Raw genomic sequence first — 114,682 nt, forward strand, 5'->3', positions numbered from 1 at the left:
TGAAAGCCGCCATGCTCAGCCTGGCGCGCGCCGACCCCATGCTGGACAGCACCACCCGCCAGCTGGCCGACACCAGCCGGCAGGTGCAGCAACTACGCGGTGACATCCTGCCCGCCCTGCCAAGCGAACGGCGTGACAGCTTCGACCAGACGCTGACCCAGCGCTGGGAAGCCTTTACCCGCCAGATTGCCAGCGCGCTGAAAATCGCCGAAACCTCACCGGAAGATGCGCTGAACATTCCCGATGCTGCTTACAAGATGCACATGCTGCCGCTGATTGCAGCCATCGATCAGCAACTGCAGGCCGAGCACGACGGTCTGGCCGTGGTCGAAGCCGACATGCAAACCACCGTGGGCCGCCTGTTGTTCGCCATTCTCGGCCCGCTGGTGCTGGTGGGCATGGTGGTGGTGCTATTGCAGCTGGCGACTGCCCGCGCCCTGAAAAACCGCATCCTGATGATTTGCCTGGCTGCCGACAAGATTGCCGCCGGCAATACCGCCGCCCGCTTGCCCGATACCAGCCAGGATGAGCTTGGCCAGGCCGCCCGGCATGTCAATCTGGCCCTGGACAAACTGCTGGAGGTGATGCAGGACGTGCATGTCTCGGCCATCCACAGCGAAGGCCAGAGCCAGCAGGTGCTGGAGCTGACCACCCGCGTGGTCGAACAGACCCGCCAGCAAATCCAGTATGGCGAGCAAAGCCAGCAGGTGGCCCAGCTGCTGGCCGGGCTGAGTGCCGATATCCTGCAACAAAGCCGCCAGCCGGGCGGCCTGTCCAGCGAGCGCCTGCAAGCCAAGCTGGAAAGCACGGTGGCCGAGCTGCAAAAGCTGGGCCGTGCCGTCGACGACATCAGCCAGCTGGGGCTGCGCATTCGCGACATGGCGGAACAGAGCAGCCTGCTGGCACACGAGGCCGCCGTGGAAGCCACCAAGGTCAGACGCATGACCGACAAGGAGCTGATTTTCTTCCGCCGCTCCGACGAGCACTACCAGCGTCTGTCGGAACGCCACCGCGACAAGCTGTCGCAACTGGGCAGTCGCCCGGAAGTGCTCAGCAGCACGCAGGGCGAGAGCACCATCCCGGCTAGCCACAGCGGACCGCACACCGCACAGGCCCACGACGCAGGCTGATCCGACCGTTGCGCCATGAAAAACGGCAGCCATTACTGGCTGCCGTTTTACTTTTACGGTGTAGCGACGGGCTGATTACAGCGCGGCCAGGGCGGCGTCGTAATCCGGCTCGCTACCGATTTCGGCCACCAGCTCGCTGTGCAGCACGGTGTTGTCAGCATCCAGCACCACCACGGCGCGGGCAGTCAGACCAGCCAGCGGGCCGCTGGCCAGCTTCACGCCCCAGGCTTGCAGGAAGTCGGCATTGCGGAAGGTGGACAGGTTCACCACGTTGTCGATGCCTTCGGCTCCGCAGAAGCGCTTTTGCGCAAACGGCAGGTCGGCGGATACGCACAGCACCACGGTGTCAGCCTTGCCGGCAGCCTTTTCATTGAACTTGCGGACCGAGGTGGCGCAGGTCGGGGTATCGACGCTGGGGAAGATGTTGACGATTTTCTTCTTGCCAGCGAAATCGGCCAGGCTCACATCAGCCAGATCACCATTGGTCAGCGTCAGAGCCGGAGCCTTGTCGCCCTTGACCGGCAGGGTGCCTGCCACTTCAACCGGGTTACCGCGCAGAGTTACAGATGCCATCAGTCATGTCCTTCAAGCAAGAGCGGCCAATGCTGCGACTGGCCGCCGGGGTGGGGATGCACTCAGTGTGGGGCCTGATGGCAGAAAATCAACCCTGACAGCAGTCCGCCTATTCTTCCAGCTTGAGTCCCAGCTCGTTCAGCACTTCGCGCGCACTGCGAAACGCTTCCACGGCAGCCGGTGCGCCGCCATACACGGCGCTGTGCAGCAGCACTTCGCGGATTTCCACCAGGCTGGCGCCATTATTGATGGCACCACGCACATGGCCTTTCAGCTCGGTGCTGCGGCCCAGCGCCGCCAGCATGGCGCAGGTGATCAGGCTGCGGGTTTTCAGGTCCAGCCCCTCGCGCTGCCAGGTACTGCCCCAGGCATGTTCGTTCAGCCAGTCCTGCAGCGGTGCGGAGAAACCATCCAGATTATTCATGGCGCGTTCGACAAAGGCCTCCCCCATCACCTGGGTGCGGCGGGCCTTGCCAGCGGCGCGGTCTTGTTCGCTCATGTCTGCTCCTTAATAAGGGGATTCTGCTAGGGGTTGGGCGCGGCTCAGGACAGCAGGCTGCCCAGCACTTGCACCAGCCGTGCGCACTCGGCATCGGTGCCGATGCTGATGCGCAGGTACTGCTTGATACGCGGCGCAGTGAAATGGCGCACGATCACTGCCTGCTGGCGCAAGCCGGCAGCCAGCATGGCGGCATCGTGTTGCGGGTGACGGGCAAACACGAAGTTGGCCGCCGATGGCAACACCTCGAAGCCCAGCGCCTGCAATTGTGCAGTCAACTGTTCGCGCGTACGCATGACGGCCTGGCAGGTTTGGCGGAAGTAGTCGTCATCCTCGAAGGACGCCACCGCCCCGGCCAGCGCCAGCCGGTCCAGCGGATAGGCATTGAAGCTGTTCTTCACCCGCTCCAGCCCCTCGATCAGTTCGGCGTGGCCAATGGCGTAACCCACACGCAGGCCGGCCAGCGAGCGAGACTTGGACAGGGTATGCACCACCAGCAGATTGGGATAGTCATTGACCAGCGCGATGGCGCTGCTGCCACCGAAATCGACATAGGCCTCGTCGATCACCACGACTTGATCCAGATGATCGTCCAGCAGCTGGCGAATGGCCGACAGCGGCAGCAGGCGGCCGGTGGGCGCATTCGGATTGGCCAGAATCACCCCGCCGCAGGGCTGGCGGTAATCCTCCACGCGGATGGACAGGCCGTCGTCCAGCGGCACCTGACGGGCTTCAATACCAAACAGTCCGCAATACACCGGGTAAAAACCATAGCTGATGTCCGGCATCAGCAAGGGCTGTTCATGCTTGAGCAGGGCCTGGAACACGATGCCCAACACCTCGTCCGAGCTGTTGCCGACAAATACCTGCTGCTTGCTCACGCCATGGTAGCCGGCAATGGCGTCTTTCAGCTTGTCGCCGCTTGGGTCCGGGTACAGCCGCAGGCTGTCGTCGGTGGCGGCACGAATGGCTTCCAGCACCCGTGGCGAAGGCCCATAGGGGTTTTCATTGGTATTGAGCTTGATCAGCGTATCCAGCTTGGGCTGTTCGCCCGGCACATAGGGCGTGAGCTGATGGACCACCGGACTCCAGAAACGACTCATGATTCAACCTTTCCCGGCCACGCCCAGCGCAGCCTGTAGTTCATTGAGAGCGGCTAACAAAATAGCATCGCGTCCCTGATGCAAGGCGCGCCGACGCAGACAGTACAAGGGTACGGCCAGGAGGCGCAACACAGCAGCAGGGTTTTGTCAGCTGCTCTTAACGTCCTGCGCTGCGCGCCGACAGCAGCACACCACCCAAAATGGTGGCAATCCCCAGCAGGTGATAGCCATGGATGGCTTCACCCAGCAGCAACATGGACAGCAAGGCACCAAAGGCCGGCATCAGGTGGATGAAACTGCCGGCCCGTGCCGCCCCCACCCGCGCCACACCCAGATTGTAAAAATAATAAGCCAGCACAGAGGGCAGCGTGCCGACGTAGGCAAAGCTGGCCAGTGTCGACAGATTCGGCACTGCACGGCGGCCATGCAGCCACTCCAGCCAGAACATGGGCAGGATGACCAGCAGGCCGATGGCCACCAGCAGGGTCAGCAGTCCCAGCCGGTCCAGCCCCGCCGGCAGGCCGCGCAGCAGCAGGGTGTACAGCGCCCAGGCCAGCATGGCGGCAAACACCAGTGCGTCACCCTGATTGATATCCAGCGCAAGCAGTCGCGCCGGCTCGCCATGCGCCACCAGCAGCAAGACGCCGGCAAAGGACAGCAGCACGGCCAGCAACTGGCCACGATTAAGCGGCATGCGGAAGAACAAAGCCCCCAGCAGCACGATCAGGATGGGAATGAAAGAATTGAGCAGCACCCCGTTGGTGGCACTGGTGGACTGCAAACCCAGATACACCAGCGAATTGAAGGCGGCAATGCCCAGCAGGGCCAGCAAGATGATGCGCCGCCAATGCGGCTGCCACAGGGCGCGCTGGGCCAGCAAGGGCTTCAGCCCCAGCGGCAGCAAAATGAGCAAGGCAATCAGCCAGCGGCCAAACGACAGGGTCAAGGGTGGGATGCTGGCATGGACGGCACGGCCCAGCACGAAATTGCCAGCCCAGAACAGGGCGGCAAAGGTGAGCAGGCAATAAGCGACAGTGTTGGAAGAACGCGGTGAAGTCATGGCTTGAACCATGCCATGCCGGGCGGAAAGCTGGCAACTTTTTTGCGATGCAGCATGCGCTGCCCGGATAGCTGCTACGGGATAAAGCATATGCCAAGCCAGTGATTGGGCTGATTTGCACTGTACGACCAGCCGACGGTTGCTTCTGCCACGCGACATGCGCTGTCAGGCAACAAGCCACCTGAGCACGCGGCCAGTCCCCGTGGCGTGCGCCGCTGGAGCCGGGTTGGGCAAGGTCTTAAGCCGCTGCCTGTTTGAGCCATTCGACGCTAGCGAATGGCGAGTTCAGCGGCGCCTTGCCCGGCCTGGAAACTGCGGGAATTCGCACAGCCCCGGGGTCGCCTAGGGGTGCAGGGGAGCTAGCGAGGCAGCTCCCCTGCCTGTTGGCGGGCAGCCCCGCCATGAAAACAGTTCCGCGCAGCGGCACAACAGGCCCTGCCTTGCTTTAGATGACCGAGAGAGCAGCAGCACATAAAAAAAAACCGGAGCCATAGCCCCGGTCAACGACATCCCCCACGAGATGTATTCCCCATCAACAAACTGCAAGGAGCCGCAGCGGCCGCCGCCAGGGCGTGCCGGACAGCATCCAGTCAGAAGCGGTCAGCATAAGCGGGCTGGTGATGATCTGTCGATGTATTTGTGAAATATTTCCAACACAATTGATCAAACATTATTGTATACAATCATACAAACAATAGCTTACCGGAAAGACCATGTCATTGACGGTATTGTTTGATCAAATAATACAATTACTTGCAGAGCAGCCCGGAGAATGGCAGCGAGCCCGATCCAAGAAAATCCGCCGCCAATGAGCACGCGGCAAAGCAGATGCCAGCGTGCAAAATGTTAAACAAATGCCACAGTCAGCTGGCCAGTGCCGTCAGCCGCGCCAGCGCATCGGCCGCTTGAAAACGCCCTTTGCCATCCTGCGCCACCCGGGCCAACGCATGCTGCGGATCATGGGTGAAGAACAGCCGGCCTTGCCGGGAGAGCAAGTCATCCAGCAAGCCACGCTTTTCATCGATCAGCTGTTCCGGGAAACGGTCGTAACCCATGGTGATGGGCACATGCACCCAGGACGCGCCGGGGATGAGGTCGGCGGCATACACCACCGGGCCTTGGCCGAGCGGAATCTCCGTCAGCAGCATGCCGGGGGTATGGCCGTCGCTCAGATGAAAACGGTAATCCGCCGGCAGGCAGTCTGGCGTTTCGCCGTCGGTGAGGATCAGCCGGCCACTGTTTTCCAACAGGGTGATCAGTTCGGGAATGAAGGAAGCGCGGTCGCGGGCATGCGGCTCCTTGGCACGCTGCCAGGCGCTGCGGCTGACCACGAATTGCGCCTTGGGAAACAGCAGCCGCGCCGGGCCGCCATCCCAGGCGGCCAACAGGCCGCCGACATGATCAAAATGCAGATGAGACAGGATGACCACATCGATATCGGCATCGCTGCAACCGGCCGCAGCCAGATTGTCCAGCAACACATGGCCATCTTCCACCACGCCGTAGCGGGTTTTCAGCTCCGGGGCAAAAAAGGCACCGATGCCGGCTTCCAGCAGAATGCGCCGGCCGTCTTCCTCGCGCACCAGCAGACAACGACAGGCCAACGGCACCCGGTGTTGTTCGTCCGGTGCCAGCCACTGGCTCCACATGGCGCGCGGCGCGTTGCCGAACATGGCACCACCATCCAGTTTCTGGGAATTGCCAAGCAGGGAAGTCAGGGTACGCATGGTTGCTCCGCTCAAGATGCAGTGCCGATGATTATCAAGCAAGCGCTCGGTTCTGTCATCCGCTTTGCATACATGTCTATTTTCAGCCCGTCAGCCCCTCGTCGCCATGGCCGATGAACAGCGCCTCCTGCTCCACCTTCAGCTGACGCTCCAGCATGGCGGCGCACAGATCGGCCAGCATGGGCGGCAGCGGCAGGCGGGCCAGCCGGGCCAGTGCCTGCTGGTCTTCCTCTTTCAGTGGCTGGCCGCCATGCGCCAGCGTCAGCTCGTCGGCCTGCATGCGCCAGGGCTGCCAGGCGCAGCCGGCCTGCCCGGCCAGCTCGCCCACCTGCAGGGCGATGGCCACCCCGGCCGGGTCCAGGTCGCAGGCTACCTGCACCGGCAGGCGTAATACTGCCAGCAGATGGCCGACTGCCTGCAGCCAGCGCCGGTGCGGATAGCCCGGCACCCACAGGGTAAGCACCGGTTCGGCCTGTCGCGTCAGCACCTCGAACACGCTGAGGTTTTCCACGATGCGCACCATCTGCACCGGGCCGCGTACCGCATCTACTTGTTGCAGGGCTTCCGGTGCCAGCGCCAGCCCGCTTTGCAACAGCCCGGCCGACAGCAGCAGCTGCCCGCCGGCGTAAAGCTCCAGTGGGCCGGACAAAAACACATGCGGGGTATGGCGCGAGATGCCACAGGCTTCCAGCGCAATGCCGAACTCGGCCAGCCAGCGCCGGTCAGCTTCGCCAAAAGCCTTGCTGCGCCCCAGCGCATATTGCGAGAACTGGCGCTCGGTGCCCCACAGCCCGGCCGTCAGCCAGTTATCCAGCGCCTGGGCGATTTTCAGCCGCCGCTCCAGCGTGGAGGATTGCAGCCGCTGGGCCAGGCTGTCGGCCAGGCCTTGCAGGATGGCGTTTTGCGGCTGCCAGCCACGCCATAGTTGCACCACCTCGTCGCGCGCATCGGCATCCGGCAGGCCGATCAGGCTGCGCAGCTGGTAGACCTCGCGCCAGGTCACCCAAAACGGCTCCCACTGGCCTAGCCGGCCTGGTTCGGCATGCAGCTCCACCTCGCACCAGCCGCATTCCAGCAAGCGGCGCAGCAGGTCTTCCGCCTGGGCCGGATCGCAGCCCTGCCCCAGCAAGCTGGTCCAGCGCTGACGCATGACACGCAGGGACAGCCAGCGCTGCAGCAGGGCCTGATCGGCCTGCGGCAACAGCAGCGGTGTGGGGGCGAGCGTGGGTTGCAGCAGCAGATGGTGGCCGCGTGCGCCAATGGGCAGGCGTTCGACCAGTTCCGGGGAAATACGGGCAAGCCAGCTGGACATGGGGTTCTGCCAGTGAAGGGTGAGAAGAGTAGACCGCCGGCAGCAAACAAGTTTCCTGCCGGCGTGACGACATCAGGCCTGAGCGTCGGGCGCGGCCGCGTCCACGCGGCGGCGGGTTTGCAGGATGGGCGGTGCCCACTGCTCGCCCGGCCGCTTCTTGCGCGTGGCCAGCGTCAGTTCCGATGGCGCAAAGATATTGATGTTGTGGGTGTTGGGCGTGGTGATCAGATACTGTGCTTCGGTCGCCTTGAGGAAGCCCGCCACCCGGTCGATGTTGAAGATGTCCAGGTGGGCGAAAGGCTCGTCGATGAACACGAAGCCGGACGGGTTGGCCTCGTCCATCATCAGGCCGATCAGCAAAATCAGCGATTTCATCACCTGCTGGCCGCCGGAGGCTTCACCATCGTTCATGCCCATCAGGCCCTTCTGGTCGAAGTTGAAGCGCAGCGTCAGCCCGGCCTGGGCCAGCGCGGCATCGTCATTTTCCAGCGTAGGCAGCTCGACATCCACGCCGATGCCGGCCAGTTCGCCCAGACGCTTGATATTGGCGCCATAAGCCCGCACCGTGGCGCGCAGCTTGCCCATATAGGCAGCGCGGGCGTCGTCGGTGAGTTCGCGCGAGCGGTCCACCTCGCTCTGGCGGCGCTGCCGTTCGCGGTCGATCTGCGCCAGGTCGTCGGCCAGCTTGTCGCGCAGCGCCAGCACGGATTCGTCGGTTTCCCACTCGCCGCCTTGCAGGCGCTCTTGCAGATAATTCAGCTGATGGCGCGCATCGGCAGCGCTTTCGTATTCCTCTTCCAGTGCGGCCACATGCGCGGCTGCCAGCGCATCGGCGGGCAGGCGCTCAGCCCATTCGCGCAATTCGGCCAGCAGGCGGCGCAACTGGCGGCGGTGGTTTTCCACCTCCTGGCACTTGCCGTCGTAGCGCGACAGGCTTTCCTGCTCGCGCTGGCAGATGCGGTCGTGCTCCAGCCGGGCATCGCCATAGCGTTGGTCAGCCGCATCCTTGGTGCTGCTGGCTTCGGCCAGCTGTGCGCCCAGTTCCTGCTGTTGCTGTTGCAGGCTGGCCAGACGGGTGGCCAGTGCGGCGAATTCTTCGGCACGGCTATCCAGCTGGCGGATGGCATCCATGCCGCCCAGATACTCGGCCAGGCCGGCCGCTTCGCGAGTGCTGGCCACCAGCCGTTCTTCATCGGCCAGAATGCGTACATTGAGCTGCTTCAGTTCGTCGCGCAATGCCAGCAGGCGCGACTGGCGCGCACCTTCGCCAAAGGCGAATTCATGCGCCGCCACGCCAATATGCCGCGCACCACGCCGTTCGCGGAAATAGCCGTCACGGGTGATCCAGTCTCCGTCCACACCGGCACCAGCCTGGGCGTTTTCCACCCGGCTGACCTTGTTCAGTTGCTGGTACAGCCAGTCCGGTGCATTGGCGGAAAAACGGATCACTTCCAGCAGGCTGCCCTTGCGCGCCGCCGGCGGGCTGCTGCGCTCCGGCACCACAAAATGGCGGAAGCGCAGTTTTTCACCCAAGCGCCAGGCCTCGCCCTTTTGCTGTGGATTTTCCAGCAGCACCACATGGCGGTAGGGGCGCAACATGGCTTCCACTGCGCCCTGCCAGCCAGCGTCCATCACCTCGATGATGTCGGACAACATGGCGTGGCCGATATTGGCTTCGTCCAGCGCGCCCTTGAACTGGCGCACTTCTTCCGGTGAACGACCCCGGCCGATTTCCAGCGCCTCGACATGATTTTTCAGGTCGATACGCTGGCGGTTCAAATCGCGCAGGCCGTCCTTCAGTTGCTCGGACTCACTGCGCAGGCCGGACAGCTTGTCGGACAGCGCGGCGGCATCGGCACCGTATTCGCGGCTGGCCAGCGCCTGCAGGCGGTCGCGCTCTTTCAGCTGACCGCTAACACCGGCGTGCTCGGACTTGGCCGCCATGAACTGCTCCTGCACCTGCACCCGGGCGTTTTCTGCGGCAGCGCGGGCCTCGGCAGCGGCCATCTCTGCCGCCTTGAGCTTGGCCACCAATTGCAGGGTGTCGTGGTGCTCGCGCCGGCTGCGGCTGAGCTGGCCATAGGCGGCGCGGTAGTTTTGCCAGGTTTGGCCCAGCGCGCTCTTGCCATCCAGATAGCCCAGCACCGGCAGGGCTTCGTCTTGCAGACGGCTGATGGTCTGCTGCAGCTGCCGCCACTCCAGAAAACGCCCGGCGCGGGTTTTCATGGTTTCCACGCGCACTTCCAGCGCCTCTTCCTGCCGGGTCAGCGCTTCCAGTTCCAGCTCGGTGGCGCGCTGTTCGTCGCGGGCACGCTGGTAGTTGTCCAGCACATCCTTGTCGCCAAACACCTGGAACACCAGGTCCAGCAGCTGGCGCGGGCTGTATTCGGTGAGCTTGTCGGTATCGCCCTGCTCCAGCGCCAGCACCTCGCCCACCGCCGGGGTAAGGCCGGCCACTTCCAGCCGGCGGCGGTATTCCTGCACCCCCAGCCACTGCGCCTGGGCTTCGGCCAGTTCCAGCGGCACATCGCCATCCAGAATGGCGTAATGGCGCACCCAGTCGCCGCCCTGTTTCTTGATGCGGCACAGCAAAGTGACCGCATCACTGACAATGGGGAAAAACGGCGTGGGATAGAGGCCACCGGAAGGGCGACGCGGGTTATCCACCACGCCGCGCAGATAGGCAAAAGGCTCGCGGTTGTTGCGCACATAACGCTTGTAATCGCGCTTGCCGGAGCACTTGATGGCCAGCAGGGTGCGCATGGCATCCAGCAAGGTGGTTTTGCCCGAACCATTGGGGCCGATGATGGTGACAATCTGCGCGTCCAGCGGCACCGACAAACGCTGCCAGAAGTCCCAGTGCACCATTTCTACCGATTTCATCTGGAACATCAGCGGTCTTCCTCTTGCGCGGAGGCAGATGTGTCATCTGCCTCATCTTCAGGGCTGGCAAACAGGCTGGAGCCATCGTCGGTCACCGCCGGCTGTGCCACCGCCAGGGCAATGGCGCTGGCGGTCTTGTCGGCCAGTGCGCCGGCAGCCTGCTCGCGGCGCTGGGTCAGCACCTCGGACAAGGCGCCTTCGATGATGCGCGGTGCCAGCTGGCTGTAGTCGATCATCAGGTCCAGCATCGGGCCTTCATCCAGCCATTTGTTGCGACGGACCACAAAGCCCAGGTTCACCAGCCGGCCCAGATTGGCATTGAAGCGGGTACGCCCGCCCAGTGCCTTGCCAAAATCAGCATACAGCGCGTCTTCCGACACACCGGTGGACACGCCCTCGCCGGTTTCCAGCGGCTTTTGTGCGCCAAACATGTCGCTCTGGTTCTCGCGCCCGGCTTCGACACGGGCAATCTGCCGTTCGCGCTTGGGCAGGATGATCAGCGCCCACAGGATCACCAGCAGCGCCACGCCATCGCGCGGCAGGCCCAGATTATTGTTGAGCCAGGCTTCGCCGCTGCCGAATACCGGCTCGGTCATTTCCGGCAACAGGGCGACGGCGATGTATTCGGCGTAAGGATTTTCCACCAGCCGCAGGCCGACATCGGCCAACCGCTTGTCCAGCTCCTGGCGGAAAATGTCATCCAGCAGCGCCTTGCGCGCCAGCGCATCGCTGCGCGGTACCACGCGCTGGGCCAGCAGGCGGGCGGTGAGGGTTTTCAGTTGCTGTTCCATCGCTCAGTTCGGGGTATGGGGAAGCAGCCGCGCATCAGACAGCGTGGCCACTTCCGGGTGTTCGGGTTCGATCACGGCTTCGCCGCCGTGCAGGGTGAAGGGCAGTTTGGCCAGCGCGGCCACGATGCTGGCATCGCCATGGCTTTCCGGATCGCCAATCAGCGACAGCAGCGACAGGCGATAGGCCGTTTCGTTGTAGCTGTCGGCCAGCACCGCCTGCTGGATGGGGATGTGGTCGGCCCCGCTCTCGCCCAGTTGCAGGCCCAGCGTCAGCAGCTCGTCGTACATGGCTTCGGCGGCAAACAGGCGCTCGACTTCCAGCTCACCAGATAGCGGCGCGGCCACGCTGCCGGGCAAGGTGGTATTGCCGGCCTTGGCCCGTTCGCGCGCCAGCAGCTCGAATTCCGCCATGTCGGCCAGCTCCGGCGTGGCGATAAAGGCGGGTTCCGGGTTGATGGACAGACAGCCGCTCAACTGGTCCGCCAGTTGGCCTACGGCCTGATGGCGCAGCCAGTCGGCGATATCGGTGGAGGTAAGGCCGGAACTGCCCAGATGCACGCGCTGGGCCGCCAGCTGCGCCAGACGACGCTCGAAGGTGCCGGCCAGCGCCAGCATGCGGCTTTGCGCCAGTGCGATGGCCTGGGCCTGATTCAGCGCGGACAGGCTGAGGGTGTCGTCGGCGGTGAGGCTGCGGATGACTTCTGTCGATTTGGCCACCCAGCGCCATACGGCCTCCAGCCGGTGCTGGGCGGCGCGGATGCGGAATTCGGATTGCGATTCGAGCGCTTCTTCAAACTCGCCGTACAACTCGTTCAGCCGCGCCAGCAGGTGCTTGAGGGCATCGTCGGACAACTGCCCCACCGCCTGCCCGGCAGCCACCTGGCTGGTGAGATAGCCCAGTTCGACATCGTCACCAGCAAAGTCGATCAGCGTCGCCAGCGCCGCCAGCGCCACGCGTGCGCCTTCGGACAGCTGGTACTGGCCGCCGTCACTGTCATACACCAGCAACTCGCCCTCGCGCAGCCGGCCCAGAATGGTGGCCAGCTTGGTGTCGTTGAGATAGGCAAAGCGCTGGGCGATTTCCTGCGGTGTCCAGCGCGGGGCATCGGCGCGGCCACCCAGTTCGCGCAGCACCAACAGGCGCATCAGCACCTCCTCGTCACCGCCGCGAAACAGGGTGACGAAGACAGACAGATAGGGCCAGGCCTGTTGCAGGCGATTGACGCCGGACAGCGAATCCGGCGCGATGCCCGGCTGGAAGAAGTCGGCGAGCGATTCCAATGACATTCCGGCATGAGAAAGCAAAAGCGGATTGTCCAAGGCCGGACGGGGGTAAGTCAACGCATCTAGCATTCTAAGTGTGCAGCCATGCCTAGCACGGCGATAACAGCCGGCTCAGACCGGAGCATCCCGTCTAGACGGCCACGACTCTTGCTCGGCGTATCTGCCCACAGCCTGTATCAATGATTGAAACACGACGACCTCAAGCAGGCCAAACCCGCCGAATCAGCGGACCTGTAAGCCGAAATCTATCGTCTCAAGGTAGAACTGAAACGGGTGACCGAGGAGCACGATATCCTAAATGAGACCGCCGCATACTTTGCCAAGTAGTTCGGGTAAGGTATGCCTTCATCTGGCCCCACGCGCGGCGGTGTCCCATTCGACGCCCATGCACTGGTGCATTCCGACCAGAGGAATCACTTCAGCAGTGACGACTAATAGAACTTTCTAAAGTCCCATCGCCTTGTTGCCAGTATGAATCGGCCCGGGAGCTGCCACGGCAATGCCGTGGCAGGGAGTTTCTTCCTATTGCGGAAGCAGGAGCGTATCAAGCGAAAACCTATCACGAGTGGGAGGAAGCTCGGTGTGACATCTTCGATTACATCGAGGTGTTCTACAACCTGAATCGTAGGCAAGGTTTCACAAATGGGCTATCGCCGGTAGATTTTTAAAATAAACATTTCCAACACCACAAGAGTGTCTAGAGACGTCCGGGTTACTCAAAAAATAAATAACGTTGCGACCCACTCAACAATCGAAACCATAACCAAACATCACCCATGCACAATACACATAAAAACTTACTGATCAAATTAAGAATAACTTGCTATCTAATGTTTATCGTAGCCACAGCATCTGGACTGCTAGGAATTATAGGAAAAGGGCTATCAGCATCTGGAGGAGCCGGTGACGGACATATATCAAGCCAGCTACTAACAATAAAAGATTTTTTATTTATCCCCTCCGCAATAATGGCAATCTATTTTCTACTTTCCCCATGGATACATGGAAGGCAGGAGGAAAATTACTTTAAAGCATTAATGCCGTGTCTCTTTGAGATTTGTATTTTATTTATTATTTTTTTGAATTTCTCATAAAAATGTAAGGTACAAAAAAAAGCAGCCAATCTATTGATCGGCCGCTTTGGTATGCCTCAGTAACAGACTGCCTTACTGCAGACTGCCGGAAAGGAAGGCCTTGAGGCGTTCGCTCTTGGTATTGCCGAACACTTCGTCCGGGTAGCCTTCTTCTTCCACCAACCCCTTGAACATGACGTGGTTGGACACATTGCGGGCAAATTCACCACAATCATAGTGCGGCCTTCTTAAGTCAGGGTCTGTACCACCATGAGCACTTCACTCACCCGCCCCCGGTCAGCAGAATCCGATGTGCCACCAGAAGTCAGCAGCCCGGCCCATCCACTGCTCAAACCGGCCGACCACGTGTCGCGGTGCCGTGATTCATCGCCAATTGGCAACTGCTGCCACAGAGGAAAACGTTGCTAGCAAACCGAAATAACTAATCTTCCAATATACAATTCAATTCAACCTACAACTAATCAAACTGGAATTTTATCGATGCAGAAAGCACATAAAACCTTATCAACACGATTAAGAGTTACTTGCTACATGACATTCCTCTGCGCAATTGCATCTGGATTCTTTGGAATAATGCTAGCAGGAGCATCAGCCTCTGGAAGCGGAGGTGGTCAAAATATAATTGATAAACTATTTTCAATAAAAGATGTTTTATTTATTTTTTCGGCAATCATGGCAGCCTACTTGATTATCTTATCATGGCTAGAAAGCCGGCAGAATTTAAATTACGCCAAATCATTACTATCTAGCCTGTTTGATATTTTCATTTTGTTTGTTGTATTTTTAAATTTTTCATAATTGGGTAGAGCATAAAAAAGCGGCCCCCGAACGGGAAGCCGCTTGTGATCTGGCAGGGAAGTGCCTTACTTCAGGCTGCCGGAGAGGAAGGCCTTGAGGCGTTCGCTCTTGGTATTGCCGAACACTTCGTCCGGGTGGCCTTCTTCTTCCACCAGCCCCTTGTGCAGGAACATGACGTGGTTGGACACATTGCGGGCAAAGCCCATTTCATGCGTCACCACAATCATGGTGCGGCCTTCTTCGGCCAGGGTCTGCATCACCTTGAGCACTTCACCCACCAGTTCCGGGTCCAGTGCCGAGGTGGGCTCGTCAAACAGCATCACCTCCGGCTCCATCGCCAATGCGCGGGCAATCGCCACGCGCTGCTGCTGACCACCGGACATGTGCGCCGGATACTTGGCCTGGGCCTGGGCATCCAGCCCTACCTTGCGCAGATACTTTTCGGCGCGGGCAATGGCTTCGTCGCGACTCAGGCCCAGCACGTGGATGGGGGCTTCGATGACGTTTTCCAGCACCGTCATGTGACCCCACAGATTGAAGTGCTGGAACACCATGGCCAGCTTGGAGCGCATGGTTTGCAGCTGCTTCTGGTCGGACGGAATCAGTTCGCCCTGCTTGTTTTTCTGCAGGCTGATGTCAACGCCACTCAGGCTGATGCTGCCGGCGTTGGGCTTTTCCAGAAAGTTGATGCAGCGCAGGAAGGTACTTTTGCCGGAACCGGAAGAACCGATGATGCTGATTACATCGCCGGCCTTGGCCTTGAGCGAGATGCCCTTGAGCACTTCATGGCTGCCATAGCTTTTGTGCAGGTCTTTGACGACTAACTTTTCCATCTTTGCTTATCCTTGCGTGTTGCTCAGGCCTTCATCGGGCGCAGGTGCGCCAGCCACTTGCTTTCCGCCTTGCGGAACAGGGCCACCAGAATGAAGGTGATGCACAGGTAAATCAGCGCCGCCAGACCGAAGGCATTGAACGAGTCATACGTTGCGGCATTCACATCGCGCGCCACTTTCAGGATGTCCGGCACGGTGGCGGTAAAGGCCACGGTGGTGGCATGCAGCATCAGGATCACTTCGTTGCTGTAGGCCGGCAGGGCACGGCGCAGTGCGGAAGGAATGATCACACGGCGGTACAGGGTGAACTTGTTCATGCCATAGGCGCGGCCAGCCTCGATCTCGCCATAAGGGGTGGCCTTGATGGCGCCAGCGAAGATTTCGGTGGTATAGGCGCAGGTATTCAGGCCAAAGGCCAGAATGGTGCAGTTATACCCTTCGCGGAAAAAGTGATTGAGGATGTCCACATCGCGCACCATATCCAGGCTGTACATGCCGGTGTAGAAAAACAGCAGCTGGATGTACAGCGGGGTGCCGCGAAACACGTAGGAGAACAGCCATACCGGGCGCGACAGCCATTTGGAGCGGGACACGCGGGCGATGGCCAGCGGAATGGAGGCGCAGAAACCGAAAGCAATGGAAACCACCAGCAGCCACATGGTGACCGCCAGGCCGGACAGATGGTAGCCATCGGTCCACAGGAAGGCTTTCCAGTATTGTTGGATGATGTCGATCACAGTTCAGCCTCCCGCACGCCGGTGGAATAGCGACGTTCCAGCCACATCAGTACCAGGCTGGAAACCGACGTCAGAATCAGATAAATGGCACCGGCCACCACGGTGAAAAAGAACACCTTGTAGGAGCTCTTGCCGGCATCGATCGACGCCTTCACCACATCGGACAGGCCGATGATGGATACCAGGGCGGTGGCCTTGAGCATCACCTGCCAGTTATTCGAGATACCGGGCAGGGCAAAGCGCATCACCTGCGGAAACTGGATGCGGGAAAAGGTTTGCCAGCCGCTCATGCCGTAGGCAATGCCTGCTTCGATCTGGCCTTTGGGCACGGACAGGAAGGCACCGCGGAAGGTCTCGGTGAAATAGGCCCCGTAGATGAAGCCCAGGGTGAACACGCCGGACACGAAGGGGTTGAGGTTGATCTGCTCCAGGCCCTGCCATTCGGTCAGATGGTTCATGCCGATCTGCAGGCTGTAGAAAATCAGCAGCATCAGTACCAGATCCGGTACGCCGCGAATCAATGTGGTGTAAAGCGTGGCAATGCCCTTGAGCAACGGGTTGCTCGACAACTTGGCGCCAGCGCCTCCCAGACCGATGATGAAAGACACCAGGAGCGACATTACCGCCAGCTCCAGCGTGACCCATGCACCGTCCAGGATGATAGGCCCGAATCCATCCAGAAACATGGCCGTTTCCCCTGTATGTTTATGCCCTTGCACACGCAGATCGCAGGCAGCCCTAAGCCATGCCGCAGGCCGCCACAGGCAAGCCGTGGCAGCACAGATAGCTGCAGATGAGTGGTGTGCAAGACAACATGGATACGGACGTAACAGTGGGTGTTACGCATCTCCTCCGTACCCGTTATGAAAACGCGCCCCGGTCAGACTCCGCCGGGGCGCTGTGCTTCAGTCTGTGTTACGACTTATTTGCCGTATACGTCAAACTTGAAGTATTTCTTTTCGATTTTCTTGTAAGTGCCGTCTTTCAGCATGCCGGCAATCGCCTTGTCGATGGCAGCCTTCAGATCGGTATCTTCCTTGCGCAGGCCGATACCGGCACCGGTACCCAGGGTTTTCGGGTCGTTCAGGTCACCACCGGCGAAAGCAAAGCCCTTGCCTTCCGGCTTTTTCAGGAAGCCTTCATCAGCCTGGATGGCATCTTGCAGCGAGGCGTCCAGACGGCCACTAGCCAAGTCGGCCAGCACCAGAGTCTGGTTCTGGTAAGGAACCACTTCTACACCGCCCGGTGCCCAGTGCGCTTTGGCATAGGCTTCCTGAATGGTGCCTTGCTCAACACCTACACGCTTGCCCTTCAGCGAAGCAGCAGTCGGTTGCAGGCCGGAACCGGCCTTGGCCACCATGCGGGTCGGGGTATTGAACAGTTTGGCCGAGAAGTTGATTTCTTTCAGGCGCGCTTCGTTGATGGACATGGAAGACAGCACGCCATCAAATTTCTTGGCCTTCAAGGCAGGGATCATGCCGTCAAAGTCATTTTCCACCCAGACACACTTGGCCTTCATGCGTGCACAGATTTCGGTGCCCAGATCGATGTCAAAGCCGACCAGCTGACCGCTTGGTGCCTTGGACTCGAACGGAGCGTAGCTGGCATCAACACCGAAACGAACTTCCTTCCAGTCCTTGGCGAATGCGCCAAAAGAAGTGGCCATCAGTGCCAGAGAAACGGCGGTAATCACTTTTCTCATCAGACTTCTCCTTACTGCTTTGTTTTATTTGTTCACAACATGCCGGGCAGCCCCTGCCACCGCGACATACCGATACGCCGCATCAACATGCCCTGCCTTTTGGGCAGATCAGCTGATTGCCTGCATGGTTATATGAATAGCGCAAATTGTCCAGAAACTCGATTCCGGATACAGGATAAATAACGCATCCACCCTGACCGGAGACGACAGCAGGCAAAGTAAACGCCCAGAAATGGAAAATCAAGTCGCATTCGATTGTATTTTTGAGTACAAAATACAACAAGCGCAAGTAAAAACACTTAGCTCACGCCAGCAGCCAGGCCCAGTACCGGTCATTCGTCCTCAAACAGCCGCGCCGCAGACGCAAAAAAGCCGGCTCCCACCAGGGAAACCGGCTTTTCAAACCGCAGCCAGCTGCTTACTTGTCTTCGCCGGCAGCCTTGGCCGCGGCAGCAGCGGCCTTGGCGGCCTCGATCTCTTCCTGTCGGGCACGGGCAGCTGCCTTACGTGCCAGGCGGGCCTCTTCAGCCAGGCGCTCGGCTTCTTCGGCCGCAGCACGGGCGCGGGCGCGCATGATGCGCAGATAGTTGTCGATGGCGCGCACCAGTTCGCGGGTGCCTTCGTGGGTCAGCGCGGAAATGGCGAACACACGCGGCGTGTCCACATCGAAACCCAGGCTGTCGTCCGGCTGGGTCTTGGGCCAGCCATAGGCCTCCAGGAAGGCCGACACGGTGAGGTCGCGCTCTTCTACCGGCAGCATGTCCAGCTTGTTCAGCACCAGCCAACGCGGCTTGCCATGCAATTCGTCATCATACTTTTCCAGCTCGGCCACAATGGCACGGGCTTCACGCACCGGGTCAACCTCCGGGTCGAACGGTGCCACGTCCACGATATGCAGCAACAGGCCGGTACGCTGCAAATGCTTGAGGAAGCGATGGCCCAGGCCAGCACCTTCCGCCGCGCCTTCGATCAGGCCGGGAATGTCGGCAATCACGAAGCTGCTGGTATCGTCCATGCGCACCACACCCAGATTGGGGTGCAGGGTGGTAAACGGATAGTCCGCCACCTTGGGGCGTGCCGCCGATACCGAGCGGATAAAGGTGGACTTGCCGGCGTTCGGCATGCCCAGCAGGCCTACATCGGCCAGCACCTTCAGTTCCAGCTTCAGCGTACGCTGTTCGCCCTCTTCACCCGGCGTGCTCTGACGCGGCGCGCGGTTGGTCGAGGATTTGAAATGGATATTACCCAGGCCACCCTTGCCGCCACGGGCAATCATCACCCGCTGGCCATGGTGCGTCAGGTCGGCCACCACCTCGCCGGTATCGTGGTCGGCAATCACCGTGCCCACCGGCATGTGCAGTTCGATATCGTCACCGCCCTTGCCGTAACAGTCGGCACCGCGGCCACGTTCGCCATCCTGCGCCAGGTATTTTTTGACGAAACGGTATTCCACCAGGGTGTTGACGTTTTCATCCGCCACCGCATACACGCTGCCACCCTTGCCGCCATCGCCACCGTCCGGGCCACCAAAGGGCACGTACTTTTCGCGACGGAAACTGGCGGCACCATTGCCGCCCTTGCCCGCCATCACTTCAATACGGGCTTCGTCGATAAATTTCATAGATCCTCCTTGAGGAGTCAGGCGTCAAGGTTGCGATGCTGCATCCAGCCCTCACGCCTTGCCCCTCGCCAGGCCTGCTGCGTGACAGCAAGCCAGATAAAAAAAAGCCCTATCTCACAGGATAGGGCTTTCTTGTCTGCAGAAAGCGATTATTCGCCGTCTACACCGGTGTACGGAACAACGGTAACGATCTTGCGTTGCAGAGCACCCTTGATGGTGAACTGAACGTAGCCGTCAACCTTGGCGAACAGGGTGTGATCCTTGCCCAGACCAACGTTTTCACCTGCGTGGAAACGGGTACCACGCTGACGTACGATAATGGAACCTGCCGGAATCAGTTCGCCACCGTAAGCCTTAACGCCCAAGCGTTTGGCTTCGGAGTCACGACCGTTGCGGGAGCTACCGCCTGCTTTTTTGTGTGCCATGACTGTTTATCCTTACTTCGAAATCGCGTCGATGCGGATTTCGGTGAAGTTCTGACGATGACCCTGATGTTTCTGGTAGTGCTTACGACGACGCATCTTGAAGATGCGGATCTTGTCGCCACGACCGTGGGAAACGACAGTAGCCGTAACGGTGGCACCAGCTACCAGCGGGGCGCCTACAACAACCTGTTCACCGTCAGCGACCATCAGCACTTCTTCGAGTACGATTTGGCTGTCGACGTCTGCAGGTATCTGTTCTACTTTGAGTTTTTCACCGATGGCAACTTTGTACTGCTTGCCGCCGGTTTTTATGACCGCATACATTCGCTTAGCTCCTAAAGAGGGATCTTCACCGCATCACGCGAGAAGAACGCGAAACTATACGCAGTCGATTCAAAGTTGTCAATAATTTCATCAGTTTAGCCGCACAGCCAGACTGGGCATGGCTGTCTGCAAGGCTTTTCTGGTAACATTCCGCGCTTCTGGCTTCGCTAAAACCAACAACTGGCTAAAACCGTGTCCACCCCGCTATTCCGTACCCTGATCGCTGAAGACATGCAGACCGTAGATGGCGTCATCCGCGCGCGCCTGCATTCCGATGTAGTGCTTATCCGCCAGGTGGCGGAATACATCATCTCTGCGGGTGGCAAGCGCCTGCGCCCGGTACTCACCCTATTGTCCGGCAAGGCGCTGGGCTACGAAGGCGCGCATCTGTACGAACTGGCCGCCATGATCGAGTTCATCCACACCGCCACCCTGCTGCACGACGACGTGGTGGACGAATCCGACATGCGCCGTGGCCGCGAAACCGCCAATGCCCTATTCGGCAATGCCGCCAGCGTGCTGGTGGGTGACTTCCTGTACACCCGCGCCTTCCAGATGATGGTCACCACCAATAATATGCAGATCCTGCAGGTGATGGCCGAAGCCACCAACATCATCGCCGAAGGCGAAGTATTGCAGCTGTTGAATATCGGCAATACCGCACTGTCCGAGCAGGACTACCTGCAGGTCATCCAGTACAAGACCGCCAAGCTGTTCGAGGCTTCTGCCCGCGTCGGTGCGCTGATTGCCGATGGCAACGAGGCGCAGGTCAAGGCACTGGCTGATTACGGCATGTACCTGGGCACAGCTTTCCAGATCATCGACGACGTACTGGACTACAGCGGCGACGCGGAGACCATCGGCAAGAGCCTGGGCGACGACCTGGCCGAAGGCAAGGCCACCCTGCCGCTGATCTACACCATGCGCCAGGGCGATGCCGCCGCTGCCGACGTGGTACGCCAGGCGCTGGAAAACGCCAGCCGCGACCGTTTCCACGATGTGCTCCGTGCGGTACAATCCTGCGGCGCGCTGGACTACGCCAAGGGCGAGGCCATCAAGGCCGCAGAACAGGCCGTGCAAGCCATTGCCGAGCTGCCGGACACCCCGGTGAAACAGGCACTGGTCGAACTGGCCCGCCTGTCGGTCGAGCGCAACGCCTGAACCCCTTTCTGTCTCCATAGTTAAATGGATATAACTTTCCCCTCCTAAGCGACTTGGGAGGGTGCAAAACCAAAGCTAAGTTGTTGATTTGTATGGGAAGCAGGTTCTGCTAATCCCTCGAAATCCACCTTGATCCAAGGTAGTCTTGGAACAAATTTGGCACACGAAGATGGAAAAGTAAGGGCCAGAAACGACAACAGGTAGCACGTGGCTACCTGTTTTTTTATGTGGCGTCAATCGGTGGTGTCCCCACCAGGAATCGAACCTGGATCTGATTCTTAGGAGGAACCTGTTCTATCCATTGAACTACAGGGACACACGATCAGCCCGCTACTGTAGCATGTGTGCGAGTCTTTAGACAAGAAGTGATATACAAGATGGTCAGTCAACAACTTATTGATAATTTGAAGGAAAAGACCAAAGGCAAGTTGTTGATGTCACCTGAACAACTGTCTGAAGTAATTCCACTTACTTCCAAGCAGCAATCAAAGTTGCGAAAAGAAAACCGTTTTCCGATCCCCTTCAAGAACATTGGACGACTTGTTTACTACTCAGTTTATGACGTGGCAAACTTCCTTTTGAATGGTGAAACCACACCAACTAAAGAAGTTCCAGAAGAAGCGCCAGCACCACAGATCACCGTCAAGAAGAAGCCAACCAAGTCCACAGCACCAGTTCAGGACCTGTCCCATATCTTCATGCTCAGAGCCTTTGCCAAGTCTTTGGAAGAACGTGCAACTGCTATGCTGAACTTGGCAGCAAACTTGAACGACTATGCCACCAAGAAAGAAATGAAAGATCGTTTTGAACAAAAGTTCCCAACCAAGGGTTTAAAAGAACCCGTTGAAAAACAATAATTGGGGTAAATTATTATGAGCAGAACAATGGAAAAACCAAAGAATAATATGTCTTTTGATTTTGCCACAACCCCAATCGAAGAAAACGCTGTCAAAAAAGAACAACTTTTTGAGCCAGTAACAACAGGGTTTCAACTTCAGTATGAGCATGCAAATGGAAAGCTTTATCAAGGCAATTCATTTGATTGGCTTGAATCACTAGATGACTCAAGCGTTGATCTGGTGTTTGCTGATCCACCTTACAACATAAAAAAGGCGGATTGGGATAATTTTGAAAGTCAAGAGAAGTACATTGAATGGTCTATCACTTGGATCAAGCAAGCTTCACGAGTTTTAAAACCAACAGGATCACTATATGTATGCGGATTTTCTGAAATTCTTGCTGATCTAAAACACCCGGCCTCAAAGTATTTCAAGCATTGCAGGTGGTTGATTTGGCATTATAAAAATAAAGCCAATTTAGGAAGTGAATGGGGACGCTCTCATGAAAGCATCATCCACTTTAGAAAATCTGATTCAGCGAAACTCAACATTGATGATGTTCGCACTCCATACGGCGCCCATACCCTTAAGTATCCATCACATCCACAAGCCGAATCAAGTGCGTATGGTAAAGGTGTAAATAAGCAGCGCGACAATTGGACACCACATCCAAAAGGTGCAAAACCAAAAGATGTTTTTGACATTCCAACAACTTGCAATGGCATGGGTGAAAAGACACCACATCCAACACAAAAGCCTGAAGAATTGGTTCGTAAATTTATCTTAGCTTCTTCCAATGAAGGAGATTTAGTGATTGACCCATTTTCTGGATCTGGAACAACAGCAGTTGTAGCTGAACAGCTAAATCGTAAATGGATGGCTTGCGACCTTGACCCTCAATACAACAAATGGGCTGTAGAAAGAATTGAAAGTGTTAGACGCATGACAAAAGAAGAGTGGATAGCACATGATCGAAAAACCGCAGAAAGAAGGGAATCAATCCGATGAGTCTTACGCAACTGGTTAGTCACGCAACCAATAAAGAACGCTTCAATTCAATTGAAGACTATATTGATTTCTGCACTCGGTATCTGGAGTATGTAGACACCAAATTACAGGCGCGCATCATTTCACAAAATGAGAGCCACTACCAGTTTTTTCAATACAAACAAGAAGGCAGCTTTAACATTACACGTCCAATCAATTCAGCATTGATGTACGACGCGAATAGTTTTGAACAAGCTGCACAACAATTCAATTTAACACTAGAACAATTGCGAGATGGACAGCGGCCATCCGGTGATTTACGCGAAAACCTAATTCGCACTATTTATACGCTTCAACAATCTGTTGGTGCTGCTTTAGATGGTCTACCTGCTGGAAAATCTAACCAAGCTAGAAAAGTCAATGGCGATTTATTCGAGCGACTTATTAGGCTGCTTATCGTATCCATGAACGTTGATTGTGTATCTGGAACAATGCAGGTTCCAGTAAAAGATGCAGATGGGACAGAGCTTTTTAAATCTAGCTATCAACACGATTTATTGTTAAGCAAAGAAAATGAGTTGAAAATAATTGGCTCAGTAAAAACTTCCAGCAAAGACAGAATTGATAAAGTCTTTATGGATAAGTTTTTATACAATCGGCTTACCGATACTGCACTTCCACACATAGCAATCTTTCTAAATGATGTGCAGCGCAAGAAAACCAAAAGAGAGAACGAATATGGTGTAAGTGCCACGTTCTTACCCGGTCATTTCAAGGCATACACAGTCAAACTAAATCCATTGGACGGAGTTTATTACTGTGATATTCGTCCAAATATGAGAGAAGATGCTTTACTCTCACAGCACATAAAGACCATTGATCATTTCTTCTATTCTGACCTATGGGAGCTATTAGATCGCCCAGGTCAAACACTAGAAGAAATCGCCATCAAGGAAGAAGAACCAACTGATGATGAATAATTTTTAAATCATCATAAAAAGGCTAGTCATTAAGACTGGCCTTTTTTTATTTAAAACCAGCATTGATTTTCTCCAAAATATAGTTATTGTAAAAAATAAATGGAGAAAATTATGAATGGAAAAATGAAGAAAGAATTGAATAAGTTTTTGCTATCTGCTGCAATTGGATTTGGAGGACTTATATTTTTATTCTTGGTAGTGGTACCAGTTGCGCAGAAGCTAATTTCAAATCAGATGTATAAAATAGTGGCAGGTCAAATGTTCAAACCACTAAAGGAATGCAACATCTACAAAGACAGATACATAAATGAGATGGCAAAACAAAAAGAAGGACATCCAGAGGTCATTGCCGAAGAAGCAAAAATCAACAAATGTAGAAAGTAAAATTAGCACCTTCTGCCAATTGGAAAACAAAAAGCCAGTCAATTGACTGGCTTTTTTATCGCGCTATTGACAACTCTTAGATTTTCAATATATGTACGATAACAGTTTCCGAGGCTGTGCAATTCAATGATATGAATTTTTGACAGATTGTCAATACCGAATACCAAGCAAATTGCTCAACAAGGAATTGTTGGGCATTTTTTATGCCCGAATGAAAGATGGATTGATATGTTATATGTCACAAGGCAACCATAAGACCTTGGAATCAGCATTCAATCAATCCAGGAAGAAGTTAGGAAAGTAGAGGATGCTTGTTCATGGTTGAATAATACAGCGACGAACAAATGCAGAACTTGAGTGATTTAGGCACTAAATAACGACCATGCGCCTATAACAACAAGCAGACTCCAAATCCTGAAAGTATTTAATCAGTCATTTGTGTGACGAAAATTGCATGGCTCATTAGAGTGTAGTAGTTTGGCAAAATTACAGCGATACGGCATAAGATAAGTCCGAATGCAACTGGCGAGAAGTTGCAAGCACGCCAAATGAAAGAGCCCAATAACACAAATGCCATTGTTTGCGAACAATGGAGTTTCTTTCAGACTACTGATGAGGAATTATTCATGCCGATTCCTCAAGGCAAGAAGTTGGGTTGTGCAAAGCAAAAGGTTAAGGCTTAGTTCATAGAAATATGGATGCCGTGGAGATCCTGCACACTGCTGTTAGATTGGCAGAAAACGACTACGGTTTCAGTGAGTAGCTAACCACTTACTGGGGTCTTTTCAATTGAATGAAAAGAGACAAAAGCAAAACGATTTTATTCAAAATCGTAGGGTAAGGCTTTGTCTTTTTCTTTAGAAAAATACAAAGCTGTGTACCATCAATAACCAATAATTTCTGATTAATACCCTTCAAACGACCATTAACTCGTTAGAGATTTACGATAGTAAATAAAAATGGAGTGGCGCCAATTTATTGACACAGGCATGTTGACAACAATAATTCTCTTGTTAGTCTAAAACCATAACAAAACGGAGAAAATATGCTAGATAAAATACTCAATTCATTCGGTTCAATATTGAAATTCTTGGGGGTAATGATTGGCCTCATCGTGGTATCTGCAATCATTTGGACTTTTTATACATTGTCAGGAGGTTCTTCTAGCCGCCACGATAAAGAGCCAGAAGTTAGATCTGTAGCCTCACAAACTCAATCTAAGGAAACAGCAAAACCAAATGATAATGGACTTGCAAGTCAATTAAGTCTTAAGGTGACAGATATACAAGGGCATTATTTTGACATGTTAAAAGCTTACGATAAAGTGAATGTGGACGTTGAAATTGAAAATACCAGCGGTAAAACCTTGAAAGGTTTTCTTGGTGATGTGATTATTAAAGACGCCTTTGGTGATGTCGTGAAAACTGTTAGCTACAAAAGTGATGAAGATTTGCCACCAGGGAAAACCACTCGCAAACTTTCTCTAGATTTGAATATATACATGAAAGATGATCAGAGATTGGCAGCATTGAACAAATTCACCTCTGAGTTCCATATTGAAAAAATCTTGACTGAGTAAATCACAAAGGCACTCTGAATAGAGATATACAGAAAGCACCGTCAGGTGCTTTTTTTACGACCTAACGTCAGACGTTAGGACCTCACGTGCCACTGCATGTACCTTCTTCACTGACAAGCGTACAGTTCGTTCTATTGGTTGGCGACACAAAGAAGTCAATCAAATAAAGCGATCAAATACCTATTCAGTGACTAACTGTAGTGACTACCCACTTTATACCTACTATGTAGATTGGCTACATGGAAAGGAGGGAATAAATATGATTTAAATTAAAGGAAAATATCATGAACCAACTTAATCTTATCGCAGTCCCTAACGGTGCTTTTACTCTTGAAGAAGCTCTTCAGGATTCAACAGTTCAACAAGCTATTCAAATGATTAAAACCATTGAAGGCACCACAACATCAAAAATCAAGGCTTTTCTAGCCGTTTATCAAATGATTGATGCTTTGTTTCAAATGCGCCAGCAAGACATTGATATGAGCCAATTGCATTACGAGAATTTTAGAAACTCAATGACGATGGTTATTAATGTTAGCTACGATTCAATCATGAAGTCTTTCACCAACCACGAACGCAAAATGCTTCAAGAGTTGGTTGCAAAAGCTCCTGCACACTAAGCTTCAGCAGCACCAAAAACAAAGGCTCCAATTTGGAGCCTTTTTTGTTGATCTCTGCGCCTATGTCAGTCAAAATCATATGAATTTAACTGTCAACACTACACATGGCAAAGTCACCCAAAGACATACAACGATTGCAGGTGATCGGTAAGAGCTTGCAGAAGCTGCGAGTGAAAACAGGCTATTCACAAGAAGAGGTTTCTGAACGTCTTAATATCACTTCCAAGTCGTATGGTGCATATGAGCAAGGCACTTCCACACCGGACATTCTGAGATTGATTCAGATTGCTGAAATCTTTGAGTGTGAGCTTGATGAACTTCTAGTTGGCATCAGTTCAAAACCTGATGACCAGGCCAAACACATTGCCAGCCTTTTACAAGGAGTTAAACGAGCCGATAGACTCCACATTGTCAGAATTGTCGAGAAAATTTGTCTAATTTCAAAAGGCAAATCAAAAATAGACTCCTAACAGGTGTCATTTTTCTGGGCAGCTTAGTTGCAGAATAGTGCCCACGTCAATCAAAAGTGCATTAGTTAATCGCTAAAGCAACCAGCCTTATATTAATTCTAGCAAATAGAATTTTTGAAGCAATAGAACATCTTATTTTTAGTGAAACACTATTGATTTGTCTTGGTATTTTCTTACGCTGATATAAACAAAAGGAAAACCATGAAAATAAATATAAAAAAACTATCAATCCCCACAGTTCTATTTCTTCTGCTATCCACCTCTTATGCAGCAGATGATGGCCATTATGTTCCGATTCATAATTTGGCACCGATTACCTACAACCCATTAACAACAAACTACAACCCTGAGTATGACAATTACAATTGGTTAATGCCTGTTCAGGTGAGCCAGCAGACCAATTCTGTTTCTGTTTCTATTTCTGCATGCGATGAAGTGAAAAGATTAGATCAACAATGGCGAGATAGAGCCAGCACTATGTGGAATGGCAGTTTCACTAATATGTTTCAACAGGCAGCATTAGGTAATCAGGATAGACAGATGATGAGAGTTGCACAACAAAATTGCACCAATGCAAATCAACTTGCATCCGCCAATCTACAACAACAAAATCAATTAGAGCTTCAAGATTTAATGTCTCAAAGAAATCCCGGTGGCTCTGGTGGGTGTGGAAGTCGCGGGGGACCTGGCTACAGAAAGGCAAACGGTCAATGCGCAAGTTGGTAGGAATGAAATAGGCACCATGAGGTGCTTTTTTTATTTCTTCATTTTTACCCCATCCCTGCGGGAGCACCCACTTCATTTTCTCGAATGAAAATAAAGCAGGTCGATGAAAAATTACTCTTACAACTGGCGCACGTAGTGAGAACGCTTCGCCGTTCTTCCAATATGTGAGGCCGGGGCCGGCACCAGCCAAGTGCGTTTAGTTAGAGCTAATTACGCCAACAGCACCGGGAAGAAGTCTATTTTTTCTCACGATTGATTCAAGAATTATTTTCAATTCCTGAATCTTTTGAGCATCATTTCCAATAGTAAAAGCTTGAACCAAGTCCCTCAAGTCTGCCACTGAAACAGTCAATTCATCAATTGAAGTGAGTTGGCTTTTGTCATAGTTGAACTCAACTTTCATTTTTGCTTCCAACCATTTTTGAAACATACTTTGATTTTTGGATCAGTGTTTCCTTGATCAATTGCTCTAGATTACTTCCATTTTTAATTGCATATTCTTCAAGAGCCTTGCAGTTTTCCTCACCAATGAACTTGAAATAGACAGCAGCGCGATCCTTTTTTTTCTTCTGCACATATTCACTCACTGCATTTCTAACTACCATTCCGAAGTTATCTGACTGCCCCGCAGTGATCAAGTAATCATCAATCCACTGAGCATCTTCGTTGCGAATAAACGCAGTTTTTTTCTTGCAACCCTTCATAAAATTTCTCCTGTTTTTATGAAGCATAAGAAATCAGATAGATAAAACAAGACCTATTCCGAGAATGTCAGCTATCGAGTTTTTTCATAATCGTGGACATTACTTTTTAATTTCGTAAAATTAAGAGTACAGAACAGCAAGACAAATAAACCATACCGTCGCTTAACCCCTTACGGGCTTAACCAACGTGGTTTATCTCTTGTTAGGGTTCCACCCTAAGACCCTAAAAATGCTTAAAACAAAAATAAAAAGGAGAGCATATGAGCAAAGAATTAGAACCAAAATTGCACCCAGGAAGACATGGCAATGCTGATGATCATTTATACAAACGCACTCACTCATTAGACATTCGTTTGTCACCAGTTGAGTTCATAGCATTGAAAGAGTCATGGAATAAAACTCAATTTAATTCAATGGCTTCTTATGTTCGCAACACCATCTTCAAAGGAAATGAAAAGAAGATTGACTTCTACTTTGAAGAAAAGCAGCAAGATCGCATCCTTGCAGGAAAGTATTTAGCGGAGCTAAATAAACAAGGAAAAAATTTGAATCAGATCGCAAAGCAGCTAAGTTTAAAAACAGATTTTACAAAACAAGAGACAAAATTACTTGTAGACGATCTGAAAAATACACTGTTTGCCATTCAAGAAATCAAAGATAAATTTTCTGTACAGAAGAAAATTTAAGGCTTGGTTTTGTGATTAATGCCGTTCAAGGCCATCGCACGAATTCAGTTCAAGAAGCGATTAACTATCTTAAAGGCGACCACGATCATAAAGGCGTGGAGAGAAATCCTAAGCCTAGATTTTTCACCGGAAGTGAAAATGATTGTCTTATTGCTTGTGAAAGCATAGATAGAAAACAGAAGTATGTTACTGGAACCTTGGCCTTTGAACCAAATGAACGACCAAGTGATAAAGAGCTTATGGAAGTAGTTAAATCATTCCGCGCCACCTTCATGGCCGGCCTTGAACATGGCGTAAATTTCACAGACTTTTGGAATATCCATGAAGATAAAAATCGTATTGAGTTGAATTACGTCATCCCATTGACTGAATTAACCACTGGCAGGCAAATAAATCCGTTTCCACCTGGCAAAGCAAAAGAAGATTTTAAGGACGCATTTGATGCAACCTGGAATCACATTCTTGGTTTTGACCAAGTTGTCAGAGATCCACTCAAAGCATCTTCTTCAAAATTTGAAACTAAGGTTTTGCCACATTCAGATTCAGCACTTGCCAAGCAAATTAGAGTTATCAAACCAGATAAGGACAACATAAGCGCCAATGTTGCCTATCAGATTCATCAAGGAAAAATTAACAGCAGGCAGCAGCTATGTGATTACCTAGAAAACTTTGGTGAAATCACCAGAGTAAACGATAAGTTCATCTCACTAAAAATTCACGGATCACAAAAAGCTTTTCGTTTAAAAGGTCCAGTTTATGAACACGGCGCCGATTTTCAGAAATTGAAAATTGAGTCTGCTACTAAGGATGCTCCATACAGAAGGCAACTTAATGATGCTGATTTTCAAAAGGTGCAATCAACTCTTGCACGATTGACTAAATCAAGAAAGTCTTTTAATCAGAAGCTGATTACTACTCCCATGACTGGAAGAAGCAACAGAAACCGTTTGTATGGTGCCAAGGCAATTCCTAAGCAGTCTGCACCAGTGAAAGAAGTTCAGCAGACACCACAGAAGGCCCCTACACAAGTGCAAGCGCCATTGGTGAGCACAGCGCCTAAGCAAGTTCCTGAAATCGCTCAGAAGCAGCCTACAGCCGGTCAACCAGGAATGAAGGGATCACCAACTAAAGAAAGTGGATCTTCTGGCCCTACTCCAATGGGTAGCAGTTCAAATGCTTCTATTGGAAATCTTCAAGCTCAATTGTCTGATTTGAGAAGTCAAATTGCTAATGCCAAAGATCCAGCCAAGGCCGCATCTTTGAAAATTAGAGCTATGAAACTTGAACAGCAGATTGGTGCAGCAGTAGAAGCTGATCGCATTAGAAAACTCAAAGAATCAGAACGATTCAGTGGCATCAAGAAAAAATATTAAGTATTCGGCCCAATAAAAAAGCACCCGAAGGTGCTTTCCAATTTCAGTTAAGTTCATATGATTATAACTTGACAGCATAATTTATTTTGTTAGATGTAAAGCATGCACAATGGAGAAAATATGAAACATGGAATTTTCAAGAATCCACACAATACTGTTTACTACATGAACAATCAGCTTCATCGTGAAGATGGGCCAGCCATTGAATGGAAAAATGGCAACAAACATTGGAATTTGCATGGCCGTCTGCATCGCACTGATGGACCTGCTATTGAACTAGCTGAATCCTATCTTGGCTACACTGTCAAAAAGTGGTCTATCAATGGTAAATGGCACCGTGAGGATGGCCCTGCCGTTGAATGGGGTACAGGCTACAAGGAATGGTGGATTGATGATCAACAGCTTACCGAAGAACAATTCAATCAGTGGCTCAAGGATAAGAAATCATAAAAAAAGCACCCAAAGGTGCTTTTCCTATTTATGCTTTTGCCCAAAGTTTAGCGCCAATGTCACTATGCCTTAAAGTGGCATATCGTTTCAAAGTGCCCAACTCAATATGACCTGAAATTTTACTAATTTCAATGTCAGTCAAATTTGTATTCACAAAATACCAGCTAACAGCACAATGCCTTAAATCGTGAATTTTGAAGTTTGTAACTTTGGCATTTTTGCAGATGACTTTGAACCGAGCAGCAAGAACAGAACTACTTTTCCAATAGTCACCAAACACCAACGATTGACCATCTTTCTTCAACTTCATAAGCCTGTCTTTAATGAAGTGGTAGAACTCTGGCCTTAGTGGAACCTTCCGATCTTCGGCATTCTTTTTATCAGCAATTTTTGTGTTCTCTTTGGGAACAAAAATGTATGAGTGACTTGGATTTTTTTCATCCAAATGAATTTCATCCCACTTGATAAGAAGACTTTCACCGGCACGCATACAAGAATAATATTGCCAAAGAATAAGGCACCTCAATTCTTCGCGCTTCACATACATTTTTTCTGTAGCAGCCAGCAAGCTATCTAGTTCACCAACTTCAAGAATCCGATCCCTTGGAATCCAAGCTTTAGGAGGCGAATTCTCATCAAATGGCTTACGGTCAAACGTGTAATCATGGTGTTTGGCGTGCCACGCCAAAGAGGTTTTGATAGCGTAATAAAGCTTCCTGATGGTGCTTTCGCTGTAGGTCTTTTTGACCATCTCACCAGTTTTCACATCCAAAATTTTATGACCAGCATAAAGCGGACTAGCTTTCTTTTTAGTCGCTTGATCTGGAACTTTTTGTTCTAGTTTGGTTTTCAAGTAGAGGGCAAACGTTCCAGATTTGAAATTTCCAAGAGGAACCTTTCCAATCTCCAACTTCAATTTTTCAAGGTCATACCGTTTGCCATCGGCAACAGTGTTGTGCTTTAAATATTCGGTGAAAGTTTGAGCCAAAGTCAGCTTCTTGATTTTGGTGATGTCTACCGACTCACCACGATCAATTTTTGACTTGACTTCACGAATGAATTTTTCAGCTTCTTTTTTTGTCTTGTAGGTCTTGCTTACAGCAACACCAGCTTCGCGCACACGCACCAAGAACGACACATCGCCATTGACGCCAACACGTTCAGTGATCAACTTCCCCGCCATCTTCACCACTCCTTTTAGAACGTCCAAGTTGGAACTTGGAACAAATTTGGAACATTGTGGTTAGGATAGCGTACATCACCACTGTAAGTGGTTGCTGCATAAGGAGTTTTTCAACTTGTTAGTGTTCCCTCCTAAGGGAAGATTGCAGGTTCGATTCCTGCTGGGGACACCAGATACGGCTCCATGCCACCCGGTAAAAACCGCCTGTCAGCAGGCGGTTTTTACATTCATGCTCGCCATCTTTCCCGCCAATCATCTGCTCTTCCCCTCGCCAGCACACCAATGCCACACCAGCAGACCTGAGCGCATATTTGTTAAGTTATTTGTAAAGAATGACAGCGCTGCCTGCTTAGCTGGTATACCTGCAAGTCTCCCCCCGCAGGAATCTGCCATGCGCTTTGCCATTACCCTGACCGACCGTTTCAAGGTGCTGCTCGATATCGCCTTGCAAGCCGGCTGGCGGCCATTGAAGATTTTCACCTCACCGCTGGATGGCAAAATCCATGACAACCGCCAGGTGATCGAGCAGGCTGCGCGGCTGGGCATTCCGCTGCAACTCTCCCCCATCACCGACGCCGATCTGGCCACGCTGGCCGCGCAAGGTTGTGACACCTTGTTGCTGGGTAGCTACGACTGGCGGGTGCCGGACTGGAGGCCCCATCTGGCGCATGCGGTGAATTTCCACCCTTCCCCGCTGCCGGAGGGCCGTGGGCCGTATCCACTGGTGCGGGCGATTCTGGAAGAAAGGCCGGAGTGGGGTGTGAGCTGCCATGTGGTGGAGCAGCAATTTGACAGCGGAGCAGTGCTCGACCAGCAACTGTTTGCCATGGCGGCGGATGAAACGCTGAGCACGCTGGAGTGGAAATGCCAGCTGGCACTGGAGCAGCTGGCGCGGCGGGTTATTCCAGAATTCGCCACGCAATGGCAACAGGCGCAGCCACAGGCCGCGGGCAGCTACTGGCCGCGCTGGAGCGAGGCCGAGCGCACGCTGGATTTGTGCGGTCCGCTGGCCAGCATCCAGCGCCAGCTGCGCGCCTTTGGCGACATCAACTGTCTGGCCGAAGCCAACGGGGTGGGTTTCGTGGTGCACCGCGCGCAGGGCTGGCTGGAGCCTCACGCCTTCAAGCCCGGCACGCTGGTACGCAGCGTGGACCTGTCCATGCTGTTTGCCGTGGCTGATGGCTTTCTGGTGATCAGCGAGTGGAGCGTGCAGGCGCCAGGGGTGGTGAGCGGCCGGCGACCGTTCTGAGCGCCCTCCCCAAAAAACAGCCCGCAACGGGCGAATGCCGTTCACTTAAGGATTTTGGGGCTGATTTTCTGACTTGAAGAGTGTCTGAAACCACAAAAAAAGCACCGTTTCCCCATGCGAGGAGACGGTGCTTTTCAGTTAAGTGAGCGGCATTACCGCAACGGGCTGTTTTGCATGGTGGAAATGACCCGTACTACCACTTGCCGCCCAAGGCAGACACCAGTGCCACACTGGCGGTGTACTGACGGTTTTTCACACTCCACAGGCTGTTTTCCGCACTGATGCGGCTGTTCTGCGCTGTCAATACATTCAGATAGCTCACCACCCCGGCACGGTACTGGTTCTGGGTAATGCCTTCTGCCCTTTGCGCAGCCTGCAGCGCAGACTGCTGGTATTGCGCCTCTTCCTGCAGCAGCGACTGGGCTGACAGATTGTCCTCCACCGCCTGGAAGGCACTCAGCACGGTCTGGCGATAGCTGGCGACACTGGCATCGTAGCTGGCGATGGCGGCTGCGGTCTGGGCACGGCGCAAGCCACCGTCAAACAGGGTGAGTGCCAGTTGCGGTCCCAGACTCCAGATGCGGTTGGGCAGGCTGACCCAGTCGGCAAAGCTGCTGCTCTTGTAGCCGCCGCTGGCGGCCAGCGTCAGCGTGGGGAAGTAGGCGGCCTTGGCAATGCCGATTTCGGCATTGGCCTGCGCCACCGCCCGTTCCGCTGCAGCAATGTCCGGGCGACGTTCCAGCAAGGTAGACGGCAGGCCCGGCGGTAATTGCGGCAGATGGGGCAAGGTCTTGCTGGCCGGCAGCGAGAAGCTGGCTGGTGCCACGCCCAATGCGGCGGCAATGGCATGTTCCAGCTGGGCGCGGCTCAGCTGCTTGTCCACCCGGGCGGCCTGGGCGGTTTTCCAGCTGCTTTCGGCCTGCGCCACGCTGTCATCCGACACCATGCCCACGGCAAACTGGTTGCGCGTCAGCTGCAGGTTTTGCAGCAGATTGGCCTCGCTGCCCTGCAATTGCTTGAGCTGCACATCGGCCACCACCAGTTGCAGATAGGCCGTAGCCAGCTGCGCCTGGCTGCTCAGGCGGATGGCTTCCAGCTGGGCGGCACTGGCGGCTTCCTTGGCACTGCCCGCTTCTACCGCACGACTGACCGTGCCCCACAGGTCGACTTCCCAACTGGCCGTGGCGGCCAGATTGTACTGATTGCCAACGCTGCCACCGGCAGTGCTGACGCCGTGGCTCTTGCTGGCGGTGGTGCCAAGCGTGGGCCACAGGCTGGCTTCGGCCTGATCCAGCAAGGCGCGGGCCTGACGGTAGTTGGCCTCGGCCTGGGCAATGGTGGGGCTTTGCCGGTTCAGCGTGGCCATCAGGCTATCCAGCTGCGGGTCCTGATAAACCTCCCACCAGTTACCGCGCGGGCTGGCGTCTTGCGGGGTGGCACTCTTCCAGCGGCCATCTTCCTTGAAGGCCGTGGGGATATCCATCTTGGGCTTGCTGTAGTCGGGGCCGATGGCACAGCCAGCCAGCACCAGGGCCATCAGGCAGGCGGCCAGCGCCGGCCGCGTGGATAAAGCAGTCATGCGCGTCATTCCTTGTGTCCTGCAGCGGCCTGCGCCCGTGTGCTGTCGCGCCATTGCAGGCAGCACAGGCGGAAACGGTCCAGATAAAGGTAAACCACCGGTGTGGTATAGAGGGTCAGCAGCTGGCTGAGCAGCAAGCCGCCCACGATGGAAATGCCCAGCGGCGTGCGCATCTCGGCACCATCGCCATGGCCCAGCGCCAGTGGCAGTGCGCCAAACAGCGCGGCCAGCGTGGTCATCATGATGGGGCGGAAACGCAGCAGGCAGGCTTGCAGGATGGCCTCGTGCGAACTCAGGCCCTGCTCGCGCTCGGCGCTGAGGGCAAAGTCGATCATCATGATGGCGTTTTTCTTGACGATGCCAATCAGCAGCAGCACGCCAATCAGCGCAATGATGTTGAACTCACCGCCAGTCGCCAGCAGCGCGAGCAAGGCCCCCACCCCGGCCGAGGGCAGCGTGGACAGGATGGTCAGCGGATGCACTACGCTTTCGTACAACATGCCCAGCACGATATACACCGCCACCAGGGCGGCCAGAATCAGCACCGGCTGGCTGTCCAGCGAGTCCTGGAAGGACTTGGCCGTCCCCTGAAAGCTGCCGTGGATCGACGAGGGCAGGCCGATCTCGGCAGTCACCTTGCCAATGGCGGCCGTGGCATCCGACAAGGAGGTTCCCGGCGGCAGGTTGAAGGACAGCGTGGTGGCGGCAAACTGGCTCTGGTGGTTGACCGATAGCGAGGTATTGGTGGGTTCCCAGCGGGCAAAGGCCGACAGCGGCGTCGGGCTGCCGGATGGTGTCTGCAGGTAGATGCTGCGCAGGCCTTCCGGGTTCTGCCAGAACTGCGGTGCCACTTCCAGCACCACATGGTACTGGTTGAGCGGATTGTAAATGGTGGACACCTGGCGCTGGCCAAAGGCATCGTTCAGCACGGCGTCAACCTGCGCCTGGGTCAGCCCCAGCCGGGCCATGGCATTGCGATCAAAGGTCAGCGTGGTCTGCAGGCCCTTGATTTCCTGGTCGCTGCTGATATCCGCCAGCATGGGCAGCTTTTGCAGCGCCTGCTGCACCTTGGGCGTCCAGCTGCGCAAGGCGTCCAGGTCGTCCCCTTGCAAGGTGTACTGGTACTGGGCATTGGCCGCCCGGCCGCCGATGCGGATATCCTGCACCGACTGCAAGAACAGCTGCGCCCCCGGCTCACGCGCCAGGCTCTTGCGCAGGCGGGCAATCACCTGATCCGCCGACTCGCTGCGTACCGACATGGGCTTGAGACTGACAAACATATTGGCGGTGTTGCGCTGGCCACCGCCGGTAAAGCCAATCACCTTGTCCACTGCCGGGTCCTTGCCCACCACATCGATAAAGCGTTGCAGCTTCTGCTGCATGGCCTGGAAGGAAATGCTCTGGTCGGCCTTGATCATGCCGGTCAGCCGGCCGGTATCCTGCTGCGGGAAAAAGCCCTTGGGCACGATCATGTAGAGATAGACATTCAGGGCAATGGTAGCCCCCAGTATCAGCATCATCAGCGGGCCATGACGCAAGGCCCAGCCCAGACTGCGCCGGTAGCCGGCCAGCATGCGGTCGAACAGGTTTTCGCTCCAGCGGAACAGCCGGCCCGGCGGCCGTTCGGCATGCGGCTTCAACCAGCGCGCGCACAGCATGGGCGTGGTGGTCAGCGACACCAGCAGCGACACCATGATGGCCACCGACAGGGTGACGGCAAACTCGCGGAACAGCCGGCCGATGATGCCGCCCATCATCAGGATGGGAATGAATACCGCAATCAGCGAAATACTCATCGACAGCACTGTGAAGCCCACCTCACGTGCGCCGCGCAGTGCCGCCTGCATGGGTTTCATGCCGTTTTCGATGTGGCGCGAGATGTTCTCCAGCACCACGATGGTATCGTCCACCACAAAGCCGGTGGCAATGGTCAGCGCCATCAGGCTGAGGTTGTTGAGCGAAAAGCCGCACAGATACATCACGGCAAAGGTGCCGACCAGCGACACCGGCACGGTGATGGCCGGAATGGCGGTGGCGCGGCCATTACGCAAAAACAGGAAGACCACCAGGATCACCAGCCCGATGGAAATGACCAGTGAGCGCTCCACCTCGGACAAGGAGGCGCGGATGGTGGAGGTACGGTCCATCACCACCTGCATCTTGATGGCGGCGGGAATGGACGCCTGCAGCTGTGGCAACAGCGCATTCACCCGCTCCACGGTTTCGATGATGTTGGCACCGGGCTGGCGGAACAGGATGATCATCACCGCCGGCTGCTTGCCCAAGAGGCCGGCATTGCGCACGTCCAGCACCGAATCCTTCACCTCGGCCACATCCGATATCCGCACCGCCGCACCGTTTTTATAACTCACCACCAGCGGCAGATAGTCACTGGCCTTGCCGGCCTGGTCGTTGGCCTGCACTTGCCAGTGGCGCTGTTCGTCTTCCAGATAGCCCTTGGGCCGGTTGGCATTGGTACTGGTGATGGCGGCACGCACCGTCTCCATGCCGATGCCGTAGTGGTTCAGCTGCAGCGGGTTCATCTCCACCCGCACCGCCGGCTGCGCCCCGCCACCGATATTCACATCGCCAATACCCTCCACCTGGGCTAGCTTCTGGCCGAGGATGGAATCCGCCGCGTCATACATCTGGCCACGGGTGAGCGAATCCGAGGTCAGGCCAATGATCATGATGGGCGCGTCGGCCGGGTTCACCTTGCGGTAGGTCGGGTTGGACGGCATGCCGGTGGGTAATAGCGAACGAGCCGCGTTGATGGCGGCCTGCACATCGCGCGCTGCGCCGTTGATGTCGCGGTTAAGGTCGAACTGCAAAGTAATGCGGCTGGAAGCCAGCGAGCTGGACGAGGTGATTTCGGTCACCCCGGCAATGCGCCCCAGCGCCCGCTCCAGCGGCGTGGCCACGGTGGAGGCCATGGTTTCCGGGCTGGCACCCGGCAGCTTGGCACTGACCGAGATGGTGGGAAAATCCACCTGCGGCAAGGGCGATACCGGCAGCAGCTTGAAGGCCAGGAAACCCGCCAGCAGGATGGCCAGCGTCAGCAGCGTGGTGGCAATCGGCCGGCGGATGAAAGGTTCGGACGGAATCATGCCCCAGCCTCATCAGCCACGGTTTCCGGCTTGCGGCGGAAACGCTGCGCCAGCCGGTCGAAGGCCAGATAGATCACCGGCGTGGTAAACAGCGTCAGCACCTGGCTGACCAGCAGCCCGCCCACCATGGTCACCCCCAGCGGCGAGCGCAATTCGGAACCCATGCCACCGCCCAGCATCAGCGGCAGCGCGCCCAGCAGCGCCGCCATGGTGGTCATCAGGATGGGACGGAAACGCAGCAGGCAAGCCTGATAGATGGCATCGCGCGGACTCATGCCTTGCTCGCGCTCGGCCTCCAGCGCGAAGTCAATCATCATGATGGCGTTTTTCTTGACGATGCCGATCAGCAAGATGATGCCGATGATGGCAATCACCGACAGGTCATCGCCGCTCACCAGCAAGGCCAGCAAGGCACCGATGCCGGCGGAGGGTAGCGTGGACAAGATAGTAATGGGATGAATATAGCTCTCGTACAGCACGCCCAGCACGATGTACATGGTGACGATGGCCGCCAGGATCAGCCACAGCGTATTGCTGAGCGAGGCCTGGAAGGCCAGCGCCGCCCCCTGGAACTTGGTATCGAGGCTGGCCGGCATGCCCAGTTCGGCCTCGGCCTGACGGATGGCCTCCACCGCCGGCCCCAGCGCCGCACCCTTGGCCAGGTTGAACGACACCGTGGTGGTGGGGAACTGCCCCAGATGGTTGATGGTGAGCGCGGTAGGACGCTCCTCGATGCTGGCCACGGTATCCAGCGGCACCGGGCCGCCGCTGGCGGTGGGCACATAAATGCCCTTGAGCGACAGCGGGCCACGCTGGCTTTGCGCATCCACTTCCAGCACCACGCGGTACTGGTTGGTCTGGGTGAAGATGGTGGAAATCAGCCGCTGGCCAAAGGCATCGTACAAGGCATTGTCGATGGCGGCGGTGGTGACGCCCAGCCGGGCGGCCGCGTCGCGGTTGATATTGACGTAGGCCTGCAAGCCCTTGTCCTGCAAGTCGCTGGCGACATCGGCCAGCTCCGGCAATTGATTCAGCTTGTGCACCAGCTTGGGCACCCACAGCGACAGGTCGTCCGGACTGGTGGCCTGCAGGGTGAACTGGTACTGGGTGCGGCTGACACGGGTATCGATGGACAGATCCTGCACCGGCTGCAGATACAGCGACATGCCCGGCACATCGGCCGCGTGCTGCTGCAAGCGCGCCAGCACGGTGCGGATGTCATCCCGCTCGCCCTTGGGCTTGAGGTTGATCTGCAGGCGGCCACTATTGAGCGAGGCATTATTGCCATCCACGCCAATAAAGGACGACAGGCTGTCCACCGCCGGGTCTTTCAGCAAGACCTCGGCCAGTTGCTGCTGCTTCTGCGCCATGGCCGAGAAGGAAATGGTTTGCGCCGCTTCGCTGCTCCCCATGATGGCCCCGGTATCCTGCAGCGGGAAAAAGCCCTTGGGCACGGCCATATACAGCACCACGGTCATGACCAGCGTCCCTACAGCCACCAGCAAGGTGAGCTTTTGCCGCTGCAGCACCCAGCTCAGCAGTTGACCATAGCGGGCAATAATGCGGTCGAAGAAGGCCCCGCTGGCATGGTAGAAACGGCCCTGTTTTTCCTCCGGCACATGCTTGAGCAAGCGTGCGCACATCATCGGCGTCAGGGTAAGCGAAATGAAGGCGGAAATCAGGATGGACACCGCCAGCGTGATGGCGAATTCACGGAACAGCCGCCCCACCACATCGCCCATGAACAGCAGCGGAATCAGCACCGCGATCAGCGAAAACGTCAGCGAAATGATGGTGAAACCAATCTGCTGCGAGCCCTTCAGCGCCGCTGCCATCGGTTTTTCGCCTTCCTCGATGTAGCGGGCGATGTTTTCGATCATCACGATGGCATCGTCCACCACAAAGCCGGTGGCAATGGTCAGCGCCATCAGCGTGAGGTTGTTGATGGAAAAGCCGGTGAGGTACATCACGCCAAAGGTGCCGACCAGCGACAAGGGCACGGCCACCGCCGGGATGATGGTGGCCGGCACATTACGCAGAAACACGAAGATCACCATCACCACCAGGGCAATGGCCAGCAGCAGTTCGAACTCGACATCTTCCACCGAGGCACGGATGGTGACGGTACGGTCACTCAGCACTTTCACATCCACCGCGCCCGGCAGGCTGCCTTGCAACTGCGGCAGCAGCGCCTTGATGCGGTCGGTGACCTGGATGACATTGGCACCCGGCTGGCGCTGCACATTGAGGATGATGGACGGCGTGCTGCCAGCCCAGGCCGCCAGCCGCAGGTTTTCCGCGGCATCGACAACGTTGGCGACATCACGCAGCCGCACCGCAGCACCGTTCTGGTAGGCCACGATGACGTCTTTGTATTCCTCGGCCGATTTCAGCTGGTCGTTGCCATCGACGGTGGAGGCCTGCTGCGGGCCATCAAAACTGCCCTTGGCCTGATTCACATTGGCATTGCCAATGGCGGTGCGGATGTCCTCCAGCGTCAGACCGCGCGCCGCCAGCGCCTTGGGGTTGCTCTGGATGCGTACTGCCGGCCGCTGGCCGCCACTGAGGCTGACCAGCCCCACACCCGGCACTTGCGATAGTTTTTGCGCCAGCCGGGTATCGACCAGGTCTTCCAGCTTGGTCAGCGGCAGCGTGTCCGAACTGACGGAAATGGTGAGGATGGGCGTATCCGCCGGATTGACCTTGCTGTAGATCGGCGGATTGGGCAGGTCGCTGGGCAAGAGATTACCGGCGGCGTTGATCGCGGCCTGCACTTCCTGCTCGGCTACGTCCAGCGTCAGCTCCAGGCTGAACTGCAGGGTAATCACCGAAGCACCACCGGAGCTGGTGGAAGACATCTGGGCGAGGCCGGGCATCTGGCCGAACTGCCGCTCCAGCGGCGCGGTGATCGACGACGTGATCACCTCAGGGCTGGCTCCCGGGTACTGGGTCACCACCTGGATGGTGGGGTAGTCCACCTCGGGCAGCGCCGACACCGGCAGCAGCTTCCAGGCGACCAGGCCAGACAGCAGGATGGCCAACATCAGCAAGGTGGTGGCCACCGGCCGCAGGATGAAGGGACGTGAAGGATTCATACCGTATCCCCGGGTTTAGTTGGCAGCGCTGGCGGATTGGTGTTTGCCGCCACTGGCATCCTGCTGGCGGTGTTTGCCCTTGCCTGCCCCCTCGCCACCAGCGGACAGTTGCGCCGCGCGGTCGATCACTTTGACCTGGGCACCGTCACGCAGCTTGTCCAGCCCGTCCACCACCACTTTCTGCCCTGGCTTCACCCCTTCTTCGATAATGGTGTTGTCGCCAGACACCGCCCCCAGCTTCACCTTGCTGATGCTGACGGTCTGATCCGGATTGACGGCATAGACATAGCTGCCCACCTTGCCCAGCTGCAAGGCCACACTCGGCAGCAGCGTGGCGCCAGCTTGCACGCCCAACTGTAAATGAACGTTAACAAACTGATTGGGAAACAGCGCCTCATCGCTATTGGCGAAGCGTGCCTTGAGATTGACTGTGCCGGTACTGGTGCTCAGTTGATTGTCGATAGCCAGCAGCTCGCCATCGGCCAGCTTGTGTCTGTTGTCGCGGTCCCAGGCTTCCACCTGCAATTTGCCCTTGGCCGCGCGCGCCGCCGCCAGCACCTGGCTGAGGCTGACCTCCGGAATGGCAAACACCACATTGATGGGCTGGGTTTGGGTAATCACCACCACGCCATTGGTATCGCTGGCGTGCACGATATTGCCCGGATCGACCTGGCGCAGACCGGCGCGGCCGGCTACCGGAGCAGTCACCCGGCTGTAATCCAGCTGCAGGCGGGCATTGGCCACCGCGCCCTGATCCAGCTTCACCGTACCCTGGTACTGGCGCACCAGGGCTTGCTGGGTATCAACCTGCTGTTTGGCAATGGAATTTTGGGCCAGTAGCTGCTGGTAGCGTGCCAGATCGAGCTGAGCGTTTTGCAGCAGGGCCTGATCCCGCAATAGCTGGCCTTCGGCCTGGGTCACCGCCGCCTGATAGGGGCGCGGGTCCAGCTCGGCCAGCAACTGCCCCTTCTGGACCGGCTGCCCCTCGTCAAAATGCAGCGCCATCAGTTGGCCATCCACCCGGCTGTGCACGGTAACGGTATTGGGCGAGGTCACCGTGCCCAGCGCGCTCAGCTGCAGCGGCGCATCCTGCCGGCTCACCATGGCCACCCCCACAGCCACCGGCCCCCCCCCTTTGCGCTGCGCACCGGCGGCATCTGCAGCGGCCGTACGATGGCTGTTCCACCACCACCCGCCAGCTGCCAACACCAGCAAAAGCAGGGAAACATTGCGCACGGTATGCGTGGACTTGGCAGCGGTATCGGACATGATGGATTTCCGGGATGCGCTCCCGGCATCAAGCGGGGAACGGTCAGCAGTGGCAAACAGGGCGGCAGGCCCACCCTGAAACAAGCAGCGATGATAGGCAATGGACATGACACTGCCTATAGCCAACATGTTTATAGATGTTAATCGGCGTGAAGCCACCACGCCAGCATAAGCCGGCTGGCGGCCCCGCCGCGTGATGAAGGCTCGCAGCCATGCAGGCAAGACATGGCTGCCCTGCCGTCGCAAAAAAACCGCCCTGCATGGCAGGGCGGTATCGAGATCAGAATAAGGCGCGTTGCAGAATGTGCGAGCCGTAGCAGCCGTCTAGAACAGCAGCTCCTTGACGTTCTCCACTGCATCCTTGGCTGCCGGAGCATTCGGATCCTTGGCGGTCGCATCATCTACCGCAGCATCCGAGGCATTGCTGCCAGGCACCGTGCCGTGATTGTCGATCTTCAGCTCCGGATTGGTTTTCTGGAACTCTTCATAGTAGTACTCATCGCCACCGCGCTGGCCGGCACCCGGTTTCACCACAATGCCGGTCGGCACTGGCAGCTCCACCTCGGGCACACCCTTGAGCGCATTGGCCATGTAGTTCATCCATACCGGCAAGGCCGCCGTACCGCCATAGCCGTAGCGGCCCAAGGAGCGCGGCTGGTCGTAGCCCACCCAGGTGGCCGCCACCAGATTCGGATTGAAGCCGACAAACCAGGCATCTTTCCAGTCACTGGTGGTACCGGTCTTGCCGGCCAGATCCATGCGCCCCAGGCTCATGGCCTTGGCCGCCGTACCATAGCGCACCACATCCTTCAGCATGGAGGTCATGATGAAGGCATTACGCGGGTCAATGGCCTGCGTGGCGTTCTGTCCGGCCACCGCCGGCTGGGTCTTGGCCAGCACATGACCTGACTGGTCTTCAATGCGATCAATAAAGAAAGCCTTGATACGGTAGCCGCCATTGGAGAACACCGAATAACCCTCGGCCATCTGCAACGGTGTTGCCGCACCGGCGCCCAGCGCCATGGTCAGATAGGCTGGATGCTGCTTGGGCGAGAAACCGAAACGCTGGATATATTGCTGGGCGTAATCCGTCCCCACCGCCATCAGCAGCCGCACCGACACCAGGTTCTTCGACTGGGTCAGCGCACGACGCATGCTGATCAGACCGGCGAACTTGCCATCATCGTTCTTCGGCTCCCAGCTGGGCGAACCCGGGGCTCCTGGCACGGTCAGCGGCGCATCGTTGAACAGGGTGGACGGCGTAATGCCACGCTCTACCCCGGAGGAATAGATAAAGGGCTTGAAGGTGGAGCCGGGCTGACGCCAGGCCTGGGTCACGTGATTGAAGCTGCGACGGTTGAAGTCGAAGCCACCCACCAGCGACTTGATGGCACCGCTACGCGGGTCCATCGAGACAAATGCCCCCTCCACATCCGGCATCTGCACGATTTCCCAGTAACCCTTATCATGGGCACGCACCCGGATGACCGCACCGCGACGGATCTGCTTGTCGGCTGCCAGCTTGGGACTCAGTGCACGACGGGCAAACTCCAGCCCGGCGCCCTTGATGACGGCCACCTTGCCGCCGCGCATATAGGCGCGCACTTCGGTCGAGCTGGCCGACAAGACGATTGCCGCCTGCATGTCGCCGCTGTCGCGAATTTCAGACAGTGCATCATCCAGTACTTCGGTCTGGTCTTCCCCTTCCGCCGAGGCCAGATCGATATAGCTTTCCGGTGCGCGATAGCCCTGCTTGCGATCGAAGTCGAGCAGGCCGGCACGCAGCGCGTCATAAGCCCATTGCTGGTGATGGCTGTCCAGCGTGGTGTACACCTTGTAGCCCTCGGTGTAGGCCGCATCCTTATAGCGTTCGTACATGGCCTGACGCACCATCTCCGCCACATACAGGGCAGGCTGGTTGCTGTCCACCGTGGCGCTGGCCAGCTGCAGAGGCTCTTTTACGGCAGCGTCATACTGATCCTGAGTAATGAAATTCAGCTCGCGCATGCGCCGCAGCACATACTGCTGGCGCAAGCGGGCACGGTCAGGATTGACGATGGGGTTGTAGGCCGACGGAGCCTTGGGCAGGCCGGCCAACATGGCCATCTCGGCCACGCTCAAGTTGGTGATGGGCTTGCCGAAATAAGCCTGCGCCGCAGCGGAAAAACCGTAAGCGCGCTGCCCAAGATAGATCTGGTTGAAATACAACTCGAGAATCTGATCCTTGGACAAGGTGTGTTCTATTTTGAAAGCGAGCAAGGCTTCATTAAACTTGCGCGTGAAAGTCTTTTCACTGGACAGGAAGAAGTTCTTGGCCACCTGCATGGTGATGGTACTGGCACCGGAACGGGCATGACCGGACACCAGATTGCCGACGGCAGCGCGCAGAACCCCCATGTAGTCGATCCCGCTATGCTGATAGAATCGCTCGTCCTCAGCCGCCAGCAGGGCCTGCTTCATCAGTTGCGGCACTTCATGGATGCGGGCAAAGGAGCGACGTTCCTCGCCAAACTCACCCAGCAACTGGCCATCTGCCGAGTAGACGCGCAGTGGAATTTTTGGACGGTAATCCGTCAGCACATCAAGACTTGGCAAACGCGGGTAGGTTATGATGATCGCAATGGCTGCCGCACCGGCTGCCAGAACGGCCCCACCAATAACAAGACCGGCCAAAATCGCAAGAAGTCGTTTGAACATAATTACAAATAGGCTTTCGGAAGAAAGCGGATTATAACGTCTTGTGGGAATAAGCAAGACAAACATTGACCGCGACGGTGCAAAAACTGTCGCACTAGACCTATTCGGGGCCTTAACTGATGCTATCCGACAAATTACGGTTCGGGACAGATTGGCTGGATCAGCTTGGATTGGGGAAGTCCAAGAGCGTTCCCTTGCTCGGTCTTGATATCAGCACCACGTCCATCAAGCTAGTCGAGCTTTCCAGATCCGGCAAGAATTATCAGATTGAGCGTTACATCATTGAGGCCCTGCCCAAGGACGCGGTGTCCGAAGGCAATCTGGTCGATATCGAAGGTATTTCCGACGCGGTGCGCAAGGCCTGGAAGCGTCTGGGCAGCCCGATCAAGAATGTCGCCATCGCCATCCCCACCTCGATGGCGATTTACAAAAAGTTGCTGGTACCGGTCAGCCAGTCCGAAGACATGGAAGGCATGATCGAATCGGAAGCCAACCAGATCATTCCCTTCCCGCTGGAAGAGGTGAATCTGGATTATCAGGTGCTTGGCCCCTCCAGCAGCAGCCTGGATGACCTGGAAGTGCTGCTGTGTGCCGCCCGCAAGGAAAAAGTGGAAGAACGCGTGGCCGTGGTGGAAATGGCTGGCCTGCGCGCCCAACTGGTCGATGTCGAATCATTTGCCATGATGACCGCTTTCGAGCAGATCCAGCAGCAATTGCCCGATCACGGCATGAATCAGACTTTCGCCCTGTTCGATATCGGCGCCACCAAAATTCATTGCAACGTCATCCGTAACGGCCAGCAAATCTATTACCGCGAACAGGTATTCGGTGGTCAGCAGCTGACCCGCGATATTCAACGCCGTTATGGCATCAGCTTTGACGAGGCCGAAAACGGCAAACGCAGCATGGCGATGCCGGACGGCTACGAATCTGAACTGATGCATCCTTTCGTCGATTCGCTGGCACAGGAAATCCAGCGCGCGCTGCAATTCTTTTACACCACCGTCAGCGTGTCGCAATATCTGCGCGTGGACTACATCCTGCTGGGTGGCGGTTGCAGCATGTTGCCGGGGCTGGATGATGCCGTGGCTTCGCGCACCCAGATCAGCACCATGATCGCCAACCCCTTTACCTCCATGGTGCAATCCAGCTCGATTCGCCTGAAAGAACTGCTGCTGGATGCACCGGCACTGCTGATTGCCTGCGGTCTGGCCATGCGGAGGTTCGACTGATGATACGCATCAACCTCCTGCCGCACCGCGAGCAGAAAAAAGCCGCCCACCGGCTGCGCTTCCAGTTGCTGCTTGGCGGTGCTGTCGCGGCCGCCCTGCTGGTCATCGGCATCAGCTATTTTGTGCTGGACTCGCGCCAGTCACGCCAAGAAGAACGCAACCAGTTCCTGCAGGCTGAAATCACCAAGCTGAACCAGCAGATCAAGGATATCGGCATGCTGAAAAAGCAGCGCGATGACCTGCTCGCGCGCAAACAACTGGTGGAAAGACTGCAGCAAGGACGCAATGACGCAGTCCATGTATTCGACCAGCTGCTGCGCCAGACCCCGGATGGCATCTATCTGAAGAGCTTCAAACAGACCGGCAATACCTTTTCCTTCTCCGGCTATGGACTGTCCGGAGCCCGGGTATCCAACTATATGCGCACCCTGGCGCAATCACAGATATTCAGCGAACCGCAACTGATCGAAGTGAAGTCCGCCGTGGTCAACAACCAGCGGGTCAGCGAGTTCAGCCTTACCAGCACGCTGAAACTGCCAGTGGTCGCCAGTGCGCCGGCCAGCCAGGTGGCACCGCAGGGAGCCAAGCCATGACCCTAGACGAGTTTCGTAATCTCGACCCCAAGGAAATGCCCAACTGGCCGCTACCGGCACAGCTGGTCGTGCTCACCTTCATGGCCGGGGTCTTTCTGTTTCTGGGTTATTTCTTTGTGCTGAGCGACCAGATGGACAAGCTGAACAACGCCCATCAGCAGGAAGAACAACTCAAGCAGACTTTCATCGACAAGAAACGCCAGGCCATCAACCTGGAAGCCCTGCAACAGCAGCTGAAAGAAATCCAGCTGTCGTTTGGCGCACTGCTCAAGCAACTGCCCACCAAGGCGGACATGGACGCATTGCTGACCGAGATCAACCAGGCCGGCATTGGGCGTGGCCTGCAGTTCGAGTTGTTCCGTCCCAACGGCGAGGTCAAGACGGCAGAAATGGCGGAAGTGCCTATTGCCATCAAACTGACGGGCAACTATTCCGAACTGGCCGCCTTCGTCAGCGATGTCGCCCAGCTATCGCGCATCGTCACCATCGGCGATATCGGCCTGACCCCGGGTCAGGGCAAGGACGCGGCGCGCATGACGATGGAAGCCACCGCCAAAACCTATCGCGCGCTCGAGCCGGAAGAGCGTATCGCAGCGGCCCAGCCGCCGAAGAAGTGAGAGTGAAATGACGCTGAAATCAACTCTCGCCGCCCTGTTGTGCCCACTGCTGCTCAGTGCCTGCGGCTCTGGCAACACCGATGACTTGCGCGCCTGGATGCAGCAGGCCAGCCAGGGGCTGCGTGGACAGATCGACCCGCTGCCCCAGGCGCAGGCCTACCAGCCCTTTGCCTATAGCGCTTTTGACCTGCCCGATCCATTCAACCCCATCAAGCTGCAAATGGCCAAGCGGCAGAATTCGGCCAATGCGCCGGATTTCAAGCGGCCACGTGAGCTGCTGGAAAACTATGATCTGGACAAGCTGAAGATGGTTGGCCTGCTCAAACGCAATGGCATGACCTATGCCCTGATTCGCACGCCGGAAAGCAGCATTTACCGCGTGCAGCCAGGCAATTTCATCGGCCCCAGCTTTGGCCAGATCAAGCGCATCAGCGATACCGAACTCGTGCTTTCCGAGACTGTGGAAGATCTGAACGGAGAATGGGTACAACGCGAAACCAGCATGTACCTGGATGAACAAGGGCAGAAATAATGAAAAACCATTCAATCAAACTGTTATCCGGGCTGGGTCTGTCCATCGCATTTTCCGTCGCCCACGCCGCATCCATCACTGCGATCGACGTTGCCCAGACCGATGGCGACAGCCAGTTGCTGCAAGTCACCTTCGACGGACCTGCCATCAAGCCCAACAGCTTCGCCATCGCCAACCCGGCACGGGTTGCCTTCGACTTTGCCGACACCCAGGTCAAGCTGCCGAAGAACTTCGTCGACCTGGGCAACCCCATCATCAAGTCTGCCGTGGCCGTAGAGGCCAATGGCCGTTCGCGGCTGGTACTGAACCTGGCCCACAATGTGGCCTACAGCACCACACTGTCAGGTAACAAACTGCTGGTCCGCATCAGCAACAATATGGCCCCGGTACAGCAAAGCGCCACCTCGCAGGAACAGCCCACCCGTAGCAGCACGGCGGCCAGTGAAGCCAGTGCGCAAGCTGCCGTGGCCACCACGCCGCTGGGGCTGGACTTCCGCCGTGGCAAGGCTGGCGAAGGCCGGGTGGAAATCATTCTTCCCGCCGACAATACCCCGGTGGATGTGCGCCGTGACGGTAAAAACCTGGTGCTGGACGTGATGGGCGCCAGCCTGCCACGCGCATTGGAAAAGCGCATGGATGTCAGCGATTTTGGCACCCCGGTGGACAAGGTGATCGCCAGCAATCAGGGCCGCAACAGCCGGATACTGATCCAGCCGCAAGGCGACTGGGAATTCTCTTCTTACCAGACCGAACGCAAGCTGGTGGTGGAAGTGCGCAAGGCCGTGGTGGAAAGCGCCAGCAAGACCGAACTGAACAGCAAGCCGCAATACAAGGGCGACAAACTGTCGCTCAACTTCCAGAACATCGAAGTGCGCACCGTACTGCAGGTGATTGCCGAATTTACCGGCCTGAACATCGTCACCAGCGACTCGGTCAGCGGCAATATCACCCTGCGCCTGAAAGATGTGCCATGGGACCAGGCACTGGACCTGATTTTGCAAACCAAGGGCCTGGACCAGCGCCGCAATGGCAATATCATCAACATCGCCCCGCGTGAAGAATTGCTGGCCCGCGACAAACAGGTGCTGGAAGGCAAGCAGCAGCTGACCGCGCTGGAGCCGGTACGCTCGGAAACCTTCGTGTTGCGTTATCGCTCGGCGGAAGACTTCAAGAAGATTCTGGACGGCAGCAGCACCACCAGCGGAGCCAATAATACCGCCGCTAACGGGCTGCTTTCATCGCGCGGTAGTGCGCTGATCGATCCGAAAACCAACACACTGATCATCAACGACACGCAAAGCGTGATCGACAAGATCCGCGATCTGGTCACCAAGACCGATATCCCGGTCAAACAAGTGCTGATCGAAGCGCGCATCGTCGAAGCCACCGATGACTGGAGCAAGAGCCTCGGGGTCAAGCTCAGTGTTGCCAGAGCCGGATCCGGTTTCAGCCTGGGCGGCACCGTTGCTGATGCCATCACCAGCCACAATATCGGCACCGGAAGCACCACAGGGACCATTCCGCTCAACTCCGGGGTCAACCTGGGCTTGTCCGGCACTTACAACTCGATTGGCGCCGTATTTGGAGCGGGCTCGCGGGCTGCCATCGGGCTGGAACTGGACGCGATGGAAACCGGCGACAAGGGCAAGGTCCTGGCCAACCCGCGCATCATGACAGCCGATCGGGTGGAAGCCAGTATCGAACAGGGCACGGAAATTCCTTACCAGGAAGCCAGCTCCAGCGGTGCCACCTCGGTATCGTTCAAAAAGGCCAACCTCAGCCTGAAAGTGACACCGCAGATCACCCCGGACAACCGCGTACTGATGGAAATCCAGATCAACAAGGACACGGTCAGCAGCACCCTTATCGTCAACAGCACCCCAGCCATCGATACCAAGGTCGTCAAAACTCAGGTGATGGTGGAAAACGGTGGCACGGTGGTCATCGGTGGCATTTACCAGCAAACGCTGGATAACACCACCAACAAGGTCCCGCTCTTGGGTGATATCCCCTTCCTTGGCGCGCTGTTCCGCAGCAGGGTGGAGAAGAACAATCGCACGGAACTGCTGGTTTTCATCACCCCGCGCGTGGTGGAAGACCTGAATCTGCAAAACCGCTGAGAACGAACCGGGGCAAGCGATTTTGTCGCCTGCCCGCGCAGACAGACCCAGCCTGCATCAGCTACAATGCCTGCCATGGAGAACATGGCAGGCAATTTTTTTCTTGTCGGGCTGATGGGCGCCGGCAAGACCACCGTTGGCAGAGCCCTGGCGCGCAAGACCGGCAAAACCTTCTACGACTCGGATCATGAAATCGAGGCGCGCACCGGCGTTCGCGTTGCCACCATATTCGATATCGAAGGCGAACTGCGCTTTCGCGACCGGGAAAGCTCAGTCATTGCCGACCTGGTCAGAATGGACAATATCGTCCTGGCCACCGGTGGGGGCGCAGTGCTGCGGCCGGAAAACCGTGCCGAACTGTCCCGTCACGGCGTGGTGATCTATTTGCGGGCATCCATCGACGACCTCTTGGCCCGCACCATGCACGACAAAAACCGCCCCCTGCTGCAGATTGCTGACCCCCGCTCCAAGCTGCAAAGCCTGCTGGAGCAGCGCGATCCGCTGTATCGCGAGGTCGCCGACATCGTAGTCGATACCTCGCAGCAAAACGTCAACCTGCTGGTCAGCCGCCTGCTCGATCAGTTGCATACTATCCCAGCCAAGACCTGACACATGATCACGCTCGACCTGACCTTGCCGGACACCCGCTACCCCATTCACATTGGCCACGGACTGCTCGATCAGGTCGAGCTGATCCTGCCCCACCTGCGCATTCCGCAGGTGGCCATCATCACCAATGATGTCGTCGCTCCGCTCTATCTGCAGCGCCTGACCCAGCAGTTGGAAAAGCATGGAGTACGCACCATTTCGGTCGTGTTGCCGGACGGTGAAGAGCACAAGAACTGGCAAACGCTGAATCTGATTTTCGACGCACTGCTGGCTGCCAATGCCGAACGCAAGACCACGCTGATTGCCCTGGGTGGCGGCGTGATCGGCGACATGACCGGCTTTGCCGCTGCCTGCTATCAGCGCGGTGCACCCTTCATCCAGATTCCCACCACCTTACTGGCACAAGTCGATTCCTCGGTGGGTGGCAAAACCGCCATCAACCATCCACTGGGCAAGAACATGATCGGTGCGTTCTACCAACCCCAGTTGGTTGTCGCCGACATGGACCTGCTCGCCACCCTGCCAGAACGTGAACTGTCTGCAGGTATCGCCGAAATCATCAAATACGGCCTTCTGGGCGATATCGACTTCCTCGGCTGGCTGGAAGCCAATATGGACAAGCTGCGCGCACGTGACCCGGCAGCACTGCAATATGCAGTGCGCCGTTCCTGCGAAATGAAGGCAGACATTGTCGGCCAGGATGAAAAGGAACAGGGCGTACGTGCCCTGCTCAACCTGGGCCACACCTTCGGCCACGCCATCGAAGCCGGCCTGGGCTACGGCAAATGGCTGCATGGCGAAGCGGTAGGTGCCGGCATGGTGCTGGCAGCTGCAGCCTCGCAGGCCATGGGCTGGCTGGAGGAGAAAGATGTAGCACGCGTGCAAGCGCTGATCGCCGCCGCTGGTCTGCCAATACGCAGCCCGGACTTTGGCGCAGCAGAATGGCTACGCCACATGGGCCACGACAAAAAGGTGGAGAGCGGAGTCATCCGTTTTGTCCTGCTCCAGCAACTGGGACAAGCCATCATCCAGCCCGGTCTGACACCCGCATTGCTCGACAAGCTGTTCAGCAGCCCGCATATCGACCCGACTCTGGCGCTCCAGTAAAAGCCCCTCCCAGCCCGCAAACGTTAAAACCTTTACGCCATTAAGGAGTTCTACGGATTGCGGGGATGCCCGGCTACCCGAATAATCGACTGCATAATTCAAGCAGAGAGAGAATCTCGGAGGGAAGCCCAGGTGGATGCCATTACCGCATTGACGGCCAGTTTCGGCCTGATGAGCACTTACTACCTTGCCCGCCAGCTGTGGCGCAAGGCAACGTATAAAAAGCCGCGCGCCCGCGGAATCGACCCAGTGGGCGAAGCTGAAGTTTTTCTGGCTTATGGCCGTACCGGTGATGCCGTGCGGGTCCTTAAAGACGCCATGAAAGACGAGCCGCACAATCTATCGATCAAGGTCACGCTGCTGCGAGCCTACTCCTCCGAAGGCAATGGCAAGGCTTACTGCCGTCTGGCACGAGATATCCAGGCCCAGGTCAAGGATCAGCCGGTATGGCACACCATCCAGGAGGCCGGCCGCCAGTTGGCTCCACAAGACCCCTTGTTTGCCGCCAACGCCTGATCCCTACCCTGCGACTACCATGAAAACAGGCTGCCTAAGGGCAGCCTGTTTTATTTCGCCAACGGCTCAAACCATCAGACCGCGCCCGCCTCCGGTTCACGGAACTGCAGACTGTGCAGGCGGGCATACAACCCATCCAGCGCCATCAATTGCTGATGACTCCCCTGCTCCGCCACCCGACCCTGATGCATCACGATGATGCGATCCGCATTTTCGATGGTCGACAAACGATGGGCGATGACGATGGTGGTACGGTTCTTCATCAGATTTTCCAGAGCAGCCTGCACCAGTCGTTCAGACTGGGTATCCAGTGCCGAAGTCGCCTCGTCCAGAATCAGCAATGGTGCATTCTTCAGCAGCGCACGGGCAATCGCCAGCCGCTGGCGCTGACCGCCAGACAGACGTACACCGTTTTCGCCAATCTGCGTGTCCAGCCCTTCAGGCATGGCCTCAATGAATTCCAGCGCATTGGCCGCCCTTGCCGCCTCGACGATCTGCTCACGGCTCACCTGATGACTGGAGCCATATGCGATATTGGCGGCCACGCTGTCATTGAACAGCACCACGTCCTGGCTCACCATGGCGATATGGTGGCGCAGGTCCGCCAATGCGATATCAGCCAGCGCCAGACCATCCAGAGTAATCTGCCCCGACAAGGGTTCGTAGAAGCGTGGAATCAGGCTGACCAGCGTGGTCTTGCCACTGCCAGAGGAGCCCACCAGCGCCACGGTCTCACCCGAATTCACGGTCAGATTGATGTCCTGCAGCACCACGCGCTCGGCATTGGGATAACGAAACGAGACGCCTTCAAAGCGCAAGCTACCTTGCGTAGCAGGCAAGCGCTTACGACCGTGATCCGGCTCGCCCGGCTCATCCAGAAAGGCAAAGACACTCTCCGCCGCAGCGAGGCCACGCTGCATGGCCTGCGAGATGCCGGTAATGCGCTTGACCGGTGCAAACAGCAGCATCATGGCGGTGAGAAATGACATGAAGTCACCAGCGGTAAATGCACCATGCTGGGCGCGCATCGCGGCGAAATACAGAATCGCCGCCAGCGCGCAGGCAATCATCAACTGCGTCACTCCGGTATTGGCCGAACTGGCAGCGCTTTGCTTGACGGCATTTCGGCGAATGGCCTGGGCTGCGCTATCAAAGCGTGCCTCTTCATACTGCTCGCCACCATACACCTTGATCACTTTTTGGCAATCCACGCCCTCGCCCAGAATCTGGGTCAGGTCCGCCATATGCTGCTGATTTTCCAGCGCCAGACCACGCAAGCGCTTGGCCACGATACGCATGCACACCGTCACCACCGGCATCACCAGCAGGCAGATCAACGTCAGCTGCCAGTCGATGTACAGCAGCCAGGCCAGCAGGCTGACCGCCGTCACACCATCTTTTACCGTGACGGTAATGACATTGAAGCCGGCCTCGGTCACCTGATTGACGTCAAAGGAAATGCGCGACACCAGCCGCCCGGACTGATTATCGGCATAGTACTGCACCGGCAGGCGGAGCATTTTGGCAAACATCTGCTGCCGCAGCGTTTGCACCAGATGCCCGGCCAGCCAGCTGGAGGTGTACTCGTTGATGAAACTGGTGACGCCACGCACCAGGAATACACCGATGATGGCCATCGGCACCCAGATGATGACCTGCGGGTCCTTGTTGACAAAGCCGCCATCAATCAGCGGTTTCATCAAGCGGGCAAACGCCGGCTCGGTCAGGGCCGCAATGGTCATGGAGACCAGCGACAGGGCGAAGACCTTCCAGTACTGCCAAATGTAGCGAATCAGGCGACGATAGGTTGTCCAGCTGTGATTCCAGTTGTCATTTTTACTCATGCAGAAACTTCCGTGCGCACCAGGTCGATATCCTGCCCCACCAGTTGTCCATAAGCGGACAACAGATCTGTGACCGAAAGATCGATCACATTTTTGCTTACCGGCTGCAAAACCTTATATGGAACTCCCCAGGGGTGCCATTTAGCCACATCGCTATCACCGAACATGCAGACAATCGGCTTACCAAGGCCAGCAGCGACATGCATGGCACCACCATCACTGCAGATCAGGACGTCAAGCAATGACAATCCACTCATCAACTCGTCAAGTTGATGGGTAGGCAAAGGTGTCAGCGGCAACCCCGCACAGCCCTCCATAATGAGGGCCGCCTTTTCATCATCCCCAGGATGAAATGGATTATCTGCGCTACCTGGTGACCAAAACAGCATGAGATGAACAGAGGTATCTTTGGCAATGGCATGTGCCAACTCAATGAAACGCTGAGCAGGCCACTGCTGGCTTGGTTTGCGAGCACTGATATGCAAGCCAACTAATCTTTTCCCCACAAGATCAGGTAATTTTCCCCGTATTGCTTCTGCCAGATCTGTCGCTGCCACCAAAGAAAGACCAGGGGTTGACACAGGCTCGTCTGTCAGCGGCTGCATCAGGTTCATCAGCATCTCAACCTCATGCATGACTTGAACAGGACTGGCGACAGGCAAATTGATCTGACTGGCGAGCGGGCTACCCGGTTCAGTGAAACCTAGGATATGGCGGGCACCAGTCTGCCTTGCCCAGCGCAAGGGCCTGGGCATACATCCTCCGTTCGCCAGCACCGCGACATCATAACGGGTACTACGCATTTTCAGCAGCAGCAGCAGTCGCTTCCAGTAAACCCCCAAGGCGCTCTCGCCTTTTTCTCGGTGCTTTGCCTTGGTATAAACATAAAGATTATCGACATCCGGGTGCCCTACCATAAGTGGGGCATTATAGCTATTCACCAGCAAATCCAGCCTAGCTTTTGGAAAGCGTGTCCTCAGAGCATGAATCAACGGTGTAGTACAAACCAGATCACCAATATTATCCCGCCGGATGACCAGAATTTTTTCAGGATTCACTCGAGTCCCTTTCCAAAGAAAAAACAAGCATCATGCAAAGCAAAAACATAAACTGTTCCAGCATATGGTCGCGGATATTACTATCCACCAGACTACGTCCAAAAAAACCAGTCACAACAAATGCCAACAACAATCCTTGAGAAGAATGATTTTTAAAGAAAGTCAATAAACCCTGCTGAAAACAAATCCACAAAAGGGCAATAAATATAATTAACCCCGGAATGCCATTCGCAATGGTGAAATCAAGTATTCCGCTATGAGAATGTGCCGTTTCAACCAGATCCGGATGTATTTTCTTTAACGCAACGCCAAATGCACTGCGATTATATCCAACGCCAATCGGTTCACGCGCGATCTGAAGTAGTGCTTCTTTTGCCCAGACAATACGTTCGTAATTTGATCCGCTCACTGGGCTCCCATCTGCCAGCAAGGGGTACTGACGATGAATCCACTCCTGATGGTCCTGTGTATCCCAAGCAATCGGCACGGTTTCGAGTAGTGACGCCCAGCGGGGATCAGATTTATAAGCAAACCAACCCAAGGTGGCGACCCCTGACAACACGAGCAGAACCAGACTAGCAACCAATATATTGTTGGTATTTTTCCGTTTAACAAACCAAAAAAGCAGTGAACAGGAAACCAGCAATGCCAAGGTACCAATCATGCCATTCCTGGTTTGCAAGGTGTAAGAGGCAAAAACACAAACAAGCCCGATAAATACAAAGAAAATACCAGGCAAAGGCATGTAGCGCCGCTTGAATAGGACTCGCCCCATTAGCTCTGCCGCAGAAAATGCCAGTAACAAATTGACGACATAAGTAAGAACCGTTCTGCTTTCCAGAATTCTGGTTTCACCCAACGGAATTTTTCCTGTTCTCACCCACTGCAATAACATATCTACATCATGCAGCATAACTTGTGAAAAAATTGCCAACATAAGCACTGTTAACACTGACGCAGAAGAAAGGCGCAACCGGCGACTAACCGACAGCGATGCCAACATGAAACCCATAGCACCGGCTAGTGCACTGCGTATCCATTGCCCCCATATTTCATGAAAGCTCACGACACGATTGTCGGAAAATAAAAAAGCGCACAATACAATCCACAATGTCAGCACGCAATATATCTTCAAAGGCAAAACCGGAAAAAATCGACGCCAACCTCCATTACGTAAAATAGACCATACCAATGGAAAACAGATAAGCAAATCAACAGCCAACAGGCTATTACGCAATCCTGTGAGGTTTGGCATTGACCACACAAACATCAATGAAGCCGCCACCATAACAAGGATAATTTCCAGATACAGAGGGACACGCCGTACTGTACCCATTGAGTCAAATATCTTGTTCATTAAATTCATTCTCTTCAGGCAGTAACTGAACTAACGCTTGCAGCACCATAGATGGCTGCACTACCGCCATACACTGCGGCTTGTGACACTGCTCTGGCTTGTCACCCACCGTCCGGTAGCAACGCATCACCCATTCGGTCTGGCGATAATGCATATCACGCTGAATACGGCAAGGAAACCAAGCGGCACCCACACCTATACAGGGGGTGGCACTGAAAAAACGGCTGGCACCAAATAGGGTTTCGCTGCCAGGACCGAATAACATCACTTGTGGTGCAGCAGCAATCTTCGCCAGATGCGCAACGCCGGTATCCGGACAAACCGCTGCACGCGCGCCATGCAACAGCGCACGTAATTGAACCAGACTGAGACTGCCCGCCATCGTCACATCATCCGGTTCGGGCCGGATTTCATCCAGCAGCCGCTCTTCCCCGGGGCCGCAGGACCACACCACCGTTAGCGCTCTGGCACGTAGGTAAGCCGCCAGTTCACGCCAGTTGGCAGCCGGCCAGTAGCGGGTGGGCGAACTTGCGCCAACATGCAGTACGACATAAGTTTGGCCGAAAACTGGCAGGTTGACTGCTTCCAGCGGCCAATCGACAAGACTGAATGGTTTGGGATCTGGTCCCGCCACCAGCCGGGCGGCCGTGTCCGTCCATGATTCTGGCTGGTCGCTATACGCTACTGCCTCATCCACCAGCCAGTTTTTGTATGCCGGGGCCTCGGCAGCAAAACCGATGATCCAGTGCGCACCAATGGCACGCGCAAGGAAAGACAGCCTGTTTTCACCGCAGAGAAAGGCCAGATCGAAGCGCGGCATGGCAAATAGCTTACGTACCGAGGCAAAGTCTCGTGGATGCCAACCGACTGCAGTAATGCCGTAAGGCCTGCTCTGGTATAGCCCCACCTGTCCCTGCGGGCAGGCCAGTATGATCTCGGCAGCGGGATAGCGCTCGCGCAGTTTGGCCAGCAAGCTGGTGGCCATCAAGGCGTCGCCCAGTAGGAACTGATGCAACACCAAAATGCGCTGTACAGCCTCCTCGGCGGGACGCCGCCGCAACCACTGCCAGGGCAAACGGCATAATAGCGCGGCAAAAATCAGCAAGCGTCCAGGTAGTCGTCGCTGCTTTTTCATGCAGACTCCTCCATCACGCTATCAACCGCAGCAATCACCTGCTCCAGGCTGATCTGCTGTAGGCACTCACTCTGCCAACCTCCACCACAGCCGGCATTGCCGCACGGACGACAGGGCATGCGTGCTGCCACCACCCGATGTGGCACCTGCCATGGCCCCCACTCGATATCACCCGATGGGCCGAACAGCGCTACGCAGGGTGTTTTCATCGCCGAGGCGATATGCATGGGCACCGAATCCACACCGATATACAAGCGGGCATTGTCGATGGCCGCAGCCAGCTCTTTCAGGGTCAACTGGCCGGCCAGGCTGGCGGCGGGGGTAGCCAGACGCGACTGGATATCCGCCAGCATGGCCATTTCGTCGGGACTGGGTGCAGCGGTCAGCAACACTTTAAGGCCGCGCTGCTGCAGGGTATTGATCAGGGCCGCCATGTTTTCCACCGTCCAGCTTTTAAACAGCCAGCGCGAGGTGGGGTGGACCAGAATGTATTGCCCGGCGGTCAAACCAAGCTGCTCCAGCTTGGCCGCCAGCGTCGCTTCGGCATTGTGGCCAGGCACCAGCGTCAGTGCGCGCTGCTCAGGTGATGGGTACACGCCGATGCGACGCAGGGCATCCAGATGGATTTCAATGGTATGACGACGGTTGCCCGGCACCTGCAGATAGCGGTGGGTAAAGCTTTTGCGGAACAGCTTACCGTAAGGACCATCCGGCCCCACCGACCAGCGTGGTGCCAGCAAACGGACCAGCCAGGCCCCGCGCTTGTGCTCGGTCAGGGTAATGACCAGATCGTAGTGACGCTGGCGCAAGGCCGACAGCAAGCCCAGCTCGGCCTTGAACTGGCCGAATACGCCCAATTTTTTCCAGTTGCGATCTATCGTATGCAGCTGGCTGATGGCCGGATGCAGACTGAGCATTTCCTGCGTGTCGCGGTAGACCAGTGCATCGATTTCCAGATGTGGAGCCTGCTGTTTGAGCGCGGCAAAAACCGGAGACGTCAGCAAGACATCCCCATGATGGCGCAGTTTGATGACCAAGACGCGCCGTACCTGGTTCAGATCGATGGAGTCGTTTAGCATTTCACTCATGCGGTAAGAAAATCATTCGCTTGCGCCTTGCGACAAGGCAATCTGGCACGGTTCAAGACGTGTGCGCGGCAAGGAGTTTTTCATATTGTTGCAACATGACATCGGTCATGGCTTGCAGGGTCAGCCCCTCTACCGCCTGACGAGCCTGCTGGCACCAGACTGCCCAGTCCTGTCGGTGTTGAAGCCAGTTTGCCACCCCGTCATGCCACCCCTGCAGGTCATCCACCGCGGCGACCCAGCCATTACGGCCATTGGTCAGCAACTCGGCACTGCCGCAGGTGGTCGTGGTGAACACCGGCAGCCCCGCGGCCATGGCTTCAACACACACATTGGGGAAGGGATCATACAGCGTGGGCAATATAAAGGCATCCGCCATCCCGTAAAATGGCTTTACATCTTGTTGTGCCCCGGTAAAGCGCACCCGCGCCTTCATCCCCAAGCGTTCGGCCAATACCTGATAACGGGCAGCGTGCTTATCGCCGCCGACAACGACAAGATAGATTTCGGGAAATTTCTGCAGTACCTGCAGTGCCCTGGCCACGCCTTTGCGCTCAAAGCCGGAGCCGACATACAGCATGACCGGCGCTGAAGCTGGAATGCCGTACTGCTTGCGCATATCGGCACGATACTGCTGCTGTAATCCCGGATGAAACTGTGCGGTGTCGACGCCATTGTAAACAATGGCGAAGCGCTGATCCGGCAAGCCAAAATATTGCTGTATTTCTTGTTTCACCATGTGCGAATTACACACCACCAGACGCAAGTCTGGATGCTGAAACATGGCTTTTTCAGCATATTGCACATAGTGGTGATAGGGATTCAGCAGTAGCGACAGGCGCCCAAACCAGCCCAAATGCCGACGACGCAGTTGCAGCCAATGCCGATGCACGCCATCGCCGGCACGAAAAATATGGCAACCCGGGATGCGCTCATGCGACTGGACCAGATCAAAACCTTCCTGCTGCCAACGCCGCCGCGCCGACCACGCGAATCCCCAGTCACGCCACAAGCTGCCCAAATAGAAAGGATTGACCCGACATTCGGCAATGCCCTCCAGTTTTTCCCAATTGCGTGCAATCAGGGAAACACTCAGCGCATGCTGCTGGGTCAGCGCCTGCAAGGCGCGGCTGACAAAACGCTCTGCGCCGCCGGCGGGGTTGTATTTTTGACGAACAATGGCAAGGCGTGTCATCCGGGATAGGGCTTCCATTCACACTGAACAGCAGATCAGGCAACGATGCTGCTAAAAACAAAAGCCGGATCAGGCATCCGGCTCGACATTCAGCAGTTGCAAAAGATCGGCGATTTTATCAGGGTCTTCGGATCGAAGCATGCGTCCTGCAATGGGCGCGATATCGTCCAGATGGGTATTGAGCACTACCCGCTTGACGGCCAGCAAGCTGGCCGGGTGCATGGAGAACCTGCGCAGGCCCATGCCCAGCAGCAGCCGGGTCAGGCGCGGGTCGCCGGCCATTTCACCGCACACCGACACCGGCACCCCACCCTTGATACCGGTACGGATGGTATGCAGGATCAGTTTCAGTACCGCCGGATGCACCGGGTCGTACAGATGGCTGACCGAATCGTCGTTGCGGTCGATGGCCAGGGTGTACTGGATCAGGTCGTTGGTGCCGATGGACAGGAAATCGACATGCTTGATGAAGCTGCCCACCACCAGCGCGGCGGAGGGAATCTCGATCATGGCACCGACTTCGACCTCTTTGTCGAAAGGCAGGCCTTCTTCGTGCAGCTCCTGCTTGGCGTAATCCAGCTGGGCAATCGACTGCTTGAGTTCCCCCAGCGAATTGAGCATGGGGAACAGGATCTTGATCTTGCCGTAATGGGAAGCACGCAGCAGCGCGCGCAACTGGGCGCGGAACATCAAGGGCTCGGCCAGACACAGGCGGATGCCGGTCAGGCCCAGCGCCGGGTTGTCGGCCACATCATGATTCAGCCACTTCGGGTTCTTGTCGGCCCCCAGATCCATGGTTCGGATGGTGACCGGCAAGCCTTTCATGTCTTCGGCCACCTTGCGGTAAGCCTCGAACTGTTCGTCCTCGGTGGGCAGGGTGTCACGGCCCAGAAACAGGAATTCACTGCGGAACAGGCCAACGCCAACCGCGCCCGAACCGCGCACCACTTCCACATCCTGCGGCAATTCGATATTGGCCAGCAGTTCGATCACCGTACCATCGCGGGTTTTGGCATCAGACTTGCGGATGGAGGACAGCTTGCGCTTGGCATCGCGCCAGGCACGCTGGCGCCGGCGGTATTCACTGAGGACCAGCTCATCCGGATTGACGATCAGCACGCCTTGCTGGCCATCGACGATGATCTGCTCTTCTTCGCGGATCAGCTCACGGGCGTGGTGCAGGGCGATGACCGAGGGCAGGTCGAGACTACGCCCCAGAATGGCGGTATGCGAGGTGGCCCCGCCTACGTCGGTGACGAAGGCGGCAAAGTTGGAATCCTTGAAATACACCATGTCGGCCGGCGACAGGTCGTGCGCCACCAGAATGGTATCGTCCAGCAGGTCGCCGGGAGCCGGCAACTGCGGGGCGTGGCCATCCAGGTTCTTGAAGATGCGCTCCACCACTTGCAGCACGTCGTTCTTGCGCTCGCGCAGGTAGTCTTCTTCGATGGCGTCAAACTGTTCGACCAGCAGGTCGCACTGCAGCTTCAGCGCCCATTCGGCATTGCAGTGCTGCTTTTCGATGATTTCGCGCGGCTCGCGCGAGATGGTGACATCACCCAGCAGCATGATGTGCAAGGACAGGAAAGCGCCCAGTTCGGCCGGTGCGTTTTCCGGGATGCTGCCCCACAACATTTCCAGCTCTTTGCGCGTGGCGCGCACCGCTTCGTCGAAGCGGGTCATTTCGGCCGGAATTTCCGCGTCTTCCAGGCCGTAGTGCGCCACATCGTCCATGCTGCGCGAGATGAGATGGGCCCGGCCAATTGCGATGCCGCCACCAATGGCTACACCATGCAGGGTGATATTCATCGTCCCATCCCCTCCTCAAGCGGGCTGATTCATTCAGCCTCGTCAAACCGGTTATTGATCAGTGCTACCAGCGCATCCAGCGCTTCCTGTTCGTCAGGGCCAGCCACGTCCAGCTCGATGGTGGAGCCCTTGGCGGCCGCCAGCATCATCACCCCCATGATGCTCTTGCCGTTTACGCGGCGACCATTGCGGGCAATGCCCACATCGCTCTTGAAGCGGCTGGCAAGCTGGGTGAATTTACTCGATGCGCGAGCATGCAGGCCAAGTTTATTGATAATTTGTATTTCAACGCGCAGCATTTCCGTCCCCCGGGAGAATATAAAGCACACCTTCCAAGCCGCCGGTAATGGCCTTGCTGACCACGATCTCCAGCGGCTGGGTGCTGTAGCTGAGCGCTCGCACCAGCATCGGCAGGCTGACGCCGGCAACGGCCTCGACCTTGCCCGGATTGATCAGCCGGCTGGCGATATTGGATGGCGTGCCGCCATACATATCAGTCAATACCACCACGCCATCGCCCTGTTCCAGGCGTGCCACCAGCGCAGCGGCTTCGACCAGTTTCTGATCCGGATCCTCGGTTTTTTCTACCGCCAGCGTGGCGATATTGTCCGGGTCCCGTCCCAATACGTGCCGGGCGCAGTCCAGTAGACAGGCGCCCAGATTGCCATGTGATATGACTAGTACACCAACCATGCCCGAGTCTTCTTGTCCGTAACGATTATTGGCACACAGCCGCATGCTGCCCGGCTGTGCTCATGTCTGCTGCGAATCCGGCATTGTAGCAGGCCCGTTTTCCACCCGCCGGTACCAGGCCAGTTTATCCGCCAGCGTGACCACGCTGCCCACTATGATAAGCGCAGGCGAGGCTACGCCATAGGAGGAAATCAGTGCCGGCAGGCTGCTCAGGGTGCCGGTCAGCGTTCGTTGCCGTGCCGTGGTGGCCCATTCGATCACCGCGACCGGCGTATCTGCCGGCTTGCCATGCTGGATGAAGGCGGCACACAGCTCCGCGGCCATGGTCAGCCCCATGTACACCACCACGGTCTGATCTGGTCGGGTCAGCGCCGGCCAGTCCAGATTGATGCTGCCGTCTTTCTTGTGGCCGGTGACAAAGGTGACCGACTGCGCATGGTCGCGGTGGGTCAAGGGTATACCGGCATAGCTGGCTGCGCCATTTGCCGAGGTAATACCCGGTACGACTTCAAACGGAATGCCATGCTCGGCCAGGGTTTCGATTTCCTCGCCACCACGGCCGAAGGTAAAGGGATCGCCGCCTTTCAGGCGCAATACCCGCTTGCCTTCGCTGGCCAATCTTACCATCAGCAGATTAATGTCTTCCTGCGGCAGGCTGTGGTTGGCACGGGCCTTGCCCACGTAAATGCGCTCGGCGTCGCGGCGTACCAGTTCCAGTAATTCCGGGGCCACCAGATTGTCATGCAAGACCACGTCGGCCTGCTGCATCAGCCGCAGCGCACGGAAGGTCAGCAGGTCCGGATTGCCCGGCCCGGCTCCCACCAGGTATACCGCGCCGCTAGGCGTGTCATTGGTGCTGGCCAGGCGCTTTTCCATTTCCAGACTGGCGGCGGCTTCACGGCCATTCATCACGGCTTCGGCCACCGGGCCTTCCAGCACCGATTCCCAGAAGGCGCGGCGCGCTTCCACATCGCTGAAGCGGGCTTTTACCTTGTCGCGAAAGCGCGCGGAAAAAGCCGCCAGCAGGCCGAAACCCGCCGGGATGATGCTCTCCAGCCGGGCGCGGACCAGCCGCGCCAGCACCGGGACGGCACCGCCGGAAGATACCGCAATCACCAGCGGAGAACGGTCGATGATGGCCGGCGTGATGTAGGTGGACAATTCCGGATCATCCACCACATTCACCGGGATATTGTGGGCCTGGGCCGCTACGGAAACCTGCTGATTGACCGCGCGCTGGTCAGTGGCGGCGACCACCAGCCGCATGCCGGCAACCTGCTCGGGGGCGAAATACCCCGGCAACCAGTGCAAAGCGCCCTGCTGCGCCATTTCGCCCAGTTCGGCGGTCAGCTCAGGCGCGACCACGGTCATCTTCGCACCGGCCGCCTTCAGCAGACGAACCTTGCGCAAGGCGACATCGCCCCCGCCCACGACCAGGCAGGGGGCATCCTGCAGCTTCAGAAAAATCGGAAAGTAATCCATGCATCGCTCCACAACAATGGCCACAGCATACTTTATTTGTTGCATAAAAACGACGAGCTACCGGTACTCTGCCTGATTTTCGTCATCACAATTTCCCTGCCAAATGCCATGATGAGATGAAGCCCTCGGCAATAGACAAGCAGGGCAACTTCAGGAAGCGGCGGGTACACATTGAATATCTTCAGATCAAAATGCAGCAAGACCGGCCAGGGCAGCGCCCTGCTGCTGGCGCTGGGCAGCCCGCTGGCGTGGGCCACCGAACGGTCTCACGCCGTTTGGGACTGGCAGCTGGCAGGCTTGCTCGGCGCTGCCGTCGGCATCTGGCTGGGCAGTCTGTGGCAGCGCCGACGCCAGCTGCATGAGCAAGCCCGCACGCTGCGTTTTCTGGTGGAACACTCCAGTGCCGCCTTGCTGGCACTGGATGGGCAGGGCCAGTTGCAAGCCGCCGGGCAGGGCTGCACGGCCCTGCTCGGACGGCAGCCGCACAGCCTGGAAGAGTGCGGCCTCTCACCAGCACAGTGCCTGGCGCTGCAACAGCAAACTGCCTTGCTGGCACCCCCGCAGCATGTCGAGGTGCAGGATGCACAAGGCCGCACCCGGCAGTTGGGCTTGCAACAAATCGTGCTGCCAGCCGGCAGATCGCCCGGTAACTGGCGGCTGCTGTTATTGCACGATGCCAGCGATGAAGGCAGGCCGACACGGCTGGGCAATACCATCGCCACGGTGTTACAGGGCAGCCGCATCGGTCTGGGCGAATTCGATCTTGGCAAGCAGCAAGTCAGCTGCTCGCCTGGCTCGCTGCACAAGCTGCTGGGGCTGGACCCGCAGCTGGAAAGAATGAGTCTGGACGACTGGCTGCAACGGCTGCACCCGGAAGACCGCCCCTTGCTGGAAAACGCGCTGCAGGCGGCCTGTCATCATCCGGCCACTAGCCACAGCCTGGAATACCGCATGCGACATGCCGACCAGCACTGGGAGTGGCTGGAGCAGACCTTGCAGGCCGGCACGCAGGCGGACGACGGCGCCATCGTGCTGGCACTCAACCAGATCATCACCGCGCGCAAGCTGGCCGAGGCCGCCATGCGGCGGCGCGAGCAGGAATTCCGCACGCTGGTGGAAAACTCCAGCGACATCATCGCCCGCTACGATCTGGAACTGCGCTGCCAGTTCATCAACCGCAGCGTCAGCCGCTACTCGCCGCTGATCCGCGATGAACACATCGGCAAAACCGTCAGCGAAAAGGGCTGGCCGGCCGAGGTTGTCAGCCTGTTCGAGTCGCAATGTCAGCAGTTGATCGAAACCTGGGAACCGCGCTGCTTCGAACTGGAGCTGCTGTCGCACAACCGGCGCTATATTTTCGAAACCCGGCTGTTTCCCGAGTTCGACAACAATGGCAAGCTCACCAGCATTTTGTCGGTCGACCGGGAAATTACCGATACCCGCCAGGCCAATCGTCTGCTGAGCGAAGAAAACGCGGTGATGGAGATGATTGCCTCCAATCAGCCGCTGCAGGACACGCTGGCACAGATCTGCACCATGATCGAATCCCAGCTCACCGGCGGGCTGTGTTCGGTGATGCTGCTGACCGAAGATGGCCAGCACCTGCACGTGGCCTCCGGCAACAGCCTGCCGCCGACATACAGCGCCATGATCGAAGGCATTGCCATCGGCCCCGAAGTCGGCTCCTGTGGCACCGCGGCCTACTGGAAGCGCACCATCATTGTCGAGGACATGGAAAGCAGCCCGCTGTGGCAGCCCTATCTGGACCTGGTACGGCCCTATCAACTGCGTGCCTGCTGGTCTACCCCGCTGTTCAGCAGCACGCGCGAGCTGCTGGGCACCTTTGCCATTTACTACACCGAGCCGCGCACGCCCAACCCCGACGAAATGCGGCTGGTTTACCGCAGCTCCCACATCACCGCCATTGCCCTGCAGCGCGACATCCACGAGAAAAAGCTGTTCCAACTGGCCACCAAGGACGAACTGACCCGGCTGGACAATCGCCGCCATTTCCTAGAGCAGGCCGAACGGGAAATCAGGCGCAGCCAGCGCTATCAGCAGCCGATGGCGGTGCTGATGATGGATCTGGACCACTTCAAGAATATCAACGACCAGTACGGCCATGCTGCCGGCGATCAGGTCATCACCCACTTCGCCACGCTGTGCCGCGAAGTGCTGCGCACCTCGGACCTGACCGGACGGCTGGGTGGCGAGGAGTTTGCCGCCCTGCTGCCCAATACCGGCGACAGCGCTGCACTGGCGGCGGCAGAACGTCTGCGCGAAGCGGTCAGCCAGAGCCGGGTGGAAGTCAACGGCCAGCAGATCCACTACACCGTCAGCGTGGGGCTGTCCTTGCTGCGCAGTACCGATCTGCATGTGGACGACCCGCTGAAGCGCGCCGACAAGCTGCTGTATCAGGCCAAGCACCTGGGGCGCGACCGGGTTTGCCATGACCTGCTGCCGGCGCTGGATTAAAATGGAGCTTTTGTCAGGCAAAAGCCCATCGTGAGTCATTGGCACACCGACTATCTGTCCCACCCGCTCTACCAGTCAGTCCAGACCTTCGCCAAGCTGTTGGCCTTGTCCGACTGGCCTGATCAGCAGGCTTACGACCAGCTACTGACACTGGCCCGACCCTTGGCCGCCCTGCCGGCTGGCTTACGCTTTTGCAGCGACCTGCAAGCCGCCTCCTACTACGAAACCCATATTGCCGATACTGGCGAGGTACCCACCCGCAGCGAAAACTGGCACGACTGGTTCAATGCCCTGGCCTGGCTGGCCTGGCCCTTGAGCAAAGCGGCGCTGAACGCACGCCATGTGCGCGCCATCGGCCGTGGCGAGATCAAGCGCGGGCCGCGGCGTGATGCCGCCACCTTGCTGGATGAGTGCGGAGTCATCGTCGCCTGCGCCGAGCCGGCATTGGGACAGGCACTGGACGATATGCAATGGCAAACGCTGTTTGTAGATGAGCGTCACGCCTGGGGGCGGCAGATCAGTGTGCATGCCCTGGGACATGCCCTGTTTGAAACTGGCCTGGCACCGCACCTGGGCTGGTGCGGCAAGGCGCTGCTGATGGCGGTGGAGCCTGACTTCTTTGCCCTGCCCGAGCCCGTACAGCGCGAACAACTGGATAGCCGGCTGGCCACCCTGCTGGCCGATGACGACTGGCTGGCCAGCCCCCGCCAGCTATGGCCACTACCCTTGCTGGGCATTCCTGGCTGGTGGCCGGACAACACCGAGCCATCCTTCTATCAGAATACCGACTACTTCCGCCCCAGTCGGCGGGCAAAGTCTTCCAGCGACACGCTCTGAAGCCGCTCGGTCACCGTGCCGAGCAGGTTTTCTATCCCCTGGCCCACTTCATCGTCATTGGCCAGATCAGCCCGATAGACAAACAGCTGGAACAGCTCGGACAGCTGCACCGCAGTCAGCTTTTTCATCAGCACCCAGCCATCGCGCTGGCCTTTCTGCACATAGCCATGCAATGCCAGCTTGTCCAGCACCAGGCCCAGCTCGTCATAGCCTATCTTGACCTGCTGACGCAATTGCACCGGTGTCAGGCTGCAGCCCTGCTCCTGCGCCGCATCCAGCATCAGCAACACCTCCACCGCATCCAGAAAGCGCCGCCGTGGCTCGAAGCGCCGCCGCCAGGCCCCGCCCTCCCAGTACGAAAGCGATGCGGTAAACACCGCCCCGGCCAGCACCACCATCCACAGGCAATACACCCACAGCAGAAAAATCGGAATGCTGGCAAACGCCCCGTACACCAGCTGGTAGCTGGCCACCTGACCGATGTAATAACCGAAACCCAGCTTGGTCAGTTCCAGCAGCACCGCCGTGATCATCGCGCCCAGCACCGCGTGGCGAATCGGCACAAAGCGGTTGGGCACAATGCGGTACAACAGCGACAGCACGATGCCGGTGAGCAAGATGGTGCCGCCCGCCTCTACCGTACTGGCCAGCAAAGGCATGGTTTTTTCGAAGCGGGTGAACTTGAGCAGCCAGCGCCAGGACAGCAGGCCACCGCCCAGCACCAGCGGCCCCAGCGTCAGCACCGTCCAGTAGACCATGCTCTGCTGCAGCCAGGGCCGGCCGCGGCGCACGCTCCAGATGGCATTGAAGGTGCGCTCGATGGTGGACATCAGCATCAGCGCGGTCACCCCCAGCATGATGATGCCAGCGGCGGTGAGTTTTTCCGCATTGTCGGCGAACTGGCGCATGTAAACGGAAATCACCTTGCCGGCGAACTCCGGTACCAGTGTCGACAACAGCAATACCTTGAAGCGGGTGCTGTAGTCGGAAAACACCGGAAAGGCCGAAATCACCGTCAAGGCAATGGTGAACAAGGGCACTAGTGCCAGCAGGGTGGTAAAGGTCAGGCTGCCGGCAACCTGCATCACGCGCAGGCGGCTCATGCGGCGGATCAGGAAGCCGGAAAAACCGACTTGCGTTGCATATTTGGCGGGCAGTTTCATGAGGCGCAAGGTAATTCAGCCACTGCCGGCTGGCAAGCAGCAATGTACTGGCGGCGTACCGCAACCCGTCGCCAGGCTGTGCGGCGGCGCTTGGCTTGACATAGTGTCCGCATACAAATGAACAGATGGAAACTGGTATCATGCTGCCAGTTCACCCTGTTGCCGCCCTCCTTCCGGCGGCCATCTCTCTGGACATCGTCGTGCAAAACATCCTCGTACTCTATTACAGCCAGCACGGTGCCACCGCCGAGCTGGCTCGGCTGATCGCCCGTGGCATCGAAAGCGTGCCCGGCTGCCAGGCGCGGCTGCGCACTGTGCCCAAGGTTTCCACCGTATGCGAAGCCAGCGCACCGGCCATCCCCGCCAGCGGCGCACCCTATGTGGAGAAAAGCGATCTGGCCGAGTGCATAGCTCTGGCGCTGGGCAGCCCCACCCGCTTTGGCAATATGGCCGCCGCCATGAAGTACTTCATCGACAGTACCAGTGGCGAGTGGATGGCCGGTGCCTTGGCCGGCAAGCCGGCTTGTGTATTTACCAGCTCCTCATCCATGCATGGCGGGCAGGAATCCACCCTGCTGAGCATGATGTTGCCGCTGTTGCACCACGGCATGCTGCTCGTCGGCCTGCCTTATTCCGAGCCAGCGCTGGCCGCTACCCAGACGGGCGGTACGCCCTATGGGGTGAGCCATGTGGCGGGGGTACAGAATGACCGTCCGCTGTCGGTCGACGAAAACAAGCTGGCCTTTGCCCAGGGCAAGCGCCTGGCAGAAGCGGCCTTGCGCCTGCAACACCCCCTGTAATACAGGGCGGGGCGCTGGCTTTGCCATGCGCACCCGCCGATTTCTTACCTCTTGCGCAGCGCTGACCCCTGCGCCGGGAACAAGCTTTATGTGTGGAATTGCCGGTTTCTTTTCCCGGACACCCGTTGCTGCGGCAACGGCCGATGCCATGTTGCTGGAACTGGCCCGTCGCGGGCCGGATGCCGCCCACCAGCTGCGGCTGGACCAGCAGGGCCAGAGCGCGGCGGATGACGCCATTCACAATGCCTTGCTGCATGCGCGCCTGTCCATCATCGACCCGCGCCCGGAGGCCGACCAGCCCATGCGCAACGACGATGGCCAGCTGTGGATCTGCTACAACGGCGAAGTCTACGACTGGGAAAACGACAAGCGCGAGCTGGAACAGGCCGGCGCGGTGTTCCGCACCCATTCCGATACCGAATTCATCCTGCGGGCCTACGAAGCCTGGGGCATCGATGGCCTGCTGAGCCGGCTGCGTGGCATGTTTGCCTTTGCCATTCTCGATCTGCGCCAGGGCAAGGTGCATCTGGCGCGCGACCGCATGGGCGAAAAACCGCTGCTGTACGCGCTGCTGGATGGCAATCTGGCCTTCGGTTCGCTGGTACGCGCGGTGCTACCGTTTGTACCACTGGCACAGCGCCAGTTCTCGGCCAGCGCCATCGACGCCTATCTGGCGCACCGCTACATTCCGGCACCGGCCACGGTCTTCCAGCCTATCCAGCGCCTGGAAAACGGCTATTGCCTGGAATTCGACCTTGCCAGTCGTCAATTGAAGAAGCGTCGTTACTGGCAACCCGGCGCCGAAGCCGGCGACTGGCTGCCCGAGTTGGACCACGCAGTCGCCATGCGCACCGTGGCCGACCGCCCGCTGGGCGTGCTGCTGTCCGGCGGTATCGACTCCACCCTGATCGCCAGCCGCTTGGCCGGACAGGGTTATCAGCAGTTTTCCACTTTTACCGCAGCCTTTCCGGGCAGCACGCTGGATGAATCAGTCGACGCGGCCGATTCCGCCCAGCGCATGGGCCTGCAGAACGTACGCATCAACATGCCAGACAATCTGGCGGCCGATTTCTCGCGCATCGTGGCCGATCTGGACCAGCCCTTTGCCGATCCATCCAGCTTTCCCACCTGGTATCTGGCACGCGAAGTCAGCAAGCAGGTGAAGGTGGTACTGGTGGGCGATGGCGGCGATGAGCTGCTGGCCGGCTACAAGCGCATGAACAAGCATCTGCGTACGCGCTGGCGGCGGCATATCCGCCTGCCGCTGGGCATACGCCCGGCCTTGTCTGGTAAGCAGGGCAAGCTGGCGACTGAACTGGCCATGGACTGGCAGGCAGCTTACTCGCTGCGTTTTTCCGGCCTGACACCGGGCCAACGCCGCTTCCTGCAGGGCGGCCGCAAGCTGCAGCAGCTGTGCTACTGGCGCCAGCCGGATCATATCGGCCCCGAGGCCAGCGATGCCGTACCCGGCCTGCAAAGCCTGCTGGCCATCGATTTTGCCAATTATCTGCCGGACTACATCCTGCAAAAGTCCGATCTGTGCACCATGGCGCACGGACTGGAAAGCCGCGCCCCGCTACTGGACCACCGCCTGTATCAGCATCTGCTGGCTACATCCGATGCCGAGCGCTACACCCAGCCAGCCAAGCTGATTTTCCGCCGTGCCATGCACCCGGCCCTGCCGGCCGACTTTTTCCAGCGCAAGAAGCGCGGCTTCAATCCGCCGCTGGCAGGCTGGCTGCAAACCAGCCTGGCCGAACGCTTCGCCGGTCTGGGCCAGCGACTGAGCCGCCTGACGGGTGGCCAACTGGATGCACAGGCGGTGGATGCTTTCAGCCAGGCATACCGCCAGGGTGAGGCGGCACTGGCCGAACAGGTATTGCAATTGCTGATTCTGGACGAAAGTCTGCAGCAGCTGGATGCGCTGCGCCGCGCCCTACCCTAAAACCGGCAAGGACCTTGGCAGGGTCCTAGCCCCCGGACAGCACCGGGTAAGCCGGCTGCGGCTGGGCGTAAAAACTGCTGGGCGATACCCCCAGCTCGCGCTTGAACATGGTGGCAAAGGCACTGGGGCTGGCATAGCCCAGGTCCAGCGCCACTTCCAGCACACTGGCCCCGCAGGCCAGCTTTTCCAGTGCGGCAATCAGCCTGGCCTGCCGCCGCCACTGCCCCAGCGACAGGCCGGTTTCGCGGCTGAAGCGCCGCTGCAGCGTGCGCGCATCCATGGCCAGTTGCTCAGCCCACTCCTCCACCGAACGCGCATCGCCCGGCTCGGCCTGCAGTACATCACACAAGCCCTGCAAGGCCGGACTTTGCGGCCTGGGCAAAGACAGCGCCAGCGTGGGCAGGCTGCGGATTTCATCCAGCAGCAGCTTCATCAGCCGCTCGTCACGCGAATCCGCCGCATACGGTACGGCAATATCCATGGCGGCCAGAATCAGCTCGCGCAACAAGGGCGAGATGGCCAGCACCCGGCATTCCTGCGGCAGCCCGTCCAGGCTGTCTTCCCGCACATACACCGTGCGCATGCGTACCGCGCTGATCATCCGCACCTGATGCCAGGTGTCGATTGGCAGCCAGATGCCACGGGTGGGCGGCACAATCCATTGCCCCAGCGCCGTGCTCACCACCATCACGCCTTCCACCGCATACAATAATTGAGCCGTCGGGTGGGCATGGCGCGGCGTATCTTCGCCAGCCGGGTAATCGCGGGCCTTGGCCACCACCGGGGCGATGCCGGTGTCGTACTGGTGCAGGTGTTGATAATCTGGCATCGCTGTCATTTTCTCGCAGATGATTGCCCCTCATGCGCAGGACGGGCAGGACACCCCTTGATAGCATGATGAACCCACCACAGCAAGAAGACCTCATCATGACAAGCGCCAGCCAGAGCATGGCCCCGCCGCAGGACACCCGTTTCCGGGTATTGGGTGCCATCAGCTTTACCCATTTCCTCAACGACATGCTGCAGTCGCTGATTCTGGCCATCTACCCGGTACTCAAGGGCGGCTTTCACCTGAGCTTTGCCCAGATCGGCCTGATGACCCTGGTGTACCAGTGCACCGCCTCGCTGCTGCAGCCGCTGGTCGGCATCTATACCGACAAGCGCCCGCTGCCCTATTCGCTGGTATTCGGCATGGGAGCGACGCTGTGCGGGCTGCTGCTGCTGTCGGTCGCCCCCAACTATCACACGCTGTTGATCGCGGCGGCACTGGTGGGGACTGGCTCGTCCATTTTTCACCCGGAATCCTCACGCGTGGCGCGCATGGCCTCGGGTGGCCGCCATGGTCTGGCGCAATCGCTGTTTCAGGTGGGCGGCAATGCCGGTTCTGCCACCGGCCCCTTGCTGGCCGCGCTAGTGGTGTTTCCCTACGGCCAACCCAGCCTGGCCTGGTTTTCGCTGGCGGCCTTGCTCGGCATGCTGGTGCTGTGGCGCATCGGCATCTGGTATAGCCACCAGCAGCGCAGCGCCAAGGCACACAAGGCTGTGGTGCCCACTGGCCTGTCGCCGGGCCGCACTGCCTTCACCCTGGGCATACTGGTGCTGCTGGTCTTTTCCAAGTATTTCTACCTCACCAGCATTACCAGCTATTTCACCTTTTACCTGATGCAGCACTTCGGGCTAGGGGTGCAGGCAGCACAGCTGCACCTGTTCATCTTCCTGTTTGCCGTGGCCGCCGGCACGGTACTGGGTGGCCCGATTGGCGATGCCATCGGCCGCAAGCGGGTGATCTGGTTCTCGATTCTGGGCGTGGCCCCGTTCACCCTGGCGCTGCCGCATGTGGACCTGTTCTGGACCAGCGTGCTGTCCTTCATCATCGGCTTTATCCTGGCATCGGCCTTCTCCGCCATTCTGGTGTACGCGCAGGAGCTGGTGCCGGGCAAGGTGGGCATGGTGTCCGGGCTGTTCTTCGGCTTTGCCTTCGGCATTGGCGGCATCGGCGCGGCCGTACTGGGCAAGGTGGCCGACCACTACGGCATCGAAACCGTGTACCAGCTATGCGCCTTCCTGCCTTTGCTGGGCATCATCACCGTGCTGTTGCCCGATCTGCACCACAAAAAAGCCTGAGCAACGCAGCCCAAAGCAAAACCGGCCATCACGGCCGGTTTTTTTCATGGTGTGGGCTGAGCGGGACTGGCCCCGGCCAGCGGCTGGCAATCCCGCGCCAGCGCCCGCCCGCCACGGGTCAGCAATACCGACTGCTCACCCTTGTTCCACCACACCAGTTGCTGGCTGGCATAGCGTACACCGCTGGCACTGCTCACCCGCACCAGCCGGTAGTGCTGCCCCTGCCAGAGAATACGGATGGGCAGCACATCGGCCACTTCCGGCTGCGGGTATTCCACACTGAGCAGGCGGTGGGCCGCGCACTGGTAATCCACCCGCTGCATGGCAGGTATCGTTTCGGCGGTGCCCGCCTCGCCAGCATTTTCCGGCGACAGGGCTTGTGGTTCGGCCAGCAGCGGCAAGGGCAGCAGGCAGGCCAGCAATACAGGCAAGAACTTCATGGCGCTTCCTTGTCGATGGCATCCCCATTCCACGGGGCCACCTTCAGCAACAACAACATGCCGGGCAAGGCCAGTACGGCGCACAGCAGGAAAAATCCGCCCCAGCCCACGGCATCCACAATATAGCCGGTCGCGGCATTGGCAAAAGTGCGCGGCACGGCAGACAGGCTGGTAAACAGGGCAAACTGGGTGGCGGTATAGGCCGGATGAGTGGTGCGGGCGATAAAGGCGACAAAGGCTGCCGTACCCAGGCCCACGCCCAGTGCCTCGAAACCGATCACCAGCGCCAGCTGGCCTAACTGGACAGGACCAATCTGCTGAAAATGGCCGTAGCTGGCCAGCCAGGCAAAACCCAGTATCGACAGCAACTGCACCACGCCAAACAGCCATAGCGCACGGTTGATGCCCAGCTTCAGCATCCACACCCCGCCCAGCAGGCCACCGATGACCGCCGGCCACAATCCGGCATTCTTGGCCACCAGACCGATCTGTGATTTGGCAAAACCCATGTCCAGATAAAACGGTGTGGCCAGGGCGGTGGCCATGCTGTCACCCAGCTTGTACAGGAAGATAAAGCCCAGAATGGTAGCGGCAGTCTGCCAGCCCTGGCGCTGAATGAATTCGTGAAAGGGCTCCACCACCGCCTCACGCAGCGTCTTGGGCGGTGCAGCGCGCAAGGCAGGCTCACTCACCAGCAGGGTCATCAGCACGCCCGGCAGCATGAACAGGGCACTGATGATGAATACATTCTGCCAACTGGTGTGGTCGGCCAGGATCAGCGACAAAGAGCCCGGCACCAGGCCGGCCAGCCGATAGGCATTGATATGCACCGAGTTGCCCAGCCCCAGTTCGGCATCAGTCAGCAGTTCGCGGCGGTAGGCATCCAGCACGATGTCCTGGCTGGCGGAAAAAAAGGCAACCACCGCTGCCAGCATGGCGATCTGCTGCAGTTGCAGCCGTGGATCGAACAAGCCGAACAAGGCCATGCTGACCAGCAAGGCCAGCTGGCTGAGCAGCATCCAGCCGCGCCGTCGTCCCAGCAGCGGCGGCACGAAACGGTCCAGTAGCGGCGACCACAGGAATTTCCAGGTATAGGGCAGGCCGATCAACGCAAACAGGCCGATGGCCTTGAGGTTGACGCCCTCGCTGCGCAGCCAGGCCGGCAACAGGTTGATCAGCAGATACAGCGGCAGACCGGAGGCAAAACCGGTGAAAACGCAAATCAGCATGCGGCGCGACAAGATGGCCTCGCGCCAGTGCAGGGGAGCTTGTTTCATGAATCCTTGTGGCCGGGGCCAGCAATGCAAAAAGGCGACCGTAGCCGCCTTTGTGGGTCATCGGTACTCAGCCAGGCTGGCGGGCTACCCGGTAAAACGCCAGGCTACCGCGCAGATTGGGCAGGAAATGAATGCGCTTTTCTTCGTTCATCACCACCCGCTCCAGCACACGGATGCCGTTCTTGGCACACAGTGCCTCAAAGTCGCCCAGCATGCACCAGTGAATGTTCGGCGTGTTGTACCACTCGTAGGGAATGGTTTCCGACACCGGCATATGGCCTTGCAGAATCTGCCAGCGGTTTTCCCAGTAGCCGAAATTGGGGAAGGTGACGATGGCCTCGCGGCCCACGCGCAGCATTTCCACCAGAATCTGCTCGGTATTGTGCATGGCCTGGATGGTCTGCGACAACACCACATGGTCGAAGCGCTGGTCTTCGAATTCGGCCAGACCGGTTTCCAGGTTGCCCTGAATGGCGTTGACGCCGGCTTCCACGCAACGCACCACATTGTTGACGTCGAAATCCACGCCGTAGCCACGCACGGCCTTGTGGCGGTTCAGCCAGGACAGCAAGGCACCATCGCCGCAACCCAGGTCCAGCACCCGGCTGGACGGTGCCACCCAGTCGGCAATCAGTTGCAGGTCGGCACGCAAAGTGTTGGTGGCGCTCATGCTGTCACCTCCTCGGCCACGCGGTTCAGATAGGCGCGCATCAGGTTGACATAGGGCTCGTCCAGCATCAGGAAGGCATCATGGCCGTGGACTGATTCGATTTCGCCGTACACCACCTCCTTGTCGGCCGCCACCAGCGCCTTGACGATCTCGCGCGAGCGCTCCGGCGAGAAGCGCCAGTCCGAGGTAAAGCTGGCCACCATGAAGCGGGCCGTGGCCTTTTTCAGCGCGGCCACGATATCGTCGTTCAGATCCTTGGCCGGGTCGAAGTAGTCCAGTGCCTTGGTCATCAAAAGATAGGTATTGGCATCGAAATAATCGGAAAACTTGTCGCCCTGGTAGCGCAGGTAGGATTCGATCTCGAATTCCACCTCGAAGCCAAACTGGTAGTCGCCGCTTTTGAGCATGCGGCCGAATTTCTCGCCCATGCCATCATCGGACAGATAGGTGATATGGCCCAGCATGCGCGCCAGCCGCAGGCCGCGACGCGGGATGGCATCCTGCGCGTAGAAGTCGCCGCCATGGAAATCGGGGTCGGTGAGGATGGCCTGCCGGGCCACATCATTAAACGCGATGTTCTGCGCCGACAGTTTGGGGGCCGAAGCAATCACCAGGGCATGGGCCACCCGCTCCGGGTAGTCGATGCTCCATTGCAAGGCCTGCATGCCGCCCAGGCTGCCGCCGATGATGGCGGCCCAGCGGGCGATGCCCAGCCGGTCGGCCAGCCGCGCCTGCGAGCGCACCCAGTCCGGCACCGTGACCACCGGGAAGGTCGAACCCCAGGGCTGGCCGGTGGCCGGATTAATGGAAGAGGGACCGGTGCTGCCATGGCAGCCACCCAGATTATTCACCCCCACCACAAAGAAACGGTTGGTATCGATGGGCTTGCCGGGGCCGACCATATTGTCCCACCAGCCGGCGGCCTTATCATCGGCAGCATAACGGCCAGCCACATGGTGGTGGCCGGACAGGGCATGGCAGATCAGGATGGCATTGCTGCGCGCAGCGTTCAGCGTGCCATAGGTTTCGAAGCATAGCTGGTAAGTCGGCAACACCGCTGCGCTGGACAGATGCAGCGGGGTATCGAATACCGCTGTCTGCGCCTGCACGATGCCGACGGACCTTGTCAGATCGGACATAGAAAAAAACGCCTCTATTGATTATTGCCCCGCCGGCGGCCGTACCGGCCATTCTCGTTGCGGGGCCTCCTGTAGGCTACGGCTGCTATCATCGCCTGTCTGGCCGATTATATCCATAGCCTTGCTTGCTCCTGAGCGGCCCGCACCGCATAATCGGCCCGGTTTTCCTGCCTGTTACCCGCCATGATCGGTCGCCTGTTCCGCCTCTTGCTGCTGTTTGCCGTGCTGTATGCCATCGCGCGCTGGCTGCTGGACCGGCGTCAGCGGGCAAGCCTGCGTGAATTCATCAGCACCCTGGCCACCGCCCTGCTGGCCGCCTCGGCCATCTTCGTGCTGCTGTACTGGCTGGGTTTTCACCAGCTGTAAGGGCAAGCCTTGATATGGCGCAGTGCCCGGGGCGGCCGCCACGGCTAAGCTGCCTGCTTTGTCCGCTGGCCAGGTGCCGGCGCGGCCTGCGCATCATGGATCTCACCGCTTATCTGCATACCTTTGGCCATTACCTGAAGCGCCGCCACGGCCAGGCGGTGCACAAGCTGTCACTGGCAGGCGACTTTACCTGCCCCAACCGCGACGGCACACTGGGCCGTGGCGGCTGCACCTTCTGCAATGTCAAAAGCTTTGGCCGCGATGCCGGCGAGCTGTCCATCAGCGACCAGATCGCCCGCGAAAAGGGCAAGACTGATCGCGCCCACCGCTATCTCGCTTACTTTCAGGCCTACACCAGCACCTATGCCGAAGTCAGCCGCCTGCGTCAGCTGTATGACGAAGCCACCGCCAGTGCCGATGTGGTGGGCCTGTGCGTGGGCACCCGGCCTGACTGTGTACCGGACAGCGCACTGGAGCTGCTGGCCGATTACCAGGCTGCTGGCAAGGAAGTCTGGCTGGAGCTGGGGCTGCAAACCGCCCACGACCATACCCAGCGGCGCATTCACCGTGGCCACACCCTGGCCGATTACCGTGATGCAGTACGCCGCGCCCAGCAGCACGGCCTGGCGGTGTGTACCCACCTGATTGCCGGTCTGCCCGGCGAAGACACCGCCGATGTGCATGCCACACTGGAAACCGTGCTGGAAATCGGCGTACAGGGGCTGAAACTGCACCCGCTGATGATCGTGCGCGGCAGCCGCATGGCGGCGCAATACCAGCGCGGCGAAGTGTCGGCCATGGCGCTGGACGACTATGCCAGCCTGGCGGCCTCGCTGATCCGCCATACGCCACCCGAGGTGGTGTTCCACCGGATATCGGCCACGGCACAGGCCCCCACCCTGATTGCGCCGGACTGGTGCGGACCACGCTGGAGCGCCCTGCAAGCCATCGCCGCCCTGCTGGCGCGTGACGGCGGCCAGGGCAGTGCACTGGGGCGCGGCTGGCTGGCTGCCACGGCCTGAGGACAAATTAGTTACTGGCTATCGATCAGCCAAGAACAATCGTAAAGTTTGCATGTCAGATTCTCCTTGTTGCTGCGACAAAGAAACACAGCACCGGAGAAACCATCATGCTCATCCAGAAACCTGCCGACATCGCCCCCTCGGAAATCACCCCCGAAGGCGTCTATTTCAATCGCCGCCAGTTCATGCTGGGCAGTGCCGGGCTGCTGCTGTCCGGTGAAACCCTGGCCGCACTGGCGGGCAAGAAAAGCCCGCTGTCCAGCGCGGACAAGCCCAACAGCCTGAAAGAGATCAGCACCTATAACAACTACTACGAATTCGGCACCGACAAGAGCGAGCCGGCGATGTATGCCGGCAGCCTGAAAACCCGGCCGTGGAATGTGGTGGTGGATGGCGAAGTGGGCAAGGCGCGCAGCTTTGGCATCGAAGAACTGCTGAAGCAGCCGCTGGAAGAACGCATCTACCGCCTGCGCTGTGTGGAAGGCTGGAGCATGGTGATTCCGTGGATAGGCTTTCCGCTGGCCAGCCTGCTCAAACAGGTCGCCCCCACTTCACGCGCCAAATACGTGGCCTTTGAAACCCTGCAGCGCCCGGCCGAGATGCCCGGCCAGCGCAGCCGCGTGCTGGACTGGCCTTACCGCGAAGGCCTGCGCATGGACGAAGCCATGCACCCGCTCACCATTCTGGCCGTCGGCCTCTACAACGATGTACTGCCCAACCAGAACGGCGCGCCCATCCGCCTGGTGGTGCCGTGGAAGTATGGCTTCAAGAGCATCAAGTCCATCGTGCGCATTCATTTGCAGGAGCAGATGCCGGCCACCAGCTGGAATATGGCCAATGCCCGCGAATACGGCTTCTATTCCAATGTGAATCCAGATGTAGACCACCCGCGCTGGAGCCAGGCCAGCGAACGGCGCATCGGTGAATTCCTCAAGCGCAAAACCCTGCCATTCAACGGCTATGGCGATCAGGTCGCCAGCCTGTATCGCGGCATGGACCTGCGGCGGAATTTCTGACATGACCACCCTGCGCATGAAAAACCCTGCCACCAGCCGCCAGCCTGTCCGCTTCAACTGGCTGAAAATCGCCGTATTCCTGCTGGCCTTGCTGCCGCTGGCCCGCGCGGCGTGGATCGTGCTGTCCGGCGCAGCCATCAATCCGGTGGAGTTCATCACCCGCTCCACCGGCACCTGGACGCTGAGCTTTTTGCTGATCACCCTGGCCATCAGCCCTTTGCGCCAGCTTTCCGGCTGGAGCTGGCCGCTGCGCCTGCGCCGCATGCTGGGGCTGTATGCCTTCTTTTACGGCAGCCTGCATTTCACCACCTATATCTGGCTGGACCAGTTCTTTGACTGGCCCGGCATGCTGCACGACATCGCCAAGCGGCCCTTCATCACCGTCGGCTTTGCCGCCATGCTGCTGATGACACCGCTGGCCATCACCTCCACCCAGGGCTGGATGCGCCGGCTCAAGCGCAACTGGGGGCGGTTGCACCGGCTGATTTACCCGATCGCACTGCTGGGGGTATTGCATTACTGGTGGCTGGTGAAAAAAGACCTGACCCAGCCCCTGCTGTATGGCAGCGTGCTGGCGGTGTTGCTGGGCTGGCGCTTATATCGGCGGCTACGGCAGCCTTAAACCGGCAGCACCTGCTGGAAATGTTCCACCACCGGAAACGGCTGATAGAAATGATGCAGCAGCCGTTTCCACTCCTGATAAGCCGCTGACTGACGAAAACCCTGCTCATGCGCGGCCACGCTGTCCCAGCCCACCAGCAGCAGGTATTTGCCCTCGACTTCCAGACAGCGTTGCAACTGGTGCCAGCGATAACCCAGCATGCTGGCAATAATGGCTTGCGCCTGGGCAAAGGCGGCTTCGAACTCCTGCTGCATGCCGGCTTTCACCTGCAGCATGGCGGCTTCCAGAATCATGACAGTTCCCTGCTTAAAACCTCAGCATGCCACAAGCCACACGGTTTGCAGTTGATCGCCGCAGCCACTAAAGTAGCGCTTTTGCAGTGGATAGACGGATATGTCCAAGGAAAAGACGCCGGTCACCCAGGCCATTCGCGTGCTGCGCGAACACAAGGTGGAGTACAGCGAGCATCTGTACAAATACGAAGACAAGGGCGGCACCACGGTGTCGGCGCGCGAGCTGGGTGTGGACGAGCATTGCGTGGTGAAGACGCTGATCATGGAAGACGAGCAGAAGCGGCCCTTGATCGTACTGATGCACGGCGACCGCGAGGTGGGCACCGGCATGCTGGCCAAGCAGATCGGCGTGAAAAAGGTCAGCCCCTGCGACCCGAAAACCGCCGACAAGCACAGCGGCTACCAGGTGGGTGGCACCAGCCCCTTCGGCACCCGCCACCCCATGCCGGTCTATATGGAAAGCAGCATTGCCCAGCTGCCACGCATTTACATCAATGGTGGCAAACGCGGTTTTCTGATCGGCATTGCACCGCAGGAAGTCATCCGCGTGTTGCAACCGGTGCTGGTACAGGCATCGGCCTGATCAAGCCACTCAAGCGGCGCGGTTGATACGGCGGCGATAGGCGCTGCGGAAGACAAAACCCAGCAGCAGAAACCCCGCCATGCACCAGGCCAGGTTCAGGGTGCTGCCCCACACCAGCGGGGCCACCACGCCGGCCACGATGCTGGACAGCATGGTCTGCAAAAAGCCCTGCAAGGATGACACCGTGCCACGCAGCGCCGGAAACTGGTCCATCAGGTTGAGCGTGATGGACGGTGCCGCCAGCGACATGCCGGTGGTGTACAGCGCCAGCGGCAACACCGCCCACGGCATGGCCGCCTGCAGCGCCAGCAGGTTGTAGGCCAGATTGGCCGTGGCCGCGGCAAACATCAGCACATAGCCCAGCGTGACGATTTCACGCGCTCCGCGTCGGCCGGCCATCTTGCCGGACAAAAAAGCGCCGAACATGATGCCGGACACCGCCGGGCCAAACATCCACAAAAACTGGTCCGGCCGCAGATGCAGGTGTTGCAGCAGAAACACCGGTGCCGACGGGATATACAGAAAGAAACCGGCAAAATTGCAGGACACGGCAGCCGCCAGCAACTGGAAATCGCGCTTGCGCAAGACCTCCAGATAATTTTGCAGCAGCGAGCGCCAGGCCAATGGCGTACGCAAATGGGCGTGATGGGTTTCGTCCAGCGCAAACCAGCTCATCCCGAACAGCGCCAGGCCGATCAGCGCCATGAACACGAAAATGGAGTGCCAGCCAAAAGCACCAAACAACCAGCCGCCCACCACCGGCGCAATGGCCGGCGACAGTGAAAACAGCATGGTCACCTGCGACATCAGCCGTTGCGCCTCGGCACCATCCAGTTTGTCGCGGATGATGGCCCGCCCCACCACCAGCCCGGCCCCGCCACACAGCCCCTGCAAACCACGAAACAACAGCAGCCAGCCCAGTGAGGGGGCCAGCGCACAGCCCAGCGAGGCCAGACTGAACAGCAAGGTGGTGGCCAGCACCACCGGCCGGCGGCCAATGGCATCGGAAATCGAGCCGTGCCACAGCATCATCACCGCATAGCACAAGAGGTAGACGGTCAGAGCCTGTTGCATTTGCAGCGGCGAAGCGGACAAGGACTGGCCGATCGCCTGCATGGCAGGCAAAAAGGTGTCGATCGAGAAGGGGCCCAGCGTGGACAGGGCCGCCAGTAACATGGCCAAACCGAAATGGCTGCGGGCGGAGTGCGACATGAAAATCCGATAAGAACAGGTGGGGGCGGCCCATGTTACCGCCCGGCCCGCACAAAGCCAAACCCTTGGCGAGTGCGGCTGGCTGGGCGAGAATGCGCGCCGGGCGAAAACAGTGATACGTGGCGCGCGATCAACACTACACAAAGAAAAAGTTTTCTGCCTAAGATGGAAGTTGCTGACCCAACCCGCCGCGCCCTGGCGGCGCAGCGCGGCCCTGCCTTGCACCACCGTGTGCGGCAGCACCCTCTTCCTGCCCCACCATAATCAAAAGGGAGACCATGCATGATCCGTCTATACCATAACCCGCGCTGTTCCAAGTCGCGCGAGGCCCTGGCACTGCTACAAGAAGCCGGTGCCGAGGTCGAAGTGATCGAGTACCTTAAACACCCACCAACCGCAGCAGAACTGGACCACATCCTCATCCTGCTGCAACTGGAACCGCGTGACCTCTTGCGCACCAAGGAAGAGGAATACGAAACCCTGTGCCTGGACGACATCACGCTGGAGCGCGAGTCGCTGATCGAAACCATGGTGGACAATCCCATGCTGATCGAGCGCCCGATTGCCGTCAGCGCCGACATGGCCGTGGTGGGCCGTCCGCCCGAAAAGGTACTCAGCCTGCTGAATCGCTAAGCCACCGACCCACCCGATTCACCCCGCGCTCAGCTAGAACACCAGGCGATTTCGCCTGGTGTTTTTCATTGGCCCGGCCGCTCATTTGTCGTAGTAAAGCTACAGCAAGGCCTCGGCGCAATGACTTTGATCCAAATAATAACTTGAAAAATAATAACGCCCGTTACTAAAATGCCTTCCATGAACAAATCATTCCATCATCTGGAACAGGCAGTCGACCGCATCGAAAACCGCTTTCCCGGCGTGCCGCGCCAGGAAGTGATTCTCACGCGGCTGTACTACCACATCATGCCGCGCCTCACCTGCTATCTGAATGAGGGCATGAAGGAATACGGCCTCAACGAGTCGCTGTGGATGTCGCTGCTGGCCATGTATGCCTGCCCGCAGCAAAACCTGTTTCCGTCCGACATCAGCGATACGCTCGACTCCTCGCGCACCAATGCCACGCGCATTGTCGACGAACTGGTGCGCAATGACTGGGCCACGCGGATTCCCTGTGCCGAAGATCGCCGCAAGATCGGCCTGGAACTGACGGCCAAGGGCCTGGCACTGGTGGAAGAGCTGCTGCCAATCTCCCGCGCCAGCCATCGCGCACTGTGGCAGGACTTCGACGACGAGGAACGGCAGCTGATGGAAAAGATGATGCGCAAACTGCTGGCCAGACTGGGCGGCTGAAGCGCAGCCGCTTCGACCAGATGGCCACCCGAGTGGCTGTCATGCTGCGCACAAATAATAACTTGAGTGACTATCACACCATCAATCATCATGATGGAATCTGGAGACCCACAAGGTGAATAAACCCAATTGGCAGCAGACCGCCGGCCTGCTGATGCTTACCGCCATGCTGGGTGGCTGCGCCGGTTTCGGCGACGACACCAACCCGGCCCGGCCGCTGTCTGCGACCCAGCTGCAGTTGGGCGAGCATGCAGCCAGCCAGGTACACGCCGGCTGGTGGCAGCAACTGAATGATCCGGCGCTCAACCAGCTGATTGACACCGCGCTACAGCAAGCGCCGTCGCTGAAAGTGGCCGATGCCCGCCTGCGTGAAGCACGCAGCGCCGTGGGCATGGCCCAAAGCAAGGAAGGCCCGCAAGTCGAGGCCAGTGCCAATCTCGACCGTGAGCGCTATTCGCTGTACGGCCTGCTGCCGCCGCCCATCGGTGGCAACTACTACAACGTCTATACCATGTCGCTGGGTGCCAGCTGGGAAATCGACTTCTGGGGCAAGCACCGCGCCGCGGTAAAAGCCGCGCTGGGCAACCAGCAAGCCATCGCCCTGGAAGGCCAGCAGGCTCGCCTGGTCATCACCCAGGCGGTGATTGCCCAGTACACCAGCCTGCAACGCATCCAGGAACAAGCCCGGCTGCTGCAGGCACGCCAGCAACTGGCACAAAGCCAGCTGGCACTGACCCATGCCCGCGTCACCGCCGGCCTGCTACCCGGCGACAGCCTGCGTGAGCGTGAAATCCAGCTCAAGCGCCTGAGCCAGCAGAGCAGTGCCTTGGCCAACGATGCCGACCATGCCCGTCATGCGCTGGCGGCACTGACCGGTCAGCCGCCCAATGCATTGTCCAGCCTCAAGCCCGGCCAGTTACGCCCTGCTCCGGCCCTGCCCGAGGCAGCACTGACGCTGGACATCCTCAGCCAGCGCCCGGACATCGTGGCCCAGCGTGAGCGTGTGGAGGCCATGAACCAGTCAGTCAAGGCGGCCAAGGCAGAGTTCTACCCCAATGTTTCGCTGTCGGCCTTTATCGGCCAGTCGGCACTGGAAACCTCGAATCTGTTCAATACCGGCTCCAAGATCGTCGGCATCACCCCGGCCATTCACTTGCCGATTTTCACCTCCGGCGCATTGCAGGCCAATCTGGCTTCCAGCCGCGCCCGCTACGACATCGCGGTGGAAAACTACAACCAGACCGTGCTGGATGCGCTGCGCGATGCGGCAGACAGCCTGTCCACCTGGCAGAAAACCGCCAGCCAGTTGTCCGACGCCCACCAGGCGACACAGCTGAGCCGCAAGGCCTCCGACTCCACCGTGCTGCGCTTCAAGGCCGGTCTGGTCAACAAGCTGGCCGTACTGGATGCACAGGAAGCCGACCTCAACCAGCAAGCCGGCAAGGTCGACGCCACCGCGGCCAACCGCCTGGCCTGGGCCGCACTGAATACCGCACTGGGCGGGGGTTTCGCCACCAGTGAAACCACCCAACAAGCCCGCTAAGGACACCCATCATGGATAAGCAGATCGAGACGGCAAAAAGCCGCAAACGCAATCTTTTTGTCGCCACCGGCATCATCGCCGCCCTGGCCATCGGCTACGGTGCCTACTGGGGCCTGGTGCTGAGCCATCAGGAAAATACCGACGACGCCTATGTCGCCGGCCACATGGTGCAGCTGACCCCGGAAGTGGGCGGCACCGTGGTGAAGATTGCCGCCGAAGATACCGACCGCGTCAACAGCGGCCAGACCGTGGTGGCTTTTGACAACAGCGATGCCAAGCTGGCCTTCGAGCGCGCCCGCAATGAATTTGCCCAGACCGTGCGCGAAACCCGCCAGCTGATGACCAGCACCCAGCAACTGGCCGCCCAGGTTGCCGTGCGCGAAGCCGAACTGAGCAAGGCCCAGGCCGACCTGAAGCGCCGTGAAACCCTGGCCGGCTCCGATGCCATCTCCAGCGAAGAACTGGGCCATGCCCGCGATGCGGTCAGCACCGCCAAGGCCGCGCTGGACGCCGCCCGCGAACAGGCCAAGGCCACCGAAGCCCTGGTAGGCAAGGACGTACTGGCCAAGCAGCCAAACGTACAACGTGCCGCCAGCAAGCTGAAGGAAGCCTGGCTGGCGCTGCAACGCACTGAAGTAAAAGCACCGGTTTCCGGCTATGTGGCCCGCCGCAATGTACAGGTCGGCCAGCGCGTGGCCGCCGGCACGCCGCTGATGGTGGTGGTCCCGCTGGAAAGCGTATGGGTGGATGCCAACTTCAAGGAAGTACAGCTGGCCAAGATCCGTATCGGCCAGGACGTGGAGCTGACGGCCGACTTGTACGGCAGCAAGGTGAGCTATCACGGCAAGGTGCAGGGCCTGTCGGCCGGCACCGGCAGTGCCTTCTCGCTGCTGCCGGCGCAAAACGCCACCGGCAACTGGATCAAGGTGGTGCAGCGCGTGCCGGTACGTATCCAGCTTGACCCCAAGGAGCTGAAGGAACACCCGCTGCGCGTGGGCCTGTCGGTGGATGCCGTGGTCGACATCTCCAAGCAGGATGGCGCTTCCCTGGCTGATGCGCCGCGCACCACCCCGGCACAGGAAACCCATGCCCTGACGCCAGACCTGAAACAGGCTGACGAACTGGTCGCCAGCCTGCTGGCCGCCAACGCCCAGTAATCTCCCGGCCGCTACCGGCTGCGGCAACATGCCGCGCCGGCAGCGCCGTCTTGAGGACTTTCCGTCATGAATCATCCACCACTGTCAGGTTCGCGCCTGGTGTGGATCACGCTGGCGCTGTCGATGTCGGTGTTCATGCAGGTACTGGACACCACCATTGCCAACGTGGCACTACCCACCATCTCCGGCAACCTCGGTGCCGCCACCAGCCAGGGCACCTGGGTCATTACCTCGTTCGGCGTGGCCAATGCCATCGCCGTGCCGCTGACCGGCTGGCTGGCCAAGCAGGTGGGCGAAGTCAAGCTGTTTACCATTTCCACCCTGCTGTTCGTGCTCACCTCGTGGATGTGCGGCATGGCCAACAGCCTGGAAATGCTGATTCTGTTCCGCGTGCTGCAAGGCGCGGTAGCCGGCCCGATGATTCCGCTGTCGCAAAGCCTGCTGATGTCCTGCTACCCGCCAGCCAAGAAAGGGCTGGCGCTGGCGCTATGGGCGATGACGGTGATCGTGGCACCGGTGTTCGGCCCGATTCTGGGTGGTGTCATCAGTGATAACTGGCATTGGGGCTGGATCTTCTTCATCAACGTGCCGGTGGGGGTGGCTGCTGCCTTCATCAGCTGGAAGATCCTGAAAGAACGGGAAACCGGCCTGGTGCGCCAGCCCATCGACAAGCTGGGCCTGGCGCTGCTGATCGTCGGCGTGGGTGCGCTGCAGATGATGCTGGACCGGGGCAAGGAGCTGGACTGGTTCAACTCCACCGAAATCGTGGTGCTGGCCATCGTGTCGGCAGTGTCGCTGGTTTATCTGGTGATCTGGGAGCTGGGGGAAAAACACCCCATTGTCGACCTCACCCTGTTTGCCAAACGCAACTTCACCGTCGGCACCGTCGCCATCAGCCTGGGCTTCATGCTGTACTTTGGCGCGGTGGTGCTGCTGCCGCTGATGCTGCAAACCCAGATGGGCTATACCGCCACCTGGGCCGGCCTTGCCGCGGCACCCATCGGCATTCTGCCGGTATTCCTGTCGCCCATCATCGGCAAGAACGCGCACCGGCTGGACATGCGCTGGCTGGTCACCATCAGCTTCAGCATCTATGCCCTGTGCTTCTTCTGGCGCAGCACCTTCAATACCGACATGAGTTTCGCCTATGTGGTATGGCCGCAGTTCATCCAGGGTATCGGTGTGGCCTGCTTCTTCATGCCGCTGACCACCATCACCCTGTCCGGCTTGCGCCCGGATCAGATTGCCAGTGCCTCCAGCCTGTCCAACTTCCTGCGCATTCTGGCCGGCAGTATCGGCACCTCGATCACCACCACGCTGTGGGACCGGCGCGAAGCCTTGCACCACGCCCAGCTGACCCAGCATGTGACGCTATACGATCAGGCCAGCCTGATGTGGTTCCGCCTGCTGGAAAGCACCGGCATGTCCACCAGCCAGCAGCAGGCCTACACGGCGCTGCAGATTACCCGCCAGGGTTCGCTGATCGGCGTGAACGAGGTGTTCTGGCTGTTCGGCATCATGTTTGTCGCGCTGATTGGCCTGGTGTGGTTTGCCCGTCCGCCCTTCACCTCCAGCGGCGCAGCCGACAGCGGGGCGCATTAAGACCCGATAACACCCCCCCGCTCCAGCGTTGCCCCAGGGGCGCTACGCTCTTGTTAGCCGCTCTCAAACCGTCTGTAAAAACAAGGCCCGCATGATGCGGGCCTTGTTCGTCTGCGCCACCAAGCTAGGCTAATCCACCCGGCAGCGCAACTGGCCGGCATCATTGTCGGCACACAGCCGGATATTGCCGTCCTGATCCAGCACCAGCATTTCCTCGCCCAGCCAGGCCTCTTCTGGTTTGGGAATGGCGCGCAACTGGAAACTGTCGGCCCGCGCATTGCCATCCTGCGCACCAAAGCTGAGTTGGTAATGGCTGGTCGCCGTCACCGGCAAGGTCGGCCAGTGGCCGCTGCCTTCGGTATAGCGGCCATGCTCGCTGCGCCACTGCTCCATAAAGTGGCTGGCCTGCAGCAGCGCCACCCTGGCTTCGGCCTGGTGCAGCCGGAGCACATGCCCCCGCCACAATGGCAGAGCCATCAGCAGCAATAGCGACAGCATGGCCAGCACCGTCAGCAATTCAAGCAGACTGAAGCCGCTGCGCTTGCCGTTCAGCGTAATTCGCGCCATGCCAGCCTCCTGCTACGCAGGCTGCCCGTGGCATCCGGCAACAGCAGCACATGGCTTTGCAAGGTCACCGCGCTATCCGGCAAACGGCCCCAGCCACGCGCAGTCACCCGTAATAGCAGGCCCCGCTGTTCGCCATCCACATACTGCGGGTCCAGCAGCTCGAGCAGATAATGCGGGTCACTCCAGAACCATGGCCCGGTGGTCACCGCCGGGCAGCGTCCCGCCGTCGCGATGGGCTGCAGCACCAGCCGCAATGCCGCGCCACAAGGATGCAGCAAAGCCACGCCGGCCTCATCCAGCCTTTGCCAGGGTGGGGCGATTTCCTGGCCGGCCAACGTTGCCGACAGGCATAAGCCCTGCTGCCAACCCGCGGGATTGGCCATCTGCCGACAGGACAGGGTAAACGGCGCATCGGCCTGCCGCAGCGCATTGCGGCTCATGCCGGCCACTTGCGCAGTCAGCGGTAGCCTGGTCAAGGCCTGCTCACCAGCCTGCAAGCCCAGCTCAGCCAACTGAAAGGCGCGCTGGGCATCATCCAGCTGGCTGCCGATGCGCTGCTCATCCCGCAGTAGCCGGCTCAGCCCCAACACCAGCGCGCTCATCAACAGCAGCAATAGCAAGGCCGTCACCAAGACCACCCCACGCGCACGCGGGCGATTCAGGCCAGACATGCAGACCCCGCCCGGCTCATCAGCTGCAAACGATACGGCATGGCAGTGGTGCTGCCGCTGGCTTGGCGCATGCCCAGTTGCAAGGTCCACCACTGCCGCGGCGCACCGCCCGGACAGGCTGGCAGCGTTTCTGCCAGCAGCTGCAAGCTGGCAATGCCGCTGGCCAGCCATAGCGCCGGCTGACCGTTTTGCTCCAGCCACAGCTCGCCCGCCGTACTGCCCTGGCCCAGCCGGTAATGACGCTGCTGCAAAGCCAGTAATTCGAGTGATGGCAGATGATGCTCGGCCATGTGTGCCAGCAGCGGGCTGCCGGGAGCCAGTTGCAACCAGGATGACCCATCCTGCTGCTGCAAGAAAACATCAGCATCCAGCGTCAGCAGATCGATACGACGGCAGCTGGCCAGTAGCAGAAGCTGCCCTGGCGGCCAGGCCGGTGCCGGCTGCAGCAAGCGCAAGCGGCTAATCTGGCTGCTGCTATCGACCGGCTCGGCCAGCAGGGCGATACCGCCATCGCCATAGCTCAGGCTCAGCACGCCCTCTCCTGCCTGTGGCATGAGCAGCGTCCCGCGCCCTGGCCACTGCGCCGGGCCGGCACAAGCAAAACTGCCGGCCATGCGCAGATCACGCGCCAGTTGTTGCAGCACAAAACGTGCTTCCTGTTGTGATGCCAGCCGGGCGCTGGCAAAGCTGCGACTCTGCAATGCGGCCTGCAAGCTCTGCCACAACAGACCGCACAGCAACAGCCCCAGCAACATGCTCAGCATCAGCTCCACCAGCGAGAACCCACGCGGCGCCGACATCAGCTGCCTACTCCAGCGCCAGGGGCAAAGGCCCCGCCGCTGCGGCCGGCTGCAACAGCCATAGTCTGCCGCTGGCCTGACAGCCTGCCGCCGCCGGCACTGCCGGCAAAGGCCCGACATGGCGACAGAGCAAGGGGCTTATCGGCTGGCCCTCCGGCCACAGTGTGCCGGCATCCTGCTGCAACTGCGCCAGCGCTACGCGGGTATATTGCCCGCTACTGCCGGAGGGCAATGTCTGCTGCCGATCGGCCTGCATGGCTTCGGCCAGATTCAGACTGGCCAGCAACAGCCGGCTGTCGGCATCGCTGCCGCGTAACTGCCGCAAACTCTGCCCGGCCATGCCAGACAGGCTGAGCAGGCCAAACAGCAGGATCAGCAAGCCCAGCATCACCTCGACCAGACTGAAACCCCGGTTGGGCACCCGCCTAGCCACAGCAGTTGTCCTGGCTACACCATTGCGCCTTGCCACTGGGCTGCAACAGCAGGCTGTGACACTGGCCACCAGGGGTGCGCAAGTGAAAACGCGGTGCCGGACCACTGTGCAGGCGACCGTGGGCGGTAAAGGCAAAATCCTGTCGATTGGCACTGAGCTGTACCTTGGCGCTGCTGAACAGCAGGTGATGCAGCCGCTCGCCGCTGTCGTAGCGGCCATTGGGCCTGGATGGCGCATCGGCAAACACCAGCATGCCTTCGCCCCAGTTACCGGCAGAGGCAGTGCCAGGCTGGCAGCCCTGAATCTCCAGATTGACCTTGCTATTGAGTGCACACACCCACACGGTGCGATTGCCGCGAATGGCCTCGCTGCGCGCCAATTGCAGGCCGGATTGCAATAGCTGGCCACGGGCCAGCAAGCGCTGCCGTTCCAGCATGTTCTGCATGGCTGGCAGTGTCTGGCCCAGCAAGATCGCGCTGACCGCCAGCACGATCAACAACTCGTACAAGGTAAAACCGCCACCGCGGCGGCAAGCAACAGAACGGGACATGGGCAGGCCACCTCCGTGAGCGCCAGCAAATGATGGGCAGGACTGGACATCCTGCTCCGCCATACCCGTGCCGGCTTGTGGCTTGTGCTGAGATCAGCGCGGAATACTCTGATATCCAGACACTCCTGCCCGGATCAAGCAAAGAAAAAGCCACCCGGATGGATGGCTTCGAGAAAGAATGCGACCGCAGTACGGTAATCAGTGTGCCGCTTCCCAGCTACTGCCCGCCCCCACCTCAGCCAACAAGGGCACTTTCAGCGCGGCCACGCCGGCCATGATCTGCGGCAATTTCTGTTTGACCAGTTCCAGCTCAGCGGCGGGTACTTCCAGCACCAGTTCATCGTGTACCTGCATGATCAGCAGGCTGGACAGGCCGTCCTGCTCCAGCCAGTGCTGTACCGCGATCATCGCCAGCTTGATCAGGTCGGCGGCGGTGCCCTGCATCGGCGCATTGATGGCGGCGCGCTCGGCCCCGGCACGACGTGCCGGATTGGACAGCCTGATTTCCGGCAGATACAGGCGGCGGCCGAACACGGTTTCCACATAGCCGTGCTCGCGCGCGCTTTCGCGGGTGCGCTGCATATACTCGGCCACACCCGGATAACGCATGAAATAGCGGTCGATGTATTGCTGGGCGGCGCTGCGCTCGATGTCCAGCTGGGCAGCCAGGCCAAAGGCGCTCATGCCGTAGATCAGGCCAAAGTTGATGGCCTTGGCCGCGCGGCGCTGCTCGCTGCTCACCTGCCCCAGCGCCACGCCAAATACCTCGGCAGCCGTGGCCTTGTGGATGTCCTCGCCACTGGCAAAGGCCGCCAGCATGCCTTCGTCGTCGGACAGATGGGCCATGATGCGCAGCTCGATCTGCGAATAGTCGGCACTGACAATGCTGTGGCCCGGCTTGGCGATAAAAGCCTCGCGCACGCGGCGGCCTTCGGCGGTACGCACCGGAATGTTTTGCAGGTTAGGGTCGGAACTGGCCAAGCGCCCGGTAATCGCCACCGCCTGCGAGTAATTGGTATGCACCCGGCCGGTAGCGGGATTGATCAGGGTCGGCAGCTTGTCGGTATAGGTGGACTTGAGCTTGGCCAGACCGCGATATTGCAGGATGCACTTGGGCAGGGGGTGATCCAGCGCCAGGGTTTCCAGCACTGATTCATCGGTGGAAAAACCGCCGGACGGGGTTTTCTTGATGCCCTTGGTGGGAATGCCCAGCTTGCCGAACAGGATTTCCTGCAGCTGCTTGGGCGAGTTCAGGTTAAAGGGCTGGCCGGCCAGCTCATAGGCCTGGCTTTCCAGCTGCAGCATTTGCGTACCCAGCTGATGGCTCTGCGCCGCCAGTTGCTCACGGTCGATCAGCACGCCATTGCGTTCCATGCGGAACAACACCTCGGCCACCGGCAATTCGATGTCGCGGTAGATTTCGCCCAGCCGGCCGCTCAGTTGCGGGGCAAAGTACTGGTTCAGCCGCAGGGTGATGTCGGCATCTTCCGCCGCGTAATTGGCGGCAGTGTCGACATCCACTTCGGCAAAGCCGATCTGCTTGGCACCCTTGCCGCAGATGTCTTCGTAGCTGACCGTGGTTTCGCCCAGATGGCGCGCCGCCAGATCATCCATATTGTGGCGCTGGTGGCTTTCCAGCACATAGGAAGCCAGCATGGAGTCGTCCACCACCCCGGCCAGGCTAATGCCATGGTTGGCAAACACGTGGCGGTCGTACTTCAGGTTCTGGCCGCATTTGGGCTTGCTGGCGTCTTCCAGCCAGGGCTTGAGTCGGGCCAATACGTCATCCAGCGCCAGTTGCTGCGGTGCGCCGGCATAGTGGTGCGCCAGCGGCAGGTAGGCTGCTTCACCAGCCTGCAGGGCAAAGCTGATGCCAACGATGTGCGCCTGCATCTGGTCGAGGCTGGTGGTTTCGGTGTCCAGCGACACCAGTGCGCCGCTGCCCAACTTGTCCAGCCACAGCGCCAGTGCGGCCTCATCCAGAATGGTGTGGTACTGGCGCGCCACGGCAGGCGGGCTGGCCAGCGGCTGACTGACCACGGCTGCCGCTTCGCCAGCAAACAGGTCGTCGGTATGACCGGGGGCGGTGACCGGGGTATCCACAGCCAGCGGGCTGCTGACCGGGACGTCTTCGCCTTCGGTCATTTCGCGGTAAAAGGTGCGGAAGCCCTGGTCCTTGAACAGTTCGGCCAGGCGCGGACGATCTTTCACCCCGTGCTGCAGGCTGTTCAGGCCATAGGGCATGTCCTGCTGCAGATCGACATCGCACTTGATGGTGATCAGCTCATGGCCGCGCGGCAGCCAGTCCAGTGCGGCACGCAGGTTCTCGCCCACCTTGCCGCCTATTTTTTCGGCATTGGCAATGATGTTGTCCAGCGTGCCGTATTCTTCCAGCCACTTCACTGCCGTTTTGGGGCCACATTTGTCCACGCCGGGGACGTTGTCCACCTTGTCGCCGATCAGGGTGAGGTAGTCGATGATGCGTTCCGGCGGCACGCCGAATTTCTCTTTCACTCCGGCCTGATCCAGGTTTTCATTGGTCATGGTATTCACCAGCGCCACCTGCGGCGTCACCAACTGGGCCATGTCCTTGTCACCGGTGGAGATGATGACCTGGAAGCCCGCCGCCTCGCCCATCCGGGCCAGCGTGCCGATGACATCGTCGGCTTCCACGCCGTCCACCATCAGCAGCGGCCAGCCCGAAGCTTGCACCACCTCATGCACCGGCTTAATCTGTGCGGCCAGCTCTTCCGGCATGGAAGGCCGGTTGGCCTTGTATTCCGGGTACAACTCATCGCGGAAAGTCTTGCCTTTAGCGTCGAAAACGCAGGCGCTATAATCGAACTGCACCTCTTTCTCCAGCCGGCGCAGCATGTTGACCATGCCGTAAACCGCCCCGGTGGGCCGGCCATCCGGAGAACGCAAATCGGGCATCGCGTGAAAGGCGCGATACAGGTAGGAAGAGCCGTCGATCAATAACAATGTTTTCATAGAAGAGGGGCGAATGATGAGCTTGTCCGATAAGTTGCCGCAGACCAGTGATCGTTACGACATGATGCAGCGCTTCCGCTCGCGCGAGGCGTGGCACGTGATGAAGATCATGTCGGAGTTTGTCGACTCGGCCGAAGAACTGCAAGGCATCACGCCGGCAGTCAGCATCTTCGGCAGCGCCCGCACTCCGCGCGACCATCCCTATTATAAGCTGACCGAGGAAGTGGCCCGGCTTCTTTCTGATTCCGGCTTTTCGGTGATTTCCGGTGGTGGCCCCGGCATCATGGAAGCGGCCAACAAGGGCGCTTTTTATGGCAAGAGCCCGTCGGTGGCGCTGAACATCGTGCTGCCACACGAACAGAAGCCCAACGAATACCAGGATCTGTCGATCAAGTTCAACCACTTTTTCAGCCGCAAGGTCATGTTCGTCAAGCATGCCATTGCCTATGTGGTGATGCCGGGCGGCTTTGGCACGCTGGATGAAATGTTCGAGGCGCTGACGCTGATCCAGACCGGCAAGTCGCGCCCCATCCCCATCATTCTGTGCTGCAGCGAATTCTGGACCGGTCTGATCGACTGGGTAAAAAACCATCTGGTAAAAGAAGGTATGATCAACCCTGACGACGTGAACCTGATCCAGCTGATCGACGACCCCAGCCAGATCGTGGAAACCATTTTCAAGCACTACGAAACCCGCGGCTTCGAGGCTCTGCCGGAAGAACGCGAAAAACTGCTCAACCTGTAACGACACAGTCACCAAGGACCCATCATCATGCGCCGCTTCCTTGCCCTACTCGCCCTGCTGCCGCTGTCGGCCGCCTGGGCCGCAACACCGGCCCCCGCCACCATCCCGCCGCCGCCCACCATTTCGCAGGATGCCGCCGGCACGGCCGAGCCGGAAGTACGCATCATCCAGCGTGGCGACGACAAGATCGAGGAATACCGCCTCAATGGTCAGCTCTACATGATGAAAGTGACCCCCTCCATCGGTTTTCCCTATTACCTGATGGATGAAGAGGGCAATGGCAGCATGAAGCAGGTGGACCCGAATCGCCGCATCATCATCCCGCAATGGGTTCTCAAGCGCTTCTGAGGAACAGGCATGTCGGTTTACACCACCGTCAGCGATGACATGATGCAAAGCTGGCTGAGCCGCTATGCGCTCGGCCAGCTGGTCGAACTCAAGGGCATTGCCGCTGGCGTCACCAATACCAATTACTTTGTCACCACCACCCATGGCCGTTACGTCCTCACCATCTTCGAAACCCTGAAGCTGGAAGAACTGCCCTACTACCTGACGCTGATGAGCCATCTGGCGCGGCACGGCGTGGCCTGCCCGGCACCGCTGGCCGATCATACCGACCAGTTTGCCTCGCTCTTGGCCGGCAAACCGGCCTGTCTGGTCAGCTGCCTGTCCGGTGCCGACATCAGCCAGCCCAGCGCCGTGCAATGCCGGGCCGTGGGTGAAATGCTGGCCCAGATGCATGTGGCCAGCACCACCTTCCCGCACAAGATGGCCAATCCGCGTGGCCCGCGCTGGTGGAGCGAAACCGCCAGCGCCATGTATGCCTTCATGGACGAGGCCGACGCGGCCAGCCTGCGCCAGGAAATCCAGTTTCAGGACCAGCACCGCTTCGACCACCTGCCCAGCGGCGTGATCCATGCCGACCTGTTCAAGGACAATGTGCTGATAGACGGCGACAAGATTGCCGGCTTCATCGACTTTTACTACGCCTGCAACGACATCCTGTTGTACGACGTGGCCATTGCCTTCAACGACTGGACGCGGCTGGAAGACGGCAGCATCTGTCCGGAACGGGCCACTGCCTTTCTGGCCGGCTACCAGTCGGTGCGCACACTGACGGCCGAGGAAGTCCGCGCCTGGCCGGTGATGTTGCGTGCCGCTGCACTGCGTTTCTGGACCTCGCGCCTGCTCGACCTCTACCAGCCCATGGCGGGCGAGCTGACCTACACCAAGGACCCGAAGGTATTCCAGCGTCTGGTGGAAGCCCATCGCCAGCGCAGTGACTTCTGGTTGTAAGAAGCTGCCGGCAGCCGTGCGCTGCCGCTAGCGGAAGCTGCCATGCGCACATCCTGCCCACGGCAGCTTCACATCCGGTTGAATGCCAGCATGCCGCGCGTCTGGCTCTTGTCCTTGTGATGAATGCGGTACAGGGTGCGATGCAAGGTGGGCAGCGGGGCCAGCACCGCCACCACCTGCCCGCTGTCCAGCAGCTCGCGCACCACATGCAAGGACAGGCAGCTCACCCCCAGCCCGGCGGCCACCGCCCGTTTGATGGCTTCGGAATGGCCCATTTCCATCACCTGGGCAAAGCCGCCCACATGCGGCAGCAACAAGCGCTCCACTTCCTCGCGCGTGCCGGAACCGCTTTCGCGCAATACCCACTGCGCCTGCGCCAGCCGTGACAAGCTGACCGCCCCCTGCGCCAGCGGATGGCTGGCGGCGGCAAACACCACCAGGATATCGTCCTGCCATGGCTCGACCACGATGTCCGGATGGTGGCAGGGCCCTTCGATGAAACCCATGTCCACCTTGAAGCCGGCTACCGCCTCCACCACGTCGGCAGTATTGGCCACCAGCAATTCCACCCTGGCCTGCGGCTGCTGCAACTGGAAACGGGCAATCTGTTCCGGCAACAGATAATTGGCAATGGTGGTGCTGGCAGCCAGCCGCACATGCATCGCCGCCTGGCTATCGAACAAGCGCTGCATGTCCTGCGCCGCATCCAGCATGGCGCGGGCTCGCGGCAGCAGCAGCCGGCCGTGTTCGTTCAGCACCAGCCGCCGTCCCACGCGGTCGAACAGGGGAGCCGCCAGCCCGGCTTCCAAGGCTGCCAGTGCCTGGCTGGCGGCTGACTGGGTCAGTGCCACCTGCTCCGCCGCCGCCGTGACCGTGCCCTGCTCGGTCACCGCCACAAATACTTCCAGTTCACGCAAGCTCAAACGCAATGCCATCTGCCGCTCCTGTTGCGGCTGCTCACCAGACAAGGTGGCCAGCCGGATTGCACCCCACTCAATATATTAATTTTTCTAATTGTTTTCAGATATTTTATCCGTTTTTCAACTTTAATGCGGCGGCGTATCGTTCAGACATCGGGGCAAAACGCCCTCACTTCTTGCAGGTAGCTCATCATGAACACACTACGTCAGCACACACCCGGCCTGCTGCTGGTCCTGGTTCTGGCACTGGGTTCGCTCCATGCCGCCGCACTGCCCTGGTTCAGCCAGCTGGGCCTGTCGGCGCTAACCATTGCCATCGTCGGCGGCATGGTGCTCGGCAACACCATCTATCCGCGCATTGCCCTGCCCAGCCACAGCGGCGTCACCTTTGCCAAGGGCCAGATCCTGCGCCTGGGCATCATCCTGTTCGGCTTCAAGCTGACGTTTCAGGACATCGCCGCAGTCGGCATCAGCGGCATCCTGATCGATGCCTGCGTGCTGAGCTCCACCTTTTTGCTGGCCTTCTGGCTGGGCCGGCGCAAGCTGGGGCTGGACGAGCAAAGCGTCATCCTGATCGGGGCCGGCAGCTCCATCTGCGGCGCAGCCGCCATCCTGGCCACCGAACCCGTGCTCAAGGCACATGCTGAAAAAGTAGCGGTGGCGGTAGCCACGGTGGTGGTCTTCGGCACCCTGGCCATGTTTCTGTACCCCCTGCTGTTTTCGCTGGTCCAGACACTCGGCGTATCCGAATTTGCCTATGGCGTGTTTACCGGTTCCACCGTGCATGAAGTGGCACAGGCCGTAGCCGCCGGCCGTGCGGTCAGCGAGCAAGCCGCTACCAGCGCGGTGATTACCAAGATGATCCGGGTCATGATGCTGGCACCGTTTCTGGTGATCCTGTCGACCTGGCTGGCCCGTCGCCACCAATCCGGCAGCAGCGAGGCACGCCGCATCACCATTCCGTGGTTTGCCCTGGGTTTTCTGGCCATGGCCGGTTTCAATTCACTGCACTGGCTGCCGCAAGCCTGGGTGGCCCAGCTGATTGCGCTGGATAATCTGCTGCTGGCCATGGCCATGGGTGCCCTGGGCCTGACCACGCACTTTTCCGCCATCCGCCGCGCCGGCAGCAAGCCGATGTGGCTGGCCAGCGCCCTGTTTGCCTGGCTGCTGATTGGCGGCACGCTGATCAACAGCGGCATCAGCTATCTGGTTCACCTGATCTGAACACCGTTTGCCATCAGGCAAAAGAAAACCGCCCGGATTCGGGCGGTTTCGCTATGGCTGACTGAAAATCAGCACGGGCACTTTTTCATCGACTTGCCACCGTAACGCTCGGACTGGCAATGGGCGAAAAAGGCCTCGCGACTCATGACCGGGGCATTGGGGCTGCAACGGCGGCGGCTGGCGACATACTTGTCGTAGTCTTTCACCCCCACCATCAGCCGGGCTGCCTCGGCCAGCTGGCGCAACAACTCAGACATTGGCTTCTCCCTGACGATAGACCGCCGGCACTTCCTTGGTGGTGACCCACTTCACGGCCAGCGCCTTGCGGATGACATTGACCGAGAACACCAGCATGGCCACCACCACGGCAATGAACATGGCAGTCAGCGTGGCATCCACATAATCATTGAAGATGATCTGCTGCATTTGCGCCAGGCTCTTGGCCGGGGCCAGCACTTCACCCTTGGCCGCAGCGGTGGAGAACTTGTTGGCATGGGCCAGGAAGCTGATCTTGGGGCTGGCGTGGAACAGCTTCTGCCAGCCGGCCACCAGGGTAACGATCAGCAGCCAGATGGTGGGGACCGCAGTCACCCACACATAGCGCAGTTTTTGCATCTTGATCAGCACCACAGTGGCCAGGATCAGTGCAATGCCAGCCAGCATCTGGTTGGCAATGCCGAACAGCGGCCACAGGGTGTTGATGCCACCCAGCGGATCGACCACGCCCTGATACAGGAAGTAACCCCAGCCCGCCACGGCCAGGCCGGTGGCGATCAGGTTGGCTCCCCAGGACTCGGTATTGGCCATCGGCTTGATGAAAATGCCCAGCAGATCCTGAATCATGAAGCGCAGCACGCGGGTACCGGCATCGATGGTGGTGAGAATGAACAGCGCTTCAAACAGGATGGCAAAGTGATACCAGAAGGCCATCATGGTCTTGCCGCCAATCACGCCGGACAGGATATGCGCCATGCCCACCGCCAGCGTCGGTGCGCCACCGGCACGCGACAGGATGGTGGATTCGCCCACGTCCTTGGCCATCTGCGTCAGCACATCCGGGGTGATGACAAAGCCCCAGCTGGAAATGACTTGCGCCGCATCCACTGCGGTCTTGCCGATGACGGCGGCCGGGCTGTTCATGGCGAAGTACACACCCGGGTCCAGCACGCAGGCGGCGATCAGCGCCATGATGGCGACAAAGCTTTCCATCAGCATGGCACCGTAGCCGATAACGCGGGCGTGGGTTTCGTTCTCGATCAGCTTGGGCGTGGTTCCCGAGGCCACCAGCGCGTGGAAGCCGGACACGGCACCGCAGGCAATGGTGATGAACAGGAAGGGGAACAGGTTGCCGGCGAATACCGGGCCGCTGCCGTCGATGAACTTGGTCAGCGCCGGCATGTGCAGGTTCGGTGCCACGATCAGGATGCCGATGGCCAGACCGATGATGGTGCCGATCTTGAGGAAGGTGGACAGATAGTCACGCGGAGCCAGCAGCAGCCACACCGGCAGTACCGAGGCCACAAAGCCGTAGCCGATCAGCACCCAGGCCAGCGTCGTGCCCTGCAGGGTGAACAGCGGCGCCAGCGTGGCGCTCTTGGCGACATCGCCACCATAGACAATGGCCAGCATCAGCAGGACAAAGCCGATGACGGAGATCTCGCCGATCTTGCCCGGGCGGATATAGCGGGTATAGATCCCCATGAACAGGGCAATCGGAATGGTGCAGGCAATGGTGAAGCTGCCCCACGGGCTGCCAGTCAGCGCCTTGACCACCACCAGCGCCAGCACCGCCAGCAGGATGATCATGATCATCAGGATACCGATGGAGGCAATCACCCCGGGAATCGGCCCCAGCTCCAGCCGGATCATTTCACCCAGCGACTTGCCGTCGCGGCGCATGGACAGGAACAGCACCAGGAAATCCTGTACTGCACCGGCCAGCATCACGCCGATCAGAATCCACAGCGTGCCCGGCAGATAGCCCATCTGTGCAGCCAGCACCGGCCCCACCAGCGGCCCCGCCCCGGCAATCGCGGCGAAGTGATGGCCAAACACCACCCACTTGTTGGTCGGCACGTAATCCAGGCCGTCATTGTGCCGTTCTGCCGGAGTCAGCCGTTTGGCATCCAGCTCCAGCACGGTCTTGGCAATAAAGCGGCCATAAAAACGGTAAGCGATGGAGTACACCGACACCGCGGCCACCACCAGCCAGATGGCATTGACCGGCTCGCCGCGATTCAGTGCCACCACGGCAAAAGCGACGGCGCCCGCCAGGGCCACGGCAATCCAGATTGCCCATTCCTTTAAGCGTTGCATGTAATTTTCTCTGTCCTTGGTTGATCATGGGCCGCTGCTGAAGCCGGCCTGACTGCTTGGTATGTGCAGCGTCGATTCTGTCCGCATAAACCGGGAAATACAAGCCGGATGCCAGCCATGCCATACATGGTGATACTATTTCCCCCATTGATTTTCGCAGGCATGGCATGACACCCCACATTCTGATTATCGAAGACGACATTCATCTGGCGCAGCTGATCTCCGCCTACCTTGGCAAACACGGTTATCAGGTCAGCCTGCATGGTCGCGGCGATACCGCCGCCGATGTGATTCTGGACACCCGGCCAGACCTGGTGATTCTGGATGTGATGCTGCCGGGCAAAGAGGGCTTCGATGTCTGCCGCGAGGTCAGGCTGCGTTATCACGGCCGCATCCTGATCATGACGGCGCGGGATGAGGACGTGGACGAAATCCTCGGGCTGGAACTGGGGGCCGACGACTATCTGGCCAAGCCGGTAGAGCCACGCCGCCTGCTGGCACGGGTGCGCGCCCTGCTGCGCCGTGGCGTCGATGATGGCGACAGCAGCAATAGTGGCGACAACGATGAACTGGTGTTCGGCCAGTTCAACATCAGCCAGGGCACGCGCTCCGCCTATCTTTCCGGCGAAGAAATGGAACTGACCACTGCCGAATTCGACCTGCTGTGGCTGCTGGCCAGCCATGCCGGCCAGGTGCTGTCGCGCGACGACATCATGAACGAGCTGCGCGGCATCGGCTTTGACGGGCTGGACCGCTCCATCGATGCCCGCATCTCGCGCCTGCGCAAGAAACTGGGCGACAGCCCCGATTCGCCCACCCGCATCAAGACCGTGCGCGGCAAGGGCTACCTGTTTTCCCGTAGTGATTGGGAATGATGAGACTCCCCCTGTTGCGAACAGACAAGAAACAGCGCCTGGGCAAAACCTCGCTGGCTACGCTGTTTGCCCGCTATTTCATCATCGCCATGGCCGCCGAGCTGGCCATCATCATCGGTTTCGCCTTCATGCTGGGCAAGCTGTACCAGAATAGCGACAGCGAAAATGCCCGCCGCATGCTGGATGGTCCCGCCTCGCTGCTGGTGCAGGAACTGGAGCGGGTGCCACCTGCAGGACGCGCGCACATCCTGCCGCAACTGACCCGCCATTTCAGCTATCCGGTCAAGCTGATCGCCCAGCCACCGGCCGACCTCGACCCCGACAGCCGGCAGAACTTCGCTGCCGGCAAAACCTATCTCGATTTCGACAACAACCTGCTCTACATCCCGCTGCGGGACGAGCACCGCATGGTGTTGATGGGGCCGCTGGATGCCACCAGCAACAGCAATGACAGCGGCTGGATCACCGAAGACATCGAAGTGCTGCTGCTGTGGATCCTGTTTACCGGCAGCACGCTGGGGCTGCTGATTTACTTTTACCTGCGGCCGATGTGGCGCGATCTGGTGTCGGTACGCGACGCCGCCGAGCTGTTCGCCAACGGAGACTTCCATGTGCGCACGCCACAGGCGCACAGCCGGCTGTTCGCCCCCTTGTCCACCGCCCTCAACAGCATGGCGGCCCGGCTGGAGCGGCTGCTGGAAATGCATCAGGCCATGAGCCACGCCGTGGCGCATGAAATCCGCACCCCCATTGCCCGTTTGCGTTTTGGCCTGACCATGCTGGAAGAAGAAGAGGACGAGGCCGAACGTCAGCGCTACCGCGACGGCATGGAACGCGACATGCAGGAACTGGAAGAACTGATCACCGCCAGCATGGAGTACGCCAAGCTCAACCGGGGCGAATCCATCCTGCAACGGGAGCAGGTCGATCTGTACGACTGGTTCGACGACCTGCTCGATCTGGTCAACCCGCTGAAGCCGGCCACCCTCAATCTCTCCATGGATTGCGCGCGCGGCCAGGCCACCTTTGACCGCAAGCTGATCTATGTCGCCAGCCGCAACCTGCTGCTGAACGCCTTCAAATACGCCCAGCACCAGGTGCATCTGGTGGTAGAGCGCCATGGCAACATGCTGGAGATTCATGTCGACGACGATGGCCACGGCATTCCGCCGCAGGACTGGGAGCGGATTTTCGAACCCTTCCGCCGGCTGGACCGCAGCCGCGACCGCGCCACTGGCGGCTACGGTCTGGGACTGTCCTATGTCAGGCTGATTGCCGAGCATCACGGCGGCAATGCCTTTGCCAGCAAGAGCCCGCTGGGTGGTGCACGGCTGACCCTGCGCATTGCCCTCAGCTGAAAGAGTCACAGCCTGTCACAATCCTGTGACAGGAAACTGACAGACTGGCCGCTTTATCTTGGCCATACTGCAGGCTGTTCATTCTCCTGCCCGGAATCTTCCATGCCCTCACCTCGTCCCGCCGCCCTGTTGATTCATGGACTGGGTGGCACCGTTTACGACCTCGGCTCGCTGGGCCGCACCCTGGAAGAAGCCGGGATCGATACCCATGTCCCGCTGCTGCCTGGCCACGGCACCGTACCGGACGATCTGCTGGCAACCGGCTGGCAAGACTGGATAGCCAGCATGCGTGCCGAATACCGGGCGCTGAAACAGCGCCATGGCGTGGTGCATCTGGCTGGCGTCTGCCTGGGGGCACTGGTCGCGCTGGAAGTGGCGCGGCTGGAAAACCACCAGGACAAGCTGGCACTGTATGCGCCGCCGCTGTTCCTAGATGGCTGGAGCCTGCCGCGCCTGACCTGGCTGCGCAAGCTGGGCTATATCCTGCCGGGCATGGCCAATCGCATGCGCGTACCGGAAGCCGAGCCTTTCGGCATCAAGAACCAACGCATCCGCAAGCTGATCCAGCAACGCTTCGAACGTGGCGAACGCTTCCACTATCCCTATGTGCCGCTGGCCTGCATCCGCGAGGTAGACAAACTGCGCAAACAGCTGATGCCGCGGCTGCAGGAAATTACCTGCCCCACGCTGATCGTGCATGCCGACGAAGATGACATCACCAGCCCGCGCTCGGCCCGTCACTTGCAGGCCCACCTGGGTGGCGAAGTGGACTTCATGCCGCTGTCCGACAGCTATCACATGGTGCTGGTGGATAACGAACGCATGGCCGTGCTGGCCCGCAGTGTGGATTTCTTCCGGGCCCGTCCGGCCAGCAAGCCGCGCCCGGCCAGCAGCACACCGCCGCTGTGGCAGGGTGACGCGCTCACCGCCTGACCCCCTCCCTCGCATTTGCCGCCACCGGGCCGACACTGCCAGCAGTGCCGGCCCTTTGTCATTGCCGGCAGGCAAAGTTCCCCCGCTTCATCAATCGAAACAAACTGCGCCGCTTTGTCATGCAATGTCATCAAGCCGGCACAGCGCCGGCACATAGCCCAGACGCTAGCCGCACAGAGCTGCATCCTGGCTCTGGCACACTGTGTTCCATGCAAACAAGCCATGCCGCAGAAACCCCCGAGCCTGCGGCAAGGTGCTTGCTCTGTATCTGTTTAGGGTCTGGCAACGGGCCCGTTCTCCTCTGTCCTTTGTGTGACTTTGTGTAACCCGCCCCCTCAGGCGGGTTCTTTTTTTGTCCGCGCCGGGCGCTGCGGCGGCCGGGAATGGCTCTGCTACAATGCCAGCCACACCACCACCCAGGATATTACGATGAGCCACCCCCACGCCCATGATGTGAAAGCCTTTCTGCTGCAACTGCAAGACCGCATCTGCGCCGCACTGGAACAGGCAGACGGCAGGGGGCGCTTTGTCGAGGATGCCTGGCAGCGGCCCACAGGCGGTGGCGGGCGCAGCCGCGTGCTGAGCCAGGGCGCGGTATTCGAACAGGCCGGGGTGAATTTCTCTCATGTCAGCGGTGATGCGCTGCCGGCATCAGCCACCGCCCACCGCCCGGAACTGGCGGGCCGCCGTTTCGAAGCCATGGGCGTGTCGCTGGTGATTCACCCGGAAAACCCGCACGTTCCCACCAGCCACGCCAATGTGCGCTTTTTCATTGCCGAACAGGATGGTGCCGAGCCGATCTGGTGGTTTGGCGGCGGTTTCGACCTGACCCCCTACTACGGCGTGGAAGAAGACGTGGTCCACTGGCACAGCGTGGCACGCGAGCTGTGCCAGCCGTTTGGCGACACCGTGTATGCCGACTACAAGAAATGGTGCGACGAGTATTTCTTCCTCAAACACCGCAATGAAGCACGCGGCGTGGGCGGGCTGTTCTTTGACGATCTGAACCAGTGGGGTTTTGCCCGCTGCTTCGACTTCATGCAGGCCGTGGGCCTGGGCTTTGCCGAGGCCTACATCCCCATCGTGGACAAGCGCAAGGCCACGCCGTGGACCGAGGCGCAGCGCCAGTTCCAGCTCTACCGCCGTGGCCGCTATGTGGAATTCAATCTGGTATGGGACCGTGGCACGCTGTTCGGCCTGCAAACCGGTGGCCGTACCGAATCCATCCTGATGTCGATGCCGCCGCTGGTGCGCTGGGAGTATGGCTACCAGCCCGCCGAGGGCAGCGCCGAAGCCGAGCTGTACCAGCGCTTCCTGCCGGTACGCGACTGGGTCTGAGCAGGCTTATGCCACGCCGGGAGGCTGCCCCTGCAGGTCGAGACAGACCCGGTTGCGGCCCTCCTGCTTGGCGCGGTACATGGCATCATCGGCCCGTTTCAGCACGGCCTCGGCCTTGCTGTCGCTGGCCAGCACCACCGCACAACCCATGCTGGCGGTGACTTTATCCGGCAAACCCAGCTTGGCCCAGTTGAGCCGTTCCAGCTGCAGACGCAGACGCACGGCCGCCTTCATCGCGTCGCGCAGCTCGGTGGCCGGCAATACCAGCACAAACTCCTCGCCCCCCAGCCGCGCCACCAGATCCTGGTTGCGCAGCATGCGCCGCGCCAGCCGCACCAGCACTTTGAGCACCTCGTCGCCCACCGCATGGCCGAAGGTGTCGTTGATTCTCTTGAAGTGATCCAGGTCCACCATCACCAGCGAAAACACCTGTCCGCGCTCCTGGTAGTCCTGGTACAGCTGTGACAGCGCTGACTGAAAAGCACGGTGATTCAAGGCGCCGGTGAGCGGGTCGTGTTCGGACAAGCGCCGCAGTTCGCGATTGAGCACCCAGGTACGGGTCAGCAAGGCCAGCGCCAGCCACAGCAGCAAGGCCGCCACGATGCCGGGTGCCGTTCCCTTGATGATCTCCAGCGCCAGCACGCCATTGGGCAGGTAATGCAGCACGCGCATGCCGGTATCGCCCACCGCAAACACCTTGACGTGGGCAGTGGGGCCGGCGAGGTAGTCGGCCATCACCGGCAGGCGCAACAGATTCTCCTGCGGCAAGGCCTGCTCGGTATTGGCCGCGACAATCTGGTTCTGGGCATTCAGCAGATACAGCTTGCCCAGCACATCGCCCGAGCTGCTCAATAGCTGATGCAGGGTGCTGATACTGACATCCATGTTCAGAGAGCCGTAAAAATGCCCTTCGGCCACAATGGGCTGGCCGATGGTCAGCATGGCACCCTTGCCCGCCTGATCGATATACACCGGGGTCATGATCCGCCGCCCTCCCGGATTCACTTCCGGCAGCACCATGCGCCAGAACACGCCGTTGGGCGTGGCCAGGCTGTAATGGAAATCGGCGGCAGGGGTAAACGGATAAAGGTAGATGAACTGCTGGCGTGACACGTAGTAGACCCAGGCCACACCATGGTCATCCAGATTGCGATAGGCGGCAGTCATCATCGGCGCCAGCCCCAGCGCCACGGCGATCTCGCGCTGGCGCGCCGGGTCCCGCTTGCCGGGCAGCACCAGCCCGGTCAGATTGCCGATCTGCTGATGACTGAGCGGTGGTGGCAAGCTGTCCAGCGAAAAATAGTTGCTCCCCGGCACATTGCGCAGCGCAGACAATTGCCCATCCACATCACGGGACTGCTCGCCCCATTGCAGCTCGCGCACGGCTTCGGCCTGAATGGTGTCGATAAAACCGGATATTTTCTCGAAATGCTGGCGGATGCCGACTACGGCACGGTGGGCGTACTGATCTGACAGACTAAGTGAGCGGGAATAGACATACCAGCCGTTGGAAACAACCAATAGCATGAACACCAGCGTTAATATGCCGCGAAAGGCCCGCTGGTGATCCAGCACCATTTCTCCCAACAGCATCCTACGCATATTGCCAACCCGCTTGCGACTCTCTCGACACGATAGCACTGTACTTTATATATGCTTACACGCTAACACGGGTGTTAGCAGAGCTGTACTTTGCGCGGTCGATTCACAAGCCGGCATTGAAAAAACGGGTCAGATTGACCCGTTTTTCCCACAACGCCCCCCCTGATTAGAGCGCGAGTTTGGCAATCGCTTCCTTGGCCGCATGAATCGCGGTCGCGCGCTTGTCGTCGCCCATATTGACCGCTTCAGCCCGTACAAACTCGATATCGCTGATGCCCAGAAAACCCAGCACGGTACGCAGGTAGTCTTCCTGGAAATCCATCAGCTGGCCCTGCTCGGTGGAGTAAACACCGCCACGGCTGGAGACGATCACCACTTTCTTGCCACCGGCCAGGCCTTGCGGGCCATTCTCGGTGTACTTGAAGGTGCGGCCGGCAGCGGCCACGCGGTCAATCCAGCTCTTCAGCTGCGACGGGATGGAAAAGTTGTACATCGGCGCACCAATCACCAGCACGTCGGCAGCCAGGAATTCTTCGATCAGCGCATTGCTCAGCGCGCTTTCGCTACGCTGGGTGTCGGTCCAGTCGGCTTCGGCAGTGAAGTTGGCACCGATGATTTCGCCGGACAAATGGGCAATCGACTGGCTGGCCAGATCGCGATAGCTGACTTCAAGGGCGGCATGGCGTTGGCGCACGGCATCCACCACGGCGGCAGTCAGCTGACGGGAAACGGAGTTCTGGCCAAGAATGCTGGAATCAAGGTGTAGCAGTTTCATGATGGACTTCCTTTTTGTGCAGTTCGGTATGGGTGAATAGTAGTTTTTGCTACCAATCATGACTAGACTGCAAAAAAAGGAAACATTGTTCCACCCATAGGACAATTTCATGCAAGACCTCAACGACCTGCTGTATTTCGCCAAGGTGGTGGAGTTCGGTGGTTTCATGGCGGCCAGCCGCATGCTGGGCATACCCAAATCGCGGCTGTCGCGCCGGGTGGCCGAACTGGAAGAACGCCTTGGCGTACGCCTGCTGCAACGTACCACGCGGCGGCTGGCACTGACCGAAGTCGGCAGCAGCTATTACCAGCATTGCCAGGCCATGCTGGCCGAGGCCGAGGCGGCGGATGATGCCATTGCCCGCATCACTGCCGAACCGCGTGGCCTGGTACGAGTCAGCTGCCCCGAGCTGCTGGCCAAGACTTTGCTGGCACCGGTACTGCCACGCTTCATGCTGCGTCATCCACAGGTACGGGTCAGCCTGGAAGCCACCAACCGGCGGGTAGATCTGATCGAGGACAATATCGATGTCGCCCTGCGCGTGCGCAACAGCCTGGACAACAGCGCCAATCTGGTAGTGCGCCAGCTGTCGGTCAGCCAGGTCATTCTGGTGGCCAGCCCGGACTTCATGCGCCAGCACCCCATGCCGCAATCACCGGCCGACTTGCTCGCGCTGCCGGCGCTGACCATGAGCCGCCCCGATGGCCGTGGCCAGTGGCAGTTGCTGGACCAGGCCGGCCACACCTATAACCTGCAAATCGACAACCCGCGCCTGATGACCGACGACCTGCTGGTGCTGCTGGAGGCCGCCATCGCCGGCCTGGGCGTGGCGGCGCTGCCAGTGATGGTCTGTGACGAGGCCTTGCAGCAAGGACGCTTGCTGCGGCTGCTGCCGGAGTTCAACAGCCCCTGGGGTATTCTGCACGCGGCCTTTACCAGCCGGCGCGGCCTGTCGCCCGCCATCCGTGCCTTTATCGATTTTCTGGTGACCGACCTGATCCCACCGGGCCACCCCTCCTACCCACCCGCCGGCTAGGACGGCCGACCGGCGCGCTGCGCCAGCAGGTCGGCATGCAGCTGGGCGGCCGTTAGCGGCCGGGCAAAATGATAGCCCTGGGCCTGCTCGCAGCCCATTTGCCGCAGCAGGTCGGCAATCTGCTGGCTTTCCACCCCTTCGGCCAGCGTCTGCAATTGCATCTTGCGCGCCATTTCGATGATGGCGCAGACGATATTGCCGTCGTCGGCATCTTCGGTCAGATGGCGGATGAAGGATTGATCGATCTTCAGCTTGTTGACCGACAGCCGCTTGAGATAAGCCAGGCTGGAATAACCGGTGCCGAAGTCGTCGATGGCCAGTCTGACACCCAGTTCGCTCAGCCGCGACAGCGTGTGCAACACGGCCTCGGTCTGGTGCAGCAAGGTGGTTTCGGTCAGTTCCAGTTCCAGCAGCTGCGGCGGCAAGCCGCTGTGTGCCAGCGCCTCGGCCACGGTATGTTCCAGATTGCCGCGCTTGAACTGCACAGCCGAAATATTGACCGCCACGCACAGCGGGCTGTCATGCTCCTGCTGCCACTGCACCGCCTGGCGGCAGGCTTCGTGCAGCACCCACTCGCCCAGCGGCACGATCAGGCCACTGCTTTCTGCCATGGGGATGAACTCGGCCGGGGCAATCAGCCGCTCGCCATCCTGCCAGCGCACCAGCGCCTCCACCCCCAGCACCTGGCCATCGGCCAGCCTTACCTGCGGCTGATAGTGCAGCACAAACTGGCCGGCCTCCAGCGCGGCCATGAAATGGCTGCGCAAGCGCAATACCTGCTGTGCCTCGACATTCATCCGCTCATCGAACAGGCGATAGGTGTTACGCCCGGCATCCTTGGCGTGATACATGGCGGTATCCGCCTTTTTCATCAGCGTGGTGAAATCCTCGCCATCGTCCGGATACAAGGCCACCCCGATAGAGGCCGAGGTGGACAGCTGATGGTTTTGCAGCAGGAAAGGCTGCTCCAGGCCGTGCAGGAGGCGCCCGATCAGCAGTGCCAGCCCCTCCACCCCGCCCATGCCACGGATGCCAGGCAGCAACAGCAGGAACTCGTCCCCTCCCAGCCGGCAGGCGGTATCGTGCTCGCGCAGCAAGGACTGCAAGCGCTGCGCCACGGCTTGCAGCATCTCGTCGCCCACGTCATGCCCCAGGGAATCATTGATGGTCTTGAAGCCGTCCAGATCCAGGAACAGCATGGCCAGCCGCTCCTCGTGACGTTGCGCCAGGCCGGCCAGCTGGCAGAAGCGGTCTTCGGCCAGAATGCGGTTGGGCAGGCCGGTCAGCGCATCGTGATGAGCCAGAAAGGCGATCTGCTGCTGCTGCCGCTTGCGCTCGCCAATGTCCTGAAACAACAGCACTGTGCCGACATTCTTGCCATCCTTGAGCAGCGGGTAGGCATCGTAACGCACGGCCAGCAGGCTGCCATCGGCCCGGGTGAACACGTCATCGGCCTCATGCACGCTCTGTCCTTGCCGCACCGCCTGACGGATCAGGCAGTCTGTCGCTGGCAAGGGCCGGCCATCAGCCTGCCGGGCATGAATCAGGCCGGGCAGGTCCTGCTCGCGCAGGGTGGCTTCGTCGGCATGGCCCAGCAACTGGCGGGCTGCCGGATTGGAAAACAGGTAGCGGCCTTGGCCATCCATGCCGCAGATACCCTCGCCCACTGAATTGAACAATTGCAGGAAGCGGTCCTCGCTGGCCTGCAACTCGCCACTGGCATGCAGCCGCCGCTCTTCCGACCGGCGCAGGCGCTGCAGCAGCCAGGCCAGCAGCAACAAGCACAGCAAGGACACCACCACCGTACCCAGCAAGGTAGTATGCCACTGCGCCAGAAAATCATCGCTGGCAATGCCGGCCGCCACATAAAAGGGGAACTCCCCCACCCGCTTGAACGCGTAAACCCGCTCTACATGATCTATGGCAGCATGAAAACGAATGACGCCCTGCTGTTCGCCGGCTTCCACCCGCTGCTGCATGGGATTGTTATGCAAGGTCTGGTTGACGGTACCCGGCCGGGCCGGATGGCGTAACACCAGCCGGCCATCGTCGCTGCGGCGAAAGGTAATCACGCCATGCGGCCCCAGATCCACCGCATCGAACAGCTGCTGGAAATAGCCGATATCCAGCGGCGCCATGGCGATACCGGCAAAAGCACCCTGCGGCGTGCGGATCGGCACCGCCATATACAGTTGCAGGATGCGATTGATACGGCCGGTGGTCACTTCGGAAAAAAACAGGGGCTGCTGCGGATGCTGGCTCAGGGCGATGAAATAACTGCGGTCGCGCACATTGGCTTGTGGCAGCAAACGGTCCGAGGCATAAAGCACATTCCCCTCGGCATCAATCAGCCGCAGGCCGACGATTTCAGGAAAATGGCGAGCCGGCAAGGCCAGTTGCTGCTGCATGGTAGCGGCATATTGCGGCCGGGCGGCCAGCGACAAGGCCGCCAGTGGCGTGCGCTGGGCCAGTTCTTCCAGATTGGCCTGGGTACGACGCAGGGCCGCCTCCAGCCTGGCCTCCAGCACGGCCACCACATTGCGGGCATTCACTTCGGCCTGATGCTGTTTTTCGACATAAGCCGTGCCCAGCAGAAAAGCAATCAGCGCTGCCGTGCCCATGAACAGCAGCAGGAAAAACACCAGATAAATGCGTTGCGGACGCTGGATCATGAGCCAAAGAAGGGTGGTTGATGCCGAAAGCCATGTTAGCAAACCCTATCTGGCTGTCCTAGCAACTTCACCGTCATCCAGCTGACAAAAATCAAAGTGCCGGCACGAGACAAAATACAATGGCATGACTGGCCAGCACGGTCGATACAGAGCAGATTTTCCTCCCCAAGCAGCCAAGGCCTGCCGGCAAATTCACTGTGCTGCACAGCAGGTTTTTGACTATGCTGTGCCAGCACTTACCGCCCCCGTGATGTACTTTCAGCGACAAGGAGTTGCCTGTGAACGCAAGATGGATTGATATACCTGCCGCCGACGGCCAGACATTCAGTGCCTATCTGACATTACCACCCAGCGGCAGTGGCCCCGGCATTGTGCTGGTACAGGAAATCTGGGGGGTCAATGAACACATCCGCGCCGTGGCCGATCAATATGCCCTGGCCGGCTATGTGGTACTGGCTCCGGACGTGTTCTGGCGTCTTAGCCCCAGAGTGGATCTGGACTATGACGCGGCCGGCACCCAGCAAGCCTTTGGCTACTACCAGACCGTGGACACCGCGCAGGCGGCGGCGGATGTGGCCGCGACCGTGGCGCAGCTGCGCCAGCGCCCCGAGCTAACAGGCAAGGTAGCCACCCTGGGCTACTGCCTGGGCGGCCAGCTGGCTTTCCGTGCGGCGGCGCTGAGTCAGGCGGATGCGGCCGTGTGCTTTTACGGCGGCGGCATCGATCAGCACCTGGCGCTGGCCGCACAGATCAGCCAGCCCATTCTGTTTCACTATGCCGGTCAGGACGAGCACATCACGCCCAGCGCTGTTACCCAGGTCAAGGCCGCATTTTCCGGCAAGGACAATGCCGTATTCTTTGACTACCCGGCTGCCGGCCATGGTTTCAATTGCTGGGGCCGCCAGACTGCCTACAATCAATCCGCCGCGGCTCTGGCCACCGGCCGCACCCTGCAGTTCCTGGCCGAGCATCTGTAAGAACCTGTTTACCATTTGCGATACCCGGGTGCTCCTTCGCGCGCGAGAGCGTGAGCAGGTTCTCAGTGCCCGCCCGGCACACGGCGCTCAAGGTTGCCAGTCATGGTAGGGCTGGTGCACCGCAGTATAGGCGCGGGCCAGCTCACCACTGGCACGTGCCGCAGCAATCGCCTTGCTCAGCACCTGGTTGACATAATTGCCACGCTGGTTGCAGGAAAGAAAGATCACATCCGGGTAGTCATCGAAATGGGAGCGGTGCACATTTTCCAGCCGGAATTTGCGGATCAGGAAATCCGCCTCCTCCTGCGCCCAGATCACCCCGTCTATCCGCCCCTGATTGAGCATTTTGAGCGAGCGCTCCAGATCCACCACACTCTCGGTGTGAAAGCCCCAGTTGGTTGGCGGCGCGGCCAGCTGGTATTTGTTGAGATTGGCCATGTCCAGCACTGCGGCCTTGTCCAGTGGCCTGGCCTTGTTGCTGTACAGGACAAAGCTGACCTTGCCCAGCATCTCATGCCCAAACTGGTAAGGCGTCTGGCTATCCGCGCCATCACGGATTTTCATGATGGGGAAGCGGAAATCGGCATTCTGGTCGCTGATGTCCAGGTAAACCCGCCGCACCGGGGCGATGCTGAGGCTGATCCGCCCTGCGGGGTAGTACTTGTTCACCACCTTGATCAGATTGGCAAAGGGGCTGTCCACGGTGTTTTCCAGCACTTGCGGCAGAAACACTGCAATGCCGTGGATATCCGGCCGGTTGTAAGGTGCCGTACCATCCGGCGTGACCGTACCATTGCAAGCCTCTACCGGCAGCGGTAACAGGCCGAATATGAGCGCACCGCGCATGACCATTCGCCACATGTGTAAGCACCTTCAAGCTGCTTGCGATAATGCGTATTAGCATCAATCCGCCAACCGTGCTGGGCAAAATCAGCGCAAGCGCAATCCACGACGACACCGCAGCAGCCTAATCAAGCCAGGGATGTGCCGCCAGCCAGCGGCCCAGCTCATTGTCATTGGCGCACTGCAGTTTGCTGAAGATATTGGCGCGATGGGTTTCCACCGAGCGGTGGCCACAAGGCGGCACCAGGATGCGGGCGATCTCCTTGTTGGGCTGGCCCAGGCCGACCAGGCGTGCCACCTCGCGCTCACGTGGTGTCAGCTCGGCCCAGCGTTGCAGCGCCTGGGCGCGGGCGCGCGCCAGGGCAATGGCAGCAGGCAGCTTATCCAGCAGCTGCTGGGTATCCGGCTTTTCCACCCAGTCATAAGCCCCACGCCGCACGGCTTCCAGTGCCGTGGGGATATCACCGTGCGCCGACAGAAACAGGGTAACCAGTGGGCTGTGTGCCGCCAGCAGGCTGTCAAACACGCTCAGCCCGCTCATCCCGCCCAGGCGCAGGTCAAGAATCAGGCAGCCGGGCTGGCGCAGGTTGACCGCGTTAAGAAAGTCCTCGCCCGAGGCAAAGGCCTGTACCGCCAGCCCCTGGGAAAACAACAGCAGGATCAGCGAGCGGCGCAGTGCTTCGTCGTCGTCGACAAGGAACAGGGTCAGTGGCAAGTCCGTCATGCTTCAACCGGTAAGGTAAAGGTAAACACCGCACCACCGCTGGCGCGGTTGGCAACCGTCATCGCACCGCCATGCGCTTCGATGATGGTGCGGCAAATATTCAGCCCCAGGCCCAGCCCGTCTGGCTTGGTGGTAAAAAACGGGGCAAAAATCTGTTCGCGCTGCTCGGGGGGAATACCCGGCCCCGCGTCAGCCACGCTGACGGTCAAAACCTGCCCCACCCGCTGGCAGCTCAGTGTAATGGCGCGGCAGTGTGCCGGCTGGCCCTGCATGGCGTGCAGCGCATTGTGGATGAGATTGACCAGCACCTGCTCCAGCAATACCGTGTCGCCGCGCACCGGGGCCGCCGCATCGTCCAGCAGCAGCTGCAACTGTACGCGGTGGCGTTGCAATTCCGGCTTCAGCAGCATCGCCGCATGGGAGATGACATTCTCCATCCGCAGGCTTTCGTAGTGGGCCCGTTGCGGGTTGATGAACACCCGCACCCGCTTGACGATTTCACTGGCCCGCCGTGACTGCTCGACGATTTCGTCGAGGGTGCCGGCCAGCATGTCGGTAGCCCCCTGCGCCGCCAGCGCACGGGCGGCAACGGCAAAATTGGACAGCGCCATCAGCGGCTGGTTAAGTTCGTGCGCCAGGGTGGAGGCCATTTCACCCACGCTGGCCAGCCGGGCACTGCGTGCCAGTTGCAGCTCCTGGTCGCGCTGGCGGGCTTCGGCCTGCTTTTGCGCGGTAATGTCCACCACCGAGCTCATCCAGCCACGGTGCACGCCCTGTGCATCCACCAGCGGTGCGGTGTACACCATGGTCATCACATCCCGTCCGTCCTTGTGGCGGATGCGTGATTCGAAACCCTGCGGGGCAGCACGCCCCTGCAGCACTTCGTCGCTCTCGCGCGCCTGTTTTTCCAGATCATCCGGATGCCAGTAGGGATAAGGCGGCCGGCGCCCCAGCAACTCTTCCGGCGCATAGCCGACCATGGCACAGAGTGCCGGATTGACATAGATGATGGTGCCCGCCGGATCCCTGGCCCGCATGCCTACCAGCAAGGAGTCTTCCATCGCCTTGCGGAAGGTGTGTGCCTCTTCCAGATCGCGCGTGCGCTCCTCCACCCGCCGCTCCAGTTCCAGCCGCGCGGCGCGCTGCTCGACAAAGCGCTTCTCGCGCAGCCGCCAGTACAGTATGCCCAGCAACAGCAGCGCCACCGCCAGGGCGCTGAGCATCAGCGCCGCCTGCCGTGCCTGCGCGACTTCCTTCATGTCGGTCGTGACCGTCAGGGTCCAGCCCAGTTCTGGCAACGGGGTATCGAGCGCAAACAGCGCGCGGCGCTGGCCTTGCACCGTGGTATGCAGGACAAACCCTGCCCCGTCAGCGACCGGCTCGCGCTGCCAAGGCAGCACGGCAAAGCGCTCGCGGCTGCCATA

Annotated in this window: 105 protein-coding genes, 2 tRNA genes and 1 pseudogene (2 of these 108 only partly in view); 50 read left to right on the top strand and 58 right to left on the bottom strand. The window is 58.9% G+C overall.

The features are described from left to right. Window positions 1–1,130, top strand: the 3' portion of a protein-coding gene (locus FAZ30_RS02885) for a HAMP domain-containing protein (protein WP_124644611.1). 154 nt of this gene lie to the left of the window's left edge; 1,130 of the gene's 1,284 nt are visible here — the last part of the coding sequence; its start codon lies off the left edge, out of view; the stop codon is at window positions 1,128–1,130. 75 nt (window positions 1,131–1,205) lie between these two features. Here the strand turns inward: FAZ30_RS02885 and tpx are convergent, their stop codons facing one another. From tpx to FAZ30_RS02930, 9 genes are all read right to left on the bottom strand, one after another. Then, window positions 1,206–1,703 carry a thiol peroxidase gene (tpx, locus tag FAZ30_RS02890; protein WP_124644610.1) on the bottom strand — a complete coding sequence of 166 codons (498 nt, stop codon included), beginning with the start codon at window positions 1,701–1,703 and terminating at the stop codon, window positions 1,206–1,208. A 109-nt stretch (window positions 1,704–1,812) separates the two neighbouring features. Continuing rightward, window positions 1,813–2,202: a carboxymuconolactone decarboxylase family protein gene (locus FAZ30_RS02895; protein WP_124644609.1), complete on the bottom strand. Its 390-nt coding sequence runs from the start codon at window positions 2,200–2,202 to the stop codon at window positions 1,813–1,815. 44 nt (window positions 2,203–2,246) lie between these two features. Further along, complete coding sequence (hisC, locus tag FAZ30_RS02900) at window positions 2,247–3,305, bottom strand: histidinol-phosphate transaminase (RefSeq protein ID WP_124644608.1); 1,059 nt, start codon at window positions 3,303–3,305, stop codon at window positions 2,247–2,249. Between the two features lie 157 nt (window positions 3,306–3,462). Next, the gene (locus FAZ30_RS02905) at window positions 3,463–4,365 is read right to left on the bottom strand and encodes a DMT family transporter (protein WP_124644607.1); all 903 of its coding nucleotides are present in this window, start codon (window positions 4,363–4,365) and stop codon (window positions 3,463–3,465) included. An 863-nt stretch (window positions 4,366–5,228) separates the two neighbouring features. Next, complete coding sequence (locus FAZ30_RS02910) at window positions 5,229–6,092, bottom strand: MBL fold metallo-hydrolase (RefSeq protein WP_124644606.1); 864 nt, start codon at window positions 6,090–6,092, stop codon at window positions 5,229–5,231. An 82-nt stretch (window positions 6,093–6,174) separates the two neighbouring features. Next, complete coding sequence (locus tag FAZ30_RS02915; protein WP_124644605.1) at window positions 6,175–7,404, bottom strand: DUF2399 domain-containing protein; 1,230 nt, start codon at window positions 7,402–7,404, stop codon at window positions 6,175–6,177. A gap of 72 nt (window positions 7,405–7,476) precedes the next feature. Continuing rightward, entirely contained in the window at window positions 7,477–10,296 is a 2,820-nt protein-coding gene (locus FAZ30_RS02920) for an ATP-binding protein (RefSeq protein WP_124644604.1), read from the bottom strand. Next, window positions 10,296–11,078 (bottom strand): hypothetical protein, encoded by a 783-nt coding sequence (locus tag FAZ30_RS02925; RefSeq protein WP_246043397.1) that lies wholly within the window; start codon window positions 11,076–11,078, stop codon window positions 10,296–10,298. The genes FAZ30_RS02920 and FAZ30_RS02925 overlap by 1 nt, the downstream gene beginning before the upstream one ends. Before the next feature lie 3 nt (window positions 11,079–11,081). Continuing rightward, entirely contained in the window at window positions 11,082–12,365 is a 1,284-nt protein-coding gene (locus FAZ30_RS02930) for a hypothetical protein (RefSeq protein ID WP_137008648.1), read from the bottom strand. A 435-nt stretch (window positions 12,366–12,800) separates the two neighbouring features. Here FAZ30_RS02930 and FAZ30_RS20980 point away from each other — a divergent pair. Together FAZ30_RS20980 and FAZ30_RS02945 are read left to right on the top strand one after the other, a co-directional pair. Further along, a pseudogene (locus FAZ30_RS20980) lies at window positions 12,801–13,030 on the top strand (IS3 family transposase); the annotation flags it as partial. 906 nt (window positions 13,031–13,936) lie between these two features. Beyond that, a complete protein-coding gene (locus FAZ30_RS02945) occupies window positions 13,937–14,254 on the top strand; it encodes a hypothetical protein (protein ID WP_124644602.1) in 318 nt (105 codons plus the stop codon). 65 nt (window positions 14,255–14,319) lie between these two features. Here the strand turns inward: FAZ30_RS02945 and FAZ30_RS02950 are convergent, their stop codons facing one another. The 7 genes from FAZ30_RS02950 to rplU form a co-directional block, all read right to left on the bottom strand. Next, complete coding sequence (locus FAZ30_RS02950; RefSeq protein ID WP_103523493.1) at window positions 14,320–15,087, bottom strand: ABC transporter ATP-binding protein; 768 nt, start codon at window positions 15,085–15,087, stop codon at window positions 14,320–14,322. Between the two features lie 23 nt (window positions 15,088–15,110). Further along, window positions 15,111–15,824 (bottom strand): ABC transporter permease, encoded by a 714-nt coding sequence (locus FAZ30_RS02955; protein ID WP_124644601.1) that lies wholly within the window; start codon window positions 15,822–15,824, stop codon window positions 15,111–15,113. Beyond that, a complete protein-coding gene (locus FAZ30_RS02960) occupies window positions 15,821–16,510 on the bottom strand; it encodes an ABC transporter permease (RefSeq protein WP_124644600.1) in 690 nt (229 codons plus the stop codon). The genes FAZ30_RS02955 and FAZ30_RS02960 overlap by 4 nt, the downstream gene beginning before the upstream one ends. A 236-nt stretch (window positions 16,511–16,746) precedes the next feature. Continuing rightward, the gene (locus FAZ30_RS02965) at window positions 16,747–17,526 is read right to left on the bottom strand and encodes an ABC transporter substrate-binding protein (RefSeq protein WP_124644599.1); all 780 of its coding nucleotides are present in this window, start codon (window positions 17,524–17,526) and stop codon (window positions 16,747–16,749) included. A gap of 418 nt (window positions 17,527–17,944) precedes the next feature. Then, window positions 17,945–19,147, bottom strand: coding sequence for a GTPase ObgE (gene obgE / locus FAZ30_RS02970; RefSeq protein ID WP_137008650.1), 1,203 nt, complete (start codon window positions 19,145–19,147; stop codon window positions 17,945–17,947). Window positions 19,148–19,296: 149 nt separating this feature from the next. Beyond that, on the bottom strand, window positions 19,297–19,572 hold the full coding sequence (gene rpmA, locus FAZ30_RS02975) for a 50S ribosomal protein L27 (RefSeq protein ID WP_103523498.1): 276 nt from the start codon (window positions 19,570–19,572) through the stop codon (window positions 19,297–19,299). 12 nt (window positions 19,573–19,584) lie between these two features. Beyond that, complete coding sequence (gene rplU, locus FAZ30_RS02980; RefSeq protein ID WP_059284477.1) at window positions 19,585–19,896, bottom strand: 50S ribosomal protein L21; 312 nt, start codon at window positions 19,894–19,896, stop codon at window positions 19,585–19,587. A gap of 192 nt (window positions 19,897–20,088) precedes the next feature. Here rplU and ispB point away from each other — a divergent pair, with 192 nt between their 5' ends. Continuing rightward, window positions 20,089–21,057, top strand: a complete 969-nt coding sequence (gene ispB, locus FAZ30_RS02985) for an octaprenyl diphosphate synthase (protein WP_124644597.1) — start codon at window positions 20,089–20,091, stop codon at window positions 21,055–21,057. A gap of 241 nt (window positions 21,058–21,298) precedes the next feature. Here ispB and FAZ30_RS02990 read toward each other — a convergent pair. Next, window positions 21,299–21,373: transfer RNA gene (locus FAZ30_RS02990), tRNA-Arg, on the bottom strand. 61 nt (window positions 21,374–21,434) lie between these two features. Here FAZ30_RS02990 and FAZ30_RS02995 point away from each other — a divergent pair. The 8 genes from FAZ30_RS02995 to FAZ30_RS03030 all read left to right on the top strand — a co-directional run bounded on the left by FAZ30_RS02995 (window position 21,435) and on the right by FAZ30_RS03030 (window position 27,642). Continuing rightward, window positions 21,435–21,914, top strand: a complete 480-nt coding sequence (locus tag FAZ30_RS02995; RefSeq protein WP_137008652.1) for a hypothetical protein — start codon at window positions 21,435–21,437, stop codon at window positions 21,912–21,914. Window positions 21,915–21,941: 27 nt separating this feature from the next. After that, window positions 21,942–22,904 (top strand): DNA-methyltransferase, encoded by a 963-nt coding sequence (locus FAZ30_RS03000; protein WP_205676641.1) that lies wholly within the window; start codon window positions 21,942–21,944, stop codon window positions 22,902–22,904. Beyond that, window positions 22,901–23,863 carry a hypothetical protein gene (locus tag FAZ30_RS03005; protein ID WP_137008654.1) on the top strand — a complete coding sequence of 321 codons (963 nt, stop codon included), beginning with the start codon at window positions 22,901–22,903 and terminating at the stop codon, window positions 23,861–23,863. The genes FAZ30_RS03000 and FAZ30_RS03005 overlap by 4 nt, the downstream gene beginning before the upstream one ends. Before the next feature lie 123 nt (window positions 23,864–23,986). Next, entirely contained in the window at window positions 23,987–24,247 is a 261-nt protein-coding gene (locus FAZ30_RS03010; protein WP_137008656.1) for a DUF4149 domain-containing protein, read from the top strand. A gap of 1,045 nt (window positions 24,248–25,292) precedes the next feature. After that, on the top strand, window positions 25,293–25,826 hold the full coding sequence (locus FAZ30_RS03015; RefSeq protein WP_137008658.1) for a hypothetical protein: 534 nt from the start codon (window positions 25,293–25,295) through the stop codon (window positions 25,824–25,826). Between the two features lie 284 nt (window positions 25,827–26,110). Then, a complete protein-coding gene (locus FAZ30_RS03020; protein WP_137008660.1) occupies window positions 26,111–26,446 on the top strand; it encodes a hypothetical protein in 336 nt (111 codons plus the stop codon). A gap of 104 nt (window positions 26,447–26,550) precedes the next feature. Next, a complete protein-coding gene (locus FAZ30_RS03025) occupies window positions 26,551–26,916 on the top strand; it encodes a helix-turn-helix domain-containing protein (RefSeq protein ID WP_137008662.1) in 366 nt (121 codons plus the stop codon). Between the two features lie 201 nt (window positions 26,917–27,117). After that, the gene (locus FAZ30_RS03030; RefSeq protein WP_137008664.1) at window positions 27,118–27,642 is read left to right on the top strand and encodes a hypothetical protein; all 525 of its coding nucleotides are present in this window, start codon (window positions 27,118–27,120) and stop codon (window positions 27,640–27,642) included. A gap of 196 nt (window positions 27,643–27,838) precedes the next feature. On the opposite strand, the gene FAZ30_RS03035 is transcribed toward FAZ30_RS03030, so the two are convergent. Both FAZ30_RS03035 and FAZ30_RS03040 read right to left on the bottom strand, forming a co-directional pair. Beyond that, window positions 27,839–28,045, bottom strand: a complete 207-nt coding sequence (locus tag FAZ30_RS03035; RefSeq protein ID WP_137008665.1) for a hypothetical protein — start codon at window positions 28,043–28,045, stop codon at window positions 27,839–27,841. Next, complete coding sequence (locus tag FAZ30_RS03040; RefSeq protein WP_137008667.1) at window positions 28,035–28,346, bottom strand: hypothetical protein; 312 nt, start codon at window positions 28,344–28,346, stop codon at window positions 28,035–28,037. The genes FAZ30_RS03035 and FAZ30_RS03040 overlap by 11 nt, the downstream gene beginning before the upstream one ends. A 260-nt stretch (window positions 28,347–28,606) precedes the next feature. On the opposite strand from FAZ30_RS03040, the gene FAZ30_RS03045 reads away from it, so the two are divergent. The 3 genes from FAZ30_RS03045 (at window position 28,607) to FAZ30_RS03055 (ending at window position 30,855) form a co-directional block, all read left to right on the top strand. Continuing rightward, a complete protein-coding gene (locus FAZ30_RS03045; protein ID WP_137008669.1) occupies window positions 28,607–29,032 on the top strand; it encodes a plasmid mobilization protein in 426 nt (141 codons plus the stop codon). A gap of 11 nt (window positions 29,033–29,043) precedes the next feature. Further along, window positions 29,044–30,405: a hypothetical protein gene (locus tag FAZ30_RS03050; protein ID WP_137008671.1), complete on the top strand. Its 1,362-nt coding sequence runs from the start codon at window positions 29,044–29,046 to the stop codon at window positions 30,403–30,405. A gap of 120 nt (window positions 30,406–30,525) precedes the next feature. Further along, the gene (locus FAZ30_RS03055) at window positions 30,526–30,855 is read left to right on the top strand and encodes a hypothetical protein (protein WP_137008673.1); all 330 of its coding nucleotides are present in this window, start codon (window positions 30,526–30,528) and stop codon (window positions 30,853–30,855) included. 28 nt (window positions 30,856–30,883) lie between these two features. On the opposite strand, the gene FAZ30_RS03060 is transcribed toward FAZ30_RS03055, so the two are convergent. After that, window positions 30,884–32,038: a site-specific integrase gene (locus FAZ30_RS03060; RefSeq protein WP_137008675.1), complete on the bottom strand. Its 1,155-nt coding sequence runs from the start codon at window positions 32,036–32,038 to the stop codon at window positions 30,884–30,886. 83 nt (window positions 32,039–32,121) lie between these two features. Here FAZ30_RS03060 and FAZ30_RS20355 point away from each other — a divergent pair. Together FAZ30_RS20355 and FAZ30_RS03065 are read left to right on the top strand one after the other, a co-directional pair. Then, a tRNA-OTHER gene (locus tag FAZ30_RS20355) sits at window positions 32,122–32,210 on the top strand. A gap of 219 nt (window positions 32,211–32,429) precedes the next feature. Next, complete coding sequence (locus FAZ30_RS03065) at window positions 32,430–33,287, top strand: formyltransferase family protein (protein WP_158613621.1); 858 nt, start codon at window positions 32,430–32,432, stop codon at window positions 33,285–33,287. A gap of 193 nt (window positions 33,288–33,480) precedes the next feature. Here the strand turns inward: FAZ30_RS03065 and FAZ30_RS03070 are convergent, their stop codons facing one another. The 5 genes from FAZ30_RS03070 to FAZ30_RS03090 all read right to left on the bottom strand — a co-directional run bounded on the left by FAZ30_RS03070 (window position 33,481) and on the right by FAZ30_RS03090 (window position 45,034). Next, the gene (locus FAZ30_RS03070; RefSeq protein WP_168190803.1) at window positions 33,481–34,866 is read right to left on the bottom strand and encodes an efflux transporter outer membrane subunit; all 1,386 of its coding nucleotides are present in this window, start codon (window positions 34,864–34,866) and stop codon (window positions 33,481–33,483) included. Window positions 34,867–34,871: 5 nt separating this feature from the next. Further along, on the bottom strand, window positions 34,872–37,973 hold the full coding sequence (locus tag FAZ30_RS03075) for a multidrug efflux RND transporter permease subunit (RefSeq protein WP_137008677.1): 3,102 nt from the start codon (window positions 37,971–37,973) through the stop codon (window positions 34,872–34,874). Then, window positions 37,970–41,068, bottom strand: coding sequence for an MdtB/MuxB family multidrug efflux RND transporter permease subunit (locus FAZ30_RS03080; protein WP_124644593.1), 3,099 nt, complete (start codon window positions 41,066–41,068; stop codon window positions 37,970–37,972). Before FAZ30_RS03080 ends, FAZ30_RS03075 begins: the two co-directional genes overlap by 4 nt. A 15-nt stretch (window positions 41,069–41,083) precedes the next feature. After that, window positions 41,084–42,337 (bottom strand): MdtA/MuxA family multidrug efflux RND transporter periplasmic adaptor subunit, encoded by a 1,254-nt coding sequence (locus tag FAZ30_RS03085; RefSeq protein WP_124644592.1) that lies wholly within the window; start codon window positions 42,335–42,337, stop codon window positions 41,084–41,086. 324 nt (window positions 42,338–42,661) lie between these two features. Further along, window positions 42,662–45,034, bottom strand: coding sequence for a penicillin-binding protein 1A (locus tag FAZ30_RS03090; protein WP_137008679.1), 2,373 nt, complete (start codon window positions 45,032–45,034; stop codon window positions 42,662–42,664). 194 nt (window positions 45,035–45,228) lie between these two features. Between FAZ30_RS03090 and FAZ30_RS03095 the strand changes: the two genes are divergently transcribed. The 8 genes from FAZ30_RS03095 (at window position 45,229) to FAZ30_RS03130 (ending at window position 52,360) form a co-directional block, all read left to right on the top strand. After that, window positions 45,229–46,266, top strand: coding sequence for a pilus assembly protein PilM (locus FAZ30_RS03095; protein ID WP_233578557.1), 1,038 nt, complete (start codon window positions 45,229–45,231; stop codon window positions 46,264–46,266). Then, the gene (locus tag FAZ30_RS03100) at window positions 46,266–46,859 is read left to right on the top strand and encodes a PilN domain-containing protein (protein ID WP_124644589.1); all 594 of its coding nucleotides are present in this window, start codon (window positions 46,266–46,268) and stop codon (window positions 46,857–46,859) included. The genes FAZ30_RS03095 and FAZ30_RS03100 overlap by 1 nt, the downstream gene beginning before the upstream one ends. After that, window positions 46,856–47,476 carry a type IV pilus inner membrane component PilO gene (locus FAZ30_RS03105; protein WP_137008681.1) on the top strand — a complete coding sequence of 207 codons (621 nt, stop codon included), beginning with the start codon at window positions 46,856–46,858 and terminating at the stop codon, window positions 47,474–47,476. Before FAZ30_RS03100 ends, FAZ30_RS03105 begins: the two co-directional genes overlap by 4 nt. A 7-nt stretch (window positions 47,477–47,483) precedes the next feature. Beyond that, window positions 47,484–48,008: a pilus assembly protein PilP gene (locus FAZ30_RS03110; RefSeq protein WP_124644587.1), complete on the top strand. Its 525-nt coding sequence runs from the start codon at window positions 47,484–47,486 to the stop codon at window positions 48,006–48,008. Further along, on the top strand, window positions 48,008–50,128 hold the full coding sequence (locus tag FAZ30_RS03115) for a type IV pilus secretin PilQ (protein WP_124644586.1): 2,121 nt from the start codon (window positions 48,008–48,010) through the stop codon (window positions 50,126–50,128). Before FAZ30_RS03110 ends, FAZ30_RS03115 begins: the two co-directional genes overlap by 1 nt. 66 nt (window positions 50,129–50,194) lie before the next feature. Further along, on the top strand, window positions 50,195–50,737 hold the full coding sequence (gene aroK / locus FAZ30_RS03120) for a shikimate kinase AroK (RefSeq protein ID WP_137008683.1): 543 nt from the start codon (window positions 50,195–50,197) through the stop codon (window positions 50,735–50,737). 3 nt (window positions 50,738–50,740) lie between these two features. Continuing rightward, a complete protein-coding gene (aroB, locus tag FAZ30_RS03125; RefSeq protein WP_124644584.1) occupies window positions 50,741–51,844 on the top strand; it encodes a 3-dehydroquinate synthase in 1,104 nt (367 codons plus the stop codon). Window positions 51,845–51,976: 132 nt separating this feature from the next. After that, window positions 51,977–52,360: a type IV pilus assembly protein FimV gene (locus FAZ30_RS03130; protein ID WP_233578556.1), complete on the top strand. Its 384-nt coding sequence runs from the start codon at window positions 51,977–51,979 to the stop codon at window positions 52,358–52,360. A 74-nt stretch (window positions 52,361–52,434) separates the two neighbouring features. Here the strand turns inward: FAZ30_RS03130 and msbA are convergent, their stop codons facing one another. The 10 genes from msbA to cysG are packed head-to-tail and all read right to left on the bottom strand — an operon-like array spanning window position 52,435 to window position 64,018. Continuing rightward, on the bottom strand, window positions 52,435–54,204 hold the full coding sequence (msbA, locus tag FAZ30_RS03135) for a lipid A export permease/ATP-binding protein MsbA (RefSeq protein ID WP_124644583.1): 1,770 nt from the start codon (window positions 54,202–54,204) through the stop codon (window positions 52,435–52,437). After that, window positions 54,201–55,262: a glycosyltransferase family 9 protein gene (locus FAZ30_RS03140; RefSeq protein WP_124644582.1), complete on the bottom strand. Its 1,062-nt coding sequence runs from the start codon at window positions 55,260–55,262 to the stop codon at window positions 54,201–54,203. Before FAZ30_RS03140 ends, msbA begins: the two co-directional genes overlap by 4 nt. After that, window positions 55,252–56,619, bottom strand: coding sequence for an O-antigen ligase family protein (locus FAZ30_RS03145; protein WP_158613620.1), 1,368 nt, complete (start codon window positions 56,617–56,619; stop codon window positions 55,252–55,254). Before FAZ30_RS03145 ends, FAZ30_RS03140 begins: the two co-directional genes overlap by 11 nt. Then, the gene (locus FAZ30_RS03150) at window positions 56,603–57,754 is read right to left on the bottom strand and encodes a glycosyltransferase family 9 protein (RefSeq protein WP_124644580.1); all 1,152 of its coding nucleotides are present in this window, start codon (window positions 57,752–57,754) and stop codon (window positions 56,603–56,605) included. Before FAZ30_RS03150 ends, FAZ30_RS03145 begins: the two co-directional genes overlap by 17 nt. Further along, a complete protein-coding gene (gene rfaQ, locus FAZ30_RS03155; RefSeq protein ID WP_233578555.1) occupies window positions 57,751–58,842 on the bottom strand; it encodes a putative lipopolysaccharide heptosyltransferase III in 1,092 nt (363 codons plus the stop codon). The genes FAZ30_RS03150 and rfaQ overlap by 4 nt, the downstream gene beginning before the upstream one ends. A 52-nt stretch (window positions 58,843–58,894) precedes the next feature. After that, on the bottom strand, window positions 58,895–60,052 hold the full coding sequence (locus FAZ30_RS03160) for a glycosyltransferase family 4 protein (RefSeq protein WP_246043399.1): 1,158 nt from the start codon (window positions 60,050–60,052) through the stop codon (window positions 58,895–58,897). A gap of 51 nt (window positions 60,053–60,103) precedes the next feature. Then, window positions 60,104–61,843: a phosphoenolpyruvate--protein phosphotransferase gene (ptsP, locus tag FAZ30_RS03165; RefSeq protein ID WP_124644578.1), complete on the bottom strand. Its 1,740-nt coding sequence runs from the start codon at window positions 61,841–61,843 to the stop codon at window positions 60,104–60,106. A 29-nt stretch (window positions 61,844–61,872) separates the two neighbouring features. After that, window positions 61,873–62,142 carry an HPr family phosphocarrier protein gene (locus tag FAZ30_RS03170; RefSeq protein WP_103523523.1) on the bottom strand — a complete coding sequence of 90 codons (270 nt, stop codon included), beginning with the start codon at window positions 62,140–62,142 and terminating at the stop codon, window positions 61,873–61,875. Then, window positions 62,129–62,536, bottom strand: coding sequence for a PTS sugar transporter subunit IIA (locus tag FAZ30_RS03175; RefSeq protein ID WP_124644577.1), 408 nt, complete (start codon window positions 62,534–62,536; stop codon window positions 62,129–62,131). Before FAZ30_RS03175 ends, FAZ30_RS03170 begins: the two co-directional genes overlap by 14 nt. A gap of 60 nt (window positions 62,537–62,596) precedes the next feature. After that, window positions 62,597–64,018, bottom strand: coding sequence for a siroheme synthase CysG (gene cysG, locus FAZ30_RS03180; RefSeq protein ID WP_124644576.1), 1,422 nt, complete (start codon window positions 64,016–64,018; stop codon window positions 62,597–62,599). Between the two features lie 171 nt (window positions 64,019–64,189). Between cysG and FAZ30_RS03185 the strand changes: the two genes are divergently transcribed. Beyond that, window positions 64,190–66,493 (top strand): sensor domain-containing diguanylate cyclase, encoded by a 2,304-nt coding sequence (locus tag FAZ30_RS03185; RefSeq protein ID WP_124644575.1) that lies wholly within the window; start codon window positions 64,190–64,192, stop codon window positions 66,491–66,493. A 30-nt stretch (window positions 66,494–66,523) separates the two neighbouring features. Next, window positions 66,524–67,330 (top strand): DUF3025 domain-containing protein, encoded by an 807-nt coding sequence (locus tag FAZ30_RS03190; protein WP_137008686.1) that lies wholly within the window; start codon window positions 66,524–66,526, stop codon window positions 67,328–67,330. On the opposite strand, the gene FAZ30_RS03195 is transcribed toward FAZ30_RS03190, so the two are convergent. After that, complete coding sequence (locus FAZ30_RS03195) at window positions 67,282–68,493, bottom strand: YihY family inner membrane protein (protein ID WP_124644573.1); 1,212 nt, start codon at window positions 68,491–68,493, stop codon at window positions 67,282–67,284. The genes FAZ30_RS03190 and FAZ30_RS03195 overlap by 49 nt on opposite strands. A 200-nt stretch (window positions 68,494–68,693) precedes the next feature. Between FAZ30_RS03195 and wrbA the strand changes: the two genes are divergently transcribed. Both wrbA and asnB read left to right on the top strand, forming a co-directional pair. Further along, the gene (wrbA, locus tag FAZ30_RS03200; RefSeq protein ID WP_137010178.1) at window positions 68,694–69,293 is read left to right on the top strand and encodes an NAD(P)H:quinone oxidoreductase; all 600 of its coding nucleotides are present in this window, start codon (window positions 68,694–68,696) and stop codon (window positions 69,291–69,293) included. 88 nt (window positions 69,294–69,381) lie between these two features. Next, window positions 69,382–71,238: an asparagine synthase (glutamine-hydrolyzing) gene (asnB, locus tag FAZ30_RS03205; RefSeq protein ID WP_137008688.1), complete on the top strand. Its 1,857-nt coding sequence runs from the start codon at window positions 69,382–69,384 to the stop codon at window positions 71,236–71,238. Window positions 71,239–71,263: 25 nt separating this feature from the next. On the opposite strand, the gene FAZ30_RS03210 is transcribed toward asnB, so the two are convergent. Beyond that, window positions 71,264–72,067 (bottom strand): AraC family transcriptional regulator, encoded by an 804-nt coding sequence (locus FAZ30_RS03210; protein WP_124644571.1) that lies wholly within the window; start codon window positions 72,065–72,067, stop codon window positions 71,264–71,266. Window positions 72,068–72,165: 98 nt separating this feature from the next. On the opposite strand from FAZ30_RS03210, the gene FAZ30_RS03215 reads away from it, so the two are divergent. Then, the gene (locus FAZ30_RS03215; protein WP_124644570.1) at window positions 72,166–73,362 is read left to right on the top strand and encodes an MFS transporter; all 1,197 of its coding nucleotides are present in this window, start codon (window positions 72,166–72,168) and stop codon (window positions 73,360–73,362) included. 44 nt (window positions 73,363–73,406) lie between these two features. Here the strand turns inward: FAZ30_RS03215 and FAZ30_RS03220 are convergent, their stop codons facing one another. From FAZ30_RS03220 to metX, 4 genes are all read right to left on the bottom strand, one after another. Further along, complete coding sequence (locus FAZ30_RS03220; protein ID WP_124644569.1) at window positions 73,407–73,802, bottom strand: MliC family protein; 396 nt, start codon at window positions 73,800–73,802, stop codon at window positions 73,407–73,409. Further along, on the bottom strand, window positions 73,799–75,079 hold the full coding sequence (locus FAZ30_RS03225; RefSeq protein WP_124644568.1) for an AmpG family muropeptide MFS transporter: 1,281 nt from the start codon (window positions 75,077–75,079) through the stop codon (window positions 73,799–73,801). Before FAZ30_RS03225 ends, FAZ30_RS03220 begins: the two co-directional genes overlap by 4 nt. Before the next feature lie 67 nt (window positions 75,080–75,146). Continuing rightward, entirely contained in the window at window positions 75,147–75,749 is a 603-nt protein-coding gene (gene metW, locus FAZ30_RS03230; RefSeq protein WP_124644567.1) for a methionine biosynthesis protein MetW, read from the bottom strand. Continuing rightward, window positions 75,746–76,888 carry a homoserine O-succinyltransferase MetX gene (gene metX / locus FAZ30_RS03235; RefSeq protein WP_124644566.1) on the bottom strand — a complete coding sequence of 381 codons (1,143 nt, stop codon included), beginning with the start codon at window positions 76,886–76,888 and terminating at the stop codon, window positions 75,746–75,748. Before metX ends, metW begins: the two co-directional genes overlap by 4 nt. A gap of 183 nt (window positions 76,889–77,071) precedes the next feature. Between metX and FAZ30_RS03240 the strand changes: the two genes are divergently transcribed. From FAZ30_RS03240 to FAZ30_RS03255, 4 genes are all read left to right on the top strand, one after another. After that, window positions 77,072–77,254 carry a protein MIGRI gene (locus FAZ30_RS03240; RefSeq protein ID WP_059284412.1) on the top strand — a complete coding sequence of 61 codons (183 nt, stop codon included), beginning with the start codon at window positions 77,072–77,074 and terminating at the stop codon, window positions 77,252–77,254. Window positions 77,255–77,349: 95 nt separating this feature from the next. Next, window positions 77,350–78,276, top strand: a complete 927-nt coding sequence (mnmL, locus tag FAZ30_RS03245; RefSeq protein WP_137008690.1) for a tRNA modification radical SAM protein MnmL/YtqA — start codon at window positions 77,350–77,352, stop codon at window positions 78,274–78,276. A 107-nt stretch (window positions 78,277–78,383) separates the two neighbouring features. Beyond that, window positions 78,384–79,292, top strand: a complete 909-nt coding sequence (gene msrP / locus FAZ30_RS03250; RefSeq protein WP_124644564.1) for a protein-methionine-sulfoxide reductase catalytic subunit MsrP — start codon at window positions 78,384–78,386, stop codon at window positions 79,290–79,292. A 1-nt stretch (window position 79,293) separates the two neighbouring features. Next, window positions 79,294–79,914, top strand: a complete 621-nt coding sequence (locus FAZ30_RS03255) for a protein-methionine-sulfoxide reductase heme-binding subunit MsrQ (protein WP_124644563.1) — start codon at window positions 79,294–79,296, stop codon at window positions 79,912–79,914. On the opposite strand, the gene FAZ30_RS03260 is transcribed toward FAZ30_RS03255, so the two are convergent. Further along, entirely contained in the window at window positions 79,911–80,207 is a 297-nt protein-coding gene (locus tag FAZ30_RS03260; RefSeq protein WP_124644562.1) for an antibiotic biosynthesis monooxygenase family protein, read from the bottom strand. The two genes, FAZ30_RS03255 and FAZ30_RS03260, sit on opposite strands and share 4 nt — an antisense overlap. Window positions 80,208–80,307: 100 nt before the next feature. On the opposite strand from FAZ30_RS03260, the gene ybaK reads away from it, so the two are divergent. After that, a complete protein-coding gene (gene ybaK / locus FAZ30_RS03265) occupies window positions 80,308–80,790 on the top strand; it encodes a Cys-tRNA(Pro) deacylase (protein ID WP_124644561.1) in 483 nt (160 codons plus the stop codon). 9 nt (window positions 80,791–80,799) lie between these two features. On the opposite strand, the gene FAZ30_RS03270 is transcribed toward ybaK, so the two are convergent. Beyond that, entirely contained in the window at window positions 80,800–82,002 is a 1,203-nt protein-coding gene (locus tag FAZ30_RS03270) for a multidrug effflux MFS transporter (protein ID WP_124644560.1), read from the bottom strand. Between the two features lie 282 nt (window positions 82,003–82,284). Here FAZ30_RS03270 and arsC point away from each other — a divergent pair, with 282 nt between their 5' ends. The 5 genes from arsC (at window position 82,285) to FAZ30_RS03295 (ending at window position 87,612) form a co-directional block, all read left to right on the top strand. Continuing rightward, the gene (gene arsC / locus FAZ30_RS03275) at window positions 82,285–82,635 is read left to right on the top strand and encodes an arsenate reductase (glutaredoxin) (RefSeq protein WP_137008692.1); all 351 of its coding nucleotides are present in this window, start codon (window positions 82,285–82,287) and stop codon (window positions 82,633–82,635) included. Between the two features lie 180 nt (window positions 82,636–82,815). Continuing rightward, a complete protein-coding gene (locus tag FAZ30_RS03280; protein WP_137008694.1) occupies window positions 82,816–83,310 on the top strand; it encodes a MarR family transcriptional regulator in 495 nt (164 codons plus the stop codon). A gap of 115 nt (window positions 83,311–83,425) precedes the next feature. Further along, window positions 83,426–84,853, top strand: coding sequence for an efflux transporter outer membrane subunit (locus FAZ30_RS03285; RefSeq protein ID WP_233578553.1), 1,428 nt, complete (start codon window positions 83,426–83,428; stop codon window positions 84,851–84,853). Between the two features lie 11 nt (window positions 84,854–84,864). Further along, window positions 84,865–86,010 (top strand): HlyD/EmrA/EmrK family protein, encoded by a 1,146-nt coding sequence (locus tag FAZ30_RS03290; protein ID WP_137008696.1) that lies wholly within the window; start codon window positions 84,865–84,867, stop codon window positions 86,008–86,010. Between the two features lie 66 nt (window positions 86,011–86,076). Then, window positions 86,077–87,612, top strand: a complete 1,536-nt coding sequence (locus FAZ30_RS03295) for a DHA2 family efflux MFS transporter permease subunit (protein WP_137008698.1) — start codon at window positions 86,077–86,079, stop codon at window positions 87,610–87,612. Between the two features lie 129 nt (window positions 87,613–87,741). Here FAZ30_RS03295 and FAZ30_RS03300 read toward each other — a convergent pair whose 3' ends face one another. The 6 genes from FAZ30_RS03300 to polA form a co-directional block, all read right to left on the bottom strand. Continuing rightward, a complete protein-coding gene (locus FAZ30_RS03300) occupies window positions 87,742–88,179 on the bottom strand; it encodes a type IV pilin protein (protein ID WP_137008700.1) in 438 nt (145 codons plus the stop codon). Next, window positions 88,161–88,850, bottom strand: coding sequence for a pilus assembly PilX family protein (locus tag FAZ30_RS03305; RefSeq protein WP_168190804.1), 690 nt, complete (start codon window positions 88,848–88,850; stop codon window positions 88,161–88,163). Before FAZ30_RS03305 ends, FAZ30_RS03300 begins: the two co-directional genes overlap by 19 nt. Next, the gene (locus tag FAZ30_RS03310) at window positions 88,838–89,650 is read right to left on the bottom strand and encodes a PilW family protein (RefSeq protein WP_168190805.1); all 813 of its coding nucleotides are present in this window, start codon (window positions 89,648–89,650) and stop codon (window positions 88,838–88,840) included. The genes FAZ30_RS03305 and FAZ30_RS03310 overlap by 13 nt, the downstream gene beginning before the upstream one ends. A 7-nt stretch (window positions 89,651–89,657) precedes the next feature. Further along, the gene (locus FAZ30_RS03315; protein ID WP_168190806.1) at window positions 89,658–90,071 is read right to left on the bottom strand and encodes a prepilin-type N-terminal cleavage/methylation domain-containing protein; all 414 of its coding nucleotides are present in this window, start codon (window positions 90,069–90,071) and stop codon (window positions 89,658–89,660) included. A 4-nt stretch (window positions 90,072–90,075) separates the two neighbouring features. Further along, on the bottom strand, window positions 90,076–90,633 hold the full coding sequence (locus FAZ30_RS03320; protein ID WP_168190907.1) for a GspH/FimT family pseudopilin: 558 nt from the start codon (window positions 90,631–90,633) through the stop codon (window positions 90,076–90,078). A gap of 198 nt (window positions 90,634–90,831) precedes the next feature. Next, window positions 90,832–93,624, bottom strand: coding sequence for a DNA polymerase I (gene polA, locus FAZ30_RS03325; protein ID WP_137008710.1), 2,793 nt, complete (start codon window positions 93,622–93,624; stop codon window positions 90,832–90,834). Between the two features lie 16 nt (window positions 93,625–93,640). Here polA and FAZ30_RS03330 point away from each other — a divergent pair, with 16 nt between their 5' ends. The 3 genes from FAZ30_RS03330 to thrB are packed head-to-tail and all read left to right on the top strand — an operon-like array spanning window position 93,641 to window position 95,665. Further along, on the top strand, window positions 93,641–94,369 hold the full coding sequence (locus FAZ30_RS03330; RefSeq protein ID WP_124644620.1) for an LOG family protein: 729 nt from the start codon (window positions 93,641–93,643) through the stop codon (window positions 94,367–94,369). 27 nt (window positions 94,370–94,396) lie between these two features. Further along, entirely contained in the window at window positions 94,397–94,717 is a 321-nt protein-coding gene (locus FAZ30_RS03335; RefSeq protein ID WP_124644549.1) for a DUF2782 domain-containing protein, read from the top strand. Between the two features lie 9 nt (window positions 94,718–94,726). Continuing rightward, complete coding sequence (thrB, locus tag FAZ30_RS03340; protein WP_137008712.1) at window positions 94,727–95,665, top strand: homoserine kinase; 939 nt, start codon at window positions 94,727–94,729, stop codon at window positions 95,663–95,665. A gap of 68 nt (window positions 95,666–95,733) precedes the next feature. On the opposite strand, the gene FAZ30_RS03345 is transcribed toward thrB, so the two are convergent. Further along, the gene (locus FAZ30_RS03345) at window positions 95,734–96,600 is read right to left on the bottom strand and encodes a LysR family transcriptional regulator (RefSeq protein WP_137008714.1); all 867 of its coding nucleotides are present in this window, start codon (window positions 96,598–96,600) and stop codon (window positions 95,734–95,736) included. Window positions 96,601–96,777: 177 nt separating this feature from the next. Between FAZ30_RS03345 and FAZ30_RS03350 the strand changes: the two genes are divergently transcribed. After that, window positions 96,778–97,809 carry a YeiH family protein gene (locus tag FAZ30_RS03350; protein WP_137008716.1) on the top strand — a complete coding sequence of 344 codons (1,032 nt, stop codon included), beginning with the start codon at window positions 96,778–96,780 and terminating at the stop codon, window positions 97,807–97,809. A 68-nt stretch (window positions 97,810–97,877) separates the two neighbouring features. Here the strand turns inward: FAZ30_RS03350 and FAZ30_RS03355 are convergent, their stop codons facing one another. Next, window positions 97,878–98,066, bottom strand: a complete 189-nt coding sequence (locus tag FAZ30_RS03355) for a YbdD/YjiX family protein (protein WP_124644545.1) — start codon at window positions 98,064–98,066, stop codon at window positions 97,878–97,880. Further along, complete coding sequence (locus tag FAZ30_RS03360; RefSeq protein WP_124644544.1) at window positions 98,059–100,125, bottom strand: carbon starvation CstA family protein; 2,067 nt, start codon at window positions 100,123–100,125, stop codon at window positions 98,059–98,061. The genes FAZ30_RS03355 and FAZ30_RS03360 overlap by 8 nt, the downstream gene beginning before the upstream one ends. Window positions 100,126–100,292: 167 nt before the next feature. Here FAZ30_RS03360 and FAZ30_RS03365 point away from each other — a divergent pair, with 167 nt between their 5' ends. The 4 genes from FAZ30_RS03365 to hemF all read left to right on the top strand — a co-directional run bounded on the left by FAZ30_RS03365 (window position 100,293) and on the right by hemF (window position 104,629). After that, entirely contained in the window at window positions 100,293–101,000 is a 708-nt protein-coding gene (locus FAZ30_RS03365; protein ID WP_124644543.1) for a winged helix-turn-helix domain-containing protein, read from the top strand. Then, window positions 100,997–102,358 carry an ATP-binding protein gene (locus FAZ30_RS03370; RefSeq protein WP_233578550.1) on the top strand — a complete coding sequence of 454 codons (1,362 nt, stop codon included), beginning with the start codon at window positions 100,997–100,999 and terminating at the stop codon, window positions 102,356–102,358. The genes FAZ30_RS03365 and FAZ30_RS03370 overlap by 4 nt, the downstream gene beginning before the upstream one ends. Before the next feature lie 102 nt (window positions 102,359–102,460). Beyond that, window positions 102,461–103,291, top strand: a complete 831-nt coding sequence (locus FAZ30_RS03375; RefSeq protein ID WP_124644542.1) for an alpha/beta hydrolase — start codon at window positions 102,461–102,463, stop codon at window positions 103,289–103,291. A 429-nt stretch (window positions 103,292–103,720) separates the two neighbouring features. Next, a complete protein-coding gene (gene hemF, locus FAZ30_RS03380; protein ID WP_124644541.1) occupies window positions 103,721–104,629 on the top strand; it encodes an oxygen-dependent coproporphyrinogen oxidase in 909 nt (302 codons plus the stop codon). A gap of 6 nt (window positions 104,630–104,635) precedes the next feature. On the opposite strand, the gene FAZ30_RS03385 is transcribed toward hemF, so the two are convergent. Both FAZ30_RS03385 and FAZ30_RS03390 read right to left on the bottom strand, forming a co-directional pair. Further along, window positions 104,636–106,231, bottom strand: coding sequence for a sensor domain-containing diguanylate cyclase (locus tag FAZ30_RS03385; RefSeq protein WP_137008718.1), 1,596 nt, complete (start codon window positions 106,229–106,231; stop codon window positions 104,636–104,638). 166 nt (window positions 106,232–106,397) lie between these two features. Next, the gene (locus FAZ30_RS03390) at window positions 106,398–107,006 is read right to left on the bottom strand and encodes an FMN-dependent NADH-azoreductase (protein WP_137008720.1); all 609 of its coding nucleotides are present in this window, start codon (window positions 107,004–107,006) and stop codon (window positions 106,398–106,400) included. Between the two features lie 109 nt (window positions 107,007–107,115). Between FAZ30_RS03390 and FAZ30_RS03395 the strand changes: the two genes are divergently transcribed. Continuing rightward, window positions 107,116–108,042: a LysR substrate-binding domain-containing protein gene (locus FAZ30_RS03395; RefSeq protein ID WP_137008722.1), complete on the top strand. Its 927-nt coding sequence runs from the start codon at window positions 107,116–107,118 to the stop codon at window positions 108,040–108,042. Here the strand turns inward: FAZ30_RS03395 and FAZ30_RS03400 are convergent. Beyond that, on the bottom strand, window positions 108,039–110,714 hold the full coding sequence (locus tag FAZ30_RS03400) for a bifunctional diguanylate cyclase/phosphodiesterase (RefSeq protein WP_137008724.1): 2,676 nt from the start codon (window positions 110,712–110,714) through the stop codon (window positions 108,039–108,041). The two genes, FAZ30_RS03395 and FAZ30_RS03400, sit on opposite strands and share 4 nt — an antisense overlap. Window positions 110,715–110,992: 278 nt before the next feature. Between FAZ30_RS03400 and FAZ30_RS03405 the strand changes: the two genes are divergently transcribed. Next, window positions 110,993–111,691: a dienelactone hydrolase family protein gene (locus tag FAZ30_RS03405; protein ID WP_124644536.1), complete on the top strand. Its 699-nt coding sequence runs from the start codon at window positions 110,993–110,995 to the stop codon at window positions 111,689–111,691. A gap of 87 nt (window positions 111,692–111,778) precedes the next feature. On the opposite strand, the gene FAZ30_RS03410 is transcribed toward FAZ30_RS03405, so the two are convergent. The 3 genes from FAZ30_RS03410 to FAZ30_RS03420 all read right to left on the bottom strand — a co-directional run. Beyond that, the gene (locus FAZ30_RS03410; protein ID WP_137008726.1) at window positions 111,779–112,537 is read right to left on the bottom strand and encodes a hypothetical protein; all 759 of its coding nucleotides are present in this window, start codon (window positions 112,535–112,537) and stop codon (window positions 111,779–111,781) included. Window positions 112,538–112,658: 121 nt separating this feature from the next. After that, window positions 112,659–113,258 carry a response regulator transcription factor gene (locus FAZ30_RS03415; protein ID WP_124644534.1) on the bottom strand — a complete coding sequence of 200 codons (600 nt, stop codon included), beginning with the start codon at window positions 113,256–113,258 and terminating at the stop codon, window positions 112,659–112,661. Next, window positions 113,255–114,682, bottom strand: partial view of a sensor histidine kinase gene (locus tag FAZ30_RS03420; protein WP_199731053.1) — the 3' portion only. 702 nt of this gene lie beyond the right edge of the window; only the last 1,428 of its 2,130 coding nucleotides appear in the window; its start codon lies beyond the right edge, outside the window — the gene reads right to left on this strand; the stop codon is at window positions 113,255–113,257. The genes FAZ30_RS03415 and FAZ30_RS03420 overlap by 4 nt, the downstream gene beginning before the upstream one ends.

Origin of the sequence: Aquitalea aquatilis (assembly GCF_005155025.1) — a bacterium.
Lineage (GTDB): Bacteria > Pseudomonadota > Gammaproteobacteria > Burkholderiales > Chromobacteriaceae > Aquitalea > Aquitalea aquatilis.

Excerpts from the sequence above, each read along its gene's own strand:
- tpx (WP_124644610.1), bottom strand. The coding sequence starts at position 1,703 with ATGGCATCTGTAACTCTGCGCGGTAACCCGGTTGAAGTGGCAGGCACC.
- FAZ30_RS02895 (WP_124644609.1), bottom strand. The coding sequence starts at position 2,202 with ATGAGCGAACAAGACCGCGCCGCTGGCAAGGCCCGCCGCACCCAGGTG.
- hisC (WP_124644608.1), bottom strand. The coding sequence starts at position 3,305 with ATGAGTCGTTTCTGGAGTCCGGTGGTCCATCAGCTCACGCCCTATGTG.
- FAZ30_RS02905 (WP_124644607.1), bottom strand. The coding sequence starts at position 4,365 with ATGACTTCACCGCGTTCTTCCAACACTGTCGCTTATTGCCTGCTCACC.
- FAZ30_RS02910 (WP_124644606.1), bottom strand. The coding sequence starts at position 6,092 with ATGCGTACCCTGACTTCCCTGCTTGGCAATTCCCAGAAACTGGATGGT.
- FAZ30_RS02915 (WP_124644605.1), bottom strand. The coding sequence starts at position 7,404 with ATGTCCAGCTGGCTTGCCCGTATTTCCCCGGAACTGGTCGAACGCCTG.
- FAZ30_RS02920 (WP_124644604.1), bottom strand. The coding sequence starts at position 10,296 with ATGTTCCAGATGAAATCGGTAGAAATGGTGCACTGGGACTTCTGGCAG.
- FAZ30_RS02925 (WP_246043397.1), bottom strand. The coding sequence starts at position 11,078 with ATGGAACAGCAACTGAAAACCCTCACCGCCCGCCTGCTGGCCCAGCGC.
- FAZ30_RS02930 (WP_137008648.1), bottom strand. The coding sequence starts at position 12,365 with ATGTCATTGGAATCGCTCGCCGACTTCTTCCAGCCGGGCATCGCGCCG.
- FAZ30_RS02945 (WP_124644602.1), top strand. The coding sequence starts at position 13,937 with ATGCAGAAAGCACATAAAACCTTATCAACACGATTAAGAGTTACTTGC.
- FAZ30_RS02950 (WP_103523493.1), bottom strand. The coding sequence starts at position 15,087 with ATGGAAAAGTTAGTCGTCAAAGACCTGCACAAAAGCTATGGCAGCCAT.
- FAZ30_RS02960 (WP_124644600.1), bottom strand. The coding sequence starts at position 16,510 with ATGTTTCTGGATGGATTCGGGCCTATCATCCTGGACGGTGCATGGGTC.
- FAZ30_RS02965 (WP_124644599.1), bottom strand. The coding sequence starts at position 17,526 with ATGAGAAAAGTGATTACCGCCGTTTCTCTGGCACTGATGGCCACTTCT.
- obgE (WP_137008650.1), bottom strand. The coding sequence starts at position 19,147 with ATGAAATTTATCGACGAAGCCCGTATTGAAGTGATGGCGGGCAAGGGC.
- rpmA (WP_103523498.1), bottom strand. The coding sequence starts at position 19,572 with ATGGCACACAAAAAAGCAGGCGGTAGCTCCCGCAACGGTCGTGACTCC.
- rplU (WP_059284477.1), bottom strand. The coding sequence starts at position 19,896 with ATGTATGCGGTCATAAAAACCGGCGGCAAGCAGTACAAAGTTGCCATC.
- FAZ30_RS02995 (WP_137008652.1), top strand. The coding sequence starts at position 21,435 with ATGGTCAGTCAACAACTTATTGATAATTTGAAGGAAAAGACCAAAGGC.
- FAZ30_RS03000 (WP_205676641.1), top strand. The coding sequence starts at position 21,942 with ATGGAAAAACCAAAGAATAATATGTCTTTTGATTTTGCCACAACCCCA.
- FAZ30_RS03005 (WP_137008654.1), top strand. The coding sequence starts at position 22,901 with ATGAGTCTTACGCAACTGGTTAGTCACGCAACCAATAAAGAACGCTTC.
- FAZ30_RS03010 (WP_137008656.1), top strand. The coding sequence starts at position 23,987 with ATGAAGAAAGAATTGAATAAGTTTTTGCTATCTGCTGCAATTGGATTT.
- FAZ30_RS03015 (WP_137008658.1), top strand. The coding sequence starts at position 25,293 with ATGCTAGATAAAATACTCAATTCATTCGGTTCAATATTGAAATTCTTG.
- FAZ30_RS03020 (WP_137008660.1), top strand. The coding sequence starts at position 26,111 with ATGAACCAACTTAATCTTATCGCAGTCCCTAACGGTGCTTTTACTCTT.
- FAZ30_RS03025 (WP_137008662.1), top strand. The coding sequence starts at position 26,551 with ATGGCAAAGTCACCCAAAGACATACAACGATTGCAGGTGATCGGTAAG.
- FAZ30_RS03030 (WP_137008664.1), top strand. The coding sequence starts at position 27,118 with ATGAAAATAAATATAAAAAAACTATCAATCCCCACAGTTCTATTTCTT.
- FAZ30_RS03035 (WP_137008665.1), bottom strand. The coding sequence starts at position 28,045 with ATGAAAGTTGAGTTCAACTATGACAAAAGCCAACTCACTTCAATTGAT.
- FAZ30_RS03040 (WP_137008667.1), bottom strand. The coding sequence starts at position 28,346 with ATGAAGGGTTGCAAGAAAAAAACTGCGTTTATTCGCAACGAAGATGCT.
- FAZ30_RS03045 (WP_137008669.1), top strand. The coding sequence starts at position 28,607 with ATGAGCAAAGAATTAGAACCAAAATTGCACCCAGGAAGACATGGCAAT.
- FAZ30_RS03055 (WP_137008673.1), top strand. The coding sequence starts at position 30,526 with ATGAAACATGGAATTTTCAAGAATCCACACAATACTGTTTACTACATG.
- FAZ30_RS03060 (WP_137008675.1), bottom strand. The coding sequence starts at position 32,038 with ATGGCGGGGAAGTTGATCACTGAACGTGTTGGCGTCAATGGCGATGTG.
- FAZ30_RS03065 (WP_158613621.1), top strand. The coding sequence starts at position 32,430 with ATGCGCTTTGCCATTACCCTGACCGACCGTTTCAAGGTGCTGCTCGAT.
- FAZ30_RS03070 (WP_168190803.1), bottom strand. The coding sequence starts at position 34,866 with ATGACTGCTTTATCCACGCGGCCGGCGCTGGCCGCCTGCCTGATGGCC.
- FAZ30_RS03075 (WP_137008677.1), bottom strand. The coding sequence starts at position 37,973 with ATGATTCCGTCCGAACCTTTCATCCGCCGGCCGATTGCCACCACGCTG.
- FAZ30_RS03080 (WP_124644593.1), bottom strand. The coding sequence starts at position 41,068 with ATGAATCCTTCACGTCCCTTCATCCTGCGGCCGGTGGCCACCACCTTG.
- FAZ30_RS03085 (WP_124644592.1), bottom strand. The coding sequence starts at position 42,337 with ATGTCCGATACCGCTGCCAAGTCCACGCATACCGTGCGCAATGTTTCC.
- FAZ30_RS03090 (WP_137008679.1), bottom strand. The coding sequence starts at position 45,034 with ATGTTCAAACGACTTCTTGCGATTTTGGCCGGTCTTGTTATTGGTGGG.
- FAZ30_RS03100 (WP_124644589.1), top strand. The coding sequence starts at position 46,266 with ATGATACGCATCAACCTCCTGCCGCACCGCGAGCAGAAAAAAGCCGCC.
- FAZ30_RS03105 (WP_137008681.1), top strand. The coding sequence starts at position 46,856 with ATGACCCTAGACGAGTTTCGTAATCTCGACCCCAAGGAAATGCCCAAC.
- FAZ30_RS03110 (WP_124644587.1), top strand. The coding sequence starts at position 47,484 with ATGACGCTGAAATCAACTCTCGCCGCCCTGTTGTGCCCACTGCTGCTC.
- FAZ30_RS03115 (WP_124644586.1), top strand. The coding sequence starts at position 48,008 with ATGAAAAACCATTCAATCAAACTGTTATCCGGGCTGGGTCTGTCCATC.
- aroK (WP_137008683.1), top strand. The coding sequence starts at position 50,195 with ATGCCTGCCATGGAGAACATGGCAGGCAATTTTTTTCTTGTCGGGCTG.
- aroB (WP_124644584.1), top strand. The coding sequence starts at position 50,741 with ATGATCACGCTCGACCTGACCTTGCCGGACACCCGCTACCCCATTCAC.
- msbA (WP_124644583.1), bottom strand. The coding sequence starts at position 54,204 with ATGAGTAAAAATGACAACTGGAATCACAGCTGGACAACCTATCGTCGC.
- FAZ30_RS03145 (WP_158613620.1), bottom strand. The coding sequence starts at position 56,619 with ATGAACAAGATATTTGACTCAATGGGTACAGTACGGCGTGTCCCTCTG.
- FAZ30_RS03150 (WP_124644580.1), bottom strand. The coding sequence starts at position 57,754 with ATGAAAAAGCAGCGACGACTACCTGGACGCTTGCTGATTTTTGCCGCG.
- rfaQ (WP_233578555.1), bottom strand. The coding sequence starts at position 58,842 with ATGAGTGAAATGCTAAACGACTCCATCGATCTGAACCAGGTACGGCGC.
- FAZ30_RS03160 (WP_246043399.1), bottom strand. The coding sequence starts at position 60,052 with ATGGAAGCCCTATCCCGGATGACACGCCTTGCCATTGTTCGTCAAAAA.
- ptsP (WP_124644578.1), bottom strand. The coding sequence starts at position 61,843 with ATGAATATCACCCTGCATGGTGTAGCCATTGGTGGCGGCATCGCAATT.
- FAZ30_RS03170 (WP_103523523.1), bottom strand. The coding sequence starts at position 62,142 with ATGCTGCGCGTTGAAATACAAATTATCAATAAACTTGGCCTGCATGCT.
- FAZ30_RS03175 (WP_124644577.1), bottom strand. The coding sequence starts at position 62,536 with ATGGTTGGTGTACTAGTCATATCACATGGCAATCTGGGCGCCTGTCTA.
- cysG (WP_124644576.1), bottom strand. The coding sequence starts at position 64,018 with ATGGATTACTTTCCGATTTTTCTGAAGCTGCAGGATGCCCCCTGCCTG.
- FAZ30_RS03195 (WP_124644573.1), bottom strand. The coding sequence starts at position 68,493 with ATGAAACTGCCCGCCAAATATGCAACGCAAGTCGGTTTTTCCGGCTTC.
- asnB (WP_137008688.1), top strand. The coding sequence starts at position 69,382 with ATGTGTGGAATTGCCGGTTTCTTTTCCCGGACACCCGTTGCTGCGGCA.
- FAZ30_RS03210 (WP_124644571.1), bottom strand. The coding sequence starts at position 72,067 with ATGCCAGATTATCAACACCTGCACCAGTACGACACCGGCATCGCCCCG.
- FAZ30_RS03215 (WP_124644570.1), top strand. The coding sequence starts at position 72,166 with ATGACAAGCGCCAGCCAGAGCATGGCCCCGCCGCAGGACACCCGTTTC.
- FAZ30_RS03220 (WP_124644569.1), bottom strand. The coding sequence starts at position 73,802 with ATGAAGTTCTTGCCTGTATTGCTGGCCTGCCTGCTGCCCTTGCCGCTG.
- FAZ30_RS03225 (WP_124644568.1), bottom strand. The coding sequence starts at position 75,079 with ATGAAACAAGCTCCCCTGCACTGGCGCGAGGCCATCTTGTCGCGCCGC.
- metW (WP_124644567.1), bottom strand. The coding sequence starts at position 75,749 with ATGAGCGCCACCAACACTTTGCGTGCCGACCTGCAACTGATTGCCGAC.
- metX (WP_124644566.1), bottom strand. The coding sequence starts at position 76,888 with ATGTCCGATCTGACAAGGTCCGTCGGCATCGTGCAGGCGCAGACAGCG.
- FAZ30_RS03240 (WP_059284412.1), top strand. The coding sequence starts at position 77,072 with ATGATCGGTCGCCTGTTCCGCCTCTTGCTGCTGTTTGCCGTGCTGTAT.
- mnmL (WP_137008690.1), top strand. The coding sequence starts at position 77,350 with ATGGATCTCACCGCTTATCTGCATACCTTTGGCCATTACCTGAAGCGC.
- msrP (WP_124644564.1), top strand. The coding sequence starts at position 78,384 with ATGCTCATCCAGAAACCTGCCGACATCGCCCCCTCGGAAATCACCCCC.
- FAZ30_RS03255 (WP_124644563.1), top strand. The coding sequence starts at position 79,294 with ATGACCACCCTGCGCATGAAAAACCCTGCCACCAGCCGCCAGCCTGTC.
- FAZ30_RS03260 (WP_124644562.1), bottom strand. The coding sequence starts at position 80,207 with ATGATTCTGGAAGCCGCCATGCTGCAGGTGAAAGCCGGCATGCAGCAG.
- ybaK (WP_124644561.1), top strand. The coding sequence starts at position 80,308 with ATGTCCAAGGAAAAGACGCCGGTCACCCAGGCCATTCGCGTGCTGCGC.
- FAZ30_RS03270 (WP_124644560.1), bottom strand. The coding sequence starts at position 82,002 with ATGTCGCACTCCGCCCGCAGCCATTTCGGTTTGGCCATGTTACTGGCG.
- arsC (WP_137008692.1), top strand. The coding sequence starts at position 82,285 with ATGATCCGTCTATACCATAACCCGCGCTGTTCCAAGTCGCGCGAGGCC.
- FAZ30_RS03280 (WP_137008694.1), top strand. The coding sequence starts at position 82,816 with ATGAACAAATCATTCCATCATCTGGAACAGGCAGTCGACCGCATCGAA.
- FAZ30_RS03290 (WP_137008696.1), top strand. The coding sequence starts at position 84,865 with ATGGATAAGCAGATCGAGACGGCAAAAAGCCGCAAACGCAATCTTTTT.
- FAZ30_RS03295 (WP_137008698.1), top strand. The coding sequence starts at position 86,077 with ATGAATCATCCACCACTGTCAGGTTCGCGCCTGGTGTGGATCACGCTG.
- FAZ30_RS03300 (WP_137008700.1), bottom strand. The coding sequence starts at position 88,179 with ATGGCGCGAATTACGCTGAACGGCAAGCGCAGCGGCTTCAGTCTGCTT.
- FAZ30_RS03305 (WP_168190804.1), bottom strand. The coding sequence starts at position 88,850 with ATGTCTGGCCTGAATCGCCCGCGTGCGCGTGGGGTGGTCTTGGTGACG.
- FAZ30_RS03310 (WP_168190805.1), bottom strand. The coding sequence starts at position 89,650 with ATGTCGGCGCCGCGTGGGTTCTCGCTGGTGGAGCTGATGCTGAGCATG.
- FAZ30_RS03320 (WP_168190907.1), bottom strand. The coding sequence starts at position 90,633 with ATGTCCCGTTCTGTTGCTTGCCGCCGCGGTGGCGGTTTTACCTTGTAC.
- polA (WP_137008710.1), bottom strand. The coding sequence starts at position 93,624 with ATGAAAACATTGTTATTGATCGACGGCTCTTCCTACCTGTATCGCGCC.
- FAZ30_RS03330 (WP_124644620.1), top strand. The coding sequence starts at position 93,641 with ATGAGCTTGTCCGATAAGTTGCCGCAGACCAGTGATCGTTACGACATG.
- FAZ30_RS03335 (WP_124644549.1), top strand. The coding sequence starts at position 94,397 with ATGCGCCGCTTCCTTGCCCTACTCGCCCTGCTGCCGCTGTCGGCCGCC.
- thrB (WP_137008712.1), top strand. The coding sequence starts at position 94,727 with ATGTCGGTTTACACCACCGTCAGCGATGACATGATGCAAAGCTGGCTG.
- FAZ30_RS03345 (WP_137008714.1), bottom strand. The coding sequence starts at position 96,600 with ATGGCATTGCGTTTGAGCTTGCGTGAACTGGAAGTATTTGTGGCGGTG.
- FAZ30_RS03350 (WP_137008716.1), top strand. The coding sequence starts at position 96,778 with ATGAACACACTACGTCAGCACACACCCGGCCTGCTGCTGGTCCTGGTT.
- FAZ30_RS03355 (WP_124644545.1), bottom strand. The coding sequence starts at position 98,066 with ATGTCTGAGTTGTTGCGCCAGCTGGCCGAGGCAGCCCGGCTGATGGTG.
- FAZ30_RS03360 (WP_124644544.1), bottom strand. The coding sequence starts at position 100,125 with ATGCAACGCTTAAAGGAATGGGCAATCTGGATTGCCGTGGCCCTGGCG.
- FAZ30_RS03365 (WP_124644543.1), top strand. The coding sequence starts at position 100,293 with ATGACACCCCACATTCTGATTATCGAAGACGACATTCATCTGGCGCAG.
- FAZ30_RS03370 (WP_233578550.1), top strand. The coding sequence starts at position 100,997 with ATGATGAGACTCCCCCTGTTGCGAACAGACAAGAAACAGCGCCTGGGC.
- FAZ30_RS03375 (WP_124644542.1), top strand. The coding sequence starts at position 102,461 with ATGCCCTCACCTCGTCCCGCCGCCCTGTTGATTCATGGACTGGGTGGC.
- hemF (WP_124644541.1), top strand. The coding sequence starts at position 103,721 with ATGAGCCACCCCCACGCCCATGATGTGAAAGCCTTTCTGCTGCAACTG.
- FAZ30_RS03385 (WP_137008718.1), bottom strand. The coding sequence starts at position 106,231 with ATGCGTAGGATGCTGTTGGGAGAAATGGTGCTGGATCACCAGCGGGCC.
- FAZ30_RS03390 (WP_137008720.1), bottom strand. The coding sequence starts at position 107,006 with ATGAAACTGCTACACCTTGATTCCAGCATTCTTGGCCAGAACTCCGTT.
- FAZ30_RS03395 (WP_137008722.1), top strand. The coding sequence starts at position 107,116 with ATGCAAGACCTCAACGACCTGCTGTATTTCGCCAAGGTGGTGGAGTTC.
- FAZ30_RS03400 (WP_137008724.1), bottom strand. The coding sequence starts at position 110,714 with ATGATCCAGCGTCCGCAACGCATTTATCTGGTGTTTTTCCTGCTGCTG.
- FAZ30_RS03410 (WP_137008726.1), bottom strand. The coding sequence starts at position 112,537 with ATGCGCGGTGCGCTCATATTCGGCCTGTTACCGCTGCCGGTAGAGGCT.
- FAZ30_RS03415 (WP_124644534.1), bottom strand. The coding sequence starts at position 113,258 with ATGACGGACTTGCCACTGACCCTGTTCCTTGTCGACGACGACGAAGCA.